The following is a 110,562-nucleotide window of genomic DNA, read 5'->3' as shown; positions in this document are numbered from 1 at the left end:
AGCGATGTTCGGGTATCAACAGGCATGCCCACTACGTCCTTTCGATGCGACGCGGACTCTGCTGGGCGCCCCATTTTGCTGGTCAACAGATGTTAGCGGCTCGAGTCCGAGTTCACGACAACGACTTCAGGGACCATTCGAATGGCCCTGGAGAAGTTTGCGAAGTTTGGGGACGTGCGCATGACCGCCTGATGGATCTCCTCGATCTGCTCGTCCGTACCGTCGGCGTCGATACTGACCTTGTAGTGAACCTCGTCGTAGCCGGGGTTGATATCGGCGTCGAGACCCAGGAACCCACGGAGGTCCAACTCGCCGGTGGTCTCGATGCCCAAAGACCGTACGGTAACGCCCATCGTGGCGGCGACAGCAGCGTACCCGACCGACATGCACGCGTTCAGGGCTGCCATGAGCAGTTCCTGTGGGTTCGGCGCAGTGTTGTTGCCGAGAAGCTCGGGGGGCTCGTCGGCTTCAATGGTGAAGTACCGGTCGTACGTTTCACCCATCAGGTCAAAAGACTTGACCGTGGCGACGCTACGCGTCTGGCCTTTCCATTCGGTACGCACGGAAAACCTTGCGCGCGCATTCTCGGGGTCTTGTTGCACCTTCTCGGCGAATTGCTGAAAACCTGCGACGTCAATGCCGTTGATTGGTTCGTTCATGGTCGTCCTCCAAGTTGAAGTGTTGATTTCCGTTGAGTGCTCGGTGCTGCGGTACTGGAGCGTGTGATGATCACAACGACTGGTATGCCTCGAGCGCGCGCGACGAGTGGACGTAAGCGGCGCCGGCGTTGAGAGCGATTGCCGTACCCAGTGCTGCCGCAACTTCAGTTTCACTGGCGCCCGCCTTCTTCGCCGCACCTGCGTGTGCGGTGATACAGCCATCGCACCGGGTGGTGACGGCCACGGCCAACGAAATCAGCTCATGCGTCTTGGCGTCGAGAACATCGCCTTCTCGCGGGGCGAGTTCCAAGTCGTGAAAGGCTTTTGCCACTGCTGGATTCGCTTTCCTGAACAGCCCGGTGCTCTTCACCAATGCCTTCAGTCGGTCTTGCCATTCACCTACCATCAGATCTCCTATCTACGATTGTGTTGTTGCAGGCTATTTGGCGAGCATCCGTCCGGCCATCATTCCGCCGTCGACATCCCACACGGCCCCCGTCACCCAAGAAGTCTTGTCCGACAACAGAAATACGATGGCCTCCGCCACGTCTCCGGGTGTTCCATTCCGACCGAGCGGATGCATGCTGTTGAACTCCTGCAGTGCGCTGTCCAATTCTTCGCCGGGGATGAATCGTTCGAAGATCTTGGTTTCGACGATCGCGGGCGCGACCGCGTTGACCCGGATACCGTGTTCCGCGAGTTCCATTGCCACATGCTTGGTCATGGCCTCCAGCCCGATCTTGGCCATCGAATACGCCGACGCCGGCACCGTGTCGATGGCCTGTTTGGCCGCCGTGGCAGTGATGCTCACAATTGAGCCGGGCTTCTTTCGGCCTACCAGCGAGGCGGCGACCGCCCGGGTAATGAAGAAGACGGAGCGGTTGATACTCAGGAATGCATCGTAGTCGGCCGTCGTGTGCTCAAGAAATGACACGGGGTAATAGATGCCGGCCGAATTCACCAGCATGTCGACATCGCCGTGCTCATTCTCGATCTTCTGAATCAGGGGTTCGACGGTGTCGAATAACGACAAGTCGGCCGTGAACGCGAATGCCTTGCTCTCGCCCGCGATGGCCGCCAACTCCTGGCGTGCGGCCTCTGCCTTTTCCGGGCGGTTGCCCACGACGACGACTGCACCACCCTGCGCCGCAACCATTCGGGCGGTCTCCAGGCCGATGCCGCTGGTACCTCCGATCACCAAGAGCTTCCGACCTTCAAACTGTCCAGTACTCACCGCTGCCACCTTCCCTACCTATTAGATGGTAGGTAGGTTATCCGGATAAGACCGGGGCGTCAAGGGTGGCCGCTCAAACGGGGACTTTCACCCCCTGAGCTGACGCGATCCCGGGCGCATGCCACGCCCGCCGGACGAGCCAGTGGCCGGAAGCCGCAATCACTTCGACTTCGGCGGTTCTCGCGGTGACGCCGAAAGACAGAGGCTGCAAAGTCCTTCGTCGGTGCACGTTTCAGCTTCGAGGGTGCTGAAAGGCAGGCAATGGTCGCCGATTGGTGGTGCCTCGTGCTACCGGGGTGTCCTCGGCAAGTCGCGCAGCGTGGACAGTCAGCCCACCTGAGTCGGCGCATAACCTTCCGGTCGGTGCAGGCTGGCGACCACACAGGCGCGCTGCAGCGACGATGGAGTCGAACAGAGCCTTGTTCGTGGGCGGCGGCGTCAGCGTCGCGTTCCAGGCGCCACTGCAGGGATCGAGCGCCGGGACCCATCTCGAACTATTGACCTGTCAACATGCTCAGCGATATAAAGTTGGCCGCTCTACTCCAGAAGGGCCGGTACGGCGATCCGGCCGTCATGTCAGCCGACCGAGTGCTGGAGATGTCTACCATCGACGGCGCGGAGGCCATCGGCATGGCACACCGGATCGACTCGCTGAAGGCGGGCAAACGTGCCGACATCACCCTAATTGATGTGACGAATACCGGCGTACATTGATGTCTCGATAGCCGCGCCGACGGAACAGTCGAAATGCTCGCCGACGAAGCGATCGAACTCGTGGTCACCGGACCCGCGGACGTCCTGGCCTTCGGCACCGCGGCTCCAGTCATCGAGGAGTTGTTCGCCGCCACCACGCGAACCACCTTCAGAGGCCGAGCACTGGCCATGCCGAGCACTGGGCCATACTGCGATCTACCGAGCAACCCGGACAGGTCGTAATCCAACATCCCTGGGGCAGGTCCGACTCCCACTCAAAACGCAGGTTGGTTCCGGCTGACCAAGTCAGGTTCGTTGGTCAGCAGCTACCCACATCGCGTGGCGAAGAGTGAGCCGCTTGCGCAGCCGTAGCCACGTGGCTAGCCTTGGCGAGGCGCTAAAGTGTAGCCGAGCGGCTACACATAGCGGGTGCGCAACGAAGGGGCCGGTCCGACGATGATGAAGAGACGGACGTTCCTCTGGGGGGTCGCGTTCGCGGGCCTGGAGGTGGGGCCCATCGCGGCATGTGGCCGCGGCCTGTTGCCCGGCACCACCGCACAGGCATTGCTCGAGCAGTTTGCCGTTCCGCCAGCGACCGCGCGGCCGCTGGTGTGGTGGCACTGGCTCAACGGTGCGATCACACCCGAGGGCCTCGGGCTCGACCTGGAGTGGATGCAGCGTGCCGGGATCGGCGGCGTGCAGATTTTCAACGGTGCGGTTCCGAACAACAATGGACACATCAGGCCACCGGTCACCTTCCTCTCGCCGGAATGGCGGCGAGCGTTCGCCGGCGCGGTCACACAGGCCAACGAAGCCGATATCAGCGTCGGCGTCGCGACCTCTGCTGGCTGGAGTCAAACGGGGGCGCCGTTTGTGAAAACCGCCGACGCAATGAAGAAGCTCGTCTGGAGCGAGACCGAAGTGGTTGGGGGCGGGCGGATTCGGATCGTTCTGCCGCAACCACCCAGCGTCGCGGGCCCGTTCGGTACGGTGCCCGCAGAAGAGGCGGTCACGATCGCCGGAGAGAAGTTGACCGAGCTGCCAGATTTCTATGCCGACAGTCGCGTGATCGCCTATCGGGTGCCCGCCGGTGAGCCGACGTTGCCGTTACCCACGGTGACCACCGCCTCCGGTCCCATCGATGCCGCGCCGTTGTTCGATGGAAGGCTCGAGCCCGCCGTCCACCTGCCTCAGCCGACCCACGAGGCGCCCGTGTGGCTGCGTTTCGACTATGCCCAACCCGTGACCGTGCGGTCGGTGACGGCGGCCTTGGCCCCGGTCGCACCGCCAGTCACCGGTGCCACACCGATACCGGCGCGAATCGAGGTCAGCGACGACGGTAAGTCTTACCGTCGGGTGGGCCCCCTCGCCGTCGGCGCCTTCCCGCAGAACACCACGAGCTTCCCCGCGATCACCGGACGCAGCTTCCGTATCGTGCTGCAACCCGACGCACCGTCGGGCCCGCCGGCAAGCCTGGCCGGCATGGCGCCCGGCGCTCTACTCCAGCCTGGCCTTCCCACCCAGGAGCCATCCGAGACGATTCCGCTCTCCCAGATGGCGCTCGGCGCGTCTCCGAGAGTCAATCGATTCGAGGAGAAAGCCGGATTCAGTTCTGTCCTGGACTATTACGCGATACCGACGCCGCCCATCGACGGCGACTTCGCCGTGGACCCCGGCCAAGTGGTCGACGTGACGGCGCACATGCAGGCCGATGGCCGGTTGGACTGGACGCCCCCGAACGGTGCGTGGCGCGTGCTTCGGATCGGGTACTCGTTGACAGGCCACCGCAACGGGCCCGCCGAGGCGGCGGCGACAGGATTGGAGGTCGACAAGCTCAGCGCGCCACGGGTACGCGCCTACATGGAGCGGTATCTCGATTTGGTGCTGAGTGCTGCCGGTGGCGGACAGGTCAGCTCCATCCTCAGCGATAGCATCGAAGCCGGATTCTCGAACTGGACCGAGGACATCCTTGAGCAGTTCGAGAAGCGGCGCGGTTACGACCCGACCCCGATGCTGCCCGCCCTGACCGGACGCGTCGTCGGGAGCGCCGAAGCCAGTGACGGCTTCCTGTACGACTTCCGTCGCACCATCAGCGACCTGCTGGCCGAAGCCCACTACGGAGCGATTGCCGACGTGGCCCACGACCGCGGCCTGACCGTCTGCGGTGAAGCCATCGAATCAGGCAGCAGGCCCATCCTCGGCGACGACATCGCCATGCGACGGCACACGGACGTCCCGATGGGCGCGATGTGGACCTACGCCGTCGATGCGCAACCCAATCCCTCCCACGTCGCCGACATCAAGGGCGCTGCCTCGACCGCCCACCTGTACGGCGCGACACACGTTGGCGCTGAGTCGATGTCGTCGATGCTCCAGCCCTGGGCGGCCAGCCCCCGCGAACTCAAACACGTCATCGACACTCAGATCGCCCTCGGTGTGAACCGGCCGTCCATTCACTCCTCAGTGCACCAGCCCTTCTCCGACCGGGCCCCGGGGCTGGCGCTGTGGATCTTCGGGCAGTATTTCAACCGCCACGAAAGCTGGGCCGAGCAGGCTAGAGCCTGGACCGACTACATCGCGCGGTTGTCATCGATGATGTCGCAGGGCCAATATCAGGCAGACGTCGCGTACTTCTACGGTGAGGAAGCGCCGCTGGTGACGTTGGCGCAGGACGGCCGACTCGATGATCTTCCAACCCGCCATGGCTATGATTTCGTGAATGCCGACGCGTTGCTGTCGGAGTTCACCGTCGAGGACGGAGCGCTGATCACCCGGTCCGGCATGCGGTACCGGGTGTTGCAACTCGGCGGTACCTCACAGCAGATGACGTTGGCGGTCCTGCGCCGCATTTGCGAGCTGGTCAGCCAGGGGGCTACTGTGATCGGCGAGAAGCCCACCGGCACACCAAGTTACGGCGATCACCAGGGCGAGTTCACCCGACTGGCGGCCAAGGTATGGTCAGGGGGCCAGGCAGCGGGCCGGGTCATCACCGCCAGCGATGGGGACACCACGCTCGCCGACATGGGCGTGGTACCCGAACTCGACGTCGTCGGCGGTGGGTCGGCTCACATGCTGCGATTCCAGCACCGCGTCAGCGACGGGACACATCTGTGGTTTCTGGCCAATTCCACGGGACGACCGCAGTCTCTGGAGGTGGCTCTGCGCGTCACCGGCATGGCGCCCGAACTCTGGGACGCGGAGACGGGCGCGACGCGGGATCTGTCGTACCGAACAGACGGCGAGACAACGATCATTCCGATCACCTTCGCCGACAACGGCTCGGCTCTCATCGTGTTCAGGCAACCCACCGACACCACGGCACGCACCATCGACGAACCCACCACACCCACAGTGACCCCCATCGAAGGATCCTGGACCGTGACCTTCCAGACCGGCCGGGGAGCGCCCCCAGCGGCCGTCCAACTCGCCACAGGTTCGCTCACCGAGCACCCTGACCCCCAGATCCGCTATTTCTCCGGGACCGCCACCTACGCCAAGACCGTGCACCTATCTGTACCTGAAGGGCAGCGAATCTACCTGTCGCTGGGCGCGGCCGCCGACATCGCCGAAGTCACCATCAACGGTCAACTCGTCCAAACCATCTGGCATGAGCCCTACCGCGCTGATATCACCAACGCAGTCACCTCGGGTCCCAACAATGTGCAAGTGAAGGTGACCAATCGGTGGGTCAACAGGCTCATCGGCGACGCGCAACCCGAGAATCCGAAGGTCACCTGGACCGTCGCGCCAGTCTACGACCCCGACGCCCCCCTCTTGCCTGCCGGACTCATCGGCCCGGTGACAATCGAGGTGCAGTAACGATGTGAACCTTCGATCCGGCCCCTCCGGTCCCGCGCAGAACCGCAATCACTGGCTTGGACAGGTGGACGCCAGCCACCGCCAGCGCCACCAACGGAGCGCCGCACGGTCGCCTGCCAATAGCACGCTCGCAGTCAAGGACGTGAATCCCGCTCCGAGTAAGTGCTGCAAGGTGATACCCCATCGAGGCTCCGGTGTAGCGAGTCCGGGTGCCGAACATCTCCGAAAGCAGCACCCCCCGTGCCGATTACCGCCTGGAAATCCTCGACGGGACACACTGGCTTCCGACGCAGAACCCGACCGAACTCGCTCGGATCATCGCTGAACGAGTGTGTGGCAAAGTCGCCGGATCGATGTCTTCGCCGCAATAGCGTTAGACCGCACGCCCTTTTCGGCCCGACGATGTCACCGGGAGCTCATGCATACACCATTAGCGGTAATCGACGCTGTCCTGATCGACGGCAACGGCAACTCGCCAGTTCCCGACAGTGTCGTCATCATTGCTGACCGGAAGTTCACCGCCGTCGGTGCGCACGCGGCGACACAGATCCCCGACGGCGCCGACATCATCGACGCCGCCGACTCGTACCTCATCCTGTGCTTGATGAACGGCAATGTGCACCTTCTCGACGGCATCATGATGATGGGCGTCGGCGGGATCGAATACCACGCGCGACATGAAGGTGCCTATCACCACGTCATCGAGGAAGCGGCCCAGATAGCTCTCAAACACGGGGTGACAATGGTGTTCGACACCGGAATGCCCTCGAGCCGGTTCTGTTGGCCCGCGATCGCATCAACCGCGGCGCGGCCGAAGGAGCCCGGATGTTCTGTGCCGGCAACATAATCGGGTTGGGCGGGCCGTTCAGCGCCGACTTTCACCGTGCCGCGCGCCAAGTCATCAGTCCAACCTTCGCCAACCGGATCGACCTCCTCTTCGAAGCGGGCGTCGGTCAGCAACTCAGTTGGCTGACCGCCGAAACGGTGCAGGCCGTCGTGCGCGACTACTTGCAACGCGGCGTGGACATGCTCAAGATCGCCGTCAGCGACCACTTGGTCTCCACCGTTGGATTCGACAGGACCCTACCTGACCTTTCCGGAGAAAACACTTCGGCTCATCGCCGAAGAAGCACGTGCAGCGGGTGTTCCGATCCTCACCCACACCATGTCACTTCACGCTCTCGACATGGCTATCGACATCGACGCCGACGTCTTGATCCACGCGACGATGACCGGCCAGCAGCCCATCCCCCACGAGATGCTCGACCGCATCATCGACCGCAACCTGTGGTGCGAGGTGCAATCGGTCACCGCGGACCATCAACATCAACTCGAACGCACGGCAGACCTATGGGCCGGCTACGGCGGATACGTCCATGCGGACAACGAACGGCTTCTTATCGGGGCCCTGGCACAAATTCTTCTGGGCCACCGACGCAGGATGTACATCCAGTGACGTTCTCAGCGATCTAGGCGAAGCTGTCTATCAAGAAAGACCTTTCACCCAGGGCCCGGACCATGCGCTGTGGATGAAAGCTGTGGTACAGGAGGGAATGACTCCCATGCAGGCGATTCTCGCGGGTACCCGAAGCATCGCAGCGGCCTATGGGAAACTAGACCAATTCGGCACCGTCGAAGCCAGCAAGATCGCCGATTTGGTGCTGCTCAAGGCCGATCCACTTGCCGACATCACCAACGTGAACTCGGTGCACATGGTGATCAAAAGACGGCCGCATCATCGATCGACGAAACCTCCCGGCGGGGCGCTACGTCACGAGCGTCCAAACGGCCAGTGCCGGGCGGCGACTGATGCGACCAGTGTGGGTGCCAACGTGTTTCGACCAGCGGCACCCCGAGACGTCCCGCGCGTACTCCCGGTCGGAACGCAACGGCTGGCCTACCCGACAGTCATCGGATCCGAACCCGATCACTCTGAGTTCTACACGCTTCCGCTGTGGCGCAACGCCATCGTAGGGGCAGGCCGTCGTCAACGGGCTGTTAATGGTGGTTCCGAACCGCTATGGCGCGCCCAGGGTGCGGCGATGTTCCACGGAGGTCGTTCATCGACGATGCCCATGGGCGGATCCTGGTCGAAGCCCATGTGGCGAGGATTGCTTTGGACAGCCGTCCAGGTGCAGCACCGCCACGACTGGCTGGACCAGTTTCCGTTGCTGTTCGCCTGTCGACCGATCGAGCCACATCCATGCGATCACGACGTGACCGGTGGCCTCGAGGTAGATCGTCGAATTGGCCAGCGTGGTGGCGACGTCGCCAGCTCTCCACAGTGTTTCGGTGACGTCGGCGAGTCGTTGCACGGCCCGACGAAGATCACAGGCGTACGCCGCGGGATGACCCGATTGCAATGCCTTGTCGATGGTCTCGTTGATGCGCTCGATCAGCAGGGCGAGCCCGGCTCCGTCCTGCATCACGACCTTGTAGCCCAGCAGGTCCAGGCCGTGAATTGCCGTGGGTCCTTCGTGGATCGCGTTGAGCCGGTTGTCGCGGTAGTACTGCTCCACGTCGAATTCCTTGGTGTACCCGTAGCCGCCGTACACCTGGATGGCCAGGCTGTTGGCCTCCAGGCACCACTGTGCGGGCCAGCTCTTGGCGATCGGTGACCGAGACGAGCCCGAAGTGAACGCCGCGCGGCAACGCGAATCTGACCTCCACTCCCCGACTGGGCCGTCCTCCGCGCGCGGCCATGTGAACACGTCGGGCGTTGCGATGGCAAACCCAGGTACCCATGGGGTGTTTTACCCCCTGCGCCCTAGTGATCGGGTGGGCGATCCTTGAGCCCTGGACACGGATCGACGAGCACACGGTGGCTTTCGCCCCAAGCTCCCAGCGCCAGCCCTGCAGTGACCGATCAAAAATCACGAAGGAGCACGACCGAACATGACATCGACCGTTTCACTTGGCGTCGACGCCGAGCGCATCGCGCTTCTGCCGGCAGCCATCCAAGCCGACGTCGATGCGGACAAGTTTGACGGCGCGGTGGTGCTCGTCGCGCGTCGCGGAGAGATCGTCCTTCACGAGGCGGTCGGCTACGCCGACCGCGCGGCGAATCGACCGGCGCAACGCGATTCGGTGTTCGTCACGATGTCGATCTTCAAACAGATGGTGGCCGCGGCCGTGTTCCAGCGGATCGACAATGGCCAGATCGCCTTCACCACGAAGGTCGCCGATCTCATTCCCGAATATGCCGCCAATGGCAAGGGCGCCACCACCATCGCCGATCTGCTGCTCCACAAGGCCGGCTTACCGCTCGGTGCCCCCGGCATACCGCCGGAGCTGATCGGCGACATTGCTGCCGTGACAGCCATCGTGTCTGGTTTCGTCCCGCAATCGGTGCCGGGGACGTCGATCAGCTACGCAGCGGTGGTCGGGCACAGTGTCCTCGCCGAGATCGTGCGCCGACTCGACGGCGGCCATCGCTCCTTCGGTCGAATCCTCAAAGAAGATCTGATCGAGCCTCTCGGGATGGTCGACACATCGCTCGGCTTCGGACTGCGCGAGGATCAGCTCGACCGCGTTGTTCCGATTGCGGTCAAGGATCCCAGTCATCAACTGTTGTCCCCTGAACTGCTCATGGGTGCCGGGAAGGTCGCGGCCACTGTCGGACTCGAGGTCCCGTCGGGCAGCGCCTACACCACTGCCCATGACTGGTTCCGCTTTGCAGAGGCATGCCGCCGTGGCGGCGAGCTCGACGGGAAGCGGATCTTGAGCCCTGCTATCTTGCGATTCGGCACCACCATCGCGACCGGCGATCTGACCAACAGCCTGTGGGACTACGCGCAGAACATGCGGGGCTGGCCCGCGATTCCCGCAAACCTCTCGCCGGGCTTCTACGTGCGCGGAACCGGCATCACCTCACATGCATTCGGCCAGCTGTCATCCGCGGGGACTTTCGGTGGGATCGGAACCGGATCGAACTGCTTCTGGGTCGATCCGGAGCGTGAACTCACCTACGTGTTTCTGTCAGCCGGTCTGATCGAGGACTCCTACAGCTGGGAGAGGCACCAACGTTATGCAGACCTAGTGCAGTCCGCCGTTATTGAGTGAGCCGCTCACAACGCGGCCATCGTAGACGTCAATGCTCTCAATCGACCTCACGCACAAACGTTTTCAGGAAAGGACGCAGACATGGCTGGCTTCACAGGGACACCTCAGTATTTCGACCCGCTGAATCCGGCGCACCTCGCCGACCCGGACGGTCTCATGGCGGCATCTCGGAAAGGACGCCCGGTAGGTCATGTCAGCGACATTCTCTACACCGTTCACTCCGATGCCGCAGTTCGCCAGATCTTCGAGGATACGACGCACTTTTCCAATCGCGGGAACTTCTCCGTAGGCTCCGAGGACGTACAGCTACCGGCAACTGTCATTACGCTGGCCGACCCGCCCGACCACACAGCACTGCGGGCTCGGCTCTTGAAGGACCTGTCGCCTGCACGGTTGCGCAAGCTTGCACCGAAAGTCAAAGAGATCGTTGAGGACTGCATCGCGGGACTCCCAAAAGCCGGTGTTGTTGACCTGTACGCGGAGTACTTCATTTTCATACCGGCGAGAATTCTCTACGCCATGATCGGGATACCCGAATCCGACTGGAATCAGATTCAACGATGGTCGGACGTGGTCGTCGCGAGGCTCCCCGAACCGGCCCATGAACTTCCCGAGTTCATCTCTCTGAGAGACTATCTCGGCAGGCTAGTCCAAGAGCGACGGTCATCGCCGAGCAATCGCCACGAAGATGTGCTGGATAATCTGTGTTTCGCTGAAACAAGCGAAACAGATATGCCTGCCCCCGCGGTCATACTGCACATCTTTCAACTCGTCTTGGCGGCAACTGACACCACGCGTGGCCTGCTCGCCAATTGTCTGTTCCGCCTGCTGGATAAGCGTGACCAATGGGAGGCAGTACTGCTCGATCGGTCCGCACTGCCCAATGCCATCGAGGAGTCCTTGCGCATGGACGCGCCCGGCCAATTCATGGTGCGTTCGGTGGTCGAAGACACTACTGTCGGCTCCTGCCCGATCCCCGCCGGCAAGAAAGTCTACCTGGATATTCAGTCCACCAACCATGATGAAGAACGGTGGGGCAACGACTCTCGCACGTACCGTGTCGACCGACCCAACGCGTCCGGGCACCTGTCCTTCGGACGCGGCATCCACGCCTGCATCGGTGCGCCCCTGGCCCGAATCGAGGCCCGGTTCGCGCTCTCAACGCTTCTCGACAGATATCCCAACATGACACTAGCGCCCGGCGCCGCGTGGGTGAAATGTGAAGGGGCGCTGATCAGGCGGGTACAAGCGGTACCAGTGCTCCTGACCGGAAATGACGAGCGATGAGGGTTGACGTTGATCGTAATCGCTGTGAAGGTCACGCTATGTGTGAAGCAATCGCGCCAACCGTCTTCTCCGTGGACGACGACGGCGACGCAGCGGACGTCAAGTCCGCGACTCTGGGTTGCCCGGTTGCCGCGCTGAAACTCATCTAGCGCCTGCGGCTCTCACGGTGAGTGTTCCTGCACCCAGGCTCCAAGCTGCGCCCGGGACCGCATATTCAGTTTGTTGAGGATGCGCTCGACGTGACCGTCGACCGTCCGCGGAGAGATCACGAGCTGCGCCGCAATCTGGCGATTTCGCAACCCGCCGGCGATCAACGTCGCCACCTCCATCTCGCGTGGGGTCAGCGGCAGGGGCGACGAACTACTGTCGGGGTCCTCTGCGATGGACTCGTCTCCCAGGGCGAGATGTATGGCCCGGCCGAGAGTCAAGCCCGGCGGCTGGGATGACAGGCTCTCATAGGTTTTGTCCCCGAGCGACTTCCGCACCCGCTGATGAGCTCGCTGGCTGTCGCCGGTGATTCCCGGGCCAAACGCGCCCACCGACGTCCCGAGCCCCGCCCAGACGAATCTTGCAGTCCCGAACAGACGCGCCGACCCGGTGACGTTACCCACGGCCTCCGCCGTCCACGCGAGAACTTCAATCGCCAGCGCCGTGCAAATCTTGTCCTGGAAAGCGAGTTGAATTCCGAGCGCGTCCTTCGCCGCTGCAACTGCAGAATCCGTAAGCCCAAGGTGGAAATATGCGACGCTCGACACCCACAACGCATAACCCTTGTTCCACCGCTCGTGCTGCGTGTCGGCCAGCTGAACCAAGTCATTGCACGATTGCAACGCCGCGTCGGCTCGGCCGGCGTAGATCTGCGCGATCGCGAGTTGGAACAACGCGTTTGAGATCTCGGCCGACTCGCCCGTGGACCGATAGCCACCGATCGCACGTTCATAGAGGTCGATGGCTTCGGTTGTGTTTCCGCAAAACAACTCGAGCAGCGCGGCCCAATGATCGTGGTGCGCCTGCAGGACCGCGTCGCTCAGTTCACTTGCGATGTTAGAGCATTCGGACAGAAGCATCCCAGCGCCGTCGCGGTCCCCCTGCAACAGCGCAATCCATGCAGCGACCCACAACACATCACCGCGTACGCGAGTCGCGACTGGCAGTTCCGCCAGTAACCCATCGACGCGAATTCGCGCGTCGTGCAGGCTTCCGTCAGACACCCAATGGTAGCGGAGCGCGACGACAAGGCGGCCCGCGGCGCTGATCTCATTCTCGGTGGCTAGAGACCAATCCAGTGCGGCGATCAAGTTGTGGTGATCCATCCGCCACCACGCCGGCAGGTCGGATTGCGTTGGGCTGAACCAATTCTTGGATTCAACGCTCCGCTCGGACCGAGCGAGGTAGTGGTCGCGGTGCCGACGCCGAAAGGCGCAACCGTCGCCGGTCGCGTCGAGGAGTTCGCGCCCGTATTCCCTGAGAGTGAACAGCTGCGAGTATCGGAGTTGTTCGCTGGAGCGATCGACGATGACAAGGGATTTCGCCACCAGGCTCTCGAGGAGATCGATGATCTGCTCAGGCGGAATATCGCCGTATCCGCACACGGCTTCCGCCGCCGCAAGGTCGAAACTCCCGGGAAATACCGCGAGCCTGGCCCAAAGCGCACGTTCGTTGCTCGAACACAGGTCGAAGCTCCAGTCGACGACCGCTCGGAGAGTCTGTTGTCGCGGCCTTGCTCCACGGTCGCCTCCCGCAAGCAGGCTGAATCGATGTTGGAGACATTGAATGAGTTGCAGCGGAGAAAGCGCTCGCAGCCTGGCAGCCGCCAGCTCTATCGCGAGCGGCATGCCATCGAGTTGAATGCACAGTTGGGCGATCGAGTCAGCGTTCGCTGCACCTATCTGAAAATCTGGGACGACAGCCTGCCCCCGTTCAACGAACAGGGCGACGGCCTCGGACTCGGCGAGGTCGCCTGGCTCGTTGGCATCGGTTTTCGCCGGCAGACTCATTGGGGGCAGCATGTACGTGAACTCGCCGCCGACCCGCAGCGGTTCCCGCGATGTGGCGAGAACTCGCACCATCGGAGCAGCGGACAGCACGGTGGTGACGAAGTCCCCGACTGTGTCGATGAGATGTTCGCAGTTATCAATCACCAACAAGCTCTGTCGGTTGCGCAACGCATCAGTAATGTTGTCGATCGCCGTGCCGGCGGCAAGGTCGGCGAGGCCAAGAGCCGCCGCCGCAGACGCAGGTAGTGACTCCGGGTCACGCACCGCAGCCAGGTCGATGAAGAACACCGAATCACGGAACGCTCGCTCGGTCTGCAGTGCAATCTGTTCAGCGAGACGTGTCTTTCCGACGCCGCCGGGACCGAGCACCGTCACCAGCCTGGATCGCTGCAGCAGGCGTCGTGCTTCTTCCTTTTCACGACGACGGCCGATGAAACTGGTCATCGTCGTGGGCGCATAGTTTTGCCGGATCAGGACCACTCCTTTGTGCGTCACTGACGATATCGCACCCGGTATGACCACCAATACAGATCGTGGTAGCGCGATGCGGTGGGCGCCGGCTCGGTCTGCTGCCCGGGAATTTGGAAGCTTCGGTTACGCCGCTTGGTTGCCCGCCGCGGTCATGGCCGCGTATTCGGGGTTCCCTCGCCTCAACTGGCTCGCCTCGGTTCAGGGTGCACAGTAGGCCGCGTCCGTGGTCCGCGATTTCGATGAGCGCCGCGCCCAACCACGCCTGCCTGCTGGGAATCCCGGGCTACTCGTCTCCTCTCGCGCGCCGACGGGAGCGAGCGGAGTGGGCGCCGCCGCCGCATCGAACATTCCACCTGTCCTCCGGTTGATGGTCGATGGGACCACATCGGGGCGGCGTGCATTGTGGACCGCCCGGACGTCGCCTCTGGGAGGTTCGCCTGGCAGCATTGCTGCGACCACGACCACGACCACGACCACGACCACGACCACGACCACGATCGCGGCCGCGGGGCACCCTTGACTGTGGCGATGCCACTGCGGTGGTCTGCGCCTCGCCGCTCCAAAGTTGCCGTGCAACAGCGCACTTCTTCGAGGAGAGCCTTGAGCTTCACCAGCCCATTTCCCACCGTCAGCATTCCGAACGTCAGCGTGTATGACTTTCTGTTCCGCGATTTCGACTCGGCGCATGACGCCGCACCAGCATTGATCGACGGCACTTCCGGCGAGGCCCTGACCTACCGGGAATTGGTGGCGGCGGTCAACGGCGTCGCCGGCGCCCTCGTCTCCCGCGGCCTGTCGTTGGGGGAAGTTGTTGGTCTGCATGCGCCGAACATGCCGGCTTTCGCCGTGGCCTTCCATGCGATGCTGCGGGCAGGAGGCGTGGCCACCACCATCAATGCGTTGTATATACGACCGCCGATATCGCAAGGCAACTGACCGATTCCGCCGCGAGATTCCTATTCACCTACTCGTCGTTGTTGCCACAAGCGGAAGCTGCAACGGCCGCAGGAGGCATGCCTCGCCGCAACATCATCGTGCTCGACGACGCCGAGGGCTTCGCATCACTACGGAGTCTGCTCGCCGAGGGCAGACCCGCCCCAGAGATAGCGTTCGATGCCGCGCAGCAGCTCGCAGCGCTTCCCTACTCCTCCGGAACCACGGGAAACCCGAAGGGGGTCATGCTCACCCATCGCAACCTGGTGGCCAACATCTGTCAGACCAGAGCACCGATGGGGATGCGCTCGCAAGACAGAATTCTCGCGGTTCTGCCGTTCTTCCACATATACGGCATGACGGTTCTGCTCAATGCAGCGCTGCATCGACGCGCAGCGCTGGTGACGATGCCCAAGTTTGATCTCCGCGAATTCCTGCACATTGTCTCTTCGCACCGGTGCACGTTCATATTCATCGCCCCACCGGTCGAGATCGCGTTGGCAAAGCACCCGCTGGTCGAGGAGTTCGATCTGACGTCGATACACACCGTCTGCTCGGGGGCGGCACCGTTGGACAACGAACTGGGCCAGGCAGTGGCCCGCCGGCTCGGTTGCCAGGTCCGGCAGGGTTACGGCATGTCCGAGATGAGTCCGGTGAGCCACATCATCCCGTTCGACCGAAGCGACCTACCCCTGAACACGGTCGGATTCACCGTCTCCAATATGGAATGCAAGCTTGTCGACCCTCACACCGGTATCGAGATCGAGCAGCCATCGGAGGGCGTGAGCGCACCCGGCGAGCTCTGGTGCTCGGGACCGAATGTCATGCTCGGCTATCTCGGCAACGACGAAGCCACCGCACAACCCATCGGCGCCGACGGCTACCTGTACACCGGCGACATTGCCACCGTCGATTCCGAAGGCGTGGTGAGCGTGATCGACCGCGTGGAGGAGTTGGCCAAGTACAAGGGGTACCAGGTGCCACCAGCCGAACTCGAAGCGCTGCTGCTCACCCATCCCGACATCGCCGATGTCGCAGTGATCGGCGTGCTCGACGACGACGGCGAGGAAGTGCCCAAGGCGTTCGTGGTCAAACAGCCGGGGACGAAACTCGACGAAGGCAATGGTCATGTGTTTCGTCGCGGAACGCGTTTCCCTCGTTCAAGAAATCAGGCGAGTTGAGTTCATCGACACAGTCCCGAAGTCGGCTGCTGGGAAAACACTCCGCAGAAAGTTGCGGCATCCTTGTGTGAGCTGACCAAACTCCGGCGTCAAGCGTCTTTGACCGTGGCTCGTCAAGGGTGGCCGGAGCCCTGTGGATTGACGGGCTGATTCTCGATCGCGGGGTTACCGGTGAGTTCACTGATTCATAGCGAATCGGCTTGACCCAGCGCGTATGCCTGTCAAAGCCAAGGCAATGCCATCCGCGGGCGAACCTGGTTGGTGCGGCGCCAGCTTCGATATGCCGAACATCGTCAAGGTCGGGCTGCAGTGTCATGTGACCGTTGTAACGGCCAGTTGAGGCTGATGCAGCCGGCGATTCAGTTGGCCACGACAATGCAACCGCGCGGGCTCTCCGCCGAGCGATCCACCCAGTGTTCAATCGGCTCACGAACCTCCCGACCACGCGTCCTGCAAAGACCACGGCGCCGACGGAGTCATCAAGTGCGGGTAGTCGAGGGCGCGGTGTCCAGCTGCGCGAGGAAGTGATTGCGCTGGGTTTGGGCCCGGTAGCCAGCGGTGTCCTTCACGCATTCCGGGCACCAGTGGCCGCCGCGCAGGATCAACCTGGGGCTACCCTCGAACTCGTGCCCGGTCCCGCACCTCCATGCCAAGGGTGTGGCGATGTCTCCGGTTATCACGTCGGTGGAAAGCAACTGGCCGCCGCGGAAGTCTGCGGCCGCGGCGTAGTCTGCGTCCGTCCACTCGGCCGGCTCTTTGGATTCGTCGTAACCGTGGTCGAGCAGTGAGGGTGTGCGGTCGGGCATCGGTGCCGCGAAGGTGCTCCAGTCCCCGATCTGCTCGAACTCGCGGCGTGAGCCGAAGAAGGCATTAATCCGCGCTTCGTCTCCGTCGCGGATGAACGCCATCGTGCCGCGCGGTTTGCTGGTGATGGGCTTGAGGATGAAGTTCTTCACAATCCATGACGGCATCATTCCAGCGAGCTTCATCTGCGGTTTGGCTGCGACCGCATGAGTTAGCGCGTCGTCAAACGTGTCGTTGCGGAACGGAACGAGCTTTTCCAGATCGTCGGAATCGGTGTACCACTGGCCGTGGAAGTTGCGCGTGGCGAACCAGTTCCGGTCATACCATTTACGGACATCCTTGAGTCCGAACGCGGCGGTCATCCGGGTCTGGAGTTCCCAGTTGGTCAGTCGCCACCCATCGCCACCGCCGATGTTGTACATGTCGCGCCAGAAATGTGGGGGCACGTTGTCTTCGCAGATGTTCGCTATGAGTCGTGCCGAGTCCTCCGCTGAGACCCATTCCATGACGCCCTCGAACGGGGAATGCGTCATGATCGGGTCGCGGATCTCCAGGATGCCCGGGTGGAAGATGCCGGTCTGGCGTAACCAGACCCACTTCGGCAGGCCGGAGTCGACCAGCGCCTTTTCGGCGACGATCTTGCTCTGCCCGTAGCCGTCGAAATGCGCGGGCCGCAGTGGATCGCCGATTCGGCCCCAATGGTGCGGCGGGTTGCGGTCTCCGGTCTCGGCGACGGTCCCGATGCCGATGACGCCGATGCCTGACGGGTTCGACTGGGCCTTCACTGCGCGGACAATGTTGTCCATGCTGCCGACGTTGACACGGTGTGCGAGCGCCGGGTCGTCGTCACCGGCGGGCGACACGATGCCACCCAGGTGCACAACGAAATCGGCCCCTGCTACGCAGGATTCGACCACCGAATAGTCGGTCAGGTCGCCGAACCGCACCTCTAGGTTCGGCATGTCGTCGTAATGACGTATTGCGGCCGTGTCATTCTTGGTGGGCAACACCAAGGCCACGATGTCGAACCTGTCCAATCGATCACCGAACTCGCGGAGAACGAACTGGCCCCAGTTCCCGGTGGCGCCGGTGAGGAACACCCGAGTGCGTTTGTTGGCCATGAGGTCAGCTGGCGAACACGTCGAGAGATCCGACAGTGCCGCGGTTGTCCTTGATGCGTTCGACCAGCCGCCACCGACCGTTGCGGCGCTCCCATGTGTCGTGGTAGTCGCCGAGGGTGTGGAACGTCAGGTCCGGGTCGCTATGTGACAGATGCAGGTCCTGAACGTATGCGCGGCTGGTCGCCCGGTTGCCGTTCACATCGACGATGACGTTGCCGAGTAGGTGCTGGGTCACACCGCAGTTCTCCAGAAATCCTCGGATCAGCGCGATGATGGCCGCGCTGCCTTCGAGCCGACCCGTACCGAGTTCGCCCACGGCGTCCTCGGTGAGGATCTGGGAAAGCAGCTCCCAATCGTGGTCATCCATAGCGCGCGCGAACCGAATCAGCTCACGTTCAATTGCTCGTTCGGCGTGGATCGTGTTCTCGCCCTCGGGTATCACCTAGATCGTTTCCCTTCAATTTTTGCCGTTGATTCTGCCGACTTCGCCCGTGCCCCAGTGCGCGTTGTCCATTGACCGGGATGCGCGCCCAAGTTTTCACCTGCGCCGTGTCAGAAGCTGCCCTTGGCCAGCCGAATCAGAAAGCCGCCGATGACCGCCTGCGCGCCGCCAACCAAATACGTCGCATTGCAGCCGCCGATTCGTGGTCAGCGCCCCGAGCGCGATCACCCCCGGTGCGAGCACCGGTCCGATCGACCTCGGGATGGAGTCGGACAGGCCGGTGAGCGCCATGTACTTGCCGGACTCGTGGCCTTGCCCGGGGCAGGACATCGACGATCAACGCACCTTGGACGGGCATGAGCATGCCGGTGGACAGGCCCGTGATCACCATGCCCGTAGCGAACCGGCCAGGATGAACGGTCGGCGCATCCCGAAGCGGGGACCTGCACCGCGGTCGCTCAGCACGCCGAACACCGGCGTTACCACCCTTGACACGAGTGCATGCACACCGGTCAAGAGCCCCAAGGTCCACGTCTTCGCACCCGGCGTGACTGCGGGCAGCCAGCGGAAACGACACAAAAGGACGAGTGAAACCGTGTTGATCGCGGTGCCGAACTGGCCCGCCGCAAGCGTGACGACGAGGTCTTCTATCCAGGACTGTCGGCGCTCCTGCGGGATCGGGGACGACGACGGTCGGCGAATCCGGCATTACCAGAGCGTGCCGCGGTCGACGAGCAAGGCGGCACCAGTGATCGACCGGGCAGCGTCCGACGCGAGATAGGCCAGTGCATCGGCGATATCGGCCGGCTCTATGACACCGGGCAGCACCGGATTCAGCCGGGTGAATAACGCCGGATCCACACCTGCCGGCACGATCTGTTCCGCGTCAGCGACTTCAGGCAGCTGCCCCACCCCGCCGGGGCACACACAGTTGACCCGGACGTGCTGCGGGGCCAATTCGACTGCGATGGACTTCATGAAATGCAGGAGTGCTGCTTTCGATGCGCAGTAAGCCGACATGTACGGCTGCCCCTGGATCCCGGAGATGGACGCGACGCTCACGACGTTGCCCTTGCTCGCGGCGAGGTGCGGCAACGCGGCTTTGGTCACCAGCATGGGGCCGGTCACGTTGACCCCCATCACTTTCTCCCAGTGCGCCAGCGGCATCTCGGCCAGCGGTGTCATGCCACCCACGCCGGCGACGTTGGCGACGATATCGAGACCGCCGAGTTGGGCGACAGCCTGATCGATGGCACATTGCACCGACTCCGGGTCGCTGACGTCGCACGCCAACAGCCCCTCAACCTCGGTGATGTCCACGCCGACGACCTCAGCGCCCTGGGCGCGGAAGAGTTCGACGGTGGCCGCGCCGATTCCGGATGCCGCGCCGGTAACAAAGACTCGCTTTCCTTGTAGTGTCATGGTGGTCACCAGGTGATCTTTCTGGCGGTCGAGACCGCGTCGGTGGCGTCATCGGCCAGCAGTACGCCCCGCGTCTGGGCGTCGCGCACTGCAGTTTCGAATTGGCGGTGATAGGTGGATGGCTCGCCGTAGAGCGCGGTGAGTTGTTTGGCGGTGAATGGGTACGTGCGGCCGGCGCCCCCCAGACAGTCGCCGCGCCAGTCGTATCGGGCAATGGGTACGTCGACCCACGGGTTTCGCAGGCCGCCCAGTGCATTGCCGTGTTCGTCGGTATCTTCGTGAGCGCTCGGCGGCTGGCCTGTGCGAGAGAGCCGCGGGAAGCTCGGCGCCGCTACGCCTTCAGCTGCCCATCGGTGCAGTGCGACCAACGCTGCGCCCGAGATGTACTGGACAGGTAGCGTATTCGCGATCTCCGGCGGGCAGATGCCGCTGTCGACGCCGAGGTCGCGCTGGTTGGCCTCCGCCACCCGGACCATGTAAGGGCCGGTGGTGTGCGAACTGCCTGCGGGTTCCCAGAACCGCAGCATGGGGCCCTCTGGTTGGTGCACGGCCTTGACGGCGGCGGTCATGGTGTTGAGCACCATGACCGGTACGTCGACGTCCGTGCGAACCCAGCAGTCCGCCGGGGTAGGGGCGTTATCGGACAACGCAATTCCAGCATCGTTGAGGTCCTGCAGGTAGAAACCGGCGAATACGCGGTGCAGCGGCTGCACGGCATTGATGTAATGCTGCAAGCGCGCGGCGGCGATCGTGTTGCCGACCGCCAGCACCCGCTGAACCATGAGCCCCGCGAGCGGGTCCACCGCCGACTTCGCGTGGGTGGGCCCTACCGCCACCGCGATTTGCGAGAGCACGTCGTAGCACAGATCGGAGTGCGGAAAGGCAAGTGTGCCATAGCGATCCGCATCCCACTGGGTCAACGCCGGGCCAGCGGGGACCGTCATGTCACCGATCGTCACCGACATGCCCCCTGGTGCGTCGATGCCCTCGTGATGCAGTGACGCACCCACCCACGCGAAACCCTCGCGCAGCAACGTTTCGGCATTCCAGCGGAAGTTGGTGTCACGTTCGGTGCCGAAGTACTCCTGCATGAACTCGATGACAACGGTTCCGTTGAACCGCTCGGCGGTCGGCGTGCGTACCAGGATCCGTGTCGTGTAATCCTGGCGCGCACCCACGATCGCCTGCCAGCGTCCGTCGACCCCCATCGCCGAACCAGGTTGGGGCGCAAACACTGTTGCACTCCCGGATACGAGGTACTCGGCCTCGGTGTACCCATACTGGTCGAGGTCCACTATCGACGCCGCCCACGGACGCCCCCCGCCGCCCGTGACGGGGCCCTGCAGCGATGGGCGCGGTACCGCCCCGGAGTCGGCGATGGGATCCAGGCCGTTGTGTGCTCGCATGTGGACGCCCCTTCCATGACCAACGATGTAGCCACATGGCCACACCTGGCGTCCACTACTGTAGCCATATGGCTCCAAACCCTGCAATGTCGACTCCGTCACCGACCAGACGCCCGACCGGTCCAGCAGTCGTGCCGGCGATCTTGGACGCTGCAGCTGAGCTGTTCGCGGAGCGCGGACCAGCCAGAACCTCGCTACGTGATGTCGCAGCGCGCGCCGGCGTGACCTACGGTTTGGTGTTCCGGCATTTCGGGACCAAGGAATCACTCGTAGCCGCGGTCCTAGACCGCCTTGCCAACGAGCTGGTAACCCTGATCGAGAATGGTACGAGAACGGCGGCGTTCGAAGCTGCCGTGAACCGGCACTCATTGGTGGTGGCACGCACCATGCTTGACGGATACCCCGCCGAGAAACTACAGACCCGGTTCCCTGGAACTGAGATCCTGATCCGGGAACTAACCGATATCTGGGACGACGAGCTCGACGCCCGCCTAGCGGCCGCCAATGCCATTGCGCTTCAGATCAGTTGGCGACTATTCGAACCATACCTGCGTGTCGCCACGGGATTGGATGCTATTTCCGCTGAGAAGGTGCAGGCCGCCGTCCAACGGACCCTTAAGCGGGTCACACAGCCCGGACGAGACCGGCCGGTCGCTGGCTGAGATTATCGAGATCCTTGGAGAGTTCCGCGATTGGCGAAAGCTCGCGACAGCCGGTTGAAGTCACGCGCCTGCACGCTGCTGAACCACCACGAACCTGTTCATTAACGGAAATGCCACAATAATTGAAATAAACGCAGCTCTCGCCGTCTCGCAAGACTGGCATATCCAAAGGTGTTCCCTGCCAGATCAATTGAGACCGGACAAATTTTACAATCTCAGAGAATTGCCAGAGTTCCGTAGCATGGTTGTGGACAAGTCCAGCAGTTGCCCCGGGGCGAACCCGACGGTTTGAGGGTGGTCGAAGTTCTACGAAACCTGTTGCGGATCTGTGTAATCCAGCTCCTGGATGACATTGTCGCGCACAACGATCCGGCCGCCAGCGTGGTACTGCCGGTGCAGTGTTCCGACCGGCAGTTGACATGCTGTTGCCATCCAGCGCCAGGTCATGCCGTGTTGCAGGCCGTCAGTTACCGCGTCGCGCAGAGCCCAGCCCGACAGGCGCTGCAACTTTGCGAGGTAGTCGGCTCGGATCGCCGCCGCATTCCCCCGCCGGGCTTCCGGATCGGACATTGTGGCGCCGAAGTCGTCGGCAAGCGTCGACTCCGCTTTGTCGAGCAGCTCGCGCATCAGCATCAGCCTTTGTCGGATCATTTCCTCGTCGCCGATGGTGTCGGTCATGCGCTGCCCTTAGCTTTGTTCCGAAGGTGGAACAAGCCTATCCCCTACCGGCGACACGGATCGGCGTTGAGCCTGTCCAACCTAGGGGGGCGGGAATGTCATCGCGACGTGTAGAACGTATTTGTAGTACATTGGCGGGGTGAGTGAAGTATCCATCCGCATGCTCAATCAGGAGACGTCGAAGGTGCTGGCCCGGGTCAAGCAGGGTGAGGAGATCATCCTGACTGACCGTGGCGTAGTTGTCGCTCGCATCGTTCCGGCGGAGCCAGGCCCCCTCGATGGGTTGATCACCGCTGGCAGAGTGACGCCGGCGCGATCCCGGGGGCTTGCGCCTCGTCCCATCGTGCCGATGCGTGAAGGCGACGAGGACGCCGGCGCGCTACTGGCACGGTTGCGGACCGAGGAACGGTACTAACGCGTGATCTACTTGGACACCTCCGCGCTGGTGAAGCTCATCCGAGATGAGGCCGAGTCTCAAGATCTGGCGGATTGGCTCGATGATCGAGTGGACGTTCCATGGATTACCTCTGCGCTGACGGATGTGGAGCTGCCGCGGGCGATCCGCGCGGTAGCTCCCGAGGGGTTGTCAGCGGTCCCTGCGGTGTTGGATCGTCTGGACCGATTCGAGATCGACAGCGTGGTGCGGGCGACCGCCGCTGCCTACCCTGACGACAAACTGAGGTCGCTGGACGCGATACACCTGGCCACGGCCCAAACCGCTTCGGCCGCAGCGCCTTTGACCGCGCTCGTCGCCTACGATCACCGACTCCGCCGGGTCGCCGCTGACCTCGGGATCCCCGTCGCGGCACCGGGAACATCAGCCAGCGGTCCAGCGGAGTAGTCCACGAACTACGGATGAGGAAGTGGTGAACGCCGTGGCCGTTATCGCGTTGATCGTGGCGATCGTTTCTGCGGTTGGGACAGTTGGGGCCTTCGTCGTTGCGCAGCGGTCGATCAAGCACGTCCGCAAGCAGGCCGAACTCGCGCTGTGCCAAATCCACTCTCTCCGGACACCCGCATGGGGTGAGCCCGAAATGACTGAGGGCGAAGGCACTTCATGGACGGTCGCTGTTCCGCTCGTCTCAGACACCCCCTTGGACAGCGTTCGATTGGGAGTTTTGACTCACACTGACCGCACTGCGGGCCTCCATCTTGAGAGCTCCGACGAGGGCGCTCCCGGTGGCCTTGAGCTTGGGGGGAAGGCAACGTGGCGACTCCACGTCGATCGGCAGGGCGATCCGGCGACACAGGTTCGTATCACGTCAACCGCTGGATCGGGCAAGTGGTCGACGCTGATCGATCTTCCACTGAGCGCCTACGAGTGGGAGTAGACGCCACGACTTGTCAGATGCGACAGGCACGCTATGGGCGTGAACGACCGCCCGCAGATTCCCGGCGTCACCAATTGGTGACGCCAGCACCCGCAATCGAGGGGAGATTCGATGAGCCGGTATGACGTCCCGACGGAGCAGAGTTCCCGCGAGATCGTCGAGCGTGAGACTAGTGCGCTGGCCATGCTCGTGGAACGCGCTGATCTGTCGGAACAAGATCTCGAAGCTATGCGGGCGGTGCTCAGGAAGTTGGCATCCGTGCAGTTTGACGACTTGCTGGTGCCGCCCGGGTTCGACCTGCTCCCCAACGGGGAGGTTAGCCACGCGAATTCGCATACACCCGAATGGAAGTTCTACCAGGCTGCCAAAACCTTCACTGATGACGCAGATTACTTCGAGGTGGCGCTGGGGCGCGTACAACGGCGGCGGTCGAAATGACCATTCGGCATTCAGGCAACGTGTCGGATGTGCGGAGCATGATTCGACCATGAGCTCACAACCAACTGCGTTGAATGAGGCGCCCAGTCCCCAGGCCGCATCGGACATACCGGCGACAGTGACTGTCGCATCAGGGGGTTCGGGTGACGACTGGTGGTCAATCACGATCAACGGCCAGACGCTGTCCGGATCGGGTTACGAGAGCCTCACTGAGGCCGAGGGTGCACTGTGGAATATCCCTGAGGCCGGCGGCCTGGCCGTGGTCGAGGGCTCTGGGTCGATTGCAGTCCCCCACCGCGCTGCCGGCCAGGCCGCGAGCATCACGCTGGCAGGTTTGGCGATGGTCGCCGGCGGCGACGAAGTCACCTTTGTAGTTCGAGCTAGCGATGATCCGCTGGACTAGAGCAGGCGCAACAAGCTAGGAGAGCCAGAACGTGTCGGCACAGTCCCTTATGACCCCTGACGATTATCACGACCTCATCGTGCATCTGCTTCATAGCGGAGGGCCTTTGTGGGTTCCTGGGGCCAGACGTAACGCCCGCAATGAGCCGGTTCCGTTCACGGCGCCGCAGTTGCCTACGACGCTGCATCCGCACCCGCTGAACCCAGAACAAGCGCCCGTTCTGCTCGGCTCGATTCCCGATTTCTCGCCGCCGGGTCTTGGGTGGTTGAGCCTCCCCTGGTGGGGACCCGACGAGCGCGGAGACTACTGGTGTGTTTCCTTGCCCCACCTGGCCCATGGCCGCGGAGAATGCGACCGCTGTGCGCCTGTCTGGGACAGCGCGGACACACACTGGGCACGAATGCCCGACGATGACGGCCGCGCAATCCTGTTCGTCGCGATCGGGCTGTCACACCGCCAAGCCGACGGATCGAACGTCACGCTGCTCATTCCCCTCGATGACGTGCCCGACGACTGGTTCGACGAGTGAGTGTCGTTGGCGCTCGGCGGCGCAAGGCTAAGTCGGTAAGGAGAGTGCTTGGGCGGGCCGTGTGCACCGCGGCTGCCGCCGTTGGGGCGTTCGCCGCCACACCAATTGCGCACTCCCCTGCCGAACCGACCTACTCCCCCACCGCGACTGTCCTGAGGGCTGTCGATGGCGACACGGTGGACGTCCGAGACGACGTCCGGGGCCGGTTGCGAATCAGGGTGTTGGGTATCGACTCACCCGAACCCAAGATTTCGTAGGGGTTGGCCGACGAACTGCCTGTTGGTGCGGTTGGATTCGTGTGCGGGGCTTTGCACTGGACAGTGATGTGGGTTCGCGTCTACTGGTAGGTGATGCGCCTCGGGGTCGAACGGAGTACTCGTCGGACAAAGTCGCGGGACGATGCGGGTGGTGCAGCAGGCGACTCGTCCGTAAATATTCTGGTTCGATGTTGGGAAAACTCCATGGCGTACAGATCGAGCGCGAATACTCGATTGCGATGGGCGGCGCGCGGACGGAGGCCCTCGTGGTCGATGAGCGGATCGTTTCGGCTGTTGGTCCCGAACTTCCTAGCCCTTGCTGACTGCTCCTGACGCGGTCGGCCGACGGTGCGCGTCGGTCCAGGTGTCATCGATTATGAAGGAGATTGCCATGAGCAGTACCCAAGAGGCCGCGAGTACCCGGCTGCCGCGAAAGGGCAAGAAAAGCGGGCCGGTGACCGAGTATTGCGCTTTGTGGCATATCAAGCCGGGACATGCCAACCAGGTGATCGATGAGATTGCGACGGGCCTGGCCAGCCGAGGCGATGTACGGGAAATGTACAAAAAGATCGGCGTTCACGACGCCAGGTATGTAGTTCTGGACGACGGCAAGCGGCTTCTCATCACGATCAGTTTCGACCTCGATTTCGACCCCTACTTCGACGACGCCATCGCGGGTCTCGTCGGCGGAGACAAGAGCAAGATCCAGTTCGATTGGATGAATCATCTGGAGGAAGCCCCCGAAGGCGGCTACGACTCCATGTCCTGGGAGGAGTTCAAGAATTGGCTGACCGAGACTCAGACAGAAGCTGACATCTTCGCCAACACGAATGACGGGACCGTCGCAGAGATCGACAAGGCGCTGCGACTGCAGCAGGTATTCCAACAGGTGCTCGACAACCCCGACGCCGCCGAGGCGCTCCAGCACCCGGCTTTGAAGCCGCTACTCGAGGAAGCGGTGGGCTGAACCCACACCGCGGGACAATTGGCGGTCGAAGCAGTTAGAGAGACGAACGCGTCCATGGCCACAGTAAATACGCCTGTCACGCTCGAACTGGACGATATCCAAAACGGGGCTCTACATCCCCGGCCCTCGCCCTATGTCGGTGCCTATATCGTGCTGCGCGTTGACGACCGACGCGCCGGCCGAGAGCTGTTGCGCAGGCTGATCCCGCGTCCAGAACCTCGCCGCCAGTCTCAGCGACTAGCCATCCAGACAGAGCCGCAGTGACAACTCGCCTCCCGGTGTTTCGCGGGAAGGTGCTCGACTCAGGTGGTGGGGCTTGCGGGGTAGGCGTGGACCAGTGCGCTCGATAGTTTCGGAATGGCGTGGGTGAGGGCGTGTTCGGCGTCGTGGGCGATCTGATGGGCGTTGGTGAGGCTGGTGGACGGGTCGATGTCCAGTTCGGCGTCGGCGTGGATGCGGTGTCCGATCCAGCGCATTTTGACGCTGCGCACAGCGGTGACACCGGGTTCGGCGGCCAGCGTGGTCTCTGCGGCGGCGACGAGTGCGGGGTCGATGGCATCCAGTAGGCGTCGGAACACGTCGCGTGCGGCAGTGCGCAGTACCGCCAAGATCGCCACGGTGATGAGCACGCCGATGATGGGGTCGGCCAGCGGGAAGCCTAGGGCGACGCCGCCGGCGCCGAGCAGCACGGCCAGGGAGGTGAAGCCATCGGTACGGGCGTGCAGCCCGTCGGCGATCAGGGCGGCCGACCCGATTTGGCGTCCGACGCGGATGCGGTAGACCGCGACGAGTTCGTTGCCGATGAAGCCGACCAGCCCGGCCACGGCGACCCATCCGAGGTGTTGGATCGGAACCGGGTTGATCAGCCGGCGAACGGATTCGATGCCGGCGATGATGGCCGAGAGAGTGATCATCGCGACCACGAAGAGTCCGGCCAGGTCTTCGGCGCGGCCGTAGCCGTAGGTGTAGCGGCGGGTGGCGGCCTTGGTGCCCAGCGCGAAAGCGATCCACAGCGGGATGGCGGTCAGGGCGTCGGAGAAGTTGTGGATGGTGTCGGCCAGCAAGGCTACCGACCCGGAGATCACGACGATTACCAGCTGCGCGATGGAGGTCGCTGCGAGCGCGAGGAGGCTAATCTTGACTGCGCGGATGCCCGCGGCACTGGATTCCAGGGCCCCGTCGATGCTGTCGGAGGCGTCATGGCTGTGCGGGGCGAAGATCTCCTTGATCGCTGCGCGCAGGCCTTTGGGGTGATCGTGGCCGTGATCTAAGCCGTGGTCGTGACCGGCGTGTTCACCGTGGTCATGTCCGACAGCCGCGGCGGGTCGGGCCTTGTGCATCATGTGCGGCGTCCCTTCGATCGGATCGGCGTGGGGTCGACGGTGGCGGGATGCAGGGTGGCCAGGTCGGCGGCGTCGCGGTGATGGCCCGGCACATCTGGTCCGGCGTGTTCGGCGTTGAACACCGCGTCGGTGACAAGTTGACCGATGTGGTCGTTGTCGAGGCTGTAGAAGATCGTGGTGCCCTCGCGGCGGGTCCGCACCAGCCGCGCCATCCGCAGCTTCGCCAAATGCTGAGATACCGACGGCGCTGGTTTGCCGATATGGGTCGCCAGGTCGTTGACCGACATCTCGCGGCTCACCAGCGCCCACAGCACCTGAACTCGAGTGGCATCGGCCAACATCCGGAACACCTCGACCACCAGATCGACCTGGTCGTCGGGCAGCCGACGACTACAAGCCCCTTTATCTGCATTCATGCGCAGATAATAGTAGGAGTATGGAGCGAGTGTAAAACGTTGATCAGGTGGTGGCCCGGGCCACGCGGGCGTGGGCCAGGCGCGATCACTGCGCCCCGTCATTCAAGCGTCGCTGATTCAGGCTGATCACCCGGCGGTCACTCATCGCGACGGCTCCATCCAGATTGTCTGCAAAGCAGCGTGTTTCGGCGATGCGGCGGGCCTCCACGGCGACCCCTCGACCACCCACGCCATGAAATCATTTGCCCGCTTCAACCGATCGGCGTCGCGAGTGTTCCAGGGGTTTGAGGCCGAATCCGATTCATCGAGATAGCCGGTTTGCGCGCGATAACGCCGCAGTGGCGTTGGAGGACGAGCCGAGTTTGGCTAGTTCGACGGTTGGCCATGTCAGCGTTAATGGGCCCCGGCCGACACGACGGGGGCAGCTTGATGCCCCGCTTACCCCATCGACCCCTAGACCAACACTCAGCAAACTAGTTTCCGGGTAGGCGCCCAAAGGAGCGGCAGCCATCCAATACGACAAGCTGCTTAGGAAGCCTTATCGCCGACGGCCGCTTTCAGCACGACGAATACGGCGGAATCGAATATGGAGGGTTACCAGTCAACCTCGTCGTATCGCTCTTCGTCCTAACCGTTTCCGCCCGATGCGACGATGCGACGCTCACAGATCGAGCACGATCCGCAGCGCTGCGTCAACGCGACGCATCTCGTCGAAACCAAGGAACCCGACGCTCCTACCGAGGCGGCTTGGATCGACCGCCGCAGCCTGCTCGGCAAGCACGCGGGTGCTTACGCCGTCGACCTCAACCTCCGGACGAAAGCTCGCAGCCCGAGCCGATGTGGACGTCGGCGCGACCAGCCAGGTCGACAGCGGCAGACGATCCGACTGGACGACTACTGCGTAGCGCGCACCGGACTGTTCGTGACCACGACTCCCTCGCGGGACGCGTAGTTGAAAGACCTCACCACGCACGCAGGGTCTCCATGTCGCGCAGCACCTGCAGCGCCTCAGCACGGTCGGACTCGTCGGCAGCGAGCATTTCCGCTTCGACGCGAATCGCCGCTCCGATCTTCCGTCGGGCAGCATCGATGAGGGCAGAACGAACGACCGCCGAGACGGCCGCGCCATCCTTGGTCAAGACTTCCAGTGCCTTCGATGTGTCTTCATCCGGCCGGAAGGTAATCGTGTCAGCCATAGCCACAGTGTACGACGTTTCGTAAGACATTCACCGGATCCGTATCAGCACGCCGCGCGGATGACACACCACAGCCACTGGAACGATCAGGACCTCGGATGCCTGGAACGCAGCCATGACGGAGGAATACGACCGGATCGAATACGGCTGGCTTCCGGTAAAGTATGCCGTTTTCATCTGATGAAACCCCCGCCGAACCGGACCGTGTTGCGCTGCACCCCAATTGTTTTCGTCCGACGATGCCGATAGCCGAGCATCACAGATCGAGGACAAAACGTAGAGCTCGGTCAATGGCCTGCATCTGATCCGGGCCGATCATTCCCTGGCGAGATGACAGCCGTTCGACTGAGACGACTCGCAGTTGGTCGCAACGCGCGTACGAGGTGTGGTCCAGCCCACTGACCTCAGGCTCCAGTTCGATATGGCTTCGCAGGCCGTAACCAGCGGTCGTGATCGGGACGACGACCACCAGACCGCCCGGTCCGTTGTTGAGAATGTCGACCGAGACCACCACCGCCGGGCGGCGAAAGGCTGGCTCGTGTCCGACCGGCTGGCCGAGATCGACGTTGTGGACCTCCCCTCGCCAGATCAAGCCAGTGTGTCCCACTCGCGACGCTCGGCCAGGTATCGCTCCCACAGTTCGGGGTCATTGCGCAGGCGCTGGTAATCCCCGTTGAGCCCCCGCAGGAATTCCTGCCGCTCCAAGGCGTCGATCGCTGCGCGCACGACGTCGACGACGGTGGTTTGACGAGCCTTGGCTAGAGATTGCAGCCGCTCGGAATCCGGACGGCGGACTCGGACCGTTGTGGTTTCTGCTGCCATAGCGCCAGTGTAGACGAAATGTAGACACCGAGTCTTGCGGATCGTCCCGCGTATGAGCAATAGCTGCGTTCGGCGCGGATCATGACACCAGCCTTCCGGCGCCCGGGCGGTGATCCTTCCGACCTGACCAACGGCGAGATGCTTGCGTGTCCCCCCGTAGGCTCACCGCATGCACGAAGTGACTCTGGCCAGCACCGGTGAAGCGGCGATGCTGACGGTCGGACTGTCGGTCTATACAGCGTTGATCCTCGTCATCATCGCTGTGGCGATCGACAGCGCCCGCCGACACCGACGCCGCCGCGCGATCTACGCCACGGCCATGGTTGGCGTGTTGATCCTGGGCGGGCTGGTTGCGGCGATTTTCAGCAGCATCGTGTGAACCTGTCGGAACCCAAGTCGCACCGCGCGAGTCTACGGCTGGTCGCTCTGCAAAAGCTCGTGCTGGTGGCGGCATCGCATACAGGCGGCGCTCACGACGTGGGCAGAACACGCAAGATCACCCAATCGATGGAGTCGCGCCAGCGCAGGGTGCGCGGCGTCCAAGAGACCACCGCCACGGTGGCCGGCGTGCCCGTTCGGTGGTTCCGTCCGGCCAGGGCGGGCGCAGGGCTGATCTTCCACGTACACGGTGGGGCATTCGTTGCCGGTAGTTCTCTGGCGGCCCGTGCCCACAGCGGGCTGGCCCAGTCCAGCGGTGCGGAACTGGTGAGTGTCGACTACCGACTTGCACCAGAGCATCCCTTCCCCGCGGCCCTCGATGATGTGTGGGCGGTTTACTCGGAGGTCGCACGTGACCGCCCCACGGTCATTGTTGGGGAGTCTGCCGGAGGTGGACTGGCTATGTCCCTGGTGCGACGGGTTCTGGACCAAGGCGGAGACGCGCCGAAGGCTCTGGTGACGATGTTCCCGTGGGCTGACCTCACCAACAGCTCCGACGGCTTCGTGTCGAATGAACACCGAGATCTGCTGTCCCGCGAGGGTCTTTCGCGTAGTGCGCTGGCCTATGCAGGTGACCTGGATCTGAAGATGCCTCTACTGTCGCCGCTGTACGGCTCGTTTGCCGACTTTCCCCCCACGCTGATCGTCGTCGGTACCCACGACTGTCTACTCGATGACTCCCGCAATGTCGCGACCCGCATGCGCTCCGCCGGTGTAGACGCGACGCTTGTCGAGATAGCCGGCGGGTTCCATGGTTTCATCCTTTTACCGACTCCGGAATCGAAGGAAGCCAGGCGGCAGATATCGACCTTCGTCGGCACCGCCCTCAACGATCAGTGAGGTGAGTCTGTGCCCTGCTGGTCGGGGGTTCGAATGTCTCCCGCGACCGTCGGGTTACCGGCCTGACCACTCGAAGCGGCCTCGCCGCTCGGCCGACACCCACCTTGGTGGACACTATGGCGTGGCCCTTTCCGCAACGGTATTCAAAGTCGACCTTGGCGTCTCCGATGTCGATCACGGTTACTACGCCGATCACGCGCTGACCGTGGCCCGCCATCCCAGTGAGAACGATGAGCGGATGGTGGTGCGGCTGTTGGCCTTTGGGCTGCGCGCACACCGCGTCGCCGACGTCGACGGAGAGTTGGCGTTCGGGGCGGGCCTGTCCACCCCCGGCGTACCGGACCTGCGGCTCGCCGACTACACCGGCCGGATCCTGGAGTGGATCAACGTCGGCCAGCCCGACGAACGCGCCTTGGGTAAAGCGGCCAGCCAAGCCGAACAGGTACTGCTGTTCCCGTTCGCCGCCGGCGCGGCCACCTGGTGGCGCACCGTCGGCCCCAAAGTGGCCGGGCTGCCCAACCTGTCGGTGGTGCAGATACCCCACGCGCCGGTGCAGCAGCTGGCTCAGACTGTAGATAGACGGGTCTCGGCGCAGGTAATGCTGATGGAAGGCCAGGTGACGATGACCGTGGGCGGTGTCGACGTCACCTTCACGCCCGAGCCATTGAAGTGAACATCTGAGCCCCGCTATCGCTGACTAATCGTCCTTGACGTCATCGCGGTGCGCAGCCTCGATCACCTCAGGCGGCACCGGCCTCTGCAACCAGACCCGCATCCGCATCAGGCCGCCAGCGATCGTCCCGACGGCGAGCAAGGCAACGATGATCCAGATCGCGGGCGACATGCAGCAATTCTCCCCCTACCCCGGGCGGTGTCCAGGGCACACTGATCTCCATGGGCAAGCTCATCTACGGCTTCACCGTGTCAGTGGACGGCTACATCGCCGATGCACACGGCAGCATCGACTGGAGCGAGCCGAGCGACGAAGTGCACCAGTACTGGAACGACTTCGAGCGGGAGACCGCGCTCTCGTTCTACGGGCGGCGGCTCTACGAACTGATGGCCGCCTACTGGCCGGCCGCCGACGAGGCCGCGGACGCCTCCCCCTTGATCGTCGAGTTCGCCCGCATTTGGCGCGCCATGCCCAAGGTCGTGTTCTCACGCACCTTGGAGTCGGTCGACTGGAATTCCCGACTGGAACGCGGCGACCCGGTCCAGGTGGTGACGAAATTGAAATCCGAAACCGAGGGCAACCTGGAGGTGGCCGGCGCAACGCTGGCCGCACCGATCGTGCAAGCCGGACTGGTGGACGAGTACCGGATCGTGATCGCCCCGACCGCCGTGGGCGGTGGTATCCCGTTCTTCCCGCCCCTGCCGTCATGGATCTCGCTGCGGCTGTTGGAGAACCGGACATTCCCCGGCGGCACGGTACTGCTGCGCTACGAAGCGAAGCACGACTGAACCAACCTCTAGCTGCAGAGCAACTGTCGGTTGAGCATGCAATTCACCGGTGGCGAGTAGTTCCCGGACACCACGCCCCGAAAACCACCCCTGGCGGTACCGCCCGGCGCGATGATCCGATTCCAGTTCGCCGGGGCCAGAACATAGTGCGTGCCAGATCGGCCAACGCTGCTGTTCCACGCGTGCGAGATCGATTCATTGGCCGGCAGGTCGAATTCAAGCCGCCAATCGGTCATCGGCACCGAGCTCCAGTTGGTGATGGTGAAGCGGGCGATGAAGCCGGTCTGCCACGAAGAGGTCACCGACAACGTCGCGGTGGCCGCGGCCGCATGGGCCACGGCGGTGGTCGCGAATCCGAGGATAAGCACCATCGCTGCCGCCACGGCAACGTGAAGCGCTGTGCACCAGCGTTTCACGTGACTGTGGAGTAGGGCGGCCATAGCAGGCAACACTAAAGCCGAATGGGCGAGATCGACCCTGTCAACCCGGGTCGCCTGCAGTACCTTTGCTCAACTGAAACCGTCACGTGACGTCAGTCGGCGTCGTCATGGATCTGGTCGATCCGGGTGACACCCTCGATATCAGCGAGTATTCGCGTTGCCTCGACGACGCGGGGACCCGACAAGGTGATCGTGACACCGACGTGATCGGCGGTCTGGGTGTGCGATCCGAGGGGCAATCCGACCGTTGCGGGCGCCGTCGCAGGCGAATCGGTGACCAACGAAGTCAGGTGCCAGCTGTGCAGATCGCAGGCCTCCAGCAGCTTCCGCAGGATGCCCCGGCCGTCCTGGTAGATGACATGCACGCGTACCGAGCCCGGCAGTCGGGTCGCCATCCGTCGCACCGACGGCGCAATCCCGATCACGATCACGAAGTGCAGCATGGTCACCACCACGGCCAACAACAGCAGGCCCGCGGCGGCGGCCATCCCGATCGCCGCCGACTCCCAGATGGCCGCCGCGGTGGTCAGACCGATCACGGCGCCGCGGCGCGTGATGATGAGGCCCGCGCCCAGAAAGCCGATCCCCGACACAATCTGTGCCGCAACGCGCGACGGGTCCAGGATCACGGTGCCCTCGGCGATGACGTCGCCGAACCCGTACTTGCTGACCAGCAGAATCAATCCCGCCGACGTGCCGACAATCGTCTGGGTGCACAATCCGGCGCTTTTACCTCGGATCTCGCGTTCCAGACCGATGAGCGCGGTCAGCCCGAACGCGGCGACCAACTCGACGACCTGGCGGGTTCCCTGGCCTGTCCCGCTGAAGAATCCCTGCGCCAACCACGTAGTCACCGAGGGGGGTTACCACGTATCAAGATGGGCTACACCTAAGCGACCAATTGGTCCCCCCGCGGTCCCCACGGAATCACCAGCAGGGCTACGGTTGCCAAGGGGCTAGGTCACTGTCCGCGACGAGGAGCACCGACATGCTGAAGTACGAGATCCATGGAACTGGTGAGCCCTTGGTGCTTGTTCACGGGATCACACACCGCAGGCAGGCCTGGTATCCCGTACTCGAGCACCTGACCGACCACCGGACCGTCGTGCTCTTCGATCTTCCCGGCCACGGCGAATCGCATGACTTTGTGGTCCGCAACGACGACGTACAGGGCACCCTGCGCGACGAGCTAGTCGCTCTCTTGGACCAGCTGGGACTCGAGCGCCCGCACATTGCCGGGAACTCCCTGGGCGGCCGGATCGCGATGGAGGCCGCCGCGGACAATCTGGTCGCAAGCGCGACCGTGCTGTCCCCCGCGGCGTACTGGCACAACGCCATCGACTTCGCCTACATCCGCCTGCTCTTCACATGCCTGACGACCAGCGCCCGCCTGCTGGCACCCGTGGTGCCGAGACTCGCTCGTTCGCCGCGGGCCCGGCACATCATGGGCGGGGTGGTGTCAGCTCACCCCGAACGGATCCCGGCCGACGAATTCGTGGGCGACCTCAACGGCATGCGGCGGGCCATTCCCGCCATGAAGAAGATCTTCCCGGCCGCCGAAGTGTTCGACCGCGAGATCCCGGCCGACATCCCGGTGACCGTCGCATGGGCCGCACGCGACCGAATCCTGCTGCCCTACCAGGCGCGTATCGCCGAGAAGCGACTCCCCCAGGCCCGGCACATCCGACTGCCCGGGTGCGGCCACGTGCCGATGGCCGATGACCCCGAGCTCGTCGCACGCGTTCTGCTCGAGGGCAGCGCTCCGGGTGCACAGGCCGAGGCTTCATAACGAAGCCCCGGCCCGGCAGCCTTCCGCCAAAGCTACACGCGGACAGCTAGTTCCAACCCCGTGTCGAGCGCCAGCGGGCTGCTGACGTAGCCGTTCTCCGGAGCGCGCACATAGTCGAGGTACGCGTGAGTCGGGTCCAGGTTCACGTTGTCGCCGACAATGAGTGCGCCCGTCGCCAGCACCGGCTCAAGCAGCCTGATCACCGTCAGATCGAGGTCGGGCCAGCCATCGAGAAGCACGAATTGCACTGGTTCGCTGATTGCTTTGAGGGTGGTGCGGGCGTCGCCCTCGAGGATGGTGATCAGGTCACTGACCCCAGCCGCATCGAATGTCGCTCGGGCGGTTGCGATCTTTCGGGCGCTCATCTCCGTGGTGATGATGTGCCCCGTGCCGTTGTCGCGGACCGCGGCGGCCAGATGCAGTGTCGAGATGCCATATGACATGCCGTACTCCACGATCCTCGTCGGCTTCAACGCGCGAACGAGGCTGTACAGCAGCCGGCCCGAGTCAGGCGCCACGGGCAGGTAGACGTCCTGAAAAGCGTCTACACGTTCTTCGACCGAGTAGTCGTCTGGCGAGATGCCTTGTCGGCGTTCAGCATCCCCCTGCGCATCAGCAAAAAGCCGGTCGATGATCGCGGTGTATTCCGGAAGGTTCAGAGTTGCAGTCATGCCCCTACGCTAGACGCTACGTTGCGTCTTGTCTAGATTGAGGTGGTGTTAGATCGAGCTGTGGCAAGCACACAGCCGCATCGCGGCAATCGGCACGGGCGCAGCGAAGCGGCCCGCGAGGCCATCCTGCATGCGGCCGACGACCTACTGGCCGAGAAGGGTTTCGCGGGAGTCACCGTCGAAGGCATCGCCAAGGCGGCGGGGGTGGCAAAGCAGACCGTTTACCGCTGGTGGAGTTCCAAGACGGACGTCCTGATGGACGCCTTCCTCGAAGACGCGGCCGCCGAACTCGAACCTCCCGATACCGGCACCCTCGAGTCCGATCTGCGCGCGCATCTGCGCGCCACCGCCCACTTCCTCACCGTCGACGATGCAGGCGCCGTCTATCGCGCGCTGGTGGGGCAAGCCCAGCACGATCCGGATCTTGCCCAGGTCTTTCGTGCCCGTTACCTGCATGATCAGCGCGTTCGCGACCAGAAGCCGTTTGTTCGGGCGATCGCCCGTGGTGATCTCAGCCCCGACGCCGACGTGGCCGCGCTTGCCGAGTGGCTTGTCAGCCGAATGCACTATCGGGTGATCGTGACTGGCGAACCCGTTGACGGCATCTTCATCGACGAGGTCGTCGACGGCGCCCTGTCGATGTGCCGCCGCTGGTCAAAGCCGTAGGCAGCCATGATGCTTGAATAAGCTGTGGCCAACCGCATCCAATCCCTGCTCGGGGTTGCCTACCCCGTCGTCCAGGCCCCGATGACCTACATCGCGCGCGCCGAACTCGCTGCGGCGGTGTCCGAGGCGGGCGGGCTCGGCGTGATCGAGACTCTCACCCCCGAAGGCCGTGCCGATCTACAGCGGGTGCGTGAGCTCACCGACAAGCCGGTGGCGGCCAACCTGATGATCCAGGGGTGGAAGGGCGATCCTTCGATTGTCGACACCCTGGCCGAAGCCGGCGTGCGCCATGTCTTCACCTCCGCCGGTGACCCGGGGTTGTTCACCAAATCGCTGCACGACGCCGGAATGACGGTGGTCCACGTTGTCGGCTCACTCAAGGGCGCGTCCAAAGCCGCCGACGCCGGTGTCGATGCGCTGGTGGTCGAGGGCGTCGAAGGCGGCGGTTTCAAGTCACTGCTGGGCGCCTCAACCATGGTGCTGCTCCCCCTGGTCGCCGAGAATGTTGACCTGCCGATCATCGCCGCCGGTGGCATCTGCGATGCGCGCTCGGCCGCAGCGGCACTGGTGTTGGGCGCCGAGGGCGTGCAGATGGGCACCCGGATGTTGGCCAGCCACGAATCCGCGGTGCACGCGAACTTCAAGGACGCCATTGTGGCCGCAAACGATTCCGGCACAGTGCTTCTCGACGTTCCCGGCAATCCGACGATGCGGGTTCTGCGGACCGGACTGGCCGCCAGGGTCGCTGCACACGACCCGGATTCACGGCTGCTGGGAAAGATCACCGAGCTGTACTTCGACGGCGACATGGAGGCCAGCGTCGCCAACACCGGCCAGGTGTCGTCCCGGATCGTCGATCTTCTGCCGGTCGCCGAGATCATCCGTCGCACGTGGGGCGAGATCGAAGCGGTGCTAGACGGTGCACGAGCGCGAGCCGAAAGTTTGTGAACCGCGCCCGCAGATGAGCTCGGAGCGCCCATGATCATGCAATGGTTCGCCAGAGTCGGATGGACGACGCGTGACCCTGCCTGAGTCGGGGCCTGAATCGGGGCAGGATTCGCGACGCCGCTCGAAGTTCTCACCGCTGCATCTGTTCGCCGTGCTCGGCGTCATCGCGGTCCCGGCATTCGGCTGGTTCGGTCAACATTGGTCGGGCGCAACGACGGTGGTCGTGTACTGGTTCGAGAACGTCACGGTGTGTCTGCTGGTGATAGCCCGCATCGCCGTGCACCAACGCCTGAACCCGAAGTACGGGCACTTCCGCTACCGTGGGCCTGGAACCGGCGGGCCGTCCAATTCGTCATTCTTGAGCGGTTTCGCCCTGATCAGCTTGGTGTTCTGCGCCGCCCACGGAGTGTTCCTTGCGGCCATTCTCGCGCTGTTGATTCACAACCGGGCACCCGAACTTGCGATGATCGACCTGGACTGGCGCAGCGTCGGCTGGGGCTGCCTGGGCGTGTTGCTGTTCCTGACGATGGAGTTCCTCACCGATCTGGTCGACCTGCGCCGCTGGTCTTTCCGGGATATCGAGACCGCCGCCAACATCGGCCTGGGCCGCGTCATGGTCGTGCATATGACCCTGCTGCTCGGATTCGCCGGGATCGCTGCGACGAACGCTCCCGGTGCCCTGTTCACGGTATTCGTCGTGCTCAAGAGCCTTGCCGCGCTCAGCGCGGTGGTTCCTCAATGGGAGCCGGCGAGGCCTCCGCGCGGGCTCAGCAACCTGATGAATCGACTGCCGAACGTGCATCCCGGCGAACGATTCGAGGACTTCTGGGTGAAGGACCAAGCCAACGAGCGGGAGCGGCAACGGCGCAACGAGCAGCCCTGGAAGGCCCCCCGGTCCTAATCCTGTGCCGCCGGGACATGCTGGGCCGCACCGAATATGGCGACGGCCACCGCACCTGCGACCGCGGTGCAGAACCCTAACGCCACCAACCAGTCCAGGCCAGGTCGAGCGGTGTCCCCGAGCAGCGTCACGCCGACTATCCCGGGCATCACCGTCTCGCCGACGACCAAAGCAGCAACGGCGCCGTTCACCGAACCCAGCTGCAGCGCAACGGTAAACAGATAGAAGCCACCGGCCCCGGCAATAGCGATCGCCCAGAACGCCGGGTCTTTCAGCAGAACGGGCAACCGCAGCGGATCGACGCCATCGACTACCCGAACCGCGATGGCCATCACTCCGTAGAGGACACCGGCGACCAATCCAGCGGCGATGGCGGCGCGGGCTCCCAGCAGGCGAATGAGGCCCACCCCGAGGGCCGCGATCAGCATCGCCAGCAACATCAGCGCCCGGTGCAGCCCGGTTCCCGACGTGTCGGTTCCGGTCTGTCCAGCGCTTAACCCCAACACGCACAGTGACACGATCACCGTTGCGATCGCCGCCCAATCGCGGCGGTTCAGGCGAACACCAAGCACGGCGATGCCGAGCACCGCGGTAACGACCAGATTAGCGCTGACGATGGTCTGCGACAGAAACAGCGGTATCAGCCGGGCCGAGACGATGTTGCCGGCGAAACCGACGACATCGAGGGCCATCCCGGCAATGAACGCCGTGGTCAGCACCGCATTGGCGGTCGAGCGCAGGGTCGGTCGGCCATCTGATGTGACGTGCGCACCGTCTCCCGCAGCAGAACTGCGTGCGCCGTAGGCCTGCAGGACCGACGCAACCCCGTAGCCGAAACAGGCCAGCAGCGCTGCGGCCACCCCGATCACCACGGCATTGACCTCAACGTGCCGGGACAGTGTGCGGCCAGGCCGAAATCCGCTGGGCGATCTCACCGTATCGCTCGAAGCGCTCCGGATCCCCGAGTGCGTTGTACAGGACCAGGCGCGTTGCAACTCCCCCGTACTTGCCGATCAGCTTGTCTGCCAACTCATCCCACGTCGAATCGGTGGCGAACGCGGCCAGGTGCTCGTCACTGATCTGTGCTGCCATCCCGGCGAAGTCGCCGGCCTTCTGCTTCTCGCGGATCCGGGCTGTGGTGCCGTCGAACCCGGCCTCATCCCAGATGAAGGCGTAATTCGGGGTGCTTCCGTAGAAGCTCAGGCTGGCCCGCACGAACTCCCGCTCCTTGTGCCGCTCTTCATCGCTGTCGCCGACGATGGTCATCGCGGGCACGATCACGGCGACCTCCGACGGGGTACGGCCCGCCTTCGCGGCGCCTTCGGCCAGCTTCGGCATCACGTGACGCGCCAGGTAGCCGGGCTCGCCGAGCGGGTGAACATGAACACCGTCGGCTACCTCGCCGGCCATCCGCAACATCCACGGATTCACCGCCGCGACATCGACCTTGGGATCGGGTGCATCGATCGGCCCTGCGCTCCACTGCGGGGTGATGAAATCCAGGTCGTAGAAGTCCCCGTGATGATCCAGCTTTCCCGTTCGGAAGGCGGCAAAGCACGCCTTGACCGCGAGCACGTAGTCGCGCAGCCGGGGGCCGGGATGGTCGAACGCCGCGCCGTAGCGCCGCACCACATGGGTACGCACCTGCGTGCCGAGACCCAACCGGAACTTGCCGCCGCTCGCCTCCTGCAGCTCCCACGCAGTGGCCGCCGTGACAAACGGGCTGCGGGGAAAGGCAACCGCGACGCCGGTCGACAGCTCCAGACCCGGTGCGGCCTGAGATGCGATGGCGGCGTTGAGGTACGCGGTGCGACCGGCTTCGGTGAACAGCAGACCGGAGAAACCCGCCATTTGGGTGTTGCGGGCTAGGTCGCCGGCCTTGGCTAACGGCTGCGGCAGGGCCATGACGTCAATGTGCACGTGGGTGAGACTACGTGCCGAGTCGCCGCTGACGGGACTACTTTGCGTCTGTAACGTGGCGGACGTGAAACCCACTCGGATGCACTCTTTCGTTGCTGTCGCGGCCAGTCTCGCGGCAATCGCCCTGCCCTTCGCGGCGGCAGGCACGGCCGTCGCCGCCGACACTTGCCCCACCGCCGCACCGGCCGCCGGCACGCCCGAGTGGACGCTGACCGGGGCCACCGGCAGCGTCGCGGTCACCGGATCGACCGAGACGGCCGCACCCCGGGTGGATGTGTCGGCGCCGTTCAGCGTGACTTCGACCCAGGTGCACACGTTGCAGGCCGGCAGCGGCCCGGTGGTTCCGGGCACGGCCAAGGTGTCCGTCTGCTACATGGGCGTCAACGGACGCGACGGGTCGGTGTTCGACAGCAGTTACAAGCGCGGCGCCCCGGTGGACTTCCCGCTCGACGGCGTCATCCCCGGATTCCAGAAGGCGATCGCCGGCCAAACCGTCGGATCCACGGTCGCGGTGGCCATGACCTCTGCGGACGGCTACCCCGACGGCCAGCCCAGCGCCGGAATCCGGCAGGGCGACACTCTCGTCTTCGCGATCAAGATCCTGGGCGCCTCAGGCTGATCCACGGTGGCGCTCGCCGGAGACATCGAGGCGGAACGGGCGGCACTCACGACCTCGTTGAGTGCCGCCGGCGCCACGGCGCGCGCCGGCTGCGGGTCGTGGACCGCGCGAGATCTTGCGGCCCACCTGGCGGCCGAGGAACGCCTGGGTGGCGTCTCGACGTTCATGGCGCGATCGCTGGTGGCGCGCGGAATCGCTTTGCCGGCGCCACCGAGACTGGTGGAGTTCACAATTCGCCGTGAGCACCGCTACGGCTTCACCGAGTTGATCGACCGGCTGCGGCGCCCACTGCCGCGACTGCTGCTCCGGTCGCGGATAGCACCGCTCACGCTGTTCGAGTACTGGACCCATCACGATGACCTGGCCGCCGCCAACGGCGCCGACCACCCGGCCCCGGCGACGCTGCGAGAAGCCATTGACCCACTGCTGCGCTATCAGCACGCAAAGCTTCCCGTGGGCGCGGCGATGACAGTCAGCACCGATGACGGCCACGTTGTGGCATCCGTAGGTCCCGAAACGGATCAGGCTGTACTGGTGCAGGGGACGCCGGCAAACCTGGTTCGCTGGTTGGCGGGGCGCCAGACGCGAGCCGATGTCGAGCTGACCGGCCCCGCCGTCCACGTGCAGGCACTGCGAATGTTCACAGGCCACGTGTGAAGCTCTCTTGCATTGTCCCCCAACCGATTTGGGGACCATTGCCATGGTCGTCTGCGTGCGGTAGCGTGCGCTCATGACCGATCGCAATCGCCGCTTCCTTCTTCGCGAACGCCCAGCCGGCCGCATTGGCCCGGACACCTTCGAACTCAGCGAGCAGGCGGTGCCGGAGATCGGCGACGGCGAGGCACTGGTGCGTGTCGATTGGATCTCGCTGGACCCGACCAACCGGATGTGGATCAACGAGACTCCGTCGTACCTGCCGCCGGTCGGCATCGGCGAGGTCATGCGCGCGGCCGGCCTCGGCGTGGTCATCGCATCGAACAATCCGAACTATTCGGTCGGCCAGACCGTGCAGGGCCTGACCGGCTGGCAGGAGTACGTGGTCGTCTCCGACACCATGCCGCTGTTCCCGGTCGACGTCGCGGACGGCGTCTCGCCCAGCGCCTACCTGGGCGCGCTCGGCATGACCGGGCTCACCGCGTGGATCGGGATCCGCGACATCGGCAAGCCGCAGCCGGGCGAAACCGTCGTCGTCTCGGCGGCAGCCGGCGCGGTCGGTTCGGTTGCCGGTCAGCTTGCCAAGGCCAGCGGCGCCCGGGTCGTCGGGATCGCCGGCGGACCGGAGAAATGTGCGCTGCTCACCGATCAACTCGGTTTCGACGCGGCGGTGGACTACCGCGCCGACGACTGGGCACGCCAGCTTGCCGCCGCGACGCCCAACGGCATCGACGTCGACTTCGAGAACGTCGGCGGCGACATCATGGATGCCATCTTTGCGCGCGTGAACGTCGGCGCGCGGATCGCGCTCTGTGGGCTCATCTCGGGGTACAACGAGACCAACCCCCCGCCCGGCCCGCGCGCGTTCGGCAATCTGCTGATCCAGCGGGCCACCGTGAAGGGCTTCATCGTCCTCGATCACTTCCTTCGGGCATCGGAGGCCAACACCGAGATCTCCGAGCTGATCGCCGCCGGCAAGCTCACCCCGCTGGAGACCGTCGTCGAGGGCTTCGAGCAGCTGCCAACCGCGATCAACATGCTGTTCGACGGCAAGAACGTTGGCAAGCTCGTGGTGAAGGTCTCCGCTTAGGCCGGCCAGCGCGTCACCAGCGCGTCGGGCGCCCGCTACCGGAGCCGATGGATCGCCAACGTTTCGGGAATGAGCACCGCATGCAGCACCACCGTGTAGTCGTGGGCATAACAAATTGCTACGCAAGGGGCTTTCGCCAGATTAGCGCGTAGCGGAACATCGGCAGCAATCTCCAACGCATCCCCGGCAACTCCGCCGCGGCGAGGCGACGGACGTCGGAATACGACTGCGCCGGCGGCCACACGGTCGGTGCGGTGTGCTCCCAATAGCCGTTTCGTGCACACAGCCACCTGTGCTGGAGTGCCCCGACCACCGCGAGCGCGTACTCCCACGGCCGGGTCGCCCGTGCGAGGCCGACCACCACCAGGACACCGCCCGGCGCGGTGAGCTCCGCCAGCCGTCGCAGCGCCGAGCCTGGATCTGACAGGTGGTGCAGGGTCGCGACCGAGGCCACCACGTCGAAGGTCTCGGCGAACGGGTAGGACATCACGTCGCCATGAAGCCAGCCGATATCGCCCCGTTCGTGACGAGCCGTCTCCAGCACCGTGTCGTCGACGTCGATGGCCAGCACCCGCGGAATCCGTTCGCGTAGGTCGGCGGCCAACAGCCCGTTCCCGGTCCCGACATCCAGAGCCGAGGCGGCGCCGTCGGGAACGGCATCGAGGACAACGCGGTGGTAGTGGATGTTGTGATTCCAGCGTGGCCGCTGTTCGCCCGGCATGCGCTGATGCTAGGGGCTGTAGCGTGGCCAAGGTGAATTCGCGCATGCCTCGGTTCGTCGTACTCGCCGCCGGTGTCGCCTCGTTGGCGGCGACGCTCGCCGGTTGTGGCGGTTCGGACAGCACTTCGTCATCGAAGACGTCGTCGGTCACCGACCTCTTCCTGCCCCCGGGAGGCGAGACCGTCACCGCCTGCCCGTCCAAGCCACCTACGGAAGGCGTTGCGGCGGAGTGGACGTTGAAGGGTGCCACCGGCAGCATCGCGGTGACCGGCTCCACGAACTCCGCCGCACCCAGCGTCGTCGTGACCGGGCCGTTCAAGGTGGCCCAGACCGAGGTGCACACCCTGCACGCCGGCGACGGCCGTGTCGTCGGTGACCACGCGACGGTCTCGGTCTGCTACATGGGCGTCAACGGACGCGACGGGTCGGTGTTCGACAGCAGCTACGAACGCGGCAAACCGGTCGACTTCGGATTGGACCGGGTGGTCCCGGGATTCCAGAAGGCCATTGCGGGCCAGAAGATCGGCTCGACCGTGGCGGTCGCGATGGTCCCCGCCGACGGCTACCCCGAGGGGCAGCCGGCCGCCGGCATCCTTCCGGGCGACACGCTCGTCTTCGCAATCAAGATCCTCAACGCCTCACGCTGAGCCTGGCCCGCCATGGAATCGAGCCGAGTGGATCGGTGGCTGTGGGCGGTGCGGATCACCAAGACCCGGCCGGACGCCGCGGCCGCCTGCCGCGGCGGACACGTGCGGGTGAACAACCGACCGGCCAAGCCGGCGACAATGGTCTCGCCCGGTGACGTGGTCAGCTCCCTGGTGGGTGATCGCACCCGAATCGTCGAGGTGCTGCGGGTAATTCAGAAGCGGGTCGGTGCGGCCGACGCGGTGACCTGTTACCTGGATCGAACGCCGCCGCCCCCACCGGCCTCCGCCACGGCGATGGCCACCCGTGACCGCGGCGCCGGACGACCGACCAAGCGGGATCGCCGGGTGCTGGACAAGTGGCGGGCCCAACAGCGCTGAGGGGTCACTGCGGGTGCGCAGCCAGATACTCCGCCACCGGAATCCGCGACGACGAGACATAGCCGATCGGCAGCAGCAGGTCGCCGGCGGTGGTCCGGTAGTAGGTGTCCCAGCGGTAATAGCTGGCGAATCCGGCCGGGTCGCCACCGATGACCGCGGCGTAGTCGTTGACCGCCCGCACGTAGTAGTCGGAATGGTTGTAACCCCAGATCGCCTTGTCGCGATTGGTGGCAAAACCGTTGGCGGCCAACAGACGACCGGCCGCCATGATGGAATCACGCGGCGAGTGGATGTCTCCCCCGTTGCCGTAAGCCGCGAACGTCGACGGTAGGAACTGCATCGGCCCCTGGGCGGCGTCATCGCTGACCCCGTTGATGCGGCCGAAGCCGGTCTCGACGAAGTTGATCGCCGCCAGGTAGTTCCACGGCACCCCGGACGCGGCCTCGGCCGCGCGGTAGGCGGCCAGCAGTTCGTTGGCCGGGACCGGTGGCACCACCCGCCAAGGCGGCATGGTGGGCTTCGGATCGGTAAGCGCCATGAGTTGCCGACGGGCGTCGATATTGCGGTCGTAGACGTCGAGCAGCGCCGGCGGGATCTGCGGGCGGGCGATCGCATCCCACTCGGGATGCGCGCCGAGGGTCCGGTAGGCGACCTGTTGGCGGCGGGCCGCCGCCGCCAACACCTGCTCGGGCGAGGACGTATTCCGCAACGCCTGATCGGCCGCGACCAGATCGGCGGCCACCGCCGCGGGGTCCACGCCGGGCGCCGCGCCGGCAGGTAGCGCCGCCGTCACCGCACAGCCGAGGGTCACAACCAGGGAGGCGACCAGGCGCCACAACCGAACAGCCATGCCGTTCATCTTCTCCCGCGACCGGTCGCGAACGGCGCAGGGCGGCCGATCGGAGCGTCCCCGGCCAGCTAGAACACGTTTCGCTTTGCCTCGTTGGACGTCCCATCACCGCTGGTCACTTCCGCAAGCAGAGAACTAGCGACTGTTACATTGGGGGCCGTTCAGCTCACGTCATCAAGGGAGAGCGCATGACCACCACCAGCGTGACGACCGACGTCGTCATCGTCGGATACGGCGCGGCCGGTACCTCTGCCGCGATCACCGCCCGCGAACTGGGCGCGGAGGTCATCGCGGTCGACCGTGCCAACGGCGGCGGCGCCACCGCCATCTCCGGGGGCATCATCTACGCCGGCGGCGGGACGTCAGTTCAGAACGAAGCGGGCGTGCACGACACCGCCGAGCAGATGCTGGACTACCTACGCCTGGAAGTCGGCGACGCGGTCCGGCCCGAAACGCTCCAGCGGTTCGTCGACGGCAGCCCCGAGATGATCGACTGGCTGCAGACGCACGGTGTGCCGTTCAACTCCGGCCTGTGCCCCTACAAGACGTCCTTTCCCAACAATCGCTACTACCTGTACCACTCGGGCAGCGAGAACGCCGGAGCCTTCCGCGCCCACACCCCGCCGGTGCAGCGTGGACACCGCGCCTACGGCAAAGGCACGTCCGGCAAGAAGATCTATGCACCGCTGGCCGAGTCGGCCCGCAAGCTGGGCGTGGACTTTCGCCCGCACACTACGGTCACCGAACTGCTGCAGGACCCGTCGGGGCGGGTGATCGGCGTGTGGGCCACGACCATGGAAAGGGCACCGCGCCGCATCCAGCGCCGCTACGCCCGCCTGGCCGCGCTCTCGTCAAAGCCCGGGGTCTACTACCCACCACTGCGCGCCGCGATGGATCGGCGATTGGCGAAGCTGCAGCAGCGCTACGGCCAGACCATCGAGATCATTGCGCGGCGCGGGGTGATCATCTGCGCCGGCGGCTTCATCGCCAACACCGAGTGGCGCAAGCGCTACGCACCGGAGTTCAACGGTGGCCTGCCCCTGGGCACCAGCGGTGACGACGGCAGCGGCATCGCGCTGGCCGAGAGCGTCGGCGCGGTTCCCGATCGGATGGACAACGTCTCGGTGTGGAAGTTCATCACGCCCCCGAGCGCATTCATCTCCGCGATCATCGTCGGCGCCGACGGCCGCCGGGTGATCGACGAGTCCCGTTACGGTGCCGCGGTCGGACAGGCCATGGTGAAGAACCACGGCAGCCAGGGCTGGATCTTGGCCGATGCCCGCCTGATGTCGGAGGCTCGGCGCCAACTGTTGACCCAGACGTTGTGGTTCCAGCGCGCCCAGGGCGCCGCGCTGATCTTCGGCGGCGCCGTGCGGGGCGCCACGCTGGCCGAGGTGGCGCGCGCCGCCGGTGTCGATGCCGAGGGCCTGCAGGCCACCGTCACCGCGCACAACGACGCGATCGATTCCGGCTCCGAAGACCCGGCGGGCAAGCCCGCCGACTTCTGCCGGCGCATCGATCAGGGGCCTTTCACCTTGATGGATATCTCGGTGCGGCCCAACGTCTTACGCCCCACCCCCATGCTCACCCTGGGCGGCGTCCGGGTCTGTGAGGACACCGGTGCGGTGGTCGACGCCGACGGCGATCCGATTCCGGGGCTCTACAGCGCCGGCCGCACCGCCATCGGCATCGCCTCGCAGTCCTACGTCAGCGGGCTGTCGATCGCCGACTGCGTGTTCGCCGGACGCCGTGCGGGTGCCAACGCGGCCAGCGCGGACAGCTATCGCTGCGCTTCGACAAAGTAACCGCGCGGCACGTCTGGTCCGGCCGCTGCGGTCACCGACGGGAACCAGCGGTTCCACCGGTTCCCCGGCTCGGCCACGTCGGTCACCACCGTCGACCAACCGAGTCGTTCGGCAAGCTCCCCAGGCTCGTCGGTGCCGAACAGCCACGGTGAACCCTGCTGTGCCATGGACTGCAACAACGGCGCCATCGACGGCGCTTCCAGCAGCGTCTTACCGACCACGTCGTACAGCAACACCGAGCCGGGCGCCGACAACGCGTCGACACGGGTGAACAGCGCGCGTACCGCGGCCTCGTCGAGGTACTGCAGCAGCCCCTCGATGAGCCAGACGGTGGGGGTGGCCACGTCGAAACCCGCGGCCTCCAGGGCTGCAGGCCAGTCCTCGGCAAGGTCGATCCCGAGCGGCACCCGCCGGCAACTCGGCTCATCGCCGGCGAGCAGCTCGGCTTTGGCCGCCATGACCGCCGGTTGATCCACTTCGTAGACGGTGGTGTGCTCCGGCCAGCGCAGCCGGTATGCCCGGGCGTCCATTCCGGCCGCCAGGATGACCACCTGGGTGAGTCCAGCCCGTAGTAGGGCCTCGTCCCAGAATCGGGTCCGGACGATGATCTGCCAGGTCGACTGCTCACCTGAGTTGGCGATGGCCGCCTCCAACATTCGTCGGCCGCCGTCCCCCGCCAGCTTGTCCGCAAACGGATCGGTGAACAGGGCGTCATCGCGGGCGGATTCCTTGGCGCGGATCGCGGCGACGAGGATTCCGGTGCTGGCCACGGCTTCTCGGGTGCGGTGCATCACTCCATCATCTGGGATGGCGATGGCGGCTGGCTTGGATATTTTTGTCGGCGCTCACCCGCGCGGCCTAGCCGGGGAATCCTCGGCGAGATCAACGTGCCCGGCCAGCCACGAGCGACGCCGCAAGTACTGCGTCGGGGTGGTCTCGGTGAACGCCCGAAACTCCCGCACGAAGTGCGCCTGATCGAAGTACCCCAACTCAGCCGCCAGGGCAGCACCCCCTGCTGTCCCGCTGTCGAGGCGGGTGAGGGCGGCCTGCAGTCGCCGCACCCGCAGGTACGCCTTGGGTGTCAGACCGACCTGGGTGCGAAACTTGCTGATCAGCCGTTTGGGCGATAAGCCGGTGAGCGTCACCGCATCACCGACGCGCATCGATGGGTTGCGTTCCGCGGCATCCAACACGGCGGTCACATCCGCCTGGGCAGCAAATTGCTTGTCCCGCAACCGGTTCACCAGGAACGCTTCGAGCAGCATGACCCGCGCGGTAGCCGAGGGTGCCTCCGTCAGCCGCTGGCGCAGCGTCGCCGCCTCGCGCCCCCATAGCTCGCCCAGCCCGATGCAGGTGTCCGTCAACTCCCCCTGCGCGATACCCAAGAACGGCAACGCGCCGCCAGGGCGATAGTGGACCGTGATGACGGTCTGCGCCATGTCGATGTGTGTCACGTAGGACGCGGTTCCGGCACCGATGAAGAATGCGGGTGGCACCGTCAGCCGGGTGTGCGCGTCGGCGCCGAAGAAATCCACCTGCGGCCGGTCGCCAATATCGATGACGATGGTCGCCGCTCCGCGCGGCAGAGCGCGGCTTCGGTGTGGGCCGCCGGTACGGCGGTCCCAGTACCCGAAGTAAGCGATGTACTCCGACAAGGGTGGCCTGGGCCGAAAAAGTTGCGGCTCCATCACCCTTCCTCGATGAGCCTGCGGAAACGTGCCGCCGGGTAGGTCGCCGCGCCCGCCGTGGTGACTCGCTCCACCAGGGCAAGATCAGAGGTCACCACGGTGATGTCGCACGGCCTGTCATCGGCCCGGATCAGCCGTACGATCTCGTCGTCGGCGGAGTTGGCGCCGGGGCGCGGCGCCGCCGCGATCGTGACGACATCCGATTCGATGGGCGGCGACGGCGGTTTCTCGAAGACCACCGTGACTTTCCCGTCTTGCGTCGCCGCCCAGACTTCCAGTTGACGGGTCAAACGGACCATCGCGGCATGGCGGTCCTTCCACCAGCCGTCTGGACGCGCACCGATCACATTCATCGCGTCCACAATCCACCGCACCACTCCGACGGTACGGTGCAGAAATGAGCGCCACGCCCCTGGTCACCTATGAGTGTCACGACCACGTCGCGACCATCACCCTGAACCGGCCCGAGGCCCGCAACGCCATCAATGGGGTTATGCGCCAGGACCTCAACGCGGCCTGGGACCGGTTTCGCGCCGAGGAGGACGCCTGGGTCGGGATTCTCACCGCCGAAGGCGACGTGTTCTGCGCCGGCGCCGATCTCAAGGACTCGGCCGGCGCCGTCGGCACGTTCCCCGGCACGTTCTGGGAGAAGCCCACGATCAACTCATTCGAATCCGGCATGGAGCTTTTCAAGCCGACCATCGCCGCGGTGCACGGCCCGTGTGTGGGTTACGGCCTCACCGGACTGTTGTTCTGCGACTTCATCATCGCCAGCACCGACGCGGTGTTTCGCTTCCCGGAGGTGACCCTCGGGGTGCCCACCATCGTCGGGGCGATCCGGCTACCGCAGCGGGTGGGCTGGGCCAATGCGATGGAGCTGCTGTTGACCGGAGAACCGATGAGCGCGCAACGCGCCAAGGACATCGGCCTGGTGTGGAAACTCGTCGAGCCCGACGCCGTGCAGGAGGCCGCCCGAGCCTGGGCACGCACCCTCACCAAGGCCGCTCCCCTGGCGCAGCGAGCCACCAAGGAAGTGGCGTGGCGCAGCACCGACATGAGCTGGATCGACGCCGTACGGTTCGGTGAGACGATGCGCAAGGTCGCCGGGGCGACCGAAGACGTCGCCGAAGGACTACAGGCGTGGCGGGAGCAGCGGCCACCGCAGTGGCGGGGCCGCTGACCTCCCGAACGAACCGAGTTGATACGGGGCTTAGGCCCCGGTCAGAGCCGCCAACGCCGCGTCGTAGTTCGGCTCCTGGCCGATCTCCGGCACCAACTCGGTGTAGGCGACGTTGCCGTCTGCGCCGATCACCACGATCGCCCGGCCCAGCAGCCCGGCCAGCGGACCGTCGGCGATGGTGATGCCGTAGTCGGCGCCGAAGCTGGCCCGGAAGCCCGAGGCACTGGTGACGTTCTCGATGCCTTCGGCACCGCAGAACCGCTTCAGGGCGAACGGCAGGTCGTTGGAGACGCACAGCACGGCCCCACCAGCGGCCGCCCGCTCGTTGAAGGTCCGCACGCTGGTCGCACAGACCGGGGTGTCGACCGACGGGAAGATGTTCAGCAGGACCCGCTTACCGGCGAACTGCCCGCTGTCCACCACGCTCAGGTCGGTTCCGGTCAAGCTGAACGCCGGTGCTACCGAACCGACGGCCGGCAACTCGCCTACGGTGTTGATCTGGTTTCCCTTTAACGTGATCTGCGCCATGGGAACAGTCTGCCAAGCGCGTCAACCAGCGTCCACGGCGGGCCGTAGTCGCCGAGCTCAGCGCCCGGCGGCCACCGGCTCAGGCGTCTCGTGGGGCTCCAGGATCGGCGGGACGGTCGCCGCGGCCACCACACTCAAGTAGGCCACCACGAAACACAGCACCACATACCAGAGACATCCCACCGGGTCACCGTTCTCGGTCAGCCCGCCCGAGGCATCGAGGTAGGCCGGCAGGGCCGTCAGCCACAGCACCGTCATGACCGACAGATAGACCGCGGCGTAGCGGACCATCAGCCGGTTGTCGTAGCGGCCGGCGGCAAAGAGATTCAGCCGCAAGCGCCGCCACTGGATGATCAACACCGGGATGGCCACCGCGGCGATGATGAGAAGTTCCACGGCATAGGCGATTCCGATCAGCCTGCCGTTGGTGGCGGCACCGAGCAGGGTCGCCGGCAGCGGCAGGATGCCCGTCCCGAGCGAGGCCAGGATGCCGATGACGATCGTTCGCCACAGCACTTGCAGCCCACCGAATTTCCGGCCGTGATCGACCTGACGACCGACCAGCAGTTGGACACAGAAGGCTAGCGAGGCCGGCCAGAGCGCCGCGAACACCACGACACTGCCCATCGGCACCGAGGTGAACATGGGCTGGTTCAGCGGGTTGTCCACCGACCATTCCCACCAGCGCAGCTGCGGGCCGAGGTGGTCGAAGATCTCGTAGAACGCGTGGTGGACGAAGCCCACACAGATGGCCCCGACGATCGTTCCGTAGCGGCGGAACACGCCTAGTATTCGGACGATCTCGAACGAGATGGTGGCCATCATCGGATAGATCGCGACGATGTACAGCGGGAGCCGCCCCCACATGAAGTCGACGGTGAACACGTTGTGCGCGAACATCGTGTCGACATGATCGGCGATCCCGAACGCGCCCGGGAAGTACAGCGGCGGTTCGATGATCAGCAGATAGGCGATCGCCCCGAACCACAGCGCCAAGTTGGTGGCATCGCCGCGGCGGTACCGCATGATCGCGTAGATCAGCGCCAGCACCGCACCGGTGATCACGGTGATCTCCAGTACCGGCAGCGTCCAATTCTCCAGCTGCAGGGGGTTGCGGAACTCCAGCAATCCGCCGGCCTCGCCGCAGGAGAAGCCCAGCGACTCGGCGAGGCGCTCAAATGTCGGGGCACACAAGTCGGGCATCAGGCGCTCTTCTCCTCTGCGGTGTACCACTTGGTGACGTCGTAGCCGTCGTCATAGCGGGCGAACCACTCGTTGGCCAGGACCGGGATCTTTTCGTGGGCTGGTTTGTGATTGGGCAGCTGGCTGCGGATGATACCGGCGACCGCGGTGGCCATTTCGCGCTTTGGCAGATGTTTGAAGGCATCCGCGACCGGGCCCTCGTCGGCGGGCCAGCCGAACGGGACCCGGCGTCGCCAGGCCTGCTTGGCGCGGTAGGTACTGAACAGTGAGAGGGCGTCAACCTTGCGGTCTTCCAAGGGAATGTGGCGATTGAAGCCTTCGCACGCCACCTTGATCACGCTCATCACGTGTTTGAAGATCGACGGCGCCATCCGCATCCGGTACCACGGGTCGTTGATGACGTGGTCGTAGATGATCAGCGCGGAGCTGCGGTGTTCGACTTCCTCAACGAAGTGCCACAAGAACAGTGACGCCACCCGGTCGTCGCCCGGAGCGAACAGGGTGTTGTCGTGGTCGAGCATCAGCTTGAAGACCGGGGTGAAGGTGGCCTCGAGGTCGGCGGTATAGGCCAGCCGGTAGTCCAGTGATTTTTCGGCGGCCATCTTGTCGAACATGGCGTTGCATTTGTCGACGGTCTCCTTGAGCCCCGGGTAGGCCCTGACCAGCGCCTTGGCATGGCCGCGGTGGGCCATCGAGTGCTGGCCCTCCTGCCGCACGAACGCGTCGGCCTCTTCGGCGACGGCGGGGTCGGTGATCAGCGGCATCGCTTCGGCGATCATCCCGCCGATCATTTTCTCGAAGCCGATCGCCAGCAGCGAGACAGCGTTGGCCATCGACGAGAACGCCGGGTTGGCTTCGTTCCACAAGAACGGCACGGGGTACTCGGCGAACGCGAACCGCAGTTTGCGCACGATCAGGTCAGTCATCGCTACCTCAGTTCGAACATACAACTGGACATCTTCGCGTATGATTGTTCGATGCACCAAGCTTGTCAAGCAGGTCACTGATGGCACGCCGACGCGGCTGGGGCGGTAACCCGCCGCACACCGACGAGGAAGCCGGCCGGCGGATCATCGCCGCGGCCGTCGAACTGGTCGCCGCCACCGGCTCTGCAGTGTCGCTGGCCGACGTCGCCACTTCACTCGGGGTGATCCGGCAGACGGTGTATCGCTACTTCCCCACCGCCGACGCGCTGATGCGCGCAGTGGCCATCGCCTCCGTCGACGACTTCCTCGACCGGCTCACCGAGCACGTACACGGCATCCACGATCCCGCTGACGCGCTCGCCGAAGGCGCGGTCTACACCCTGGATGCGGTGGCCCGCTCCCCACACCTGGGCGCGATGCTGTCGTCGTCTTCGGCGCACAACCGAGAGATGGCCTCCGAAGAGGCCCGCGCCTTCGGCATGCGAATGATCGAGCGGTTCGATGTCGACTGGAAGCAGCACGGCTACGACGAAGCCGCGCTGCGCGAACTCGTGGAGTTCACCCTGCGGGTCATGCTGTCGTTCGTCGTGGCACCCAACGATCCGGATCGCCCCCCCGACGAGCTGCGCCGTTTTCTGCGGCGTTGGCTCGGCGAAGCCGTCGCCGCGCAGTCACGGCACGCCGCCGACTGACCACCTTCCCTATACCCCCTTGGGTACTTAAGGAATATTTGTATACCCTACGGGGTATAGTATTCACGAAGAGTTATCCAGTGGCGGGAATTGAGAGGTGATGGGCATGCGCGCGTTTGTGAGCCGAGCCTGGGTGCCCGTGGTGGTCGCGTCGGCGGCCATCGTCGGAACGTTGGCGGTGGTCAACCTGCGCGGCGCGTTCGGATCCGACGAGATCTTCCGCTGGGACGGCAGCGGCTCAGCGCCGATCGCGTCGATCAACGAAAAGCGGGTCATGTACGAGGTTTTCGGACCCGGCGACAACGCCGGTGGGGTCAGCTACCTCAATGAGCAGACCCAGACCGTGCAGTCGACGTTCGCCGGCCTGCCCTGGTCGCACTCGATGAGCACGACAAGTCCAGCGGTGATCGGCAACCTGGTCGCCCAGGGCAACGGCAACGCGATCGGCTGCCGTATCACGGTTAACGGCGCCATCAAGGACGAACAGTTCGCCACTGGGCACCACGCCCAGGTCTTCTGTCTGGTCAAAGCAGCATGAGCGGCCACGGCAACCCCCGGCCCGCCTATATGAGACTGGTCCGCCGGCTCGCCTGGCCACTGATCATCTTCTGGCTACTGCTGACCGTCGGCCTCAACGTGCTGGTGCCGCCGATCGAATCGGTGGCGAGGGACCACGCGTTGACGATGTCGCCGCAGGACGCGCCGTCGATGATCGCCGCCAAGCACATCGGTAAGACGTTCGACGAGTTCGACTCCGACTCCATGGTGATGCTGGTGATCGAAGGTCAGACCGAGCTGGGCCCCGACGCCCACCGCTACTACGACACGCTGGTTGAGAAGCTGTCCGCCGACCACGAGCACGTCCAGCACATCGCGAATCTGTGGGGCGACCCGATCACCGCCGCCGGTGTGCAGAGCACCGACGGCAAAGCCGCCTACGCGCAGATCAACACCGCCGGCGATCAGGGCAGTACGCAGGGCAACAAGTCCATTGACGCGGTGCGCCACATCGTCGCCTCGGTGCCTGCCCCGGCTGGGGTGCAGGCCTACGTCACCGGCCAGGCCGCGCTCACCACCGACATGACAGAGGCCGCCGACAAATCCATGTTCAAGATGATGGCCGTCACCGGCGTGGTCATCATCATCATGCTGGCGATCGTCTACCGCTCGGCCGCCACCGTGGCACTGGCGCTGGTGATGGTCGGCTTCGAGATGGGCACCGCCCGCGGGTTGGTGGCGCTGCTGGGTAACCTTGGCCTGCTGGGGTTCTCGACATTCGTGGTGGCGATGCTTTCATCGTTGGCGATCGCCGCCGGTACCGACTACGCGATCTTCCTGATCGGTCGTTATCACGAGGCCCGCAACGCGGGCGAGGACCGGGAGACGGCCTGGTATTCGATGTTCCGTGGTACCTGGCATGTCATCTTGGGCTCCGGCCTGACGATTGCCGGCGCCTCCTTGTGTCTGCACTTCGCCCGGCTGTCCTACTTCAAGGCCCTGGGCATCCCGTCGGCACTGGGTCTGCTAGTGGTCATCGCCGGTGCACTGACGGTCGCCCCGGCCGTGGTCGCGGTCGCCGCCCCGTTGCTCGACCCCAAGCGGGTGGAGGGCCGCGGCTGGCGCCGCATCGGCACCGCCAACGTCCGCTGGCCCGGTGCAGTGTTCGTGGGCGCAATGCTGATCACCCTGGCCGGAGCGCTTGTCGTTCCGGGCATGAAGATCAGCTACAACGACCGCTACTACATCCCGGCCGACCTGCCTGCGAACGTCGGCTACGACGCCGCCGAACGGCACTTCAGCGCCGCCCGGATGAACCCCGATGTGTTGATGGTCGAGGCCGACCACGACCTACGCAATTCGGCCGACATGATCATCTTGGATCGGATCGCCAAGAACATCTTCCGCACCCGCGGGGTGGAGCGGGTGCAGAGCATCACCCGGCCGCTGGGCAGCCCCATCGAGCACACCTCTATCCCGTTCCAGGTCAGCATGAGCGCCGTGCCGATCCAGGAGAACCTGCAGTTCATGGACGACCGGCTGGCAGACATGCACAAGATGAGCGACGACCTGGGCGCCACCGTCGCATCCATGGAGCGGCTCCGGGATCTGGTCGCGCGGATGGACACCACCACCGAACGGATGACCGCCGACATGGTGACGATCAATGCGACCGTCAACGAAATCCGGGACCACATAGCCGATTTCGACGACGTCGCTCGCCCGGTCCGCAACTATTTCTACTGGGAACAGCACTGCTTCAACATTCCGGTCTGTCATGCGGTCCGGTCGGTCTTCGACGCCTACGACGGTATGGACAAGTTCAGCGAGAACATGGAGCCGCTACTCGCCGACATGGCCGACATGAACGCCGTCATGCCGCAGATGGTCGGGCAGTTCGAGCCGATGATCGCGGTGGCGAAATCCATGCAGGCCAGCGTGCTTTCGATGCACTCGACCTTCGCCGGACTGGTGACCCAGATGTCGCGGATGACCGACACCGCCACCGAGATGGGCCGAGCCTTCGATGCGTCCATGGCCGACGACTACTTCTATCTTCCGCCGGAGGCCTTCGACAACCCGGACTTCCAGAAGGGCCTGGCGCTGTTCTTGTCCCCGGATGGTCATGCCGCGCGGTTCATCGTCACCTACGACGCCGATCCGGCTACCCCCAAGGGCATTTCATTCGTCGAGCCGATGCTGGCCGCCGCGCACGACGCCGTGAAGGGTACGCCACTGACGGGCGCCAAGTTCCATCTCACCGGAACCGCCGCGGTGTACAACGACATCCAGTCCGGTTCCACCTACGACATCCTGATCGTCGGAGTGGCGGCGGTGACGTTGATCTTCATTGTGATGCTGCTCCTGACCCGGGCGCTGGTCGCCTCCGCGGTGATCGTCGGCACGGTGCTGCTGTCCCTGAGTGCGGCCTTCGGGTTGTCGGTCCTGGTGTGGCAACACATCTTCGGGTTGCCGCTGAACTGGATCGCACCGGTTTTCGGCGTCATCATCCTGCTGGCGGTCGGGTCGGACTACAACCTGTTGCTGGTCTCGCGCTTCCAGGAGGAGATCGGCGACGGGAGCAAGACCGGCATCAAAACCGGGATCATCCGCTCGATCGGCGGAACCGGATCGGTGGTCACCGCGGCGGGCCTGGTGTTCGCGTTCACGATGATGTCCATGGCGGTCAGCGACCTGTACTCGATCGGCCAGGCGGGCAGCACCATCGGACTCGGGCTGCTGTTCGACACCCTGATCGTGCGGTCATTCCTGACCCCGTCGATCGCCGCACTGCTCGGCCGCTGGTTCTGGTGGCCCAGAAGGATTCACAAGGTCCAGCCCGCGGTGACTACCCCGCTGCCGGTGACCGCGGGATCACCGTAGGCCGAAAGTCGTACTGGGTGGCCGAGCCGCCGACCCCACCGCGCGCGGCCAGGCTGCCGAACGGCACCATCGGCGGCACCGCGGCAGCATTGCCCGTTCCCGCTGCCGAGACCGCTCCCCCACCGACCGACGGCAACGCCGTGGCCGCCGGAGCGCTGGCCACGCCCAGACCCGTCCATGCCGGCGGCACCGACAATGCGCCGATCGAGGCGGCCCGGCCCAGCCCGGCGGTGGCCGCCGATCCGCCCGAGAAACCCGCCAACGTCACCGTGCTGGAGGCGCCACCAGCGGAGCTGAGCAGGCCCGAGGCCGCCCCGCCGGCCGCCGCCACCCCAGCCGCCGCACCCTTGGCCCCGTTAGAGCCTCCCATCAGCATCCGCATCAGCATGCTCATGGGCATCATGGCCATGCGCATCGGCATCATGAGCGAGTTCAGGCTCGACATCGACGACGACATCGAGCCGCCCGTGGACGCCTCCTCGGTGGGTGCGGCCAGCGCCTGCAGAGCCGTAGGGGTCGTCGAGAGCAGTTGCGGCCCTTGTGACATCAAAGCCTCGGTGTCGGTACCGGTGGTTGCGGCGGCCGACTGCGCGACGGAGGCGGCCTGGCCGGCCTGCCGGGACGGGTCGGTGGTCTGCGGCGGCGAGGCGAACGGCGTGACCTGGGTGGCGACCGCCGACGCCCCGGCGTAGCCGTACATGGCCGCGGCGTCCTGAGCCCACATTTCCAGGTATTGCGCCTCGGTCGTGGCGATCGCCGCGGTGTTCTGTCCAAGCAGATTGGTGGCGATGAGGGTCTGCTGCAGGGTGCGGTTGGCTGCGATCAGCGGCGGCGGAACGGTAGCCGCGCGGGCGAATTCATAAGCCATGACGGCGGCGGCCAGTTGGGCGCCGGCCTGCTCGGCTTGTGCCCCAGTGGCACTGAGCCAGGTCACGTAGGGGCTCGCCGCAGCTGCCATTGTCACCGCCGAGGCGCCCAGCCAGGAACCACTCGTCAGACCCGCAATCACTGAGCCGTAGGACGCGGCCGCGGAGTTCAGTTCGGCGGCCAGGTCCTGCCAGGCGCTCGCCGAGGCCAGTAACGAAGCCGGGCCGGGGCCGGCGTACATGCGCGCCGAGTTGATCTCCGGCGGCAGGGCTCCGTAGTCCATTGCCTCCCCTTATCTCTTGGCCGGCAATCGATCCGGCAAGATGCTTTAGGAAGGCTAGCTAGCTATTTTGGGCGCCCGACAGGTCCGCGCTGTGCGCCCGCTGTGCACGCGCGGCGGAGCCAGCAGACCAACACAGCCGTCTCAATGCACACCGAGCGTGCCCGCCACATACTGCTGGCGGCACGCAGTGCGGCCAAGCTTTCCACTGGTGGTGCGGGGGATGGCGCCGGCTCGGACGAATTGGATATCGGCGGCGCTCACCCCATGCACCCGCTGCACCTCGGCACGGATGGCTGCGATCGCCGGTGCGGGATCTTTGCGGCCGGCGCCGGTCGCTCGCTCGGCGACGATCACCAGCTGTCCGGCGTCCTCGGCCGGTACCGCGAACGCGACCACATAACCGTCACGAACCATCGATGAGGCCGCCGCCACGGTGGCTTCGATGTCCTGCGGATAGTGACCGCGTCCCCCAAGGGACATCAGATCGACCGTGCGACCCGTCACGTAGAGCTCACCGTCGAGATAGAAGCCCAGGTCACCGGTGCGCAACCACGCGCCGTCGGCCGGAGTCGGCCCGGCGTGGCTGCCGTGGTCCAGCCGACACCTCAGGCGGGCGCCGAACGCGTGCCGGGTCTCGTCGGGCCGGCCCCAGTAGCCGGCCGTGACATTGTCGCCGTGCAGCCAGATCTCGCCGATACTTCCGTCGGGCAATTCCGCCCCGGCCTGGGCGTCGACGATCACCGCCGACAGACTGCGGGCCACCTGCCCGCACGACACCTGGGCCACCGCGCCCGGGGTGTCTGCGGCCACCGGCACCGCGCGGCCGGCACCGAGTTGATCGCGGTCCAGGTACCGCACACTCGCCTCCGCATCGGGAGCGATGGTGGCGACAAACAGCGTGGCCTCGGCGATCCCATAGGACGGCTTGATGGCGGTGGGCGGCAACCCGTACGGCGCGAACGCCTCGTTGAATGTGGTGATCGCCGCCATGTTCACCGGTTCGGATCCGATGATCATCACGACATTCGACAGGTCTATGTCGGCATCCGGCGCCGGCAGGCCCCGCGCAGCGGTCAACTCATAGGCGAAGTTCGGTGCGGCGGTGACCACCCGGCCGCGCCGCGAGGCGTCCGACAGCGCATTGATCCAACGCTGCGGTCGCCGGATGAACGCGGTCGGCGAGATCAGCGTGGAATGTCCCCCGTAGACCGCCGGAAATCCGATCATCGACAGACCCATGTCGTGATAGAGCGGTAACCAGCTGAGTCCGTGCGTGTTTCGATCCAGCATGTCGATGGACAGAATCATCTGCAGCAGGTTGGTGGCCACCGAGCGGTGGGTCACCTGCACACCGACCGGTGGCCGCGTGGTGCCCGAGGTGTACTGCAGGTGCGACACGTCGTCGACGTCGATGTCGACGGGCACGAAGTCTTCCCCCGCCGAATCCGGTATCTCGTCGATGACCACCACGCGGGGCTGCAACTGCTGGGGCAGCTTGCCCAGAAAATCATCGACGATGTGGCGCACCGCGGCCGTCGTCAGAACCACGGCCGGAGTGCAGTCGCGCAAGGCGGTGTCGAGTCGCTCGGTGTGCCCCGGCAGTTCGGGAGCGAATAGCGGCACCGCGACGGTTGCGCATTTGACGGCCGCATAGAACCCCGTGACGTAGTCCAGTCCCTGCGGCGCCAAGATCGCCACCCGATCACCGGGAGCCGTGAGACTTTGCAGGCGGGCACCGATGGCGCGCAGTCGCTCGCCGAGTTGCGTCCAGGTCAGCTCGACCTCCCGGCCTTCCACCGGACCGGCGTAGTCGAGGTAACGGAACGCCACCGCATCCCCAACGTTGGCGATATTGCGGTCGATCAGCGAGATCAGGGTTTCGCCCGGTGGCAGCACGATGCCGCCATCGGAGTTCAGGCATTCCTCGATCTGAACCAGTCCCTTGAGGGGCGTCGAGCGCTGCGACCGTGTCATGCCCCGCAGTCTAGGGCCCCGGCTCCTTCGCCGAAGCCCGCTTCGGACGTCAAAGGACTTCCACCACAATGGAGTTGGTGCAGTGACGGATCACATAGCCGGTTCGCGCAGCGCCAAGCTGATGAAGAGATAGCCCAGGCAGATCAGCAGATTGAGTGAAGCGATCATCAGGCCGGCCACGATGAGCGCGTTCATCAGGCGTCGCCGGTTGCGCCGCGCCCGGGCCAATCGCTGCTCGTGCTTCATCTCCGTAGCAGCGAGCGCGAACGCGTAGTCGACCGATTCCGCGGACGCCAGCGGCGCACCGACCGCCATCTCACGCAGCCGAGCGGGCGGAATGCGGACGCCCACCCCGGCGAAGCGCCGGCTCATTCGACGGGCCGCCCAGCGGCCGACCACCACCGGCTGTGGCGCCTGCTCCCAGTGTTCCGCCCACCGGTCCGACCGGTACGTCATAAACCTTGAGCTTACCCACTTCGGCCGCCTAATCCGATGCCTTCGGGCCAGTTCAGCGGCATCAGCGGCGCAGTGCTGAAGATGTAGGCAAAACCGAACTATCGCTCAGCGTGCGGCGGCACAATACGAGGAGGAAGCAAGCTAGGACCCACCGCATTGATCCGGTGAAAGGGAGCGAATTTCCATGACGACGATCGAGACGAACCCGACGACAAACACACCGGTCGAACGCGACGTCGACGCCGACGTCGCAGCGGTGCAGAAGTACTTCGACAGCCCCCGTTTCGAAGGCATCACCCGTCTCTACAGCGCCCGCCAAGTCGTCGAGCAACGCGGCACCATCCCCTCCGACTACATCGTTGCGCGTGAGGCAGCGACCGCGTTCTACGCGCGGCTGCGTGAGCTGTTCGCCGCGAAAAAGAGCATCACCACCTTCGGCCCCTACTCACCCGGCCAGGCGGTGGTGATGAAGCGAGTCGGCATCGAGGGCATCTACCTCGGCGGCTGGGCCACCTCGGCGAAGGGCTCCATCACCGAGGACCCGGGTCCCGACCTGGCCAGCTACCCGCTCAGTCAGGTTCCCGACGAGGCGGCCGGACTGGTGCGTGCCCTGCTCACCGCCGACCGCAACCAGCAGTACCTGCGCCTGAAGATGACCGACGAGCAGCGCGCCGCCACTCCAGCCGTGGACTACCGGCCGTTCATCATCGCCGACGCCGACACCGGGCACGGCGGTGATCCGCACGTGCGCAACCTGATCCGGCGCTTCGTCGAGGCCGGTGTCCCGGGTTACCACATCGAGGATCAGCGTCCCGGCACCAAGAAGTGCGGCCACCAGGGCGGCAAAGTTCTGGTGCCCTCCGACGAGCAGATCAAGCGGCTGAACACCGCCCGGTTCCAGTTGGACCTGATGGGCGTGCCCGGCATCATTGTCGCGCGCACCGACGCCGAGGCGGCGAACCTGGTCGAGAGTCGGGGCGACGAACGTGACCAGCCGTTCATCCTGGGCACCACGAACTTGAAGATCCCGTCCTACAAGTCCTGTTTCCTGGCAATGACGCGGCAGTTCTACAACTCCGGCATCACCGAGATCAACGGCCACCTGCTCTACGCCCTGCCCGAGGGCGAGTACGCCGCCGCCGACGCCTGGCTGGAACGCAACGGGATCACCGCGTTGATCACCAAGGCCGCCGAAGGCTGGCGCGGTGACGGGCGCACCTCGGTGGACGGCCTCTTCGACGACATCGAATCGAAGTTCGTCGAAGCGTGGCAGAACGATGCCGGACTGATGACGTTCGGAGACGCCGTCGCCGAAATGCTCGAATTCGCCGAGCGTGAAGGCGAGCCCAAAGAGATGAGCGCCGCGCAGTGGCGGGAATTCGCCGCCCGGGCACCGCTTTACACCTCTCGGCAGAAAGCCGCGGAGCTCAACGCCGACCCCGGCTGGGACTGCGAACGGGCCAAGACTCCCGAGGGCTACTTCCAGGTGCGCGGCGGCATTCCCTACGCGATCGCCAAGTCACTGGCCGCCGCCCCCTTCGCCGACCTGTTGTGGATGGAGACCAAGACCGCCGACCTCGCCGACGCCCGCGAGTTCGCCGAAGCGATCCACGCCCAGTACCCCGACCAGATGCTGGCCTACAACCTGTCCCCCTCGTTCAACTGGGACACCACCGGCATGACGGACGAGCAGATGCGGGCCTTCCCCGCCGAACTCGGCAAGATGGGCTTCGTCTTCAATTTCATCACCTACGGCGGCCACCAGGTCGACGGTGTGGCCTCCGAGGAGTTCGCGGCCACCCTGTTGCAGGACGGCATGCTGGCGCTGGCCCGACTGCAGCGCAAGATGCGGCTGGTGGAATCGCCCTACCGCACGCCGCAGACCCTGGTCGGCGGGCCACGCAGCGACGCTGCGCTGGCCGCGTCGTCGGGCCGCACCGCCACCACCAAGGCGATGGGCGCCGGATCCACCCAGCATCAGCATTTGGTGCAGACCGAGGTACCCAAGAAGCTGCTGGAGGACTGGCTGGCGTTGTGGGCCGAGCACTACCAGCTCGGCGAGAAGCTGCGCGTGCAGCTGCGCCCCACCCGTCCCGGATCCGATGTGCTGGAACTGGGGATCTACGGCGAGGGCGACGACAAGCTCGCCAACGTGATCGTCGACCCGATCAAGGATCGGCACGGTCGCAGCATCTTGACGGTCCGCGACCAGAACACCTTCGCCGAGAAGCTGCGCCAGAAGCGACTGATGGACCTGACCCACTTGTGGCTGATCCACCGGTTCAAAGCCGCTGCGGTGCACTACGTCACGCCCACCCAAGACAACCTGTATCAGACCGAGAAGATGAAGGAGCACGGCATCTTCAGCAGCGTCAACCAGGAGGTCGGCGAGATCATCGTCGCGGACGTCAACCAGCCGCGCATCGACGAGCTGCTGGCCTCCGACCGGACGGCACTGAGCAAGCTGATCAACAAAGAAGGCTAACGTCGCGGCTCAGCGGGCCGTCGTGCGGAACCGGTCGCGGTAAGCCTTCGGCGATACGCCTAGGTGATCGACGAATACCCGGCGGAGAGTTTCGGGACTGCCGAAACCTGCTCGGCGCGCGGACTCGGTCACGCTGTGGCCCGCGTCGAGCGCGGCGCGGGCGGCATCGACGCGTACCGCTTCGACGTAGCGGGCCGGGGTGGTTCCGAGCTCTGCCTGGAACAGCCTGGTCAGTTGCCGTCGGCTCAATGCGGCTCGCCTGGCAAGGGCTTCCACGCTGTGGTCGTCGGCCGGGTCGGCCACGATCGCATCGGTAACCTTGCGCAGCGCCGACTGCGGCGGCGGATCGGCCTCGACCAGCGCCGAGAATTGTGACTGTCCGCCTGCGCGTTTGAGATAGACCACCAACCATCGAGCAACCTCGCGAACCAGCTTGCTGCCATGATCCATTTCGACCAACGCCAACGCGAGGTCGATACCGGCTGACACGCCGGCCGAAGTGTAGACGTCGCCATCGCGGATGAAGATGGCGTCCGGCTCCACTGTGATGTCGGGGAATGCCCGCGCGAACAACCGGGCGTCGTGCCAGTGCGTGGTGGCGCGACGGCCACTGAGCATGCCGGCCTGAGCCAGGATGAACGACCCCGTGCAGATGGACGCCAGGCGCCGTGTCCGACCGGCCACTGACCTGACAGCTTCGACGAGTGCGGGGTCGATGGCGCGCCGGGGCAGATGGTCGCCTCCGGCCACCAACACGGTGTCGGCAGAACCGATAGCGGCAAGACTGTCGGTGACACCCAACCGGGCGCCGATCGAGGTCGTCACGTCGCGGCCATCCACCGAGGCGATCGTGACCGCATAGTTCGCGCCAAACCGATTGGCTTCGACGAAGACTTCCGCGGCACCTGCGACATCGAGCATCGTCACGTCGTCAAAGACGACGATCACCACCAGCCGCGCCCCGGCACCGGCGTCATCCACGCAGCCATTATGTCTTTCGGTGACCAATACGGCTCCGGGAGCGTGTCGCATTCTGTGGGAAAGGCGGCGCGAACGACCACGGTCGAATCGTCCAGCCAAACGCAGAATGGCTGCAGGCCCGAACAAGGAGATGCGTCCATGACCCAGTCGATCGAGACCATTGCCGACATCACCATTCCCGACTCCGCGCTGGCACGGGAGATAACTGAGTTCATTCGAGACACCGAAGACGACTTGCTTTTCGACCACTCGCGTCGGGTGTTTCTGTTCGGCGCATTGCAGGGCCGCCGCCGCGGCCTGCAACCGGACCTGGAACTGCTCTACGCCGGAGCGATGTTTCACGATCTGGGCCTCACCCGGCGCTACCGCACCTCAGCGCTTCGCTTCGAGGTGGACGGCGCCAATGCGGCACGGGATTTCCTGCTGCAGCGCGGAGTCGGCGAAGCCGACGCCGGTAAGGTCTGGCTCGCCATCGCCCTGCACACCACCCCGGGTGTGCCCGAGTTCCTCGATCCCGAAATCGCCTTGGTCACCGCCGGTGTCGAAACCGACGTGATCGGCATAGGCCGCGATGACCTTGCCGCTGAGGACATTGCGGCGGTCACCGCCGCTCATCGACGTCCGGACTTCAAAAGACGGATTCTGGCGGCCTTCAACGACGGCATGAAACATCGGCCACAGAGCACGTTCGGCACCATGAATGCCGACGTCCTTGCGCATTTCGATCCCGAGTTCGTGCCCGACAACTTCGTCGAACTGATACTCAATAACTCCTGGCCCGAGTAGGCGCCCGAGAAGGGGCTAACCGCGGATTCCCGCGATGGTGTCAGCCAGTGTTTCCCGAGGGGTTCGGAACACGATGCCGAGGTCACGCTCGGCAGGGGTGTCATCGGATTCGGGCATCTGGGTGTAGTACTGCATCCCGGCCTCGGTGAACGGAGTCGAGATCGGAAGCGCCCGCTCGACCTGATCCAAGAGGCGGCCCGCCCAGCGCAAGGCGATGTCCGGAATCGGCAGCGCCACCATGGGCGAACCCGACAGCTCTTGAAGCAGGCTCGCCAACTCTCCCGGCGGTACCCGCTGGCCACCGGCCATGTAGCGGCGCGGGCCACGGCCCGGCTCCAGCAGCGCCAAATGCATGGCCGCGAGGTCACGGACGTCGATCACCATCCAGGCACTGCCACGCCCGGGGATGACATGCATCTGCAGCGCCGCCCGCACTCCTTCGCCCGCCTCCCCCAGCCGGTCTCCGACCGGAGGTCCCAGCACCATGCCCGGATAGGTGATGTTGACCGGGGCACCGGCGTCCTGCAGGCCGCGCGCGTAGAGGTCTTCACGGGCTTTCGACTGTCCGTAGCCGTCTGCGCCGCCGGCCACCGGCAGGTCCGCTCGCAATTTCGTCAGCCCCGGGTGAAACAGGGCGGTGAAGCTGGAGACGTGAATGATCGGGTCCAGTCCCAGCTCAACCGCGCCGCCGAGCACGTTGTGGGCGCCGGCCGAGTTCGTGGCCAGCATCTGCTCCGTCTGGCGTGGATCGGTGGCCACCACCGCGGCAGCGTGTACCACCGCATCGCAGCCGCGCAGGGCTTCGCGTACCGAGTCAGCATCGGTGATGTCACCGACGACGTAGTCGGACACATCGACCCCCAGCCGCGCCACACTGTCGTGCAGGCCCGCCGGGTTTCGGACCAGGAACCGCGGCCGGTGCCCGGCATCGGCGATCGCCTTGGCGGTCCAGCCTCCGACGAATCCGGTTCCACCGGTGATCAGTACGCGCATGGTGTCCATTCGCCAATACTGCTGAGCCGAGCCCGATTCCGTCCGGTTTTGCGCTAAGTCCGCTTCGGAAGCTGTCCCGCGATCAGCGGTGCGATCTTGTCGGCCATGTAGGCGTGACCAGCATCGGTGGGGTGTACGCCGTCCGGTCCGATCAGGTCGGGCAGGCCGACGAACCACCGCTCGGCGAGCGGGTCGACGAACTCGGCGCCGACCACCCGCGCCTCGGTACTGAGGACATCGCGGATCCGCCACACGTTGCCCGGGACGTCGGCGGTGGGCCACGGCGGCCCGACCACCAGCATCCGCGCCCCCGGCGCGGTACGGCGGGCCAAGCCCAGCGTGTCGGCGATCAGTCGGCCCAACTCGCCCGGTTCGACGTCCTGGTCGTTACGCGAGCCGAAGAACACCACCAGGGCGTCGTCGGGTTGCACCGCGCGACGGGCCAGGTCGCCGAACAGGGCGCCGCGGTTGCCGCGCACGCCGTACCCGGCGCCGCCCTCGGCCGCCACGTCGGCGCTGACGTACACGCCGCGGCCGGCCAGGTTCTGCCATGCCCGCTCGGTCCAGTTCGCCGCACCCCGGCCGGTGTCCTCGTAGCCGGCGGTGTAGGAGTCACCGATCACCGCAATCCGATTCGGGGAGGCACTCAGCGGCAGCGTCTCGTAGTGGCGCGGCGACTCGTGATCGCGCGACAAGTAGCCGGTTCCTGCGACCACCGCGACGACCCCGGCCACCATCACGACGGCGAACGTCATCACCCGACTCACGGCTACCTCCCCCAATCAACTTCAGCGAAGACTAGCCGGAATCGCGACCGAGGGCTCCTCAAGGACTTGGTCATCCGAGTCGTCCGAATCGGTCGAATCGATCACGTCATCGGAGTTGTCCGGCTCGACCGGCTCGACCGCCAGGGGATCTTCGGTCGGCGCCACCTGGGCAGACTCGGGCCGGGCGCCGATCATCTTGCGCATCCAGTGCCGACCGGGCTCTTCAACGGCGTGGAACAGCAGCATCGACAACAACGTCGCCGCCACCAGCAGGCCGCACACCATCCACTTGGCCGCGGTCGCGCCCTCGTCGAGGACGATCTCGAATTGCTTTGCCGCCCAATTCCAGGACGTGTGCACCAGCTCGTGGACCATATACAGGCAGAACGAGATCTGCCCGCCATAGACCATCACGCGCGTGGACAACAGCGCAGGAAGGCTGCCGATACCGATCGCCAGGGCCATCACCAAAGGCACGAACAGCACATCGACCAGACCGCCGCTGTCGTAGAGCCCCGAGATCGGATGGCCGTCGAAGTAGTACAGGACACCGACCATCGCCGCGATGAGCAGCGCGGAGCAGTAGCCCGCGGCACGGCGGGCCGCGTCGCCCGGGCTAATTTTGCGCACCGCGGCGCAGGCAAGTGCGCCCGCGGTGAACTGCATGACGATGCGTGGCAGCCAGCTCCACGGGCTGTAGAACTGGCCGGTCGCCAGCAGCAGCAACAGCGGTGGGAGCGAGGCGATGATCGCCAATACCGCCAGCCCGCGCGCCGAGGTCACCCGCATCACCCGGTAGACCGCCAGCACCAGCACGCCGAACAACAGGTAGGCCAGCCACTCGGCGCTGATCGACCAGGCTGGCCCGTCCCAGCTCGACCCGTCGAAGAACGGCTCGAACCACAACTGCACCAGCAGGACCTGGCGTACGTAGCTGATCGCGGTGATCCGGCTGAGGTCCTCGGTCGGGACGTGCCCGACATGCAGAGTGAATATCACCCACAGCAGCGCCAGGTGCATCGTGACCAGGTAGATCGGCCAGACCCGAGCCAGACGCAACCACAGGAAGTGCACCGTGGCGCGCACGGAGAACGTCTCCCCCATGCGCTCCAGGTAGTTCCAGGTCAGCACGAAACCACTGAGGATGAAGAACAGATCGACGCCCTGGGCGCCGCGGTCGAGCACCGGGGCGAGCGCGTCGCTGAACTCCGGAGATGCCAGTCGCAACAAGGGCCGGAAGTGAAACAGCACCACCCATACCGCGGCGATGATGCGAAGCCCGGTTAGGGCCTTGATCTCTCCGCTGCGCACAACACTCTTTCGCCGGTGGGCATCGCATGGCCTGACTGCCTCGGGTGCGAAGACTAGCAGCGGGACCGGCCCGGGTGAAGTAATCGGCAGGGCACGTCGGCGCTGAAACCGACGGGGCCGTTGTGAATACTGTAGCGATGCCAGACGACTATCAGGTTGGGCGTGGAATCGCCGACATCACCGGCGAGCCGGCCGAGTGCGGAATGCTCGGCTACGGCGTGGCCTCACAGCAGACCGACGGGCTGCACAATCGGCTGCGCGCGCGGGCATTCGTCATCGCCGACGCGGCCGCCGGAACCCGGCTGCTGCTGGTGGTCTGCGAGATACCGCTATTGCTGGAAAGCGTGCACCACGAGGTGCTCGGACGCCTGGCCGCGACCTACGGCGAGCTGTACACGTTCCACAATGTGATGTTGACGGCGACGCACACCCATTGCGGCCCTGGCGGTTACTCCGACCACCGGCTCTACAACTCGAACACCAACGGGTTCCGGCATCAGACGTTCAACGCGATCGTCGACGGCATCTGCGAAGCCGTCGACCGAGCGCATGCCGACCTGGCTCCCGCCAGTTTGAGCCTTGCCGTGGGCCGGCTGCACGACGCCAGCAGTAACCGTTCGCCGTCGTCGTTCGCCCGGAATCCCGAGGCCGAGCGCGCCCACTTCCCGGACAAGATCGACCCGCAGACCACCTTGCTGCGCATCGAACGCGACGGCCGGCTGGTCGGTGCGGTGAACTGGTTCGCCACCCACGGCACGTCCATGACCAACCGCAACACGTTGATCAGCGGGGACAACAAGGGCTACGCCGCCTACCAGTGCGAGCGCCTGGACCACGGCGTCGACTACCTGGCAGCCACGCCACCGGACTTCATCGCGGCCTTCGCCCAGACCAACTCCGGGGACATGTCGCCGAATCTGAACCATCGCCCCGGCAGCGGCCCCACCGAGGACGAGTTCGAGAACACCCGAATCATCGGGTCCCGGCAAGCCGCCGCGGCCACCGAGCTGACGTTGGGGCATGGCACGGAGGTCACCGGGGGGCTCGACGCCCGCACCACCTATGTCGATCTGACGGATTTCGAGGTCCGGCCCGAGTTCACCGGCGACGGCAGGGCTCATCGCACCGGCCCCGCGATCGCGGGTGCGTCGTGCCTGGCCGGCACCGACGAGGGCGCCGGCCCGTTGTACCCCGTGTTCAAGCAGGGCCGTAACCGCTTCTTCGACGGCCTGGTCGCCAACACGGTTTTCCGGCTCTCCCCGCGGTTGCGCGATGCGCAGGCACCGAAGGGGGCGGTCGGCCCCGGGATCCGGCTCAACAAGGCGCTGTCGATGCTGATGCCCGAGGGCGGCCCGGTGCAGCTGCTGCGGATCGGGCAGCTGTACCTGATCGGCATTCCGGCCGAAGTGACGATCGTGGCGGGTCTGCGGTTGCGCCGCACGGTCGCTGAGATCGTCGGCGCCGAACTGCGCGACGTGCTGGTGGCCGGCTACAGCAACGGCTATCTGCACTACGTGACGACGCCGGAGGAATACGACGAGCAGCGCTACGAAGGTGGCAGCACTTTGTTCGGACGCTGGGAGCTGCCGGCGCTGCAGCAGGTGGTGGCCGAGCTGGCCACCGCGATGCGCGATCAGCGGCCGGCCCCGCAGGGCCAACGGCCCGCCGAGCCGTCCCGCCGGCGCCGGTCGCGTCGCCGGGCGAAGCCGGATGCGCTGGCCGGCGGCCAGCAATTCGGTGATGTCTTGGAGGCGCCGCAGCCTGCCTATCAGCCGGGCAGCACGGTGTCGGCGGTGTTCGCCGGCGCGTACCCGAACAATGACCTGCACCGCGGCGGCAGCTATGTGCGGGTGGAGCACCAAGGTGATGCCGGGTGGAGCACCGTGGCCGACGACAGCGACTGGTCGACGACGTTCCGCTGGCGACGCGCCGGCCGGCGCGGGTCGACGATCACCGTGACCTGGGCGATCCCCGAAAACACCGCGGCCGGGCGATACCGGCTTCGCTATGACGGCGACGCCCGGGACCGCGACGGCCGGATCAGCGCGTTCACCGGGGCGACGGAGCCGTTCGAGATCTCACCAAAGCGTTAATCGTCCGCCCAAGAGGCCTTAACTTCGCCGCATAACGTCGGAAACATCGAGGTCGGCGCGGTTGCCGGCAGCGATCGACAGGAAGGTGGGGGCTGGCATGGCAATCGACATCACCACACGAGGCACTGCTCGGATCAACCCGGTCGTCGAGTGCGGCGGGGCGCAGATTCGTGCGCACTACCGTCACCTCGCGACGGTGATCGCGATCCGGGGCCGGATCGATGCCACCAACGTGGACCAGCTCAGCGAACACGCCCGGCGCTTCGTCCTTGCCAAGGAGCCGCTGGTGCTCGACCTGAGCGGGGTCACCTCGTTCGCCGCCGCCGGCATCTGGCTGCTGTGCGTCCTGGACGGCGACTGCCGTGCCGCGGGCGTGGAGTGGACCCTCATCGAGAGTTCGGCGGTGCACGAACTGCTCGGCGACTTCGACGAAGAGGCCATGTTCCCGACGTCGCGCTCGGTGGACCAGGCGCTGCACGCTCTTGCCGACGGCAACGACCAGCGCCGTCAGATGCTGCTGCCGCTGTTCCAGAAGTCGGCCTGAAATAGGTCGGGGCCTCGCCACCACGCTGCGCTGGTGGCCGCTGGCCGGTGTGCTGGCGACATTGGCCCTCGGTTGGGCGGTGGGCCGCGGCTCGACACCGATCGATAACTGGTTCGGTCGCGCCACCTCCACCCTGATCGGCGAGCAACCCCGGTGGCTGTTGATCTTCACCAGCGGCTGGCTGGTGCTGACGGTGACGGTGGCGTGCCTGGTAGTGGCCTTAGGTCGCAGGCAGTGGGCACTGGCGGCCGCGGTGCTGGCCTGCCCGTTCGCCGTCACCGCCATCACCATGGGGCTCAAGCGCCTCTTCGACCGGCGTAACGGGCCCTACCTGGAATACCCCAGCGGCCATACCGCGCTGTTGGTCGCGGTACTGGGCATGATGGTCGTGGTGGTGGCCCGGCTGTGGGCGCTGGCGGCCGCCACTCTGGTGAGCCTGCTGGGCATGCTCGGGTTGGTGGCCTGCGGCTACCACTACGTCACCGATACCGTCGGTGCGGCGATGCTCGCCACCGCGCTGGTGTGTGGAACGGCTCGGTTAACGTCTGCGCTGTGATCGTGCTGCTGCCCCCGTCGGAGACCAAACGCGCCGGCGGCGAAGGACCACCGCTGTGCCTTGATGCATTGGCCTCCCCACAATTGACCGGCCTGAGGGCCGAACTGGTCGACGAGCTGGTGGGTTTGGCCGCTGATCGGGAGGCCAGCCGCAGCGCATTGGGATTGTCGGCGTCGCAGGACGCTGAGATCGAGCGCAACGCCGCGCTGCGTACCGCTCCCACCGCGCCGGCGATCAACCGATACACCGGTGTGTTGTACGAGGCGCTGGACGTCGATTCGCTGCGCGGCGCCGCAGCCGCCCGCGCCGGCGCCCGCCTGGCCGTCGGCTCCGCCTTGTTCGGGCTGCTGCGGGCAACGGATCCGGTACCGGCCTATCGCCTCTCGGCATCCTCGAAGCTGCCCGGACAACCGGGATTGGCCAAGCGCTGGCGGCCGGTGCTGGAACCGGTGCTGGCCGAGATCGCCGCGGCCGAGCTGGTCGTCGACCTGAGGTCCGGTTCCTATGCGGCACTGGCCGCCGTTCCGGGCTCCGTGCGCGTCGATGTGGTCGCCGAGCACCCCGATGGGAGACGAGTCTCGGTGAGTCACTTCAACAAAGCGCACAAGGGCCGGCTGGCGCGGGCGCTGGCCACCACCCGGGCCGAACCCGACGATGCCGCCGCGGTGGCCGCCATAGCTCGGCGGGCCGGCATGCGGGTGGAACGCGACGACCGTCGGCTGACGATCGTGGTTGCCGCCTGACGGGTGACAATGGGCAGATGCCGAGTCTGCGGATGGTGATTGTTGTTGCGCTGCTGCTCGCCGGAGCCTCCGGCACCGCGGCCGCCGCGCCGGGATCGGACGTACCGGCACTGTCGGAAGCCGCCCGCGCGGCCGGGTTCGTCGACGTGCGCAGCGCGGTGCCGGACGCGATCATCGACCTGCGATATGCCACCGCGAACAACTTCGTCGGCGAACAGCTCTACCCGTCGAACGCTCGGTGTCTGGTGCACGAGTCGCTGGCACCGGGCTTGACCGCGGCGGCCGCCGCACTGCGCAGTCGAGGACGAATTCTGGTGTTCTGGGACTGCTACCGGCCACACAACGTGCAGGTGCGGATGTTCCAGGTGGTGCCGAACCCGAACTGGGTGGCCCGGCCAGGTTCGCTGGCCCGCAGCCACGAGACCGGGCGGTCGGTCGACGTGACGACCGCAGACGCGTATGGGCGGCTGTCAGAGATGGGCACCGGATTCGATGACTTCTCGCCGGCTGCAACGGCATTCGCCGACGGAATCAGCGCCCGCGCCGCGGCCGAGCGTGCCGCCCTGCGCGACGCGATGGGTGCCGGTGGCCTGGCCGTGTACTCGGGTGAATGGTGGCATTTCAACGGCCCCGGCGCCGACGTGGGCCGCCCGATCCTCGACGTGCCGGTCAATTAGGTGGCGGCGCCGCCAGGTGACGTTCCACCGATTCGACTTTGGTGTGCATAGCGTCGACCGCGCCGTCTCGCCAGTCGGCTTTGATCACCGTGCTGACCCGAGGTGAGCGGGCCGCTACCGCTTCCACCGCCCGTTGCACCACGGCCATCGCCTCGGCCCAGCTGTCGCTTTCGATCACGGTGAACATGGCATCGGTGCGATTGGGCAGTCCCGATTCCCGAACGACCCGCACCGCCTCGGCGACGATCTCGCCGACTCCCTCCCCCACGCCGAGCGGCGTTACCGAGAACGCAACCAAGACCGACACGTCATTCACCCCTCTCGACAGCGTCACCGCGAGCGTACCTAGCATCGAGGCCGTGCGAGTTCTGGTCCAGCGTGTCTCATCGGCCCGCGTCAAGGTCGACGGTCAGACGGTCGGAGCGATCGAACCGGACGGCCAGGGCCTACTCGCACTGGTCGGCGTGACCCACACCGACGATTCCACCAAGGCGCAGCGACTCGCCGAAAGCTTTGGCAGTTACGCATTCTCGATGGCCAGAAGTCGGCAGCCGATGTCGGCGCGCCGATTCTGGTGGTCAGCCAGTTCACGCTCTACGCCGACACCGCCAAGGGCCGGCGGCCATCGTGGAATGCCGCCGCGCCGGGTCCGGTCGCCGAACCGCTGGTCGCCGAGTTCGCCGAGACCCTGCGCGGGTTGGGCGCGCAGGTGGCCACCGGGCAGTTCGGGGCACATATGCAGGTGGAACTGGTCAATGACGGTCCGGTGACGGTGCTGCTCGAGCTCTGAGGCGAAACCGCTCTACGCCCAGTGCCGTGGGCGCTAACGTGGCCCGATGAATACAGCTGCCAAGGTCCGTTACGGCGGGTACGCCGCGATCGCCGTCGCCGCGCTCGTCGCCACCTGGAGCCAGAACCTGGCCTACCAAGGAACCGACTCGTTCTTCTCCCGGTGGCTGCCGGACACCGCGGTGACACCGGCGTCCCGCTCGATCACCGCCGACATCCTGATGCTGTTTCTGTCGGCGGCGGTATTGATGGTCACCGAAGCCCGCAAGCACAACGTGCGGTTCGTCTGGGCCTACATCTTCGGCGGATTCCTCACGGCGATCAGTTTCACCTTCCCGTTGTTTCTGATCGCCCGCGAACGTCGGCTGGCCGCCGAGGGCGCCTCGGCACCCCGCCTGGGTGCCCTTGATGCGGCACTGCTGGCCGTGGTCACCCTGGTGCTGGCGGGCGCAACGCTGTGGGTCGATACCCGATAGCGCGCGCCCGCATACTGCCTCGTATCACGTTGCGCGCATAAGGGGTTCGTTGCCTCGCGGCCCGTCAGCTCAGCCTTAGCCCTACGGCAGGGGCACTGGACAACCCGCCCGTATCAGGCGTTCAAGATCAGCATCTGGAATCGGCGGCCGTATTCGATCTTCTACGATTTCGACATCGGCACCCGCTGCCTGTTCGAAATCGACGGCCTGCTCTACACCGACCAAGTCAGCGCAGTCCGCATGTACTACGACGAGTCCACACCGAAAACCTTCGACATCACCATCGGCACCGGCGGCGATATGGAAGACCCCCTCGGACAAGTCGTCCGCACCATACAAACCATGTGGAACGCCATCGGCACCATATTCGGGAGCAACGACCTCTTCTAAGGCGCACCCGGCGGGAAATACGTACAGGCCAAGTCATCAACCCGTCCGTCAGCCAGAGCCCCAAAGTGCTCGATGCATTCATCCCGGCCACCGTCGGGGTACTTGCAGGTCACGAAGGCTTCCAGAAAAACATTTCCACGACGACTTTGGCAGCGCACGTTCATCTTGACCATGCACTGGTTATACGCATCAAGGGTTTCCACGTTGGCTAATGCGGTGCACGTTTCGTCGGCGTGAACCGGTGCCGGTGCTGCGATAAACAATGCGGCCGGCGCCACGGCGAGTAGGGCTTTGTTCCACACGACTCGTCTCGTTAACGCGGCTCCGCGCCGGATTCTGGTGCCGGAGCCGGCTCGGAACCAGGCGGGACGTACGTACAAGTGTGGCTGACAATCTGTGCGCCGCTGCTGAACGGGGAGGGATCAAGGTGTTCGATGCAGTCATCCCGGCCGCCGTCCGGGTAGCTGCAGGCGACGTGGACTTCCACATAAAAGCGTCCAGCGTACACGCACGACACGTCCATCTTCTTCGTGCACGCTTTATACGCGTCAAAGTCGGGTGCCAACGCGGTGCATGCACCGTCGGCGTAAACCGGTGCCGGTGCTGCGATAAGCAACGCGGCCGGAGCCACCGCGAGTAGAGCTTTACCCCACACGGGGCGTCTCCTTCGCTGGCTACCGCTTGCGTATGCCTTGCGCGTCATTGCGTTCCTTTCGTCCTGATCACCGAGTGAGGAGGGGTTGATGCAACCGCATATCGACGTCCACGGTCGGTTGGTCCTTCCTGAGATTCCTGAGCCGGGCCCGGATGCACACCCGCTCGATAAAGCCATGTGGGCCATTGCCGATGCCCTGAATTGTCCAGTATCACCCGACGGCACCATTTACTACTTGCGGTTTCTCGATCGACGTCTACCAACCGCCTGCCGTCGCGGACGAGCCGTTTCCAGAACCTTCCAGCCGTGGCCACAGTTATCCACAGTTGACGATTCTGCTAACAGGTTTGGGTCAGCCGACTTTTCTGTCGGTCGGTCGAACTAGTGTTCGATACATGGGCAGGAATGCGATCGCGGATCGGGACACCATTCTGGGGTGCCTCGACGCGATCGAGACCGCCTATGACCAGCTCGCAGAATGCTCGCTGGATGCCTTAAGCGCCGACGACTTGATGGCGGTGCTGGCCCGCCGGGAAGCGTTGGCGTGGCGGGCGCCGGTGGTCGATCACCGGATCCTGGCCCGGTTGGTCACCGACGGCGATCCGGGCGCTTTGGGGGCGTGCTCGCTGACCAAGGCATTGGCCGAGCGGTTGCGGATCAGCGGCGCCAGCGCGCGGCGTCGGTTGGCCGAGGCCGCCGAGCTCGGGCCACGCGCCGCGGTGACCGGGGAACCCCTGGAGCCCGCGTTGCCGGAACTGGCCGCCGCACAGGCTCTGGGTCGGATCGGGCCGGAGCATGTGGCGATCGCCCGCAAGGCCTTGACGAAAATACCGGCCGCGGTCAGTGCTGCCTACCGTCAGCGAGCCGAGCGCGACCTCGCGGTACTGGCAACACAATTCGCGCCGGAAACCTTTGCCCGCCTGGCCGATCACCTAGTAGCCGTACTCGATCCCGACGGAGACTTCACCGACCGGGAACGCCTCGCGAAGCGCGGACTGCGCCTGGGCCGCCAAGACGTCGACGGGATGAGCACGCTGTCGGGCAAGATCACCCCAGAACTGCGCGCCACCCTCGAGCCGATCCTGGCCAAACTCGCCGCCCCCGGGATGTGCAACGCCGCGGACGAGCACCCGTGCATCAGCGGGACACCGAGCCAAGAACAGATCCAGCGCGACAATCGCCGCCCCGACCAACGCACCCACGACGCGCTATTGGCCGCCGCCCGCGCCCTACTGGCCTGCGGCGATCTCGGCCAACTCAACGGCCTACCGGTGACCGTCATCGTCACCACCACCCTGGCCGAGCTACACGTCGCAGCCGGCCACGCACCGGTGACCGGCCCCCGCACCACCGGCAAAGCACACACGGCCGGCGGATCGCTCCTCCCCATGTCCGACCTACTGCGGATGGCCGAGCACGCATACCACTACTTGAGCGTGTTCGACGGCAAAGGGCGCGCGCTCTGGCTGGGACGTAGCAAGCGGCTCGCCTCAGCAGATCAACGCATCGTGCTACATGCCCGAGATCGCGGCTGCACGAGACCCGGCTGCACCGTATCGGGGTATTTGTCCCAGGCGCATCATCTCGAAAAGGACTGGGCCCACAACGGAAAAACCGACGTCGACGCCCTCGCGTTGGCGTGTGCACCCGATAACCGGATGGCCACCGAACAAGGCTGGACTACCACCCTCGGACACGACGGCCGCGTCGCATGGATTCCCCCACCGAAACTTGAACGCGGCCAACCCCGAGTGAACCCGTTCCACTTCATCGAAGCCGTCATCGACTACCACACCCGGCCCAACCCGACACCCGACAAGGCCGGCGATCTACCCGAGGAACTACCACCGCCGATCAACGATTGGCCCGAAGCGGGGTGACCGCCGCGGCACTAACGGAAGTCGGGCGGAGCGGACAACCCGGCAGCCGAGACGGGCGACAGATAGACGCCCACCAGGGTGCGATGCCACCAGGCTCCGTCCCGTCGCCGTTCGGCCCACGTGGTGAAGCGGTACTCGTAGAGCAGGATCCGCACGAAGCGCGGCGGGGTGTCCGGAAACGGGTTGTAGCGCAACAGACGTAACGTGTCGCGGTCATTGCTCAGTAACCGCTGCAGCAGCACATCACGCCACGGCAGCCCATACCGCGGCGAGAGCGCGGCGAACCACATCAGCCAGTCCAGCCGCAGATGGTAGGGCGCCCATTGACGCGGAAGTCGGTCCACCGCACCGGGTTTACCTTTGAAGTGGTATTCACACCAGGGCGTTCGCTCGGTGAGCTCCGCCGCCGCCGTTCCCTCGATCACCAGCTCCCGACGGAAGCGGCCAACAGTCCCGAACGCACCGTAACTGTTGACCAGATGAAGCGGGTTGAAGCTGGCATTCATGCGCTGATTGCGCGACGCCATGTTGCGCAGCGGCCAGTAGCTCAGTACCACGACCACCGCCGCATACACCATCACCAGCGCGGCGAACCACATCGGGGCCGCCGGCATGTCCGGTGCCTGCAGGCCCGAAATCGTTCCGGTGAACCAGGATTCGTCGAGAGCCCCGGCGGCCAAAACGATCGTGATCCAATTCAGCCAAGCGAAGTTGCCGGAGGCGACCAGCCACAACTGGGTGATGATGATGATCCCGGCGGCCACCCCGGCGATGGGCTGCGGAGCGAACAACCCGAACGGGACCACCAGTTGGGCGACATGGTTGCCCGCTGCCTCTATTCGGTGCAACGGTTTGGGCAGGTGGTGGAAGTACCAGCTCAACGGGCCGGGCATCGGCTGGGTCTCGTGGTGGTAGTACAGGCAGGTCAAGTCGCGCCAGCAGGAATCGCCGCGCAACTTGATCAGCCCCGCGCCGAACTCGATGCGGAACAGCAGCCAACGCGCCAGCCACATGACCAGCACCGGCGGCGCAACGCGGTCGTTGCCCAAGAAGACGGCCAACAACCCGGTCTCCAGCAGAATCGATTCCCAGCCGAACGCATACCAGGTCTGGCCGACGTTGACGATTGACAGATACAGCGCCCATAGCAGCAGCCAGATCGCCATCACCGTCCACAGCGGCACCAACTCTCCGGCCCCCACCACCAGAGCCGCGGCCAGTCCCGTACCCAGCCAGCACACGAACGCGAAGAAGCGATCCGAGTAGTGCAGATGAAAGATGCTGGGCGTCAGCCGAAACGGGCGGCGCCGTACGTACTGCGGCACCGGCGTCATACCGTGTTCGCCTATCAGGGCGCGGAACTGCCGGGCGGCCGCGACAAAGGCGACGACATAGACGGCCGCGATCCCGCGTTCGAGGAGCAGCCGTCCCAGCCAGTACCCGGAACCGCTCAACCACGCCCACTGTGTGCTCACACCTGCAACTCCTCGGTGTGATGTTCATACCACCGGTGGAGACAGGAGTCAGCCGGTTGACAGTGCTCGGTACAGCAGATGCATGGCTACGGTCGTCGAGCGCTCCCGGACATCGGCCCGCTCCCCCGGCAAACGCGTAGTCCGGGTGGTCATCCGGCCATCACCGAGCGCCACGCAGAAACACACCGTGCCCACCGGTTTGTCCGGCGTTCCGCCGCCAGGCCCGGCGATGCCGGTGATCGCCACCGCGGTGTCGGCACCGAAGCGCCGCAGTGCACCCGCGGCCATCGCCTCGGCCACCGGCTCGGACACCGCGCCGTGTTCGGCGATCAAAGCCGGATCGACGCCCAGCAGTTCGATCTTCGCCTCGTTGGAGTAGGAGACCACTCCGCCGGCCAAGTAGTTCGAGGCGCCCGGTGGGTCGGCCAGCCGGCCCGCCAGTAGGCCCGCGGTGCAGGATTCGGCGGTCGCGATCTGTCGACCGGCCAGCGCCGACGCCACCAGATCGTCGATCTGCGAACCGTCCTCGGAAAAGATCGCTCGCGAGTGCCGTTCGCGAAGCAGCTTCAGCAATTGCTGGTAGGCGCCCGCCGCGTCCGGTTCGTAGCGTGTGACGATCTCCAGCTCGCCACGGCGCAGGCAGGTGGTGATCTCCAGCCGGTGGAAGTCGCCGATGGCATCTTGCGCGTGGCGCAGCGTGTCGGCCAGGCCGGACTCCGGCAAGCCGAACATCCGGATCGTCTGCTGCTCGTAGTGCGTCCGGCCGGCCAAGGCCTCCTGCACCGCGGCGGTCTCTATTGCCTTGTGCCACATCGGTTGCAGCTCACGAGGCGGCCCCGGCAGCACCACGACCGTCGGCGAGCCGGGCACCACGACTCCGGGCGCGGTGCCCACCGGGTCCAGGATTGTCGCGCCGGCCGGAACCATCGCCTGCTTGCGGTTGGCCGCCCGGACCGTCGCGAAATCCGGCGCGCCCGGGCCCGTGTAGCGCGCCATCATCGGTTTGATGATCTCGGCGATCCGGGCTTCCAGCTCGTCGTCCAACACGACATCACGGCCGCAGAACCTGGCGACGGTCTCGACCGTCAGGTCGTCAGCCGTCGGCCCCAGGCCGCCGCTGGTGATGATCAAGTCCACACCCTCGGCGGCCAGGAACCGCAGCTGACTCTCGATGTCCCTGGGCCGGTCGCCACAGATCGTGATGTGCGCCAACTCGACTCCCAGTTCCAAGAGTCGGTCGGCCAACCACGGTCCGTTCCGGTCGGTCACACGTCCGGTGAGTACCTCGGTACCGGTGACGACGATTCCTGCGCGTGCGCTCACCGGTCCGAGATTACGCAGTCAGCGTCAGGGCAAGCCCGGAATCAGCATGACCTCCATCGGCGTCACCGGAGCAACCGGCGCAACCGGAACGCTCGGCAGGTAGCCGGTGGGAGCGAACGCCGTCGGTGCTGCAGGCACCGGGGCCGAACCACCGAAGTTCGGCAGCGGGAACGGCAGCACCGAGCTCAGGCTGGCCGGAAGGTTCCCCAGTCCGGGCAGCCCGGTGGCGGCCTGCTGCTGGGGCATCGCGCTCGGCGACGGCGGCACGTTGAAGGTCGCGGTGGCCAGCGGTGCCTGCCCGGGTGTCGCGGGCGGCGCGAATGTGGTGCCGCTCAGCGCCCCCGTCGTGGTCTGCAGCAACTGCTGCGGCAGGCTCGTCGAGGACGCGACCATCTGCTCGACCACGCCGGACAACCCCGGGTTGATCGGCGCGGTGTCGGCGTTCGCGGTGGCGCTGGACGCCAGCGCAGTGAGGAACAGACCCGCAGCGGCGCCGGCCGCGACGGTCAGGTACTTACGGATTCGTGACATGGCTTCTCCCCAATCCCAACAACTACAAGGTCGGGACCGAAGTTAGCCGTGTGAAAACTGATGCCAGTGTGACACGAGGGGCGTTTATGCAACCGTTGCGAACCGGAGCCGCGGCAGTTACCGACCCGGCCTCAGCGGGCCAACCAGCTCGCAGTCTTCGCCAGATCGGTGGTGTACGCCAGCAGGACGCCGTCCTCGTAGTGGGCTCCGCCGTTGAGGGCGGTGCTGTCGCGCCAAATCGCGTGAACCTGGAAGATCCCACGGCTGTAGACATCGACACGCTCACGCTGGGTCCGCGCCCAGCCCTGCTGCTCTGCCTTTTCCGACAAAGTTTCCCGCGCGTCGGTCGCGGTGGTCTCACTGGTCATGAAGCCGACCCTCTTTTCGCATAGGCCAAACACGCTATCAGCTGCCCAGATACGTCCTCCTGCGGCGCGGCGCGCGACCACCCCCCACACGCCTGGCACCGACGTAACATCGACGGCGATGACCGCAGTACCGAGTGATCCGATCGCTGACGTCGCCCGGACCGAGTCGGGCGCGCGGATCGGGGCGTTCTTCGACCTCGACGGCACCTTGGTCTCTGGGTTCACCGCCACCGCACATGCCGGCGACCGGATCCGCCGGCGCCAGGCCCGCGCAGGTGAGGTGTTCGGCGTCGTCGAGGCCGCCGTGCGGTACCGCCTGGGGCGGATGCAATTCGAACGGTTGCTGGTGCGGGCGGCGGGCTATCTGCGCGGCGAGACCATCAGCGAACTCAACGACGTCGGCGCACGACTGTTCGCCGACCACATCACCAGCCGGATCTACCCGCACATGCACGAGATCGTGCGGGCGCATCAGCAGCGCGGCCACACCGTCGTACTGAGTTCCTCGGCACTGACCATCCACGCCGAACCGGTGGCCCGGTTCCTGGGTATCGCGCAGGTGCTGTGCAACCGCTTCGAACTCGACGAGCGGGGCGTCCTCACCGGTGACATCGTCAAGCCCGTGGTGTGGGGCGCGCAGAAGGCGGCCACCGTGCAGGATTTCTGCGCGGCCAACGGGGTCGATCTCGCCGAAAGCTTCTTCTATGCCGACGGCGACGAGGATGCGGCTCTGATGGCGCTGGTAGGCCGCCCCCGGCCGGTCAATCCCCGACCCCGGCTGGCGGCGCTGGCCGCCGAACACGGCTGGCCGGTGCTGCGCATCACCGGCCCCGACCGCACCGGCGGGCGATCATTGCGCCGCGCCGCCGGTTTCGGGGTGGCGGTGCTGCGTGCTTTTTCCACGCGCTGAGCCACCCGATGCCCTAAGACACGATTGCCGGTAGTGTTAGGTTTCACCAGCACACCTAGGCCCGACTGGCCTCGTGATGCCGCGTCTGGTACTTAATTAGAACACGTTTCACTTCGATCCCACGCCCTGTGAAGGAGTCCGTCATGCACACTCCCCTCTGCGACGAACTCGGCATCGAGTTCCCGATCTTCGCCTTTACCCACTGCCGCGACGTTGTCGTCGCGGTGAGTAAGGCCGGCGGTTTCGGGGTGCTGGGCGCGGTGGGCTTCACCCCGGAACAGCTCGAGATCGAGCTGAAGTGGATCGACGAGAACATCGGCGACCACCCGTACGGCGTCGACATCGTCATCCCGAACAAGTACGAGGGCATGGACTCCGGGCAGTCCGCCGAGGAACTCGCCGAATCGCTGCGCAAGCTGGTCCCCCAGCAGCACCTCGACTTCGGCAAGAAGCTGCTCGCCGACCACGGTGTGCCCGTTGAGGGCGCCGACGCCGACAGCCTGCAGCTGCTCGGCTGGACCGAGGCGACCGCCACCCCGCAGGTCGAGGTCGCGCTGCAGCACCCGAAGGTGACGATGATCGCCAACGCGCTCGGCACTCCCCCGGCGGACATGATCAAGCACATCCACGAGGCGGGCCGCAAGGTCGCCGCGCTGTGCGGCTCCGCGCGACAGGCGCAGAAGCACGCCGCGGCCGGCGTGGACATCATCATCGCCCAGGGCGGCGAAGCCGGTGGGCACTGCGGCGACGTGGGCTCGATCGTGCTGTGGCCCGAGGTCGTCAAGGCGGTCGCACCGGTACCGGTGCTGGCGGCGGGCGGCATCGGCAGCGGCCAGCAGATCGCCGCGGCCCTCGCGCTGGGCGCGCAGGGCGCGTGGACCGGTTCGCAGTGGCTGATGGTCGAGGAGTCCTCGAACACCGAGGCGCAGCACGCGGCATACATCAAGGCCGGCAGCCGCGACACCGTGCGCAGCCGCTCCTTCACCGGCAAGCCGGCCCGGATGCTGCGCAACGACTGGACCGAGGCCTGGGAAGCTCCGGAGAACCCGAAGCCGCTGGGTATGCCGCTGCAGTACATGGTCTCCGGCATGGCCGTGCGTGCCACGAACAAGTACCCGAACGAGAGCGTCGACGTCGCGTTCAACCCGGTCGGCCAGGTCGTCGGCCAGTTCACCAAGGTGGAGAAGACCGCGACGGTCATCGAGCGGTGGATTCAGGAGTACCTCGAGGCCACCGGCACCCTGGAAGCCCTCAACGAGGCATCGGGCGTCTGATCGATTACCGCTCGGCGCCCAGAGAAGTGCGCAGAAACGGTTGGGCGGCAACGGCATACAGGCCGAACACCGTGAACGGCGCCAGCAGCGGTAGCCAAGGAAGCTGCCACGGGAACACCGTCGCGACTAACCCCGCGGCGGTGAACCCGAGGGCAAAGATCGCCGTCGGCAAAGTCACCGTGTCGACGTGGCGCAGCGCAAGGTAGCCGACCGCGGCCAGACCGGCCACCGCCGCCGAAACATCAGGTGGATCGGCCAGGCCGATAGCGACTGCCGCGAGCAACACCGCCGTCGTCGCCGCTACTTTCCAGCGGAGCCCGAGTAGCACCGCACCGGCGGCCAGCAGCGCCGCAATCCCTGCGATACCCGAGGCGCCCAAACCGGCGACCGCGGCCATCGACAGACCGGCCAGACCGCACAGGCCGGACAGTCCCGGCGACGGGCGCGTGTCGAGTCCGGGCGAAAGCGTCATCACCGCACCGCCGCGGGTCTGCGCCGCGGCGTCACCACACGCATCGCCTGCTCCAGCGGCTGTTCGTACGGCCAGGAGGCGACATCGACGCCGATGGTGGCCATGTCGCGATACATGGCGCTGCGCTGCAGCATCCAGATCCGGGCCACCAACGGGTCCAGGTCGTTCTCGAATGGCGAGCCGCCCAGCACGTCGACCGCGAGCACCACATGGCCCCGTTTTCGCAGATCGGTCAGCGCCAGCGCGAATTCGGTGTCCAGCAGCGTGGAGAACGCAATGATCAAGGCGCCCGCCGGGACCGCGGCCCGGGGTGCCAGCGTCCCGGTGGTCGACTCGACTCCATCGCCGGCACCGAGGACCGCGTCGACGATGCGATAGAACTGGCGCTGCCCGATCTCCGCACCGACCCACCGCGGGTGGCGGCCACCGAGAATGACGATGCCGGCACGGTCGCCGTTGCGCAGCGCGGTCTGCACCACCTGCGCCGCGCCGAGTACCGACCGTTCGGTTGCCTCGGTCGCCGGGCCGGCAGGCTGCGGGTAGGCGTCGATCAACACCACGACGTCGGCGCCACGGTCGGTCAGGCGCTGGGTGATATGCAGGCTCCCCCGTCGTGCGCTGACCGGCCAATTCACCGAGCGCAGTGGATCGCCGGGAACGTAGGCGCGGATGTCGGCGTACTCCACGCCGCGGCCCGGATGCCGGGTCAGGTGGGTCCCGACGCGATCGAGCAGGTCGCTGTGCGGGACCGGGGTGGACTGCGGCGGCGCCAGCGGGAACACGGTGACCTCGGCGACGTCGACAGTTCCGGTCCCGACCAGCAGACCACCCCGGGCCACGGCGCTCACGGTGGCACGGATCGGATACCGGCCCCAGCGTCCGGCGGTGGCAGTGACCGTTTTTCGGCTTCCAGCCGCGACGGTGGACTCCGTGATCTCGAGACTGAGCGCCGGATGCGCCGACACCGCCAGACTCATCCGAACCATGTCGGCACCCGATACCGTTGCGCCGACCGCCAATTCGACCGACTCGGTCTCGAAGCAGCGTTGCTCCGATGGCGTGGCGTGTACCCGCAAGCCCGGGACGGATCGCTGGCTGTCCAACGAGCACAAGACGGCGAGCAAAGGCGCCGCAAACGCGATCAGTTGCCAGCGCGATGCACCCACGGCCAGCACCAGGGCCAGCGCGGCACCGGTGGCCGCCGCCTTGGCGAATGGGGATGCGCGCCAATGCATGACGACGTCCATCGCCAATGGCTCGGGGTCTTGCGTCACGGCGGTGTCGCCTCCGGGGTTCGCGGCACCGGCAGCCGCCGCAGCAGCTCCTCCACCACATCGGCGCCCTGAACTCGGCGCACCCACATCTCCGGCCGCAGCGTGATCCGGTGCGCGATCGCCGACGTGGCCAACGCCTTGACGTCCTCGGGGATCACGTAGTCGCGGCCGAGCAGCAGCGCGCGGGCCCGAGCGAGCTGGACCAGGTCGAGTTCCGATCGCGGGCTGGCCCCCACAGCCACCTGCGGATGGCGCCGGGTTCCGGTAGCCAGCGACACCACGTAGCGCAGCACGTCGTCATGTACACCGACCTGTTCCACCGCTTCACGCATCGCCAGCAGATCGTCGGCGTCGATCACCTTGCGCACCGTCGGTAGGGAGGCACCGCGGTCCAGGCGACGGCGCAACATGGCCGCCTCCCCCTGCTCCGAGAGATAACCCAGGCGCAGCATGATCGCGAACCGGTCCAGTTGCGCCTCCGGCAGCGGATAGGTGCCCTCGTACTCGATCGGGTTGTCGGTGGCCAGCACGATGAACGGCGACGGCAACCGATGCGTGTTGCCGTCGATGCTGACCTGACCTTCGGCCATTGCCTCCAGGAGGGCCGCCTGGGTCTTGGGCGGCGTTCGGTTGATCTCGTCGGCCAGCACCAGGTTGGTGAAGATCGGCCCGCGGCGGAACTCGAAACGCCCCGAGGACATGTCGTAGACCGTCGTACCGAGCAGGTCGGCCGGCAGCAGGTCGGGAGTGAACTGCACGCGGATGAAGTCCAGGCCGAGCGCGGCCGCGAACGACCGTGCGATCAAGGTCTTGCCCAGGCCCGGCAAGTCCTCGATGAGCACGTGCCCGCCGGCGAGCACCGTGGTCAGAATCAGGGTGAGTGCGGAGCGCTTGCCCACCACGGCCCGTTCGATCTCGTCGAGCACCGCGGTGCAACGTTCCCCGGTGGTGGCCGCCGCACCGGACAGCCCGGTGCTCATCGCTGCTCCAGGCGGCACAGGATCTCTTCCAGCACAGCACGTCCGGGGCCCGGGCCGCTGCCGCCGGTGGGCGCGACGTTGCTGGGATCGACCCACGGCCAGAGCTCGTCGCCGAACAACAGCGCCCCGGTGGCAGCGAACGCGGCGGGATCTTTCGCCCTCCCCTGCCCGGTGGAGACCTCGAACCGCCGTGCCAGGATCGGTCGCCAGCGCCGATCCCAGTCTGCTCTGGTCGATTCCGACCAGCGGATTCTGGCTTCGGTGCCCGTGCGCCACCGGCGCAGCGCCTCTCCGGGTTCATCGGTCGGCTCCGGGTCGGCGGGTGGTCCATCACCTCCCGTGGCCAGCAGGCGCCGAATACCGAAAACCGGCAGCGCGACCGCGAGGCCCGCCGCCCCGAACAACAGCTGACGCTGGTGGGTCATCAGCGCCACGATCTCAGCGCCAACGATCAACAGGACCCCTTGCAGCGCGAGTGTTTTCATCGTGGGTTCCGCAATTCCTCGAGCACCTGCCGCAGCGCCGCGATCGCATCAGCGCGGTCACGCTCGGTCATCAGGTGGGCGCTGAAGCGCGCCTCGGTGAACAGTTTCACCAGCCGGGTCGCGTTGGCCGCGGGCAGGGCGTGGTGTTCGACGGCTCGCGCCAGTACTTCGGTGGGGGTGTCGAAGGCGCGGGGTGCGATATCGGGAACGGCGCCTAGGTGGCGTTCCATCACCGCGTAGCAGGCGATGATCGCCGCCCGCGGCTCGCGACTGGGATCGACGATGCGGGCTAGGCCGAGTTCCGCTGCCCGAACCAGGTTTTCGTCGGCACTCGGTTCGTCCACGATCGCCGGAGTCACGATGGTCTCGGGCGGTGCGGGTTGCGGGCGCCGGGCGCGTGCGGCGAGTACCGCGGCGGCCAGCAGCGCCAGCAGCAGGGTGGCTACGGCCAGCAGATAGGCGGACGCGCCACTGGCCAGTCCGCTGGGCGCGGCCGGCGGCGGGGCCGGCGCGACCGGTGTGCCCGGCGGCGTCTCACCCGTCCCGGACACCTCCGTCGGCAGCTCGATGCGGAAGCCGCCACCGAGTTTCGCCAACATCAGGATGGTCAGCAGCCACAACGCCAGCGCCGCCGCGACGATCAGCACCGCGCGCCAGACCGGTCCTCGTCCGGCTCCAGCGGTCAGGGACAACTGGCCGATGCTGCCGGCTCTCGCGCGTTGATGCCGTGCCCGGTGCACGACAGCGACCGCGATGATCGTTCCCGACACCGCCAACAACGCCGCCAACACAACCGGTTCCACGGTGCTTGCGGCGCTGGTGCGGTGTGACTCGGGCGCGGCACCGGGTAGGTATCCGCGCGTCGTGGCGCCGGCCGCCAGCAGCAGTACGCCCAGGGCGATCACTCGCACGGTCGCCCTGTCGCTACCGGCCATCACCGGAACGCCAGGTACCTGGGTTTCCCGCCGTCGCCGCGGCATTCCCCATACTGGCACGCCAGGGCTGGAAGCGGCCAGAATCGCGTCGTTCAGGCCGGGCCGGTCACCCGGACTTCTCGTCGTGCCCGCCGAACTGCTTGCGCATGGCCGAGAGCACCTTTGCGCCGAACTCGAACAGCTGGCGCGAGGCGAATCGCGCGTACAGCGCGGTGGTGAGCACCGGCGCGGGGACGCCCTCGTCGATGGCGGCGATAACGGTCCACCGGCCTTCACCGGAATCGGAGACCCGGCCGGCGAATTCCTCCAATTGCGGTGACTTCTGCAGGGCACTGGCGGTCAGATCCAGCAACCAGGAACCGATCACGCTGCCCCGCCGCCAGACCTCGGTGACCTGCTCGATGTCGATGTCGTACCGATAGAACTCGGGATTGCTCAACGGCGCGGTTTCGGCATCACCCTGTTGATCCTGCTTGCCGATGTTGGCGTGGTGCAGGATGTTCAGCCCCTCGGCGATCGAGGCCATCATCCCGTACTCGATGCCGTTGTGCACCATCTTCACGAAGTGCCCGGCTCCCGATGGGCCGCAGTACAGATAGCCTTTCTCGGCTTGCGCGATCTCGCCTTCGCGTCCCGGGGTGCGCGGGGCCGCGTCCACCCCCGGAGCCACGGTCGCGAAGATCGGCTCGACATGGTCGAACGCTGCCCGATCCCCACCGACCATGAGGCAGTAACCCCGTTCGCGGCCCCACACCCCGCCACTGGTTCCGCAGTCGAGAAGATGAATACCTTTGTCGGCCAAGATCTTTGCGTGCGCGATGTCGTCGCGATAATAGGAGTTTCCGCCATCGATCACGATGTCACCGGATTGCAGTGTGCCGGCAAGTTCTTCGATGACCCCGGTGGTGATGGCACCGGCAGGCACCATCACCCACACCACCCGCGGCGCGGACAGCTGCGCCGCGAGCCCGGCCACCGACGAGACCCCGGTGGTGTTGGGCTCGGAGGTCAACGCGCTGACCGCGTCGGCGTTATGGTCGTAGACGACGCATTCGTGACCGCCGTCGACCATGCGCCGAACGAGATTGGCGCCCATTCGCCCCAGGCCGATCATCCCCAGTTGCATGGTGCGCTGCTCCTTACCGTGAGCGGCCATCGTCCGCTCGAAGCTAGCGCACCAGTCTGGGCAGAAGCTGACCGGCGGATGCGGCGGTGCGCCTAGCCGACCTGGGCGATCCCCGGCGGGAAGTAGGGACCGATGCCTCCGGTGTAGATACCGGGCTGCCAGCCGCGCGCGCCCAGGCACAGCAACGGCAGCCCGTCGGGCGACTGCGCGGCCGACTGCGGGTTCGGGCACGGCGAACCGATGTCCTGCACTCCGTAGAGCGGGTAGGAGATCTGCCAGAACCCGGTGTCCTTGGCCGGGAACTGGTTGGCGATGAAGTGGCATGCCAGCGCTTGGCCGTTGGGGCCGTGGCCGTAGATGAAGCGCTCCCAGCTGAAGCAGGCGTCGCCCTGGCGCTGGCCATCGACCATGCCCGGCACGTCGCCGGGGTAGGCACCGGCATCCGGTGCGGCGCTGATAGCGACTGCACCCGCGGCTCCCGCGATGAAAGCAGCTGCAGCTAGTTCACGAATCATTCTTCGCCCTCAGTCTGTCGATCCAGGCCACCCATCGGCGACGCGTCAGAGCCTAACGGGTGGTCGTCGCACGTCAGCGCGAATCCGCCGAAACCCCGCGGGCCGGGACCGCTAAAGTGCCGCGGATGACCGGAAAGCAATGGCAGCTCGACGCATCGCACGGCCAGCTGCTGGTCGGCACCGATGTGGCGGGCCGAGCGGCAAAGATGGGCCATCGGCTGACCATCGTGATGGAACGCTGGGAAGCAACCGTGTCGTGGACCGACGACCGGCCAGCGTCGGTGGAGCTGACTGTCGAGGTCGATTCGCTGCGCGTGTTACAGGGCGACGGCGGGCTGACTCCACTGACCGCACCGGAGAAGACACTGATCCGCAGCAATGCGCTCAAGTGCCTCGACAGCAACAAGCATCGACTGATCCGGTTCAGGTCCAGCGACATCGAACCGACCGATGAGGGCTATCGGCTCACCGGCGAACTGGAGATCCACGGGCGGGTCAAACCGCATGTCGTCGAGCTTCGAGTGGCGCATCAATCCGACGGTTCCTGGCAGCTGAGCGGCGACAGCAGGGTGCTCCACAGCGACTTCGGTGTGCGGCGCTATTCGATGCTCATGGGGGCCATGCAGGTCGCCGACGAGGTGACGGTGTCCTTCTCGGGGACCGTCGCGGCCTGACTCAGCGGCCCGGTGGGCCGAAAATGTGGTCCCGCACGCGTTCCAGCCGCGACGGCACGCCATCCGGTGACGATTCCTGCAGGTCCGAGGCGGCCAGCGGTGCATCCCACAGCGAACCGAGCTCGGCGGGCGCCTCTTCCGGGGTCTCGCTCGGGGGCACGGGGGCGGCAGGTGGCGGCGGCAGGGCCGGAGCGACCGCCGGGGGTGGTGCGGCGGGCACGGCGACGCGTGCCACCGTGGCGCGCTGCGGTGGTGTGGCATCCGGCTCTACCCGGCTCGGGCCGAGTTGCAAGCTCAGTGCGGCGGCCACCGAGGCCACCAACGTCACCGCGCCTGCCGCCAGCACCAGCAGCGCTGCGGCATAGGACAGGGGCCGCACCCGACGCCGGCCGACCGCCGCGCCGGCCGCGGGCGCCTCGAGCGGCGCCGAAGTCAATTCGGCATGCGGGGCCAGGGCCTGGGCCGCGCCCCGTGCCAACTCCTGAAACGCCCCGCCCTGGACGAAGACCGGAATCGACAGCTTGGATTCCAAACGGCGCCCGAGCCGGTCCATGCCCCGCACCGATCCGGCCACCAGGAGCACTTCCGGCCGCTGACCTCTCGAGGCCATCACGTCAGCCAGCCAGCCGGTCACATCGTCGACACTGTTGATCGGGCAGGCGGTGACGATCGCTTCGGCGGAATCCGGCTGGTCGGGCAGGACCAGGGTGGCCACCTCGGCTTCGACGACGCAGACCGCGGCTCGTGCGTGTGGTGCGCCGATTCCGGCGGCCAGCCACATAGCGGCCTGGCTGTAGCGCACCGGAACCACGTGCTCGAAGCCGGCGTCCGCCAGCGTCTCGAGCAGCAGCGCGGCGCCTACGGCCGCTTCATCGCTCCAGGCCACTGCCACGCCGTGCAAGCGTTCGCCGCGCGCGGCCAGCATGGTGCGCAGCTGGTCAGCCACCGCTGAGGATTGTGTCGCCAGAGCTACCGCGTCGGGTCCGGCGTCACCGTCGGCGACACTCACCTCGTCACCGATAACCGTCGGGCAGTCCGAGCCCCCGGCGTCGGCCATGACCCAGCCGATTGTCGACGGCGTGATCGCCAGCCCCAGTACGGTGTCCAAAATCGCGCGCCCCAATCGTCCTGATCTGCGATGTCACCACGTCTGCTCAGGGCCTTCGCCGGGCCCGTGAACGGGCTCGGCGGGGCGCCGGAACAGACCGGCGACAGCTCAGGACTGTGTGGTCTTGTCGGCTTACCGGAGGGGAGCCTACGCGTGTCGTCCTACTTGTCCTAACCGGGTCCGGGGCGAAAATCGGGTATGCTATATGCGAGTCGGATCCCTTGACGGCCGCTTAACTTGCAAATTGCGGCCGTTGCTGCATGTAAGGGCCGATGCCGAAGTGGTGGCGCGCGTGGCGTCGCGATCGAGAGATTGAACGGTCCACAGCACAACGACAAGGGGCAGGAATGACAGACGTGAGCAAGGGATTGCGCTGGGCACGCCGACTATTGGTCGGCGCGGTAGCTGCCGCAGCGCTGCCGGGCCTGATCGGCCTGACAGGTAGCGAGGCGACCGCATCGGCGTTCTCCCGGCCGGGTCTGCCGGTCGAGTACCTGCAGGTGCCTTCGGCAGGTATGGGCCGTGACATCAAAGTTCAGTTCCAGCCCGGTGGTCAGGGCTCCCCGGGCCTGTACCTGCTCGACGGCATGCGGGCCCAGGACGACTACAACGGCTGGGACATCAACACCCCGGCCTTCGAGTGGTACTACCAGTCGGGCATCTCGGTGATCATGCCGGTCGGTGGCCAGTCCAGCTTCTACAGCGACTGGTACAAGCCGGCTTGCGGCAAGGCGGGCTGCTCCACCTACAAGTGGGAGACCTTCCTCACCAGCGAGCTGCCGGCCTACCTGGCCTCGGAGTACGGCGTGAGCCAGAGCCGCAACGCCGCGGTCGGTCTGTCGATGGCCGGCGCGTCGGCGCTGACGCTGGCGATCTACCACCCCAACCAGTTCACCTACGCCGGCTCGCTGTCGGGTTACATCAACCCCTCGGACGGCAAGAGCTGGATCGGCCTGGCCATGGGTGACGCCGGCGGCTACAAGAAGGAAGACATGTGGGGCCCCGACGACGACCCGGCGTGGCTGCGCAACGACCCCACGGTCAACGTCGGCAAGCTGGTGGCCAACAACACCCGCCTGTGGGTCTACTGCGGTAACGGTCGTCCGAACGAGTTGGGCGGCGACAACATCCCCGCGACGTTCCTTGAGGGCAACTTCATGATCGGCCAGAACAAGAAGTTCCAGGAGCTCTACACCGCGGCCGGTGGCAACAACGCGATCTTCAACTTCCCCGACTACGGCACCCACAGCTGGGAGTACTGGGGCCAGCAGCTGCAGGCCATGAAGCCGGACCTGCAGAGCCACCTGGGCGCCAGCGGCGGCGGCAGCTAGGTTCTGCACCGACCGCAGCGGTCTTGTCACTGGGCCCCATCCGATTCCGGGTGGGGCCCAGTGCTTTGTCGCCGATGGGGTTACCGTGGCGTCGCCGACGTGATTGGATGGCGAACATGCAGGGTTCGGCGACAGTTCATATGGCGGCCCCGGCCGATCGGATCTGGGATCTGGTGGCCGACGTTCGTAACATCGGGAAGTTTTCTCCGGAGACCTTTGAGGCCGAGTGGCTCGACGGCGCTGAGGGTCCCGCGGTGGGCGCACGATTCCGCGGGCATGTGCGGCGCAACGGGATCGGGCCGGTGTACTGGACCACGTGCCGGGTCACCGAGTGCGAACCGAACCGGGTCTTCGGCTTCGCCGTGCTCGCCGGTGACCGCGCGGTGAACCGGTGGCGTTACGAGCTCACCCCCACTGCGGATGGCACCGACGTCACCGAATCGTTCCAGCTGGCCAATTCCTTCCTGACCACCGTGTACTACTACGTATTCGGCGGTTTTCTACGGCAGCGCAACAACATTCGCGATATGCGCCGCACCCTGGAACGAATCCGCGACGTCGCAGAAGGGCCCGCACAGCCCTAGCGGCTCAGTCCAGGCTGTCCGGGTCGGCCAACGGCAGCAGCAGGAATGACGGGGTGGGACCGCCCTGATGCACCTGGTAAAGCCCGCCCGCCAACGCCTGTCGGGTAGTCGCCGTTGGAACCAGGTGCGGGAAATCGTAGGTGGTCACCGTCAGTCGCAACCGGTGCCCCGGCGCGATCAGCGCTGCGGTCGGGAAGATCTCGATGTCGTAGGCGGTCAGCTCCCCCGGCTCCACCGGTCGCATCGCAGACCGGGTGCTGATGTGATGCGGGCGCAGCACAGTGCCATCCGGCAGGTACCAGGTCCGGTCCGGGTCCAACTCGCGATGTGAGCCCAGCAGCGCCCCCAGCGTCAGCGGCCGATTGACGCCCTCCGGCGCAACGTCGTCGAGGTGGGCGACCCACAGTGTCTCGGTGGTGTCGGCGGTCGCCTGCACGCGCAGCGTTATCGGTCCCGCGATCAGTGTGGGCGAGTCGAATGCCTCGGTCGTGTAGGTCAGCGCCCCGCGCTGCACCCGGCGGTTGTCCTGGTCGTGACGAGTACGGCCGCCCGCTGCTGCGGTGGCGTAACTGTTCAGCCCCAACGACCACTGTTCGAGGCTGCGCCCCGATACCGGACCGTGCGAGCGGTACGGCAACGCGGCCAGGCTTTGTTCCTCCTGGGCGTCGGCAGTCAACCGGCCGGCGTGTGACAGATAGAGCCGAGTCGGTGTCGCCTCGGGAATCGGGTACTCACTGGTGTGGAACCAGCGGCGGTCGCCGATCGCCTGGAAGGTGAACGGCGCGCCTGAGATAGCCGCCGCCGCATCATCTTTCAGCCAGTAGTCGAACCAGCGCAGCTGCAGATCCAACAGGTACAGACCGTCGTAGTCCGATACGTGGTACCACGGCCCCATCATCAGTTTGACGCGGTCGGTCAGCGGCTGCCCGGGCTGCATCGGCGCATTGGGCGGGCGGCCGGTGTAGGCGTTCTGCAACGCCGCGTAGTTCAGCGGTGCACCGCGTTGAAAGGCATCGTGCCAGCCGCCGGTGAGGAAGACAGCCACGTTGTTGGCGGCGATCTCCGGCAGCACCAAGTCCGGTCGCATGTCGTCCCAGAACGGCCCGTCGTAGGCGGCGTCACCACCGGTGCGCGCCTCGGCGATCAGCGGCCCGAAGTAGCCGCGCTGGTCTTTGCCGCGCTGGCGTACCGCGGCCAGCCCGCCGGCGCGGGGCCGCGAATGACTTCCCGGAGTGAAGAACTCCAGCGCGGGGTTGATCACGTTGAGCAACGTGTAGATCGAGCCGTAGGCGCGCACCGTCCGCAGGTGCGATACCCCGCCCATGGCGGCGGCATCCCGGTAGAAGTCGTTGGCGGCCATCACCGGGAAGATCGCCTTGAGCGGAGAGTTCGGGCCGACCGCGGCCGCGGTGAAAAGCTGGTTGATGGCCAGGTAGGAGATGCCGAACATGCCGACGCGCCCGTTGGCATTGGGCAGCGTGGACGCCCAGGTGACCAGCTCGACACCGTCGCGCGTCTGGTCGGCGCCGAACATCTCGAACGAGCCACCGGATGCCCCGGTGCCACGGACGTCGACCATCACCTCGATGTAGCCCCGCCGAATCAGATGCGGTGACGGACCGCCGCCGATCTGCGCCGCCGGCGGTGGTGCCAACTTGCCGTAGGGGGTCACCGACAACAGCACCGGGAACGGTCCTTCGGCGGGCGCGCCGGTCTCGGGGACGGTGGGGTAATGGACGTTGGCGCGCAGCACGACTCCATCGCTCATCTTCACAGCGACGTTGCGCTTAATCCCGACGCCGTAGCGCGCGGGCGGCGCGGTCCACTCCGGGCTCAGCGGTGAAGGGCTGCTCCGGCGAACGCGCGCGCCCGGCCGGGATTTCCCCGGCCGGTACGTCCGTAGTGCGGCACCTGCCGCCCCGGCCGCAGCGGCTGCCGCCAACACCCATCCGATTCGTCGCGCCGTCCGCCGATCAGCCATGCCCAGACTCTAAACTCCGCACCCGCCCTGCTCGGGCACCTGGCCAGCAGCGGCGTATATTCCGGCATGTCATGTGCTTCTCCGGAAAGGGGCATCGGCATGCCGGCTGACGTCAAACACATCGTCACCGAGATGTGGCAGGCACTTTCGCGTCGCGACTGGGACGCGGTGAAACCCTTTCTGGCCGAAGACTGCATCTATGTCGACATGCCGGTGGGTCCGGCTGCGGCCGCCCGCGGTCCGCACGACATCGTCAAACGCCTCAAGATCGGTCTGGAGCCGCTGGCCGGATACGAGAACCATCCGGGCCTGCTGGTCGCCGAAGGCGCCGACGTGCTCTACGAGCACTCTGAAACGTGGAACTGGGCCACCGGGGAGACCGCGCTGCTGCGCTTCGTGACGGTGCACCAGGTGATCGACGGCAAGATCACGCTGTGGAAAGACTATTGGGACATGGCCGGCCTGACGGCCCATGCGCCGTCGACCTGGCTGGAAGATCTTGCCGAGGCCGACATGTCGTGGATATTCGACGCCACCGGCCTGATCTGAGTCGAGATCAAGCCCTGCTGGGCAGGGTCAGCGCGCAGGCCTGTCCGATGTCCAGGGTGCGCAGCAGCCGCCCCATACCGAGCCAGAGTGCGCACGACAGCGCGAGGTCGGCCAGCAGTTCGTCGCTGAAGTGCTCGGCGCAGCGCGACCAGAAGTCCTCGTCGTCGCGCAGGCCGGTGTGGTCAGTGGCGAAGCGATGGGCGAATTCGGCGGCGAGCCGCTCCTGCGGGCTGTAGCCCGGCCAGGTGCGCCACTGCGACACGTGCTCGTAGAGCTCCTCGTCGACCCCGGCCGCCGGGCCGTCGGCGTCCCGGGTGTTGACGCACACCGTGCACTCGTTGTCGAAGGCGATCACCATCCGGGCCAGTTCCCGGGTGCGCATCGGCAACCGGCCCTTGCCGTAGACCGCTGTACTGAATGCGCCGATTCCCGCTGCCAGGTCAGGTGATTTGACCATCCAGCCCATCACGTCGTCTGCGGCGAACGTCCCGATTCGGCTCATACTTAGCGATGCTAGCGGTCAACCGTGGGCGGTGCTGCTGAACTCCGCCGACTCCCCCGCGTCGTCGGGATCGATGATGGCCCGGCGCGCGATCCGCTGGAGCGCCGCTGAAACCTCGGCGCGATCCGGGCGGCCCTCGAACCCCGGCGAACGGGCCAGCTTGTCGACCACCCAGTCCTGTACCAGCGAGGACACGAACCCGACCTGGCGCAGACCGGCCCGGGTGAGACCGAGGTGATCGCCTTCGCGCAGCACATAGCCTTGAGACACCAGCTGATCGACGGTGGGTTCGAGGATCTCGTAGGGCACCCGGAGGCGCTTGCCGATGTCACTGAGCCGCGCGGTCCGAAACACCTGCGTATACCGGTAGATTCGCAGCACCGTCCACAGCCCGGCGACGTCGAGCCGGCAGTCCGGCCGCAGTGCGATGGAGCGCAGCCGCATCCCGGGTTCGTTGTGCAGCAGTCGCCCGATCGCGTTCTCCAGCAGATCATCCGAGGACGCGTTGGTGGGCATGCCGAAGCCGTCGCCCAGGTCGACCGCGCTGTCGCGCAGCTCCTTGAGCGGGACCTCACGCAGGAACAGTGCCAGTACGAATCCGAGCAGCGCGACCGGCGCAGCACACAAGAACACTTGTCCGAGTGAGTCGGCGTAGGCCGCCACGATCGGTTCCGCCTGCTGCGGCGACAGGCGGCGCACCGCCTCGGGTGAATCGGCCGCACCGGCGGCCAGCCCGGCGCTGCTGAGCGCCGGTCCGAGCCGGTGGCCCAGGAAGTTCACGAACAGCGACCCGAATACCGCGGCACCGAACGAGCTGCCGATGGTCCGGAAGAACGTGACGCCGGAGGTGGCGACGCCGAGGTCGGCGAAGCTCGAAGTGTTCTGCACGACGAGCACCAGCACCTGCATCGACAAGCCGATACCGGCTCCCAGGATCACCAGGTAGATCGACTGCAGCAGCGCCGGGGTGGCGGCATTCATCTGCGACATCAGCGCGAACGCGATCGTCATCAGTGCGGTGCCGACCACCGGAAAGATCTTGTACCGGCCGGTCCGGCCCACCAGGGCCCCGCTGCCGGTGGAGGTCACCAACATCCCCACCACCATCGGCAGGGTGCGCAGGCCCGAGGTGATCGCCGAGACACCGTCGACGTACTGCATGAAGGTGGGCAGGAAGGTGAGCGCGCCCAGCATCGCGAAGCCGACGACGAACGCCAGCACACAGCACACGGTGAACACCGGGTCGGCGAACAGCCGGGTCGGCAGGATGGGCGCCGCGGCCCGGTTCTCCACCCAGACGAACAGGGCCAGTGCCACCACCGACGCCCCGAACATTCCGATGATCGCCCATGAACCCCAGGCATAGCGGCTGCCGCCCCAGCTGGTGGCCAGCGTTAATCCGGTGGCACCCAACCCGATCAAGACGATGCCGGCGTAGTCGATGGCGGGCTTGGCGCGGCCCGCCAAGGCGGGGATCGCGACGCCGGCCACGATCAACACGACCACCGAGATCGGCAGATTGATCCAGAACGCCCAGCGCCAGGTGAGGTAGTCGGTGACGTAGCCGCCCAGCAGCGGGCCGATGACCGTGGTAACCCCGAAAACCGCGCCCAGCATGCCCTGATAGCGGCCCCGGTCACGCAGCGGAATGACTTCGCCGATGAGTGCCGCGGCGGTGACGGTGACCGCGCCCCCACCGATGCCCTGCAGCGCCCGCGCGGCGACCAGCATCCCCATCGAGGCGGACAACCCGCACAGCACCGAGCCGGCGACGAAGCACAACACGGCGGCCTGGAACACCCGCTTGCGGCCGAACAGGTCGCCGAGCTTGCCCGCCAGGATGGTCGCGATCGTGGACGTCAGCAGGTAGCTGGTGACCACCCACGACTGATGCCCCGCGTTGCCCAGGTCCGAGACGATCGTGGGCAAGGCGGTCGCCACGATGGTCTGGTCGAGCGCGGCCATCAGCATGCCGAACACGATCGCGGAGAAGATCAGGTTGCGGCGGTGCGGACTGACCGGCGCGGGTCGCACATCGTCGGCGACCGGCGTCGATGCGGTCATACTCCGGCTGCGCCGATCAAGACGGTGGGCGGGAGACGCACTGCGCCGAGTACAGCGCCTCGCCGAGCTTGTCCATCAGCTCCAGTTGGGTTTCCAGGTGGTCGATGTGGGATTCCTCGTCGACGAGGATGGTCTCGAGAAGCTTGGCGGTGGTGCTGTCCTGCTTCTCGCGACACATGACGATGCCCGGCCGCAACCGGTTGAGCACGTCGATCTCCAGCGCCAGGTCGCTCTCGAACTGTTCACGCAGGTTCTGCCCGATGCGCAGCGACCCGATGCGCTGATAGTTCGGCAGGCCGCCGAGCAGCAGAATCCGGTCGGTGACCGCTTCGGCGTGGCGCATCTCTTCCATGGACTCTTCGCGGGTGTGGCCGGCCAACTCGGTGAAACCCCAGTTCTCCTGCATCTTCGCGTGCAGAAAGTACTGGTTGATCGCGGTGAGCTCACTGGTCAGCTGCTCGTTGAGCAGTTTGAGAACCTCGGGGTCGCCTTGCATGATCTCTCCTCTGATGTGAAGAACCTCGCATGCCGGCCGCGACGGACGGGGCTTGAATCATCGCCGTAACGCGCCAAATTCAATCTAATGCAGGCCGCCTCCCGCAGAGGGGTGTTTACCCGCGTCTCGGCGCGTCGAATCGCCGCACCGCCTTGGGGTCTTCGGGCGAGTGTGAGATCGCCGTACGTCACCGGACCCGTGCTAGGTGCGCCTTACTTAGGTTAGACTCTACTAATATGAGACTCGTTTCGCCCGGCAATCGTGTCGGCATTTCGGGCAGCGGTATCTCGCAGCGAGACGATCCGCATTCGCTGGTGCTGGCGCTGGACTACCGGGTCGACGACGTGGGTCGGACGTGGTCGCTGATTCAGCAGGGCCATTCCCCGCTCGTCGACCTGGGCGCCCGCCATGCGGTGCTCTACACCTCGGAGTTTGAGCCGGACCGGGTGCTGGTCACGATCGGCCTGCGGCACCGGGTCTCGGTCAAGGAGCTCTTGCGCTCCCCCGCGGTCTTCGAATGGTTCGACCGCTCCGGGGTCAACGATCTGCCCGCGATCTTCGCCGGCGAGGTTATCGAAAAGATCAACCTGACCCCGTCGGTTGACGAACAGGACGGTTCGGAGGTGATCGTCGGCGCGGTTGCCACCGTCGCCGACCCCGCGGACCTGATGGCCAAGGTGCACGCCGGGTTGGACCGGTTCGCCGGCGCAGGAGTGCGCAAAGTGTGGGTGTATCAAGCGGTCGACGACGGTCATGAGGTGATGACACTGCTGGAAATCGACAGTGCAGCAAGTGCACAGCGATGGATCGACCACCCGGACACCGCCGCGGAGTGGATGTCCGGCATCGGAATCGGTGGTTACCCCCGGCCGTTCGTCGGGAAGGTCGCCACCTCGATCGATCTGATGGCGCCCGTGGGCGAGGGTCGGTAGGGGTATCGCATGTACGTATGCCTGTGTGTCGGAGCCACCAATCAGATGGTGTCCGACGCCGTCGCCGCCGGGGCGTCGACGTCGAAAGAGGTTGCCGCGATGTGCGGTGCGGGTGGCGACTGCGGCCGGTGCCGCTGCACCGTACGCGGCATCATCGAGGCCACTCTGGCCGCGACGCCCCGCACTGCCGACAACGGTGCGCTGCGGCATCTCGCGCTGGACATCAGCCCGGTCGGATCACACTGATTCGCCGCCTCGCCGGCCGGTGAACTCGGCCAGCGCAGCGGCGTTGGCTTGGCCGCCCAAGAGCTCGGCGAAGAACGCGTTCTCCCGCTCGACCGCAGCCAGGGTCTCTGCCCGCGTCGGTTCGACCATCGCACTCTTGACCGCCATCAGGCTCGAAATAGGCCGGGATGCAAGAACTTCGGCGTGCCGGCGCGCCTCGCCCAGAAGCTCCTCCGGCTCGCAGACCGCGAAGACCAAGCCCATTCGCAGCGCCTCGTCCGCGGTGATCCACTCCGAGGACATCAAGAGCCAGGCCGCGTTCTGCCGTCCCATCAATCGCGGAAGCAGGTAGGACGAGGCCGCCTCCGGGGCCACCCCCAGGCTGGTGAACGGGCACTTCAGTCTCGCGCTCGATGACATGAACGCCAGGTCGGCGAAGCCCAGGATCGTCGTTCCGATCCCCAGGCCGAGACCGTTGACCGCGCAGATCAGCGGCTTGGGGAATTGACCCAGCGCGGCGATAAGACCTCGGAAGCCGTGTTTACCGGGCACGAAATCCGGATCCGTCACCATGGCCTGCATCTCGGCCAGGTCGGTGCCGGCGCTGAACGCCCGCCCGGACCCGGTGATCAAGACCACCGCGACCTCGGGGTCGTCGGCCGCGGCGAGCAATGCCTCGGCCGTGGCGTCGTAGAGCGCCTCGTTGAACGCGTTGAGGGCATCGGGGCGATTCAGCGTGAGAGTCCGAACCCGGTTCTCGTCTTCGATCGTCAGGATCACCCGTGCAGCCTAAACGCCGCCCACCGACCCGCGACCGCGACGCTACTCAGACCAGCTCGACCTGGTGACCCGCGGCGACGACGCGGCCGATGATGCCCGCCAGCCGCCGATAGGACTCGTCGCGTCCACTGGAGGTGCGAAACACCAGCCCGATCCGCCGGCCGGGCGCCGGCGGCGCGAAGTAGGCCAACGCCAGGCCGTTGCGCTCCGCTTCGACCGCCACCGCGGTCTGCGGAATCAACGTCACCCCCAGGCCACCGTTGACGCACTGGACCGCGGTGGCCAGCGATGCGGCGCGCGTGGTGGCCAACTCGGCCCGCACTCCTGCGTTACGGCAGATCTCCAAGGTCTGGTCACGCAGGCAGTGCCCCTCGTCGAGCAGCAGCAACGGTAGGTCGGCCAGCGCGGTCGGCGGTACCCGGCGCTTGCCGGCCAGGGCATGGCCGGGCGGCAGAGCCAACACGAAATCCTCGTCGTAGATCGGTATTTCGGTCAGTCCGGACACCTCAGCCGGCAACGCCATCACGGCCGCGTCGACCGCGCCCTCCCGCAGCCCGGTGAGCAGCCGTTCGGTCTGGTCTTCGATCACTCGCAGATTCAGGTCCGGTAGTTGTTCGGACAATCCGGCCAGCACGGCGGGCAATACATACGGCGCCACTGTCGGGATCAGGCCGAGCCGCATGGCACCCTGCAGCGGGTCGGCCACCCCGGCGGCGGCCGCCGAGAACTGCGCCGCCGCATCCAGTACTGCGTGGGCGTACGACAGCAACTGCTGCCCCTCGGCGGTCAGGAAAACCCGCCGTGTGGAGCGCTCGATCAGTTGGACGCCCAACCCGGCCTCCAACGACGACAACGCCTGCGACAGTGTTGACTGGCTCAGGCCCAGCCCGGCCGCCGCCAGGCTGAAGTGGTGCTTCTCGGCTACGGCGGTGAATGCCCGCAGGCCGGCGAGCGTCGGCTGATAGCTTGCATCGGTCATGCCGATAATTATAGTGCGTGGCATCACCTTTTATTTTTAATTCAGATAGGGCACGATGGAGCGTGCGGGCGTCGAACGCGCCCCGAATGCAGAAATCTCACATCACAAGGAGTGTCATGGCACTGTTGACTATCGGCGAGCAGTTCCCGTCCTACCGGCTCACCGCGTTGATCCCGGGCGACCTGTCGAAGGTCGACGCGAGCGGCCCCGACGACTTCTTCACCACCATCACCAGCGATGACTACGCCGGCAAGTGGCGCGTGGTGTTCTTCTGGCCCAAGGACTTCACCTTCATCTGCCCCACCGAGATCGCGGCGTTCGGCAAGCTGAACGACGAGTTCGCCGACCGCGACGCCCAGATTCTCGGCGCCTCGACCGACAACGAGTTCGTGCACTACAACTGGCGCGCCCAGCACGAGGACCTCAAGACGCTGCCGTTCCCGATGCTGTCGGACCTCAACCGCGAACTGGTAACCGCGACCGGTGTGCTCAACTCCGACGGCGTCGCCGACCGGGCCACCTTCATCATCGACCCCAACAACGAGATTCAGTTCGTCTCGGTGACGGCGGGTTCGGTGGGCCGCAACGTCGACGAGGTGCTGCGGGTGCTGGACGCACTGCAGTCCGACGAGCTGTGCGCCTGCAACTGGAAGAAGGGCGAGGCCACCCTGAACGTCGGCGAGCTGCTCAAAGAATCCCTGTAGATCGCAGCCGTATGAATCGCGCTCGCGGTGATGTCGGGCGCCAGGATGAGGAGGAACAGCGCCAATGAGTATTGAGAACCTCAAGAACGCGATCCCGGAGTACGCCAAGGACCTCAAGCTCAACCTGGGTTCGATCGCCCGCACCACGGTCCTGAACGAAGAGCAGCTCTGGGGCAGCCTGCTGGCCAGTGCCGCGGCCACCCGCAACGCCACAGTGCTGGCCGAGATCGGGGCCGAGGCCGCCGACAACCTGTCGGCGGAGGCCTATCAGGCCGCCCTGGGCGCCGCGTCGATCATGGGCATGAACAACGTGTTCTACCGTGGTCGGCACTTCCTGGACGGCAGCTACGACGACCTGCGGCCCGGGTTGCGGATGAACATCATCGGCAACCCGGGGGTCGACAAGGCCAACTTCGAACTGTGGAGCTTCGCAGTCTCGGCCATCAACGGCTGCCAGGCGTGCGTTGCCTCCCACGAACAGGTTGTCCGGGAGGCGGGCGTCGGCCGCGAAGCGGTACTGGAAGCTCTCAAGGTCGCCTCGATCGTGGCTGGGGTGGCGCAGGCGGTCTTCGCCGCCAGCGCCGACCCAACTGCTACTTAGGCGTTCCAGTCCCTATCGGCGCGCGCCGGGCGATGCCCGGCGCGCGCCGTAGACTTTGCTCTCGTGACGCTCAGCGATGCCGACCGTGGTTATCTGGCCCGCTGCGTCGAATTGGCCGGCGAGGCATTGATACACGGCGACGATCCGTTCGGATCGCTATTGGTCGACGCCGACGGCACGGTGCTCTTCGAGGACCGCAACCGGGCCGGCGACGGCGATGCCACCCGCCATCCCGAGTTCACCATCGCCCAGTGGGCGGTAGCCAATCTCATTCCAGCGCAACGCATCCAGACCACCGTCTACACCTCCGGCGAACATTGCGCGATGTGCGCCGCGGCCCACGCCTGGGTCGGACTGGGCCGGATCGTCTACGCCTCATCGGCGGCGCAACTGACCGAATGGCTGCGCGAGCTGCAGGTGCCGGCGGCCCCGGTGGCCCCGCTGCCGATCACCGCAGTCGCCCCGCACGCGGTGGTCGACGGGCCGGCGCCGGAATTCGAACAGGACTTGAAGGCGCTGTTTAGGGCCCGCTACCAGAATCGGTAATCCTCACCCTCGGGCAAGCCACGCCAGACGGTCCAGGGTCACCGGATCCTCCTGCCCGTCGTAATAGCGGTCCAGTACCTCACGAAAGTCGCGGCAGCAGCACCGGCCGACGTGGCCACCGCCTTCACACGCCCGCCCGAACAACGTCATCGAGGAACGCAGCTTGATGTCGTCGGGCCAACCCAGAATCTCCTCGATGGACCGGCCGCCCACCGCGTTGATCAGGCGCACGCACTCTTGCAGTCGCTGTCCCAGCACGGCGTGAGCCAGATAGGCGCGTGCCTCGGCGGGCGACGCGATGCCGTAACGCTGCGCCATTGCGCTGGCCCCCAAGCCGGAGAGCTGCGGAAACACGAACCACATCCAGTGGCTGCGCTTGCGGCCGGCGCGCAGCTCGGCGACCACGGTGTCGTACACACCGGCCTGTGCGTCGACGAAACGCTGTAGCTCGAATGGGTCGGAGGTTCCGGCCATGCCATCAACCGTGGCACAGTTCGACATGCAGCAGGGAAGGAGTCAGCGATGTCGGCGACGCACAGGCGGGTTCCCAGGATCGGTGAACTTGCGCCACTGATCCGTTTCCGCAGGCCACGATTGAATCGCACCGCGCGCCGGCTTGAGACCGCATTGACCGTCGAAGACCTGCGTCTGCTCGCCAAACGACGCACCCCCCGAGCCGCCTTCGACTACACCGACGGTGCCGCCGAAGACGAGATCTCGCTGGAACGAGCCCGACAGGCCTTCCGGGACATCGAGTTTCATCCGGCCATCCTGCGCGATGTGTCAACTGTCGACACCAGCCGCGAGGTTCTCGGCGCGCCGGTGGCGTTGCCGTTCGCGATCGCACCGACCGGCTTCACCCGGCTGATGCATACCGCGGGCGAGCTGGCCGGCGCCCGCGCCGCCGAGGCCGCCGGTATCCCGTTCGCGCTGTCGACCTTGGGCACCGCCTCGATCGAAGATGTCGCTGCGGCCGCCCCCGGAGCCCGCCGCTGGTTTCAGCTGTACATGTGGCATGACCGCGACCGGTCGATGGCGCTGCTGCGCCGCGCCGCCGAAGCCGGCTACGACACCCTGCTGGCCACGGTCGACTGTCCGGTCGCCGGGGCACGCCGACGTGATTCCCGCAACGGCATGTCCATCCCACCGGCACTGACGCTGCGCACGGTCGCCGATGCCGCGGTACATCCGGCCTGGTGGTTCGACCTGCTCACCACCGAACCGTTGTCTTTTGCATCGCTGGACCGATGGTCGGGCACCGTCGCGCAGTACATGGACACCATGTTCGACCCGAGCCTCACCTTCGACGATCTGGCCTGGGTCAAGTCCCAGTGGCCGGGCCGATTCGTCGTCAAAGGCATCCAGAGCCTCGCCGATGCCCGCGCGGTGGTCGATCGCGGGGTGGACGGCATCGTGTTGTCCAACCACGGCGGCCGCCAGCTCGATCGAGCGCCGGTTCCGTTCCAGCTGCTGCCCGAGGTGGCGCGTGAGGTCGGAGCCGACACCGAGATCCTGCTGGACACCGGCATCATGTCCGGCGCCGACATCGTCGCGGCGATCGCGCTGGGTGCCCGCTGCACCCTGATCGGCCGGGCCTACCTGTATGGCCTGATGGCCGGCGGACAGGCCGGCGTGCACCGCGTGATCGACATCCTCGCCGAACAGATCCGACGCACCATGCGACTGCTCGGGGTCAGCGACCTCGCCGAACTGACGCCGCAGCATGTCACCCAACTACAGCGACTGGTGCCGCGCCGGTAGCGGTCGGGCACCTCGCTCAGAACGCGGGAGCCCGCGTCACCAGGGCGGCGATCATGTCGTTGAGCGCACCCGCCTCATCGGTGATGTGCGCGCCGCAGGCCTTGACGTCGATCACCGTGTCGGCCACCGCATTGAGCACCCGCTGGCAGCTGTAGCCCTCGGACCCCAGGGTGTAGGTCTGCGAGATCCGCGGTGCACTACCCACCATGTCCCCGATATTCCAGGTGTAGGTGTTGTGGTCGGGGTAAGTCACCGTCACCACCTGTCCCGTACAACTCCGCCACTGCGCCACCGACCGCTCGACGAACGCCGCAGCCCGCCCGGAGTTCGGGGCGAAGGCCACGATGTCCTGGTCCACGAAGGGCCGGCCGTTGACGCCGGCTCGTTGCAGGCCGCCCGGCTCCTCCAGCACCTTCCACGCCGCCCGCTGGAGCTGACTGTCCCGGTACACCTCGTCCAAGCCCGGGTAGAGAACACCCAAGCATTCCGGCTGTGACGCCGTTATCGATGCGGCCGGCTTGAGCGCTTCGAGGTCGGCCTGCACGGTCTCCATGGCCGGGGTCGCCATTACGGCCTGGACGTCATCGTCGGCGGCCAGATTCGGTGCAGACGCCGCGGGTGGCGTGCGGGTGAGTCCGAATGCCAGCGCACCGGCCACCGCCACCGCCACGGCGGCGCCGGCGAGCAGCAGCTTCTTTGCCGGCCCTCCCCGACGCCGCTGATCGGCGCCAACGGGACCCGAACCGTCCGCACCGGCCCGCGCGACTTCGGGCGCCGGCCTGGTGATCACCGGACGCGGCCCGGTGACCGCGGCGACCGGCATGCCGACGGTGGCGGCAGTGAAGCTCGGGTCATTGGCGGCCAGAACGGCGTCGACGTCGGCTCGGGTGCGCACGGTGACGTCCGGCCGGTCGCGCAATCGGCACAGGAGCTGGACGATGTCGCTGCGGACGGTGGGATCGTGACAGTCCTCATCGAGCCGTGAACGAAGCTCCAAGAGGAGTTCACCTTGCTTGTGGTAGCTCAGCTCGGGTCCCGACAACTCCGACGAGAGCCGCATCAGGTAGGCGAAGGGCACCATGGGTTCCTCCGGCAACTGTGCGGGCAGCGGTACAGCACGGCGCGACAGGCTCTGCAGGGCGGCGACCAATCGAGCGTGGGCGGCGGCGTCACGCATCCGGTAGTCGATGATCTGGGTCGCGGCCAGCGGGGTGACACGCACACTGTCGACGGGGCCGATCTGCACCGGCAGAACCGGGCGTTGCAGCGCCCGCGCGTAGGCCAGCTCCGCCTGACAGGGCTTGGACCGCAGTGAGTTGTTGGACAAGGCGACGACGAACACCGAGCAACACCGGATCCGGTCCAGGATCGTCTGCCACCACGCCTCGCCACCGCCCAGCTCTTCGTCCAGCCACACCTGCTGGTCGGCACTGCGCAGGACGGAGACCAGCGGATCGACTAATGCGCGATCCTGGCTCGCGTAACTGACAAACAGCATGGGCTTCTCCGGGGCTGGTGCGCGCTGAAGCGCGCCGAATCGCTCTCCTACTTCTAAGACGGAAGGCCATATCGGTCGTCCTGCGTCCGGGTTAGTGTACGAGAGAGCAGAGCGCTTGGCGATGGGACCGACGATCGGTCCCGGCACAAAGCGCGGGAGGAGTAGCGCCGATGACCGGTCCCGCGGCCGAACCGAACGCTCGGCTGGAGCCGGGGCGCGAAGCCCCGCCGCCGGAGACCCTGCAGCACAAGGTGCTGACCAGCCTGACCGATCCACACTGGTACTGGCTGCTGATCCCGGCGGGGATCATTGCCTTCGCGCTGGGGTTCTGGGGCTACGGCTCCTATGAGGGGGGCGAGCATTCGTACTCCGACGCGGTCTATGGCGCGGTCAAGTTGTTCTTCCTGCACGCGGCTCCCCAACCGGAGAACCACGTCGGCGCGGCCCTAGACATCGCACGCTTCCTGGCGCCGGTGGTAGCCGGGTGGGCGGCGCTCATTGCGCTGGTATCGATGTTCCGGGATCGGGTGCAGCAACTGCTCATCCCGTTCAAGCACGGGCATGTGGTGGTCTGCGGTCTGGGCTACGCCGGGTTCGAGTTCGTCCGCGCGCTCCGCGCTGCGGGATACCGGGCCGTCGTCATCGAGTCCGACGAGGCCAACCCCCGAATCAGGACGTGCCGCAACTGGGGATTCCCGGTCGTCATCGGAGATGCCCAGCTCAGTGCCACCCTCGAATCAGCTGGAGTGCGGCGCGCAGCCCGGCTGCTCGCAGTGACTTCGGACAGCGTGGCCAACACCGAAATCGTCACGCTGGCACGTCGTTTGGCCGATGACTCCAAGAGCTCACGCAGAATCTTCGGCCGCTCGAGCAAGGACCACTTGCGCTGCCTGGCGCGCATCGAGGACCCCGGGTTGTGCGTGTTGTTGCGGCTCGCGGAGTTCAATCGCGGCGATGACCGGTTGGCCGTCGACTTCTTCAACATCGACACCGTCGGCGCTCGGCTGCTGCTGGCCGAATATCCGCTGCGAACCGTGCAGCGGCCCCATATCGCCGTCGCCCACCTTGATGGTGTCGGATCCGGATTGGTGTTTCAGGCGGCCCGCCAATGGCACGACGAACGCGTGGACGACCAGCCACTGCGGGTGACGGTCATCGATGACCAGGCCGCCGCCAAGGTGGCCAAGCTGGTGGCCAATCACCCCGCGCTCGAGGAAGTCTGCGAATTCCACTGCGCGCCGGCCTCGGTACGCGACATCGATTGGGTGGCGCAGGACACCGACTGGCCCGTTACCCAGGCCTATGTGACCGGTTACCACGACGAACACAACGTCGAGACGGCGTTGAACCTGCGCCGCGCACTTGACAAGGCGGTACCGGTGGTCACGACCATCTCACGCGCCTACGGTGTGGCCGACCTGCTTGAGGAGCAGGCACTTGGCGGCTCAGGTGTCACGGTCTTCCGGACCCTGCAGCAGACCTGCACCGTGGAGCTCGTCGAGGGCGGCTCGCTGGAGGCAGTTGCCCACGAGATCCACCGGCGCTACTGCCTGATGCAACCCGCTGGCGCGCCGGCGCCGCCGCCCTGGCCCCAGTTGGCGGATGCGCTCAAGGACTCCAGCCGGGCCCAAGCCCGCCATATCGGGGTGAAGCTGCGCAGCATCGGCTGCGTGATCGCCCCACTGCGCAACTGGCATGCCCGCGATTTCCAGTTCACCGACGACGAGATGGACAAGCTGGGCACCATGGAGCACGACCGGTGGATGCAGGAGAAGCTCGACGCCGGCTGGACTCTGGGCGAGGAGGACCCGGTGCGCAAGAAAGACCCGCACTTGGTGCCGATGGAGCAGTTGCCGCCTGAGGTCGCCGAGGTCGACCGGATCTTCGTGCGGGCGATCCCGGAGATGCTGGCGGCTGTCGGTCTGGAGATCATCGACGTTGCGCAGACCGCGCCGAGATATCCGGCGCGCAGCCTTTCGCACTAGCGCTCGCCCGCTCGCTGGTCATGTCCGGTTTTCGCTGCGACGAATCCGGGTATATGCGCTGCTGTGATCGCCCACAAGGAACTGGTCCGCCGACTGCTGCGGCGCGCGGGTACCACCTATGCCCAAGAGGCCGGTATCCGGTTGCGTAACCAACCCATGCCGCTGTTTCAGCTGTTGATGCTGTGCATGCTGGCCAGCAAGCCCATCGACGCCAGCATTGCGGCCCGCGCGGCCCGCGAGCTGTTCAAGTGCGGATTGCGCACGCCGCACAAGGTGCTCGAAGCCGATCGACAAACGCTGATCGATGCGATGGGTCGGGCCCACTACCGCCGCTACGACGAGAGCTCAGCCACCATGCTGGTCGAATTGGCCGAGGCGGTGCAGACGGACTATGGCGGTGATCTTCGGCTACTGGCGGAGCGCAGCGGACGCGACATCGCGGCGGCCGCCGAGGCACTGAAGTCCTTCAAGGGAATCGGCGATGTGGGTGCGGGCATCTTTCTCCGCGAGGTCCAAGACGTCTGGCCCTGGGCGCGCTCCACATTCGACGACCGTGCCCTGGATGCCGCTCGCGACCTCGGGTTGCCCCGTGACGCAAAACAACTCGGCGCACTGTCCCAGGGACGCAATGCCGAGCTCGCTGCGGCTCTGGTGCGCTACTCCGCCGATGCCGATGTCCGCGAGCGTCTGACCGAATGACCACGTTCGTGATCGTCGGTGCCGGTCTGGCGGGGGCCAAGGCCGCCGAAGCCCTCCGCGACAAGAACTTCGACGGAACGATCGTGCTTGTCGGGCAGGAGCACCAGTTGCCTTACGAGCGGCCGCCACTGTCCAAGGAATTCCTCGCGGGCAAGAAGACCCTCGACGACTTCACCGTGAAACCCCGGTCCTGGTACCGCGAACACGAGATCGACCTACGGCTGGGTGACCGCGTCGTCAGTGTGGATCCGTCCGGTCACAACGTCACGCTGGCCGACGGCACCAGCCTCGGCTACGACAGACTGCTGTTGGCGACGGGATCTCGGTCGCGGCGGCTACCGATCCCGGGAGCCGACGCTTCGCGCGTGCACTATCTGCGGACTATCGAGGATGCCTCGGCGCTGGATTCGGCACTCGATTCGGCGCTGGCGAGCGGTGATTCGCTGGCGGTGGTGGGTGCGGGCTGGATCGGTATGGAGGTGGCCGCCGCCGCACGCCAGCGCGGCGTCGACGTCACCGTGGTCGAAAGTGCCGCGCTGCCGCTGCTGGCCGGTCTCGGCGCGGAGAACGCCGCGGTCTTCGCCGACCTGCACCGCGAGCACGGTGTGGACCTGCGGACCGGAGCGACGGTCGCCGAGATCACCACCGCCGGCGGTGCCGCCGCCGGGCTGCGACTGGGCGACGGCTCGCAGATCCGCGCGGACGCGGTGCTCGTCGCGGTCGGCGCCCAGCCCAACATCGAGTTGGCCCAGCAGGCCGGCCTCTCCACCGGTGACGGCGGCGTGCTCGTGGACGCCGGGCTGCGCAGCAGCGACCCCGACATCTATGCCGTCGGCGACATCGCCGCCGCGCAGCACCCGTTGTTCGGTACCCGGATCCGTACCGAGCACTGGGCCAACGCCCTCAAACAACCGGCGGTCGCTGCGTCCGGCATGCTCGGCGAAGCCGCCGAATACACCGAGCTGCCCTACTTTTTCACCGACCAATACGACCTTGGGATGGAGTATGTCGGCTACGCGCCGCACTACGCCCGCGTGGTGTTTCGCGGCGATCCCGCCGGCCGCGAATACACCAGCTTCTGGCTCGATGACGACAACCGGGTGCTCGCCGGGATGAACGTCAACATCTGGGAGGGCCTCGACGACATCAAGGCGCTGATCAACGCCCAGGCGCCCGTCAATCCGGACCGGCTGACCACCTAGCGCAGCGTCGCGGTGCCGTCTTCGTGCACGTCGACCGCAGCACCGGCGACGTCCTCGCGCACCGTCGTTTCGGCGGCATCCGGGTCTCGCAGCACCGCCAGGGTCCGTGAACCATCGGGCGTGCGGACCGCCAGGAACGCCTGCAGCGGGCGCCCGTCGCGATCGAACGGTGTGGTCCAGGACTCCACCTCACCGATCCCCTGCCACTGCACCACCGAAGGCCGGATGGCCTGCGCATCCACCTCGGGTTGTACGTCCTCCCAACGGAATCCCTCGGGCGGCGGCTGCGTTCCGTACACGCCGAAACTGTGCTTGGTCAGGTAACCGCCGTTGGCGGTGATCAGCCCGCGCCGCCCGGGATTGGCCACCAGCAGTTCGGCCAGGGTGGCGATCGAATGCATGACGTAGTTGTTCCACGGGCCACCGGCGAAGGTGAGCCCGCCGGTCACGGTGAGCGGCCGGTCGGGATCGTTGATGGGAAGCCCGAGTTCGGCCGCCGCGACCTGCACCGCAGACGGGAAACACGAGTACAGATCGACGTAATCGATCTCGCCGATCCCGGCGGCCCCGGCCAGCTCCAATGCCCGGGCCCCCGCGATCCGGATCGCCGGTGATCGGTGCAGTTCGGCGCGGTTGGCAATGGCATAGGTGTCGTGGGCGTCGGCACCGGCCTGCGGGAAAATCCAGTTCTCGGTGGGGATCCGCAACTCGGTCGCGGACTGAACCGAGGTGAGGACCAGCGCGGCCGCCTGATCGACCATGTTGTTGGAGTTCATCAACTTGGTGTAGGGCCAGCTGATCATCCGGTTCTTCGGGCCCGGCTGCCAGATCTCTTCCGCGGTGACGGGGTTCCGGATCCACGCATGCGGGTTGTCGACGGCGACCGCATTGAATCGAGACCACAGTTCACCGATGCGCCGACGGTGGTCTTCGACCTTCTCCCCCGCGGCGATCCGCAACGCCTGTTCGAACAACGGG

Annotated in this window: 119 protein-coding genes and 5 pseudogenes (2 of these 124 cut by a window edge); 61 read left to right on the top strand and 63 right to left on the bottom strand. The window is 65.9% G+C overall.

What is annotated here, in order from left to right:
- From ACKY0X_RS11035 to ACKY0X_RS11020, 4 genes are all read right to left on the bottom strand, one after another.
- Positions 1-26: the start of a TetR/AcrR family transcriptional regulator gene (locus ACKY0X_RS11035; RefSeq protein WP_079628242.1), read on the bottom strand. 547 nt of this gene lie to the left of the window's left edge; the window shows 26 of its 573 coding nt (coding positions 1-26); it begins with the start codon at positions 24-26; its stop codon lies beyond the left edge, outside the window.
- Positions 27-92: 66 nt separating this feature from the next.
- Positions 93-659 (bottom strand): OsmC family protein, encoded by a 567-nt coding sequence (locus tag ACKY0X_RS11030; protein ID WP_079628243.1) that lies wholly within the window; start codon positions 657-659, stop codon positions 93-95.
- Between the two features lie 70 nt (positions 660-729).
- Complete coding sequence (locus ACKY0X_RS11025) at positions 730-1,065, bottom strand: carboxymuconolactone decarboxylase family protein (protein ID WP_301122563.1); 336 nt, start codon at positions 1,063-1,065, stop codon at positions 730-732.
- A 33-nt stretch (positions 1,066-1,098) separates the two neighbouring features.
- Entirely contained in the window at positions 1,099-1,893 is a 795-nt protein-coding gene (locus ACKY0X_RS11020; RefSeq protein WP_409429432.1) for an SDR family NAD(P)-dependent oxidoreductase, read from the bottom strand.
- 510 nt (positions 1,894-2,403) lie between these two features.
- On the opposite strand from ACKY0X_RS11020, the gene ACKY0X_RS11015 reads away from it, so the two are divergent.
- The 3 genes and pseudogenes from ACKY0X_RS11015 to ACKY0X_RS11005 all read left to right on the top strand — a co-directional run bounded on the left by ACKY0X_RS11015 (position 2,404) and on the right by ACKY0X_RS11005 (position 6,405).
- Positions 2,404-2,607, top strand: coding sequence for an amidohydrolase family protein (locus ACKY0X_RS11015; RefSeq protein ID WP_079628245.1), 204 nt, complete (start codon positions 2,404-2,406; stop codon positions 2,605-2,607).
- A gap of 27 nt (positions 2,608-2,634) precedes the next feature.
- Positions 2,635-2,829 (top strand): annotated as a pseudogene (locus ACKY0X_RS11010) (hypothetical protein); the annotation flags it as partial.
- Positions 2,830-3,042: 213 nt separating this feature from the next.
- Positions 3,043-6,405, top strand: a complete 3,363-nt coding sequence (locus ACKY0X_RS11005; protein WP_221883425.1) for a glycosyl hydrolase — start codon at positions 3,043-3,045, stop codon at positions 6,403-6,405.
- A gap of 430 nt (positions 6,406-6,835) precedes the next feature.
- On the opposite strand, the gene ACKY0X_RS11000 is transcribed toward ACKY0X_RS11005, so the two are convergent.
- The gene (locus ACKY0X_RS11000) at positions 6,836-7,138 is read right to left on the bottom strand and encodes a hypothetical protein (RefSeq protein ID WP_301122566.1); all 303 of its coding nucleotides are present in this window, start codon (positions 7,136-7,138) and stop codon (positions 6,836-6,838) included.
- The gene (locus ACKY0X_RS10995) at positions 7,096-7,458 is read right to left on the bottom strand and encodes a hypothetical protein (protein ID WP_301122567.1); all 363 of its coding nucleotides are present in this window, start codon (positions 7,456-7,458) and stop codon (positions 7,096-7,098) included. The genes ACKY0X_RS11000 and ACKY0X_RS10995 overlap by 43 nt, the downstream gene beginning before the upstream one ends.
- A 133-nt stretch (positions 7,459-7,591) precedes the next feature.
- Between ACKY0X_RS10995 and ACKY0X_RS10990 the strand changes: the two genes are divergently transcribed.
- Positions 7,592-7,861, top strand: a complete 270-nt coding sequence (locus tag ACKY0X_RS10990; RefSeq protein WP_221883426.1) for a hypothetical protein — start codon at positions 7,592-7,594, stop codon at positions 7,859-7,861.
- Positions 7,782-8,117, top strand: a pseudogene (locus ACKY0X_RS10985) (amidohydrolase family protein); the annotation flags it as partial. The gene ACKY0X_RS10990 and the pseudogene ACKY0X_RS10985, both read left to right, overlap by 80 nt.
- A 474-nt stretch (positions 8,118-8,591) precedes the next feature.
- Here ACKY0X_RS10985 and ACKY0X_RS10980 read toward each other — a convergent pair.
- A pseudogene (locus tag ACKY0X_RS10980) lies at positions 8,592-9,023 on the bottom strand (acyl-CoA dehydrogenase C-terminal domain-containing protein); the annotation flags it as partial.
- Positions 9,024-9,300: 277 nt separating this feature from the next.
- Here ACKY0X_RS10980 and ACKY0X_RS10975 point away from each other — a divergent pair.
- The 3 genes from ACKY0X_RS10975 to ACKY0X_RS10965 all read left to right on the top strand — a co-directional run bounded on the left by ACKY0X_RS10975 (position 9,301) and on the right by ACKY0X_RS10965 (position 11,903).
- Complete coding sequence (locus ACKY0X_RS10975; protein WP_079628254.1) at positions 9,301-10,467, top strand: serine hydrolase; 1,167 nt, start codon at positions 9,301-9,303, stop codon at positions 10,465-10,467.
- Positions 10,468-10,548: 81 nt separating this feature from the next.
- Positions 10,549-11,754, top strand: a complete 1,206-nt coding sequence (locus tag ACKY0X_RS10970; RefSeq protein WP_409429431.1) for a cytochrome P450 — start codon at positions 10,549-10,551, stop codon at positions 11,752-11,754.
- A complete protein-coding gene (locus ACKY0X_RS10965) occupies positions 11,751-11,903 on the top strand; it encodes a ferredoxin (protein WP_301122570.1) in 153 nt (50 codons plus the stop codon). Before ACKY0X_RS10970 ends, ACKY0X_RS10965 begins: the two co-directional genes overlap by 4 nt.
- A 12-nt stretch (positions 11,904-11,915) precedes the next feature.
- Here the strand turns inward: ACKY0X_RS10965 and ACKY0X_RS10960 are convergent, their stop codons facing one another.
- Complete coding sequence (locus ACKY0X_RS10960) at positions 11,916-14,246, bottom strand: ATP-binding protein (RefSeq protein WP_409429430.1); 2,331 nt, start codon at positions 14,244-14,246, stop codon at positions 11,916-11,918.
- Between the two features lie 576 nt (positions 14,247-14,822).
- Here ACKY0X_RS10960 and ACKY0X_RS10955 point away from each other — a divergent pair.
- Positions 14,823-16,412, top strand: a pseudogene (locus ACKY0X_RS10955) (AMP-binding protein).
- A gap of 403 nt (positions 16,413-16,815) precedes the next feature.
- On the opposite strand, the gene ACKY0X_RS10950 reads toward ACKY0X_RS10955, so the two are convergent.
- From ACKY0X_RS10950 to ACKY0X_RS10935, 4 genes are all read right to left on the bottom strand, one after another.
- Entirely contained in the window at positions 16,816-18,261 is a 1,446-nt protein-coding gene (locus ACKY0X_RS10950) for an NAD(P)-dependent oxidoreductase (RefSeq protein WP_079628257.1), read from the bottom strand.
- 4 nt (positions 18,262-18,265) lie between these two features.
- A complete protein-coding gene (locus ACKY0X_RS10945; RefSeq protein WP_308208623.1) occupies positions 18,266-18,703 on the bottom strand; it encodes a nuclear transport factor 2 family protein in 438 nt (145 codons plus the stop codon).
- A 708-nt stretch (positions 18,704-19,411) separates the two neighbouring features.
- Positions 19,412-20,125, bottom strand: coding sequence for an SDR family NAD(P)-dependent oxidoreductase (locus ACKY0X_RS10940; RefSeq protein WP_237159701.1), 714 nt, complete (start codon positions 20,123-20,125; stop codon positions 19,412-19,414).
- A 5-nt stretch (positions 20,126-20,130) separates the two neighbouring features.
- Positions 20,131-21,531: an alpha/beta hydrolase domain-containing protein gene (locus tag ACKY0X_RS10935; RefSeq protein ID WP_079628259.1), complete on the bottom strand. Its 1,401-nt coding sequence runs from the start codon at positions 21,529-21,531 to the stop codon at positions 20,131-20,133.
- Positions 21,532-21,662: 131 nt separating this feature from the next.
- On the opposite strand from ACKY0X_RS10935, the gene ACKY0X_RS10930 reads away from it, so the two are divergent.
- Positions 21,663-22,193, top strand: a complete 531-nt coding sequence (locus ACKY0X_RS10930) for a helix-turn-helix domain-containing protein (protein WP_409429429.1) — start codon at positions 21,663-21,665, stop codon at positions 22,191-22,193.
- 306 nt (positions 22,194-22,499) lie between these two features.
- Here the strand turns inward: ACKY0X_RS10930 and ACKY0X_RS10925 are convergent, their stop codons facing one another.
- Complete coding sequence (locus tag ACKY0X_RS10925) at positions 22,500-22,871, bottom strand: hypothetical protein (RefSeq protein ID WP_301122572.1); 372 nt, start codon at positions 22,869-22,871, stop codon at positions 22,500-22,502.
- Between the two features lie 139 nt (positions 22,872-23,010).
- Here ACKY0X_RS10925 and ACKY0X_RS10920 point away from each other — a divergent pair, with 139 nt between their 5' ends.
- The 7 genes from ACKY0X_RS10920 to ACKY0X_RS10890 all read left to right on the top strand — a co-directional run bounded on the left by ACKY0X_RS10920 (position 23,011) and on the right by ACKY0X_RS10890 (position 26,796).
- Complete coding sequence (locus ACKY0X_RS10920) at positions 23,011-23,286, top strand: type II toxin-antitoxin system Phd/YefM family antitoxin (RefSeq protein ID WP_301122573.1); 276 nt, start codon at positions 23,011-23,013, stop codon at positions 23,284-23,286.
- 3 nt (positions 23,287-23,289) lie between these two features.
- Positions 23,290-23,712 (top strand): type II toxin-antitoxin system VapC family toxin, encoded by a 423-nt coding sequence (locus tag ACKY0X_RS10915; RefSeq protein ID WP_301122574.1) that lies wholly within the window; start codon positions 23,290-23,292, stop codon positions 23,710-23,712.
- A 22-nt stretch (positions 23,713-23,734) separates the two neighbouring features.
- Positions 23,735-24,202, top strand: a complete 468-nt coding sequence (locus tag ACKY0X_RS10910; protein ID WP_409429428.1) for a hypothetical protein — start codon at positions 23,735-23,737, stop codon at positions 24,200-24,202.
- A 111-nt stretch (positions 24,203-24,313) separates the two neighbouring features.
- Positions 24,314-24,640, top strand: coding sequence for a hypothetical protein (locus ACKY0X_RS10905; protein ID WP_301122575.1), 327 nt, complete (start codon positions 24,314-24,316; stop codon positions 24,638-24,640).
- Positions 24,641-24,758: 118 nt separating this feature from the next.
- Entirely contained in the window at positions 24,759-25,043 is a 285-nt protein-coding gene (locus ACKY0X_RS10900) for a hypothetical protein (protein ID WP_301122576.1), read from the top strand.
- A gap of 400 nt (positions 25,044-25,443) precedes the next feature.
- Positions 25,444-25,572 (top strand): hypothetical protein, encoded by a 129-nt coding sequence (locus tag ACKY0X_RS10895; RefSeq protein WP_301122577.1) that lies wholly within the window; start codon positions 25,444-25,446, stop codon positions 25,570-25,572.
- Between the two features lie 648 nt (positions 25,573-26,220).
- Complete coding sequence (locus tag ACKY0X_RS10890; RefSeq protein WP_409429427.1) at positions 26,221-26,796, top strand: hypothetical protein; 576 nt, start codon at positions 26,221-26,223, stop codon at positions 26,794-26,796.
- A 302-nt stretch (positions 26,797-27,098) separates the two neighbouring features.
- Here the strand turns inward: ACKY0X_RS10890 and ACKY0X_RS10885 are convergent, their stop codons facing one another.
- The 6 genes from ACKY0X_RS10885 to ACKY0X_RS10860 all read right to left on the bottom strand — a co-directional run bounded on the left by ACKY0X_RS10885 (position 27,099) and on the right by ACKY0X_RS10860 (position 30,573).
- Entirely contained in the window at positions 27,099-28,139 is a 1,041-nt protein-coding gene (locus ACKY0X_RS10885; RefSeq protein ID WP_033725373.1) for a cation diffusion facilitator family transporter, read from the bottom strand.
- On the bottom strand, positions 28,136-28,555 hold the full coding sequence (locus tag ACKY0X_RS10880) for a metalloregulator ArsR/SmtB family transcription factor (RefSeq protein ID WP_033725375.1): 420 nt from the start codon (positions 28,553-28,555) through the stop codon (positions 28,136-28,138). The genes ACKY0X_RS10885 and ACKY0X_RS10880 overlap by 4 nt, the downstream gene beginning before the upstream one ends.
- A 661-nt stretch (positions 28,556-29,216) precedes the next feature.
- On the bottom strand, positions 29,217-29,528 hold the full coding sequence (locus tag ACKY0X_RS10875; RefSeq protein ID WP_409429426.1) for a type II toxin-antitoxin system PemK/MazF family toxin: 312 nt from the start codon (positions 29,526-29,528) through the stop codon (positions 29,217-29,219).
- Positions 29,518-29,751 (bottom strand): hypothetical protein, encoded by a 234-nt coding sequence (locus tag ACKY0X_RS10870; RefSeq protein ID WP_409429425.1) that lies wholly within the window; start codon positions 29,749-29,751, stop codon positions 29,518-29,520. Before ACKY0X_RS10870 ends, ACKY0X_RS10875 begins: the two co-directional genes overlap by 11 nt.
- Positions 29,752-30,007: 256 nt before the next feature.
- A complete protein-coding gene (locus tag ACKY0X_RS10865) occupies positions 30,008-30,358 on the bottom strand; it encodes a type II toxin-antitoxin system PemK/MazF family toxin (RefSeq protein WP_409429424.1) in 351 nt (116 codons plus the stop codon).
- Positions 30,340-30,573, bottom strand: coding sequence for a hypothetical protein (locus tag ACKY0X_RS10860; RefSeq protein ID WP_409429423.1), 234 nt, complete (start codon positions 30,571-30,573; stop codon positions 30,340-30,342). The genes ACKY0X_RS10865 and ACKY0X_RS10860 overlap by 19 nt, the downstream gene beginning before the upstream one ends.
- 169 nt (positions 30,574-30,742) lie before the next feature.
- Between ACKY0X_RS10860 and ACKY0X_RS10855 the strand changes: the two genes are divergently transcribed.
- The 3 genes from ACKY0X_RS10855 (at position 30,743) to ACKY0X_RS10845 (ending at position 32,524) form a co-directional block, all read left to right on the top strand.
- On the top strand, positions 30,743-30,952 hold the full coding sequence (locus ACKY0X_RS10855; protein ID WP_409429422.1) for a hypothetical protein: 210 nt from the start codon (positions 30,743-30,745) through the stop codon (positions 30,950-30,952).
- Positions 30,949-31,851, top strand: coding sequence for an alpha/beta hydrolase (locus tag ACKY0X_RS10850; protein ID WP_409429421.1), 903 nt, complete (start codon positions 30,949-30,951; stop codon positions 31,849-31,851). The genes ACKY0X_RS10855 and ACKY0X_RS10850 overlap by 4 nt, the downstream gene beginning before the upstream one ends.
- A gap of 121 nt (positions 31,852-31,972) precedes the next feature.
- A complete protein-coding gene (locus tag ACKY0X_RS10845) occupies positions 31,973-32,524 on the top strand; it encodes a YaeQ family protein (RefSeq protein ID WP_409429420.1) in 552 nt (183 codons plus the stop codon).
- 24 nt (positions 32,525-32,548) lie between these two features.
- Here ACKY0X_RS10845 and ACKY0X_RS10840 read toward each other — a convergent pair whose 3' ends face one another.
- Positions 32,549-32,695: a hypothetical protein gene (locus tag ACKY0X_RS10840; RefSeq protein ID WP_409429419.1), complete on the bottom strand. Its 147-nt coding sequence runs from the start codon at positions 32,693-32,695 to the stop codon at positions 32,549-32,551.
- 50 nt (positions 32,696-32,745) lie between these two features.
- On the opposite strand from ACKY0X_RS10840, the gene ACKY0X_RS10835 reads away from it, so the two are divergent.
- Positions 32,746-33,312, top strand: a complete 567-nt coding sequence (locus ACKY0X_RS10835; RefSeq protein WP_409429418.1) for a dihydrofolate reductase family protein — start codon at positions 32,746-32,748, stop codon at positions 33,310-33,312.
- 8 nt (positions 33,313-33,320) lie between these two features.
- Here the strand turns inward: ACKY0X_RS10835 and ACKY0X_RS10830 are convergent, their stop codons facing one another.
- Both ACKY0X_RS10830 and ACKY0X_RS10825 read right to left on the bottom strand, forming a co-directional pair.
- Positions 33,321-33,752, bottom strand: coding sequence for a cellulose-binding domain-containing protein (locus ACKY0X_RS10830; RefSeq protein WP_409429417.1), 432 nt, complete (start codon positions 33,750-33,752; stop codon positions 33,321-33,323).
- 92 nt (positions 33,753-33,844) lie between these two features.
- Positions 33,845-34,606 carry an MgtC/SapB family protein gene (locus ACKY0X_RS10825; RefSeq protein WP_065041245.1) on the bottom strand — a complete coding sequence of 254 codons (762 nt, stop codon included), beginning with the start codon at positions 34,604-34,606 and terminating at the stop codon, positions 33,845-33,847.
- Between the two features lie 134 nt (positions 34,607-34,740).
- On the opposite strand from ACKY0X_RS10825, the gene ACKY0X_RS10820 reads away from it, so the two are divergent.
- Entirely contained in the window at positions 34,741-35,541 is an 801-nt protein-coding gene (locus ACKY0X_RS10820) for an alpha/beta fold hydrolase (RefSeq protein WP_409429416.1), read from the top strand.
- A gap of 32 nt (positions 35,542-35,573) precedes the next feature.
- On the opposite strand, the gene ACKY0X_RS10815 is transcribed toward ACKY0X_RS10820, so the two are convergent.
- A complete protein-coding gene (locus ACKY0X_RS10815) occupies positions 35,574-36,212 on the bottom strand; it encodes an O-methyltransferase (protein ID WP_409429415.1) in 639 nt (212 codons plus the stop codon).
- A 60-nt stretch (positions 36,213-36,272) separates the two neighbouring features.
- Here ACKY0X_RS10815 and ACKY0X_RS10810 point away from each other — a divergent pair, with 60 nt between their 5' ends.
- The 3 genes from ACKY0X_RS10810 to ACKY0X_RS10800 all read left to right on the top strand — a co-directional run bounded on the left by ACKY0X_RS10810 (position 36,273) and on the right by ACKY0X_RS10800 (position 38,727).
- Positions 36,273-36,878 (top strand): TetR/AcrR family transcriptional regulator, encoded by a 606-nt coding sequence (locus ACKY0X_RS10810; protein WP_409429414.1) that lies wholly within the window; start codon positions 36,273-36,275, stop codon positions 36,876-36,878.
- Positions 36,879-36,902: 24 nt separating this feature from the next.
- Positions 36,903-37,826: an NAD(P)H-dependent flavin oxidoreductase gene (locus ACKY0X_RS10805; RefSeq protein WP_409429413.1), complete on the top strand. Its 924-nt coding sequence runs from the start codon at positions 36,903-36,905 to the stop codon at positions 37,824-37,826.
- Positions 37,827-37,896: 70 nt separating this feature from the next.
- Positions 37,897-38,727, top strand: coding sequence for a DUF6498-containing protein (locus ACKY0X_RS10800; RefSeq protein WP_409429412.1), 831 nt, complete (start codon positions 37,897-37,899; stop codon positions 38,725-38,727).
- On the opposite strand, the gene ACKY0X_RS10795 is transcribed toward ACKY0X_RS10800, so the two are convergent.
- Together ACKY0X_RS10795 and ACKY0X_RS10790 are read right to left on the bottom strand one after the other, a co-directional pair.
- Positions 38,724-39,599: a hypothetical protein gene (locus tag ACKY0X_RS10795; protein ID WP_409429411.1), complete on the bottom strand. Its 876-nt coding sequence runs from the start codon at positions 39,597-39,599 to the stop codon at positions 38,724-38,726. The two genes, ACKY0X_RS10800 and ACKY0X_RS10795, sit on opposite strands and share 4 nt — an antisense overlap.
- A gap of 10 nt (positions 39,600-39,609) precedes the next feature.
- Positions 39,610-40,647, bottom strand: coding sequence for a TIGR03617 family F420-dependent LLM class oxidoreductase (locus tag ACKY0X_RS10790; RefSeq protein WP_409429410.1), 1,038 nt, complete (start codon positions 40,645-40,647; stop codon positions 39,610-39,612).
- A gap of 79 nt (positions 40,648-40,726) precedes the next feature.
- Here ACKY0X_RS10790 and ACKY0X_RS10785 point away from each other — a divergent pair, with 79 nt between their 5' ends.
- From ACKY0X_RS10785 to ACKY0X_RS10775, 3 genes are all read left to right on the top strand, one after another.
- Positions 40,727-41,266, top strand: coding sequence for an FKBP-type peptidyl-prolyl cis-trans isomerase (locus tag ACKY0X_RS10785; RefSeq protein ID WP_409429588.1), 540 nt, complete (start codon positions 40,727-40,729; stop codon positions 41,264-41,266).
- 6 nt (positions 41,267-41,272) lie between these two features.
- Entirely contained in the window at positions 41,273-41,923 is a 651-nt protein-coding gene (locus ACKY0X_RS10780) for a maleylpyruvate isomerase family mycothiol-dependent enzyme (protein WP_409429409.1), read from the top strand.
- 73 nt (positions 41,924-41,996) lie between these two features.
- Entirely contained in the window at positions 41,997-43,010 is a 1,014-nt protein-coding gene (locus ACKY0X_RS10775; RefSeq protein WP_409429408.1) for an NADP-dependent oxidoreductase, read from the top strand.
- A gap of 118 nt (positions 43,011-43,128) precedes the next feature.
- Here the strand turns inward: ACKY0X_RS10775 and ACKY0X_RS10770 are convergent, their stop codons facing one another.
- On the bottom strand, positions 43,129-43,731 hold the full coding sequence (locus ACKY0X_RS10770; protein ID WP_409429407.1) for a class I SAM-dependent methyltransferase: 603 nt from the start codon (positions 43,729-43,731) through the stop codon (positions 43,129-43,131).
- 44 nt (positions 43,732-43,775) lie between these two features.
- Here ACKY0X_RS10770 and ACKY0X_RS10765 point away from each other — a divergent pair, with 44 nt between their 5' ends.
- Both ACKY0X_RS10765 and ACKY0X_RS10760 read left to right on the top strand, forming a co-directional pair.
- Positions 43,776-44,378, top strand: a complete 603-nt coding sequence (locus ACKY0X_RS10765; RefSeq protein WP_409429406.1) for an FKBP-type peptidyl-prolyl cis-trans isomerase — start codon at positions 43,776-43,778, stop codon at positions 44,376-44,378.
- 12 nt (positions 44,379-44,390) lie between these two features.
- Complete coding sequence (locus tag ACKY0X_RS10760; RefSeq protein WP_409429405.1) at positions 44,391-44,756, top strand: RNA-binding S4 domain-containing protein; 366 nt, start codon at positions 44,391-44,393, stop codon at positions 44,754-44,756.
- 4 nt (positions 44,757-44,760) lie between these two features.
- Here the strand turns inward: ACKY0X_RS10760 and ACKY0X_RS10755 are convergent, their stop codons facing one another.
- On the bottom strand, positions 44,761-45,606 hold the full coding sequence (locus ACKY0X_RS10755; RefSeq protein WP_409429404.1) for a lytic transglycosylase domain-containing protein: 846 nt from the start codon (positions 45,604-45,606) through the stop codon (positions 44,761-44,763).
- Between the two features lie 188 nt (positions 45,607-45,794).
- Here ACKY0X_RS10755 and ACKY0X_RS10750 point away from each other — a divergent pair, with 188 nt between their 5' ends.
- The gene (locus ACKY0X_RS10750) at positions 45,795-47,411 is read left to right on the top strand and encodes an FAD-binding protein (protein ID WP_409429403.1); all 1,617 of its coding nucleotides are present in this window, start codon (positions 45,795-45,797) and stop codon (positions 47,409-47,411) included.
- On the opposite strand, the gene ACKY0X_RS10745 is transcribed toward ACKY0X_RS10750, so the two are convergent.
- Genes ACKY0X_RS10745 through ACKY0X_RS10735 form a run of 3 tightly spaced genes read right to left on the bottom strand, consistent with a single transcriptional unit; the run spans position 47,387 to position 49,473 of the window.
- Complete coding sequence (locus tag ACKY0X_RS10745; protein WP_409429402.1) at positions 47,387-48,202, bottom strand: SAM-dependent methyltransferase; 816 nt, start codon at positions 48,200-48,202, stop codon at positions 47,387-47,389. The genes ACKY0X_RS10750 and ACKY0X_RS10745 overlap by 25 nt on opposite strands.
- A 54-nt stretch (positions 48,203-48,256) precedes the next feature.
- On the bottom strand, positions 48,257-49,102 hold the full coding sequence (locus ACKY0X_RS10740) for a helix-turn-helix domain-containing protein (RefSeq protein WP_409429401.1): 846 nt from the start codon (positions 49,100-49,102) through the stop codon (positions 48,257-48,259).
- On the bottom strand, positions 49,099-49,473 hold the full coding sequence (locus ACKY0X_RS10735; protein ID WP_409429400.1) for an NYN domain-containing protein: 375 nt from the start codon (positions 49,471-49,473) through the stop codon (positions 49,099-49,101). The genes ACKY0X_RS10740 and ACKY0X_RS10735 overlap by 4 nt, the downstream gene beginning before the upstream one ends.
- A gap of 23 nt (positions 49,474-49,496) precedes the next feature.
- Here ACKY0X_RS10735 and ACKY0X_RS10730 point away from each other — a divergent pair, with 23 nt between their 5' ends.
- Entirely contained in the window at positions 49,497-50,279 is a 783-nt protein-coding gene (locus tag ACKY0X_RS10730) for an enoyl-CoA hydratase/isomerase family protein (RefSeq protein WP_409429399.1), read from the top strand.
- A gap of 30 nt (positions 50,280-50,309) precedes the next feature.
- On the opposite strand, the gene tpx is transcribed toward ACKY0X_RS10730, so the two are convergent.
- From tpx to ACKY0X_RS10715, 3 genes are read right to left on the bottom strand one after another with little or no spacing between them, the layout of a single operon-like run.
- Positions 50,310-50,807, bottom strand: a complete 498-nt coding sequence (tpx, locus tag ACKY0X_RS10725; protein WP_409429398.1) for a thiol peroxidase — start codon at positions 50,805-50,807, stop codon at positions 50,310-50,312.
- 57 nt (positions 50,808-50,864) lie between these two features.
- On the bottom strand, positions 50,865-52,010 hold the full coding sequence (locus ACKY0X_RS10720; protein WP_409429397.1) for a hypothetical protein: 1,146 nt from the start codon (positions 52,008-52,010) through the stop codon (positions 50,865-50,867).
- Positions 52,010-52,936, bottom strand: coding sequence for a metal-dependent hydrolase (locus ACKY0X_RS10715; RefSeq protein WP_409429396.1), 927 nt, complete (start codon positions 52,934-52,936; stop codon positions 52,010-52,012). The genes ACKY0X_RS10720 and ACKY0X_RS10715 overlap by 1 nt, the downstream gene beginning before the upstream one ends.
- A gap of 80 nt (positions 52,937-53,016) precedes the next feature.
- Here ACKY0X_RS10715 and ACKY0X_RS10710 point away from each other — a divergent pair, with 80 nt between their 5' ends.
- The 3 genes from ACKY0X_RS10710 (at position 53,017) to ACKY0X_RS10700 (ending at position 57,009) form a co-directional block, all read left to right on the top strand.
- Complete coding sequence (locus ACKY0X_RS10710; protein ID WP_409429395.1) at positions 53,017-53,628, top strand: TetR/AcrR family transcriptional regulator; 612 nt, start codon at positions 53,017-53,019, stop codon at positions 53,626-53,628.
- Positions 53,629-53,734: 106 nt separating this feature from the next.
- On the top strand, positions 53,735-54,166 hold the full coding sequence (locus tag ACKY0X_RS10705; RefSeq protein ID WP_409429394.1) for an MmpS family transport accessory protein: 432 nt from the start codon (positions 53,735-53,737) through the stop codon (positions 54,164-54,166).
- Positions 54,163-57,009, top strand: coding sequence for an RND family transporter (locus tag ACKY0X_RS10700; RefSeq protein WP_409429393.1), 2,847 nt, complete (start codon positions 54,163-54,165; stop codon positions 57,007-57,009). The genes ACKY0X_RS10705 and ACKY0X_RS10700 overlap by 4 nt, the downstream gene beginning before the upstream one ends.
- Here the strand turns inward: ACKY0X_RS10700 and ACKY0X_RS10695 are convergent.
- The 3 genes from ACKY0X_RS10695 to ACKY0X_RS10685 form a co-directional block, all read right to left on the bottom strand.
- Entirely contained in the window at positions 56,975-58,159 is a 1,185-nt protein-coding gene (locus ACKY0X_RS10695; RefSeq protein ID WP_409429392.1) for a PPE family protein, read from the bottom strand. The genes ACKY0X_RS10700 and ACKY0X_RS10695 overlap by 35 nt on opposite strands.
- Before the next feature lie 141 nt (positions 58,160-58,300).
- Positions 58,301-60,133 carry a fatty acyl-AMP ligase gene (locus tag ACKY0X_RS10690; protein WP_409429391.1) on the bottom strand — a complete coding sequence of 611 codons (1,833 nt, stop codon included), beginning with the start codon at positions 60,131-60,133 and terminating at the stop codon, positions 58,301-58,303.
- Between the two features lie 90 nt (positions 60,134-60,223).
- Entirely contained in the window at positions 60,224-60,589 is a 366-nt protein-coding gene (locus ACKY0X_RS10685; protein ID WP_409429390.1) for a hypothetical protein, read from the bottom strand.
- A 184-nt stretch (positions 60,590-60,773) separates the two neighbouring features.
- On the opposite strand from ACKY0X_RS10685, the gene aceA reads away from it, so the two are divergent.
- Entirely contained in the window at positions 60,774-63,074 is a 2,301-nt protein-coding gene (gene aceA / locus ACKY0X_RS10680; protein WP_409429389.1) for an isocitrate lyase ICL2, read from the top strand.
- Between the two features lie 9 nt (positions 63,075-63,083).
- Here aceA and ACKY0X_RS10675 read toward each other — a convergent pair whose 3' ends face one another.
- Positions 63,084-64,028, bottom strand: coding sequence for a GlxA family transcriptional regulator (locus tag ACKY0X_RS10675; RefSeq protein WP_409429587.1), 945 nt, complete (start codon positions 64,026-64,028; stop codon positions 63,084-63,086).
- Between the two features lie 165 nt (positions 64,029-64,193).
- On the opposite strand from ACKY0X_RS10675, the gene ACKY0X_RS10670 reads away from it, so the two are divergent.
- Positions 64,194-64,841, top strand: a complete 648-nt coding sequence (locus tag ACKY0X_RS10670) for an HD domain-containing protein (protein WP_409429388.1) — start codon at positions 64,194-64,196, stop codon at positions 64,839-64,841.
- A gap of 15 nt (positions 64,842-64,856) precedes the next feature.
- Here the strand turns inward: ACKY0X_RS10670 and ACKY0X_RS10665 are convergent, their stop codons facing one another.
- From ACKY0X_RS10665 to ACKY0X_RS10655, 3 genes are read right to left on the bottom strand one after another with little or no spacing between them, the layout of a single operon-like run.
- Entirely contained in the window at positions 64,857-65,834 is a 978-nt protein-coding gene (locus tag ACKY0X_RS10665; protein WP_409429586.1) for an NAD-dependent epimerase/dehydratase family protein, read from the bottom strand.
- 53 nt (positions 65,835-65,887) lie between these two features.
- Positions 65,888-66,601 (bottom strand): Rv0518 family GDSL lipase, encoded by a 714-nt coding sequence (locus tag ACKY0X_RS10660; RefSeq protein ID WP_409429387.1) that lies wholly within the window; start codon positions 66,599-66,601, stop codon positions 65,888-65,890.
- Between the two features lie 21 nt (positions 66,602-66,622).
- On the bottom strand, positions 66,623-67,912 hold the full coding sequence (locus ACKY0X_RS10655) for an acyltransferase family protein (protein ID WP_409429386.1): 1,290 nt from the start codon (positions 67,910-67,912) through the stop codon (positions 66,623-66,625).
- Between the two features lie 137 nt (positions 67,913-68,049).
- On the opposite strand from ACKY0X_RS10655, the gene ACKY0X_RS10650 reads away from it, so the two are divergent.
- From ACKY0X_RS10650 to ACKY0X_RS10630, 5 genes are all read left to right on the top strand, one after another.
- Positions 68,050-70,005, top strand: coding sequence for a neutral/alkaline non-lysosomal ceramidase N-terminal domain-containing protein (locus tag ACKY0X_RS10650; protein ID WP_409429385.1), 1,956 nt, complete (start codon positions 68,050-68,052; stop codon positions 70,003-70,005).
- 97 nt (positions 70,006-70,102) lie between these two features.
- A complete protein-coding gene (locus tag ACKY0X_RS10645) occupies positions 70,103-70,549 on the top strand; it encodes an STAS domain-containing protein (protein WP_065042041.1) in 447 nt (148 codons plus the stop codon).
- A 49-nt stretch (positions 70,550-70,598) separates the two neighbouring features.
- Complete coding sequence (locus ACKY0X_RS10640) at positions 70,599-71,105, top strand: phosphatase PAP2 family protein (RefSeq protein WP_409429384.1); 507 nt, start codon at positions 70,599-70,601, stop codon at positions 71,103-71,105.
- Positions 71,102-71,848 carry a peroxide stress protein YaaA gene (yaaA, locus tag ACKY0X_RS10635; protein WP_409429383.1) on the top strand — a complete coding sequence of 249 codons (747 nt, stop codon included), beginning with the start codon at positions 71,102-71,104 and terminating at the stop codon, positions 71,846-71,848. Before ACKY0X_RS10640 ends, yaaA begins: the two co-directional genes overlap by 4 nt.
- A 17-nt stretch (positions 71,849-71,865) precedes the next feature.
- Positions 71,866-72,525, top strand: a complete 660-nt coding sequence (locus ACKY0X_RS10630) for a M15 family metallopeptidase (protein ID WP_409429382.1) — start codon at positions 71,866-71,868, stop codon at positions 72,523-72,525.
- Here the strand turns inward: ACKY0X_RS10630 and ACKY0X_RS10625 are convergent.
- Positions 72,518-72,832 (bottom strand): MTH1187 family thiamine-binding protein, encoded by a 315-nt coding sequence (locus ACKY0X_RS10625; protein ID WP_409429381.1) that lies wholly within the window; start codon positions 72,830-72,832, stop codon positions 72,518-72,520. The two genes, ACKY0X_RS10630 and ACKY0X_RS10625, sit on opposite strands and share 8 nt — an antisense overlap.
- 52 nt (positions 72,833-72,884) lie before the next feature.
- Between ACKY0X_RS10625 and dtd the strand changes: the two are divergent.
- The 3 genes and pseudogenes from dtd to ACKY0X_RS10610 all read left to right on the top strand — a co-directional run bounded on the left by dtd (position 72,885) and on the right by ACKY0X_RS10610 (position 74,180).
- A pseudogene (gene dtd, locus ACKY0X_RS10620) lies at positions 72,885-73,315 on the top strand (D-aminoacyl-tRNA deacylase).
- Between the two features lie 46 nt (positions 73,316-73,361).
- Complete coding sequence (locus ACKY0X_RS10615; protein ID WP_409429380.1) at positions 73,362-73,790, top strand: DUF2834 domain-containing protein; 429 nt, start codon at positions 73,362-73,364, stop codon at positions 73,788-73,790.
- A 240-nt stretch (positions 73,791-74,030) separates the two neighbouring features.
- Positions 74,031-74,180 carry a hypothetical protein gene (locus ACKY0X_RS10610; protein WP_409429379.1) on the top strand — a complete coding sequence of 50 codons (150 nt, stop codon included), beginning with the start codon at positions 74,031-74,033 and terminating at the stop codon, positions 74,178-74,180.
- Here the strand turns inward: ACKY0X_RS10610 and ACKY0X_RS10605 are convergent.
- Positions 74,177-74,482 carry a hypothetical protein gene (locus ACKY0X_RS10605; RefSeq protein WP_409429378.1) on the bottom strand — a complete coding sequence of 102 codons (306 nt, stop codon included), beginning with the start codon at positions 74,480-74,482 and terminating at the stop codon, positions 74,177-74,179. The genes ACKY0X_RS10610 and ACKY0X_RS10605 overlap by 4 nt on opposite strands.
- A gap of 748 nt (positions 74,483-75,230) precedes the next feature.
- On the opposite strand from ACKY0X_RS10605, the gene ACKY0X_RS10600 reads away from it, so the two are divergent.
- Positions 75,231-76,715 carry an HNH endonuclease signature motif containing protein gene (locus ACKY0X_RS10600; protein ID WP_409429377.1) on the top strand — a complete coding sequence of 495 codons (1,485 nt, stop codon included), beginning with the start codon at positions 75,231-75,233 and terminating at the stop codon, positions 76,713-76,715.
- An 11-nt stretch (positions 76,716-76,726) separates the two neighbouring features.
- Here the strand turns inward: ACKY0X_RS10600 and ACKY0X_RS10595 are convergent, their stop codons facing one another.
- The 4 genes from ACKY0X_RS10595 to ACKY0X_RS10580 all read right to left on the bottom strand — a co-directional run bounded on the left by ACKY0X_RS10595 (position 76,727) and on the right by ACKY0X_RS10580 (position 80,412).
- Entirely contained in the window at positions 76,727-78,190 is a 1,464-nt protein-coding gene (locus ACKY0X_RS10595) for a lipase maturation factor family protein (protein WP_409429376.1), read from the bottom strand.
- Positions 78,191-78,238: 48 nt separating this feature from the next.
- A complete protein-coding gene (locus ACKY0X_RS10590; protein ID WP_409429375.1) occupies positions 78,239-79,513 on the bottom strand; it encodes a competence/damage-inducible protein A in 1,275 nt (424 codons plus the stop codon).
- Between the two features lie 24 nt (positions 79,514-79,537).
- Positions 79,538-80,044 carry a hypothetical protein gene (locus tag ACKY0X_RS10585; RefSeq protein WP_046287078.1) on the bottom strand — a complete coding sequence of 169 codons (507 nt, stop codon included), beginning with the start codon at positions 80,042-80,044 and terminating at the stop codon, positions 79,538-79,540.
- A 131-nt stretch (positions 80,045-80,175) separates the two neighbouring features.
- Positions 80,176-80,412 (bottom strand): hypothetical protein, encoded by a 237-nt coding sequence (locus tag ACKY0X_RS10580; RefSeq protein WP_065042052.1) that lies wholly within the window; start codon positions 80,410-80,412, stop codon positions 80,176-80,178.
- A gap of 118 nt (positions 80,413-80,530) precedes the next feature.
- Between ACKY0X_RS10580 and ACKY0X_RS10575 the strand changes: the two genes are divergently transcribed.
- Both ACKY0X_RS10575 and ACKY0X_RS10570 read left to right on the top strand, forming a co-directional pair.
- Positions 80,531-81,322, top strand: a complete 792-nt coding sequence (locus ACKY0X_RS10575; RefSeq protein ID WP_409429374.1) for an HAD family hydrolase — start codon at positions 80,531-80,533, stop codon at positions 81,320-81,322.
- Positions 81,323-81,465: 143 nt separating this feature from the next.
- Positions 81,466-82,596, top strand: coding sequence for a nitronate monooxygenase (locus ACKY0X_RS10570; protein ID WP_046286510.1), 1,131 nt, complete (start codon positions 81,466-81,468; stop codon positions 82,594-82,596).
- Between the two features lie 4 nt (positions 82,597-82,600).
- Here ACKY0X_RS10570 and ACKY0X_RS10565 read toward each other — a convergent pair whose 3' ends face one another.
- The 7 genes from ACKY0X_RS10565 to ACKY0X_RS10535 form a co-directional block, all read right to left on the bottom strand.
- Positions 82,601-83,068: a hypothetical protein gene (locus tag ACKY0X_RS10565; RefSeq protein WP_409429373.1), complete on the bottom strand. Its 468-nt coding sequence runs from the start codon at positions 83,066-83,068 to the stop codon at positions 82,601-82,603.
- Entirely contained in the window at positions 83,068-84,315 is a 1,248-nt protein-coding gene (locus ACKY0X_RS10560; protein WP_409429585.1) for a DUF58 domain-containing protein, read from the bottom strand. The genes ACKY0X_RS10565 and ACKY0X_RS10560 overlap by 1 nt, the downstream gene beginning before the upstream one ends.
- Positions 84,316-84,338: 23 nt before the next feature.
- Positions 84,339-85,322, bottom strand: coding sequence for an AAA family ATPase (locus ACKY0X_RS10555; RefSeq protein ID WP_409429372.1), 984 nt, complete (start codon positions 85,320-85,322; stop codon positions 84,339-84,341).
- Positions 85,319-85,807 carry a hypothetical protein gene (locus ACKY0X_RS10550; protein WP_409429371.1) on the bottom strand — a complete coding sequence of 163 codons (489 nt, stop codon included), beginning with the start codon at positions 85,805-85,807 and terminating at the stop codon, positions 85,319-85,321. Before ACKY0X_RS10550 ends, ACKY0X_RS10555 begins: the two co-directional genes overlap by 4 nt.
- Positions 85,804-86,742 (bottom strand): DUF4129 domain-containing protein, encoded by a 939-nt coding sequence (locus ACKY0X_RS10545; protein ID WP_409429370.1) that lies wholly within the window; start codon positions 86,740-86,742, stop codon positions 85,804-85,806. Before ACKY0X_RS10545 ends, ACKY0X_RS10550 begins: the two co-directional genes overlap by 4 nt.
- A 106-nt stretch (positions 86,743-86,848) precedes the next feature.
- Positions 86,849-87,868: a phosphogluconate dehydrogenase (NAD(+)-dependent, decarboxylating) gene (gene gnd / locus ACKY0X_RS10540; RefSeq protein WP_409429584.1), complete on the bottom strand. Its 1,020-nt coding sequence runs from the start codon at positions 87,866-87,868 to the stop codon at positions 86,849-86,851.
- A gap of 92 nt (positions 87,869-87,960) precedes the next feature.
- Positions 87,961-88,383 carry a hypothetical protein gene (locus tag ACKY0X_RS10535; RefSeq protein WP_065042056.1) on the bottom strand — a complete coding sequence of 141 codons (423 nt, stop codon included), beginning with the start codon at positions 88,381-88,383 and terminating at the stop codon, positions 87,961-87,963.
- Between the two features lie 125 nt (positions 88,384-88,508).
- On the opposite strand from ACKY0X_RS10535, the gene ACKY0X_RS10530 reads away from it, so the two are divergent.
- Positions 88,509-89,057 carry a YceI family protein gene (locus ACKY0X_RS10530; RefSeq protein WP_409429369.1) on the top strand — a complete coding sequence of 183 codons (549 nt, stop codon included), beginning with the start codon at positions 88,509-88,511 and terminating at the stop codon, positions 89,055-89,057.
- Position 89,058: 1 nt separating this feature from the next.
- Here the strand turns inward: ACKY0X_RS10530 and ACKY0X_RS10525 are convergent, their stop codons facing one another.
- The gene (locus ACKY0X_RS10525) at positions 89,059-90,165 is read right to left on the bottom strand and encodes a hypothetical protein (RefSeq protein ID WP_409429368.1); all 1,107 of its coding nucleotides are present in this window, start codon (positions 90,163-90,165) and stop codon (positions 89,059-89,061) included.
- A gap of 347 nt (positions 90,166-90,512) precedes the next feature.
- Between ACKY0X_RS10525 and ACKY0X_RS10520 the strand changes: the two genes are divergently transcribed.
- Positions 90,513-91,496, top strand: coding sequence for an esterase family protein (locus ACKY0X_RS10520; RefSeq protein ID WP_064888590.1), 984 nt, complete (start codon positions 90,513-90,515; stop codon positions 91,494-91,496).
- 107 nt (positions 91,497-91,603) lie between these two features.
- Entirely contained in the window at positions 91,604-92,080 is a 477-nt protein-coding gene (locus ACKY0X_RS10515) for an SRPBCC family protein (RefSeq protein WP_082981165.1), read from the top strand.
- Positions 92,081-92,084: 4 nt separating this feature from the next.
- On the opposite strand, the gene ACKY0X_RS10510 is transcribed toward ACKY0X_RS10515, so the two are convergent.
- Complete coding sequence (locus tag ACKY0X_RS10510) at positions 92,085-93,848, bottom strand: CocE/NonD family hydrolase (RefSeq protein ID WP_409429367.1); 1,764 nt, start codon at positions 93,846-93,848, stop codon at positions 92,085-92,087.
- 312 nt (positions 93,849-94,160) lie between these two features.
- On the opposite strand from ACKY0X_RS10510, the gene ACKY0X_RS10505 reads away from it, so the two are divergent.
- On the top strand, positions 94,161-94,610 hold the full coding sequence (locus ACKY0X_RS10505) for a nuclear transport factor 2 family protein (RefSeq protein WP_409429366.1): 450 nt from the start codon (positions 94,161-94,163) through the stop codon (positions 94,608-94,610).
- Between the two features lie 7 nt (positions 94,611-94,617).
- Here ACKY0X_RS10505 and ACKY0X_RS10500 read toward each other — a convergent pair whose 3' ends face one another.
- Genes ACKY0X_RS10500 through bfr form a run of 3 tightly spaced genes read right to left on the bottom strand, consistent with a single transcriptional unit; the run spans position 94,618 to position 97,672 of the window.
- On the bottom strand, positions 94,618-95,112 hold the full coding sequence (locus ACKY0X_RS10500; RefSeq protein ID WP_409429365.1) for a carboxymuconolactone decarboxylase family protein: 495 nt from the start codon (positions 95,110-95,112) through the stop codon (positions 94,618-94,620).
- A gap of 18 nt (positions 95,113-95,130) precedes the next feature.
- On the bottom strand, positions 95,131-97,176 hold the full coding sequence (locus tag ACKY0X_RS10495; protein ID WP_409429364.1) for an MDR family MFS transporter: 2,046 nt from the start codon (positions 97,174-97,176) through the stop codon (positions 95,131-95,133).
- A gap of 16 nt (positions 97,177-97,192) precedes the next feature.
- Entirely contained in the window at positions 97,193-97,672 is a 480-nt protein-coding gene (gene bfr, locus ACKY0X_RS10490) for a bacterioferritin (protein ID WP_024443739.1), read from the bottom strand.
- A gap of 236 nt (positions 97,673-97,908) precedes the next feature.
- Between bfr and ACKY0X_RS10485 the strand changes: the two genes are divergently transcribed.
- Positions 97,909-98,604: a fatty-acid--CoA ligase gene (locus tag ACKY0X_RS10485; RefSeq protein WP_409429363.1), complete on the top strand. Its 696-nt coding sequence runs from the start codon at positions 97,909-97,911 to the stop codon at positions 98,602-98,604.
- 9 nt (positions 98,605-98,613) lie between these two features.
- The gene (locus tag ACKY0X_RS10480; protein ID WP_065042063.1) at positions 98,614-98,850 is read left to right on the top strand and encodes a bacterioferritin-associated ferredoxin; all 237 of its coding nucleotides are present in this window, start codon (positions 98,614-98,616) and stop codon (positions 98,848-98,850) included.
- Here the strand turns inward: ACKY0X_RS10480 and ACKY0X_RS10475 are convergent.
- Together ACKY0X_RS10475 and ACKY0X_RS10470 are read right to left on the bottom strand one after the other, a co-directional pair.
- A complete protein-coding gene (locus ACKY0X_RS10475) occupies positions 98,842-99,609 on the bottom strand; it encodes an enoyl-CoA hydratase/isomerase family protein (RefSeq protein ID WP_409429362.1) in 768 nt (255 codons plus the stop codon). The genes ACKY0X_RS10480 and ACKY0X_RS10475 overlap by 9 nt on opposite strands.
- 46 nt (positions 99,610-99,655) lie before the next feature.
- Complete coding sequence (locus ACKY0X_RS10470) at positions 99,656-100,588, bottom strand: hydrogen peroxide-inducible genes activator (protein WP_409429361.1); 933 nt, start codon at positions 100,586-100,588, stop codon at positions 99,656-99,658.
- 116 nt (positions 100,589-100,704) lie between these two features.
- Here ACKY0X_RS10470 and ACKY0X_RS10465 point away from each other — a divergent pair, with 116 nt between their 5' ends.
- The 3 genes from ACKY0X_RS10465 (at position 100,705) to ACKY0X_RS10455 (ending at position 102,439) form a co-directional block, all read left to right on the top strand.
- Complete coding sequence (locus ACKY0X_RS10465; RefSeq protein ID WP_046285445.1) at positions 100,705-101,292, top strand: peroxiredoxin; 588 nt, start codon at positions 100,705-100,707, stop codon at positions 101,290-101,292.
- Positions 101,293-101,356: 64 nt separating this feature from the next.
- Positions 101,357-101,893, top strand: coding sequence for a carboxymuconolactone decarboxylase family protein (locus ACKY0X_RS10460; protein WP_409429360.1), 537 nt, complete (start codon positions 101,357-101,359; stop codon positions 101,891-101,893).
- A 63-nt stretch (positions 101,894-101,956) separates the two neighbouring features.
- Positions 101,957-102,439, top strand: a complete 483-nt coding sequence (locus ACKY0X_RS10455) for a deaminase (protein WP_064888595.1) — start codon at positions 101,957-101,959, stop codon at positions 102,437-102,439.
- Between the two features lie 3 nt (positions 102,440-102,442).
- On the opposite strand, the gene ACKY0X_RS10450 is transcribed toward ACKY0X_RS10455, so the two are convergent.
- On the bottom strand, positions 102,443-102,913 hold the full coding sequence (locus tag ACKY0X_RS10450; protein ID WP_409429359.1) for a DUF1810 domain-containing protein: 471 nt from the start codon (positions 102,911-102,913) through the stop codon (positions 102,443-102,445).
- Positions 102,914-102,961: 48 nt separating this feature from the next.
- Here ACKY0X_RS10450 and ACKY0X_RS10445 point away from each other — a divergent pair, with 48 nt between their 5' ends.
- The gene (locus tag ACKY0X_RS10445; RefSeq protein ID WP_409429358.1) at positions 102,962-104,200 is read left to right on the top strand and encodes an alpha-hydroxy acid oxidase; all 1,239 of its coding nucleotides are present in this window, start codon (positions 102,962-102,964) and stop codon (positions 104,198-104,200) included.
- A 16-nt stretch (positions 104,201-104,216) separates the two neighbouring features.
- On the opposite strand, the gene ACKY0X_RS10440 is transcribed toward ACKY0X_RS10445, so the two are convergent.
- Complete coding sequence (locus ACKY0X_RS10440) at positions 104,217-105,698, bottom strand: sensor domain-containing protein (RefSeq protein ID WP_409429357.1); 1,482 nt, start codon at positions 105,696-105,698, stop codon at positions 104,217-104,219.
- Between the two features lie 170 nt (positions 105,699-105,868).
- Between ACKY0X_RS10440 and ACKY0X_RS10435 the strand changes: the two genes are divergently transcribed.
- The 3 genes from ACKY0X_RS10435 (at position 105,869) to ACKY0X_RS10425 (ending at position 109,584) form a co-directional block, all read left to right on the top strand.
- Positions 105,869-107,683: an NAD-binding protein gene (locus ACKY0X_RS10435; protein ID WP_409429356.1), complete on the top strand. Its 1,815-nt coding sequence runs from the start codon at positions 105,869-105,871 to the stop codon at positions 107,681-107,683.
- A gap of 63 nt (positions 107,684-107,746) precedes the next feature.
- Positions 107,747-108,382: an endonuclease gene (locus ACKY0X_RS10430; RefSeq protein WP_409429355.1), complete on the top strand. Its 636-nt coding sequence runs from the start codon at positions 107,747-107,749 to the stop codon at positions 108,380-108,382.
- Positions 108,379-109,584, top strand: a complete 1,206-nt coding sequence (locus ACKY0X_RS10425) for an NAD(P)/FAD-dependent oxidoreductase (RefSeq protein ID WP_409429354.1) — start codon at positions 108,379-108,381, stop codon at positions 109,582-109,584. Before ACKY0X_RS10430 ends, ACKY0X_RS10425 begins: the two co-directional genes overlap by 4 nt.
- Here the strand turns inward: ACKY0X_RS10425 and ACKY0X_RS10420 are convergent.
- Positions 109,581-110,562 carry the 3' portion of an acetyl-CoA acetyltransferase gene (locus tag ACKY0X_RS10420; RefSeq protein WP_409429353.1) on the bottom strand. The gene runs 497 nt beyond the window's last position, so only the last 982 of its 1,479 coding nucleotides appear in the window; its start codon lies beyond the right edge, outside the window — the gene reads right to left on this strand; it ends in the stop codon at positions 109,581-109,583. The two genes, ACKY0X_RS10425 and ACKY0X_RS10420, sit on opposite strands and share 4 nt — an antisense overlap.

This window comes from Mycobacterium sp. SMC-11 (assembly GCF_046250095.1).
Taxonomy (GTDB): Bacteria; Actinomycetota; Actinomycetes; order Mycobacteriales; family Mycobacteriaceae; genus Mycobacterium; species Mycobacterium heraklionense_A.
Note: the sequence above shows the minus strand (reverse complement) of the source record. Positions and strands in the feature narration are given on the sequence as shown.

Bases quoted from the DNA above. Each gene is read 5' to 3' on its own strand.
- ACKY0X_RS10630 (WP_409429382.1), top strand. From the start codon at position 71,866: ATGCCGAGTCTGCGGATGGTGATTGTTGTTGCGCTGCTGCTCGCCGGA.
- ACKY0X_RS10580 (WP_065042052.1), bottom strand. From the start codon at position 80,412: ATGACCAGTGAGACCACCGCGACCGACGCGCGGGAAACTTTGTCGGAA.
- ACKY0X_RS10610 (WP_409429379.1), top strand. From the start codon at position 74,031: ATGTACTACGACGAGTCCACACCGAAAACCTTCGACATCACCATCGGC.
- ACKY0X_RS10860 (WP_409429423.1), bottom strand. From the start codon at position 30,573: ATGGCAGCAGAAACCACAACGGTCCGAGTCCGCCGTCCGGATTCCGAG.
- ACKY0X_RS10460 (WP_409429360.1), top strand. From the start codon at position 101,357: ATGAGTATTGAGAACCTCAAGAACGCGATCCCGGAGTACGCCAAGGAC.
- ACKY0X_RS10550 (WP_409429371.1), bottom strand. From the start codon at position 85,807: ATGAAAACACTCGCGCTGCAAGGGGTCCTGTTGATCGTTGGCGCTGAG.
- ACKY0X_RS10445 (WP_409429358.1), top strand. From the start codon at position 102,962: ATGTCGGCGACGCACAGGCGGGTTCCCAGGATCGGTGAACTTGCGCCA.
- ACKY0X_RS10840 (WP_409429419.1), bottom strand. From the start codon at position 32,695: ATGTCGCCCGCGATCTGGATCATCGTTGCCTTGCTCGCCGTCGGGACG.
- ACKY0X_RS10760 (WP_409429405.1), top strand. From the start codon at position 44,391: ATGGAATCGAGCCGAGTGGATCGGTGGCTGTGGGCGGTGCGGATCACC.
- ACKY0X_RS10785 (WP_409429588.1), top strand. From the start codon at position 40,727: ATGCACTCTTTCGTTGCTGTCGCGGCCAGTCTCGCGGCAATCGCCCTG.
- ACKY0X_RS10705 (WP_409429394.1), top strand. From the start codon at position 53,735: ATGCGCGCGTTTGTGAGCCGAGCCTGGGTGCCCGTGGTGGTCGCGTCG.
- ACKY0X_RS10565 (WP_409429373.1), bottom strand. From the start codon at position 83,068: ATGACGCTTTCGCCCGGACTCGACACGCGCCCGTCGCCGGGACTGTCC.
- ACKY0X_RS10730 (WP_409429399.1), top strand. From the start codon at position 49,497: ATGAGCGCCACGCCCCTGGTCACCTATGAGTGTCACGACCACGTCGCG.
- ACKY0X_RS10485 (WP_409429363.1), top strand. From the start codon at position 97,909: ATGAGACTCGTTTCGCCCGGCAATCGTGTCGGCATTTCGGGCAGCGGT.
- ACKY0X_RS10555 (WP_409429372.1), bottom strand. From the start codon at position 85,322: ATGAGCACCGGGCTGTCCGGTGCGGCGGCCACCACCGGGGAACGTTGC.
- ACKY0X_RS10905 (WP_301122575.1), top strand. From the start codon at position 24,314: ATGAGCCGGTATGACGTCCCGACGGAGCAGAGTTCCCGCGAGATCGTC.
- ACKY0X_RS10770 (WP_409429407.1), bottom strand. From the start codon at position 43,731: ATGCCGGGCGAACAGCGGCCACGCTGGAATCACAACATCCACTACCAC.
- ACKY0X_RS10775 (WP_409429408.1), top strand. From the start codon at position 41,997: ATGACCGATCGCAATCGCCGCTTCCTTCTTCGCGAACGCCCAGCCGGC.
- ACKY0X_RS10505 (WP_409429366.1), top strand. From the start codon at position 94,161: ATGCCGGCTGACGTCAAACACATCGTCACCGAGATGTGGCAGGCACTT.
- ACKY0X_RS11025 (WP_301122563.1), bottom strand. From the start codon at position 1,065: ATGGTAGGTGAATGGCAAGACCGACTGAAGGCATTGGTGAAGAGCACC.
- ACKY0X_RS11015 (WP_079628245.1), top strand. From the start codon at position 2,404: ATGCTCAGCGATATAAAGTTGGCCGCTCTACTCCAGAAGGGCCGGTAC.
- ACKY0X_RS10650 (WP_409429385.1), top strand. From the start codon at position 68,050: ATGCCAGACGACTATCAGGTTGGGCGTGGAATCGCCGACATCACCGGC.
- ACKY0X_RS10715 (WP_409429396.1), bottom strand. From the start codon at position 52,936: ATGACTGACCTGATCGTGCGCAAACTGCGGTTCGCGTTCGCCGAGTAC.
- ACKY0X_RS10830 (WP_409429417.1), bottom strand. From the start codon at position 33,752: ATGGCCGCCCTACTCCACAGTCACGTGAAACGCTGGTGCACAGCGCTT.
- ACKY0X_RS10895 (WP_301122577.1), top strand. From the start codon at position 25,444: ATGCCCGACGATGACGGCCGCGCAATCCTGTTCGTCGCGATCGGGCTG.
- ACKY0X_RS10575 (WP_409429374.1), top strand. From the start codon at position 80,531: ATGACCGCAGTACCGAGTGATCCGATCGCTGACGTCGCCCGGACCGAG.
- ACKY0X_RS10765 (WP_409429406.1), top strand. From the start codon at position 43,776: ATGCCTCGGTTCGTCGTACTCGCCGCCGGTGTCGCCTCGTTGGCGGCG.
- ACKY0X_RS10465 (WP_046285445.1), top strand. From the start codon at position 100,705: ATGGCACTGTTGACTATCGGCGAGCAGTTCCCGTCCTACCGGCTCACC.
- ACKY0X_RS10700 (WP_409429393.1), top strand. From the start codon at position 54,163: ATGAGCGGCCACGGCAACCCCCGGCCCGCCTATATGAGACTGGTCCGC.
- ACKY0X_RS10545 (WP_409429370.1), bottom strand. From the start codon at position 86,742: ATGGCCGGTAGCGACAGGGCGACCGTGCGAGTGATCGCCCTGGGCGTA.
- ACKY0X_RS10885 (WP_033725373.1), bottom strand. From the start codon at position 28,139: ATGATGCACAAGGCCCGACCCGCCGCGGCTGTCGGACATGACCACGGT.
- ACKY0X_RS10585 (WP_046287078.1), bottom strand. From the start codon at position 80,044: ATGTCACGAATCCGTAAGTACCTGACCGTCGCGGCCGGCGCCGCTGCG.
- ACKY0X_RS10970 (WP_409429431.1), top strand. From the start codon at position 10,549: ATGGCTGGCTTCACAGGGACACCTCAGTATTTCGACCCGCTGAATCCG.
- ACKY0X_RS10835 (WP_409429418.1), top strand. From the start codon at position 32,746: ATGGGCAAGCTCATCTACGGCTTCACCGTGTCAGTGGACGGCTACATC.
- ACKY0X_RS10695 (WP_409429392.1), bottom strand. From the start codon at position 58,159: ATGGACTACGGAGCCCTGCCGCCGGAGATCAACTCGGCGCGCATGTAC.
- ACKY0X_RS10670 (WP_409429388.1), top strand. From the start codon at position 64,194: ATGACCCAGTCGATCGAGACCATTGCCGACATCACCATTCCCGACTCC.
- ACKY0X_RS10560 (WP_409429585.1), bottom strand. From the start codon at position 84,315: ATGGACGTCGTCATGCATTGGCGCGCATCCCCATTCGCCAAGGCGGCG.
- ACKY0X_RS10645 (WP_065042041.1), top strand. From the start codon at position 70,103: ATGGCAATCGACATCACCACACGAGGCACTGCTCGGATCAACCCGGTC.
- gnd (WP_409429584.1), bottom strand. From the start codon at position 87,868: ATGCAACTGGGGATGATCGGCCTGGGGCGAATGGGCGCCAATCTCGTT.
- ACKY0X_RS10450 (WP_409429359.1), bottom strand. From the start codon at position 102,913: ATGGCCGGAACCTCCGACCCATTCGAGCTACAGCGTTTCGTCGACGCA.
- ACKY0X_RS10965 (WP_301122570.1), top strand. From the start codon at position 11,751: ATGAGGGTTGACGTTGATCGTAATCGCTGTGAAGGTCACGCTATGTGT.
- ACKY0X_RS10710 (WP_409429395.1), top strand. From the start codon at position 53,017: ATGGCACGCCGACGCGGCTGGGGCGGTAACCCGCCGCACACCGACGAG.
- ACKY0X_RS10600 (WP_409429377.1), top strand. From the start codon at position 75,231: ATGGGCAGGAATGCGATCGCGGATCGGGACACCATTCTGGGGTGCCTC.
- ACKY0X_RS10570 (WP_046286510.1), top strand. From the start codon at position 81,466: ATGCACACTCCCCTCTGCGACGAACTCGGCATCGAGTTCCCGATCTTC.
- ACKY0X_RS10940 (WP_237159701.1), bottom strand. From the start codon at position 20,125: ATGACACTACAAGGAAAGCGAGTCTTTGTTACCGGCGCGGCATCCGGA.
- ACKY0X_RS10440 (WP_409429357.1), bottom strand. From the start codon at position 105,698: ATGCTGTTTGTCAGTTACGCGAGCCAGGATCGCGCATTAGTCGATCCG.
- ACKY0X_RS10935 (WP_079628259.1), bottom strand. From the start codon at position 21,531: ATGCGAGCACACAACGGCCTGGATCCCATCGCCGACTCCGGGGCGGTA.
- ACKY0X_RS10520 (WP_064888590.1), top strand. From the start codon at position 90,513: ATGACAGACGTGAGCAAGGGATTGCGCTGGGCACGCCGACTATTGGTC.
- ACKY0X_RS10890 (WP_409429427.1), top strand. From the start codon at position 26,221: ATGAGCAGTACCCAAGAGGCCGCGAGTACCCGGCTGCCGCGAAAGGGC.
- ACKY0X_RS10615 (WP_409429380.1), top strand. From the start codon at position 73,362: ATGAATACAGCTGCCAAGGTCCGTTACGGCGGGTACGCCGCGATCGCC.
- ACKY0X_RS10510 (WP_409429367.1), bottom strand. From the start codon at position 93,848: ATGAGCGATGGAGTCGTGCTGCGCGCCAACGTCCATTACCCCACCGTC.
- ACKY0X_RS10515 (WP_082981165.1), top strand. From the start codon at position 91,604: ATGGCGAACATGCAGGGTTCGGCGACAGTTCATATGGCGGCCCCGGCC.
- ACKY0X_RS10745 (WP_409429402.1), bottom strand. From the start codon at position 48,202: ATGCACCGCACCCGAGAAGCCGTGGCCAGCACCGGAATCCTCGTCGCC.
- ACKY0X_RS10435 (WP_409429356.1), top strand. From the start codon at position 105,869: ATGACCGGTCCCGCGGCCGAACCGAACGCTCGGCTGGAGCCGGGGCGC.
- ACKY0X_RS10975 (WP_079628254.1), top strand. From the start codon at position 9,301: ATGACATCGACCGTTTCACTTGGCGTCGACGCCGAGCGCATCGCGCTT.
- ACKY0X_RS10950 (WP_079628257.1), bottom strand. From the start codon at position 18,261: ATGGCCAACAAACGCACTCGGGTGTTCCTCACCGGCGCCACCGGGAAC.
- ACKY0X_RS10500 (WP_409429365.1), bottom strand. From the start codon at position 95,112: ATGAGCCGAATCGGGACGTTCGCCGCAGACGACGTGATGGGCTGGATG.
- ACKY0X_RS10690 (WP_409429391.1), bottom strand. From the start codon at position 60,133: ATGACACGGTCGCAGCGCTCGACGCCCCTCAAGGGACTGGTTCAGATC.
- ACKY0X_RS10665 (WP_409429586.1), bottom strand. From the start codon at position 65,834: ATGCGCGTACTGATCACCGGTGGAACCGGATTCGTCGGAGGCTGGACC.
- ACKY0X_RS10755 (WP_409429404.1), bottom strand. From the start codon at position 45,606: ATGGCTGTTCGGTTGTGGCGCCTGGTCGCCTCCCTGGTTGTGACCCTC.
- ACKY0X_RS10990 (WP_221883426.1), top strand. From the start codon at position 7,592: ATGGCTATCGACATCGACGCCGACGTCTTGATCCACGCGACGATGACC.
- ACKY0X_RS10815 (WP_409429415.1), bottom strand. From the start codon at position 36,212: ATGACTGCAACTCTGAACCTTCCGGAATACACCGCGATCATCGACCGG.
- bfr (WP_024443739.1), bottom strand. From the start codon at position 97,672: ATGCAAGGCGACCCCGAGGTTCTCAAACTGCTCAACGAGCAGCTGACC.
- ACKY0X_RS10870 (WP_409429425.1), bottom strand. From the start codon at position 29,751: ATGGCTGACACGATTACCTTCCGGCCGGATGAAGACACATCGAAGGCA.
- ACKY0X_RS10750 (WP_409429403.1), top strand. From the start codon at position 45,795: ATGACCACCACCAGCGTGACGACCGACGTCGTCATCGTCGGATACGGC.
- tpx (WP_409429398.1), bottom strand. From the start codon at position 50,807: ATGGCGCAGATCACGTTAAAGGGAAACCAGATCAACACCGTAGGCGAG.
- ACKY0X_RS10720 (WP_409429397.1), bottom strand. From the start codon at position 52,010: ATGCCCGACTTGTGTGCCCCGACATTTGAGCGCCTCGCCGAGTCGCTG.
- ACKY0X_RS10530 (WP_409429369.1), top strand. From the start codon at position 88,509: ATGACCGGAAAGCAATGGCAGCTCGACGCATCGCACGGCCAGCTGCTG.
- ACKY0X_RS10820 (WP_409429416.1), top strand. From the start codon at position 34,741: ATGCTGAAGTACGAGATCCATGGAACTGGTGAGCCCTTGGTGCTTGTT.
- ACKY0X_RS10480 (WP_065042063.1), top strand. From the start codon at position 98,614: ATGTACGTATGCCTGTGTGTCGGAGCCACCAATCAGATGGTGTCCGAC.
- aceA (WP_409429389.1), top strand. From the start codon at position 60,774: ATGACGACGATCGAGACGAACCCGACGACAAACACACCGGTCGAACGC.
- ACKY0X_RS11005 (WP_221883425.1), top strand. From the start codon at position 3,043: ATGATGAAGAGACGGACGTTCCTCTGGGGGGTCGCGTTCGCGGGCCTG.
- ACKY0X_RS10425 (WP_409429354.1), top strand. From the start codon at position 108,379: ATGACCACGTTCGTGATCGTCGGTGCCGGTCTGGCGGGGGCCAAGGCC.
- ACKY0X_RS10495 (WP_409429364.1), bottom strand. From the start codon at position 97,176: ATGACCGCATCGACGCCGGTCGCCGACGATGTGCGACCCGCGCCGGTC.
- ACKY0X_RS10470 (WP_409429361.1), bottom strand. From the start codon at position 100,588: ATGACCGATGCAAGCTATCAGCCGACGCTCGCCGGCCTGCGGGCATTC.
- ACKY0X_RS10855 (WP_409429422.1), top strand. From the start codon at position 30,743: ATGCACGAAGTGACTCTGGCCAGCACCGGTGAAGCGGCGATGCTGACG.
- ACKY0X_RS10685 (WP_409429390.1), bottom strand. From the start codon at position 60,589: ATGACGTACCGGTCGGACCGGTGGGCGGAACACTGGGAGCAGGCGCCA.
- ACKY0X_RS10925 (WP_301122572.1), bottom strand. From the start codon at position 22,871: ATGACCGACACCATCGGCGACGAGGAAATGATCCGACAAAGGCTGATG.
- ACKY0X_RS10535 (WP_065042056.1), bottom strand. From the start codon at position 88,383: ATGATTCGTGAACTAGCTGCAGCTGCTTTCATCGCGGGAGCCGCGGGT.
- ACKY0X_RS11030 (WP_079628243.1), bottom strand. From the start codon at position 659: ATGAACGAACCAATCAACGGCATTGACGTCGCAGGTTTTCAGCAATTC.
- ACKY0X_RS10880 (WP_033725375.1), bottom strand. From the start codon at position 28,555: ATGAATGCAGATAAAGGGGCTTGTAGTCGTCGGCTGCCCGACGACCAG.